Annotated in this window: 91 protein-coding genes (2 of these 91 cut by a window edge); 42 read left to right on the top strand and 49 right to left on the bottom strand. The window is 67.6% G+C overall.

What is annotated here, in order from left to right:
• The 3 genes in view from ACIA5H_RS22175 to ACIA5H_RS22165 are tightly spaced (at most 49 nt apart) and all read right to left on the bottom strand, a layout consistent with a single transcriptional unit that may run on beyond the window.
• Nucleotides 1-166: the start of an ABC transporter permease gene (locus ACIA5H_RS22175; protein WP_355077342.1), read on the bottom strand. 503 nt of this gene lie to the left of the window's left edge; 166 of the gene's 669 nt are visible here — the first part of the coding sequence; its start codon is at nucleotides 164-166; its stop codon lies beyond the left edge, outside the window.
• 49 nt (nucleotides 167-215) lie between these two features.
• Nucleotides 216-1,364: an ABC transporter ATP-binding protein gene (locus ACIA5H_RS22170; RefSeq protein WP_356969741.1), complete on the bottom strand. Its 1,149-nt coding sequence runs from the start codon at nucleotides 1,362-1,364 to the stop codon at nucleotides 216-218.
• Nucleotides 1,365-1,377: 13 nt separating this feature from the next.
• Nucleotides 1,378-2,262: an ABC transporter substrate-binding protein gene (locus ACIA5H_RS22165; RefSeq protein ID WP_355077387.1), complete on the bottom strand. Its 885-nt coding sequence runs from the start codon at nucleotides 2,260-2,262 to the stop codon at nucleotides 1,378-1,380.
• A gap of 242 nt (nucleotides 2,263-2,504) precedes the next feature.
• Here ACIA5H_RS22165 and ACIA5H_RS22160 point away from each other — a divergent pair, with 242 nt between their 5' ends.
• The 3 genes from ACIA5H_RS22160 (at nucleotide 2,505) to ACIA5H_RS22150 (ending at nucleotide 6,068) form a co-directional block, all read left to right on the top strand.
• Entirely contained in the window at nucleotides 2,505-3,395 is an 891-nt protein-coding gene (locus ACIA5H_RS22160; protein WP_397077220.1) for a glycine betaine ABC transporter substrate-binding protein, read from the top strand.
• Nucleotides 3,396-3,875: 480 nt separating this feature from the next.
• Nucleotides 3,876-4,574 (top strand): PadR family transcriptional regulator, encoded by a 699-nt coding sequence (locus tag ACIA5H_RS22155; protein ID WP_397077219.1) that lies wholly within the window; start codon nucleotides 3,876-3,878, stop codon nucleotides 4,572-4,574.
• A 12-nt stretch (nucleotides 4,575-4,586) separates the two neighbouring features.
• Complete coding sequence (locus tag ACIA5H_RS22150) at nucleotides 4,587-6,068, top strand: DHA2 family efflux MFS transporter permease subunit (protein ID WP_397077218.1); 1,482 nt, start codon at nucleotides 4,587-4,589, stop codon at nucleotides 6,066-6,068.
• 51 nt (nucleotides 6,069-6,119) lie between these two features.
• Here the strand turns inward: ACIA5H_RS22150 and ACIA5H_RS22145 are convergent, their stop codons facing one another.
• The 6 genes from ACIA5H_RS22145 to ACIA5H_RS22120 all read right to left on the bottom strand — a co-directional run bounded on the left by ACIA5H_RS22145 (nucleotide 6,120) and on the right by ACIA5H_RS22120 (nucleotide 13,997).
• Nucleotides 6,120-6,746 (bottom strand): Uma2 family endonuclease, encoded by a 627-nt coding sequence (locus tag ACIA5H_RS22145; protein ID WP_379254789.1) that lies wholly within the window; start codon nucleotides 6,744-6,746, stop codon nucleotides 6,120-6,122.
• Nucleotides 6,747-6,846: 100 nt separating this feature from the next.
• Nucleotides 6,847-8,661, bottom strand: coding sequence for a molybdopterin-dependent oxidoreductase (locus ACIA5H_RS22140; RefSeq protein WP_397077217.1), 1,815 nt, complete (start codon nucleotides 8,659-8,661; stop codon nucleotides 6,847-6,849).
• A 127-nt stretch (nucleotides 8,662-8,788) separates the two neighbouring features.
• Nucleotides 8,789-10,582 carry an AMP-dependent synthetase/ligase gene (locus ACIA5H_RS22135; protein ID WP_397077216.1) on the bottom strand — a complete coding sequence of 598 codons (1,794 nt, stop codon included), beginning with the start codon at nucleotides 10,580-10,582 and terminating at the stop codon, nucleotides 8,789-8,791.
• Nucleotides 10,583-10,701: 119 nt separating this feature from the next.
• On the bottom strand, nucleotides 10,702-11,619 hold the full coding sequence (locus ACIA5H_RS22130) for an alpha/beta hydrolase (protein WP_397077215.1): 918 nt from the start codon (nucleotides 11,617-11,619) through the stop codon (nucleotides 10,702-10,704).
• Between the two features lie 21 nt (nucleotides 11,620-11,640).
• Nucleotides 11,641-12,471, bottom strand: coding sequence for an SDR family NAD(P)-dependent oxidoreductase (locus tag ACIA5H_RS22125; protein ID WP_379254796.1), 831 nt, complete (start codon nucleotides 12,469-12,471; stop codon nucleotides 11,641-11,643).
• Complete coding sequence (locus tag ACIA5H_RS22120; protein WP_397077214.1) at nucleotides 12,468-13,997, bottom strand: flavin-containing monooxygenase; 1,530 nt, start codon at nucleotides 13,995-13,997, stop codon at nucleotides 12,468-12,470. The genes ACIA5H_RS22125 and ACIA5H_RS22120 overlap by 4 nt, the downstream gene beginning before the upstream one ends.
• A gap of 71 nt (nucleotides 13,998-14,068) precedes the next feature.
• On the opposite strand from ACIA5H_RS22120, the gene ACIA5H_RS22115 reads away from it, so the two are divergent.
• Complete coding sequence (locus ACIA5H_RS22115) at nucleotides 14,069-14,701, top strand: TetR/AcrR family transcriptional regulator (RefSeq protein WP_379254800.1); 633 nt, start codon at nucleotides 14,069-14,071, stop codon at nucleotides 14,699-14,701.
• 40 nt (nucleotides 14,702-14,741) lie between these two features.
• Here the strand turns inward: ACIA5H_RS22115 and ACIA5H_RS22110 are convergent, their stop codons facing one another.
• Nucleotides 14,742-15,185, bottom strand: a complete 444-nt coding sequence (locus ACIA5H_RS22110; RefSeq protein WP_355077323.1) for a MarR family transcriptional regulator — start codon at nucleotides 15,183-15,185, stop codon at nucleotides 14,742-14,744.
• A 56-nt stretch (nucleotides 15,186-15,241) separates the two neighbouring features.
• Between ACIA5H_RS22110 and ACIA5H_RS22105 the strand changes: the two genes are divergently transcribed.
• Nucleotides 15,242-16,267 (top strand): hypothetical protein, encoded by a 1,026-nt coding sequence (locus tag ACIA5H_RS22105; protein ID WP_379254802.1) that lies wholly within the window; start codon nucleotides 15,242-15,244, stop codon nucleotides 16,265-16,267.
• Between the two features lie 151 nt (nucleotides 16,268-16,418).
• Complete coding sequence (locus ACIA5H_RS22100) at nucleotides 16,419-18,212, top strand: NERD domain-containing protein (RefSeq protein ID WP_397077213.1); 1,794 nt, start codon at nucleotides 16,419-16,421, stop codon at nucleotides 18,210-18,212.
• Nucleotides 18,213-18,251: 39 nt separating this feature from the next.
• On the opposite strand, the gene ACIA5H_RS22095 is transcribed toward ACIA5H_RS22100, so the two are convergent.
• Nucleotides 18,252-22,418 carry a CHAT domain-containing protein gene (locus tag ACIA5H_RS22095; RefSeq protein ID WP_397077212.1) on the bottom strand — a complete coding sequence of 1,389 codons (4,167 nt, stop codon included), beginning with the start codon at nucleotides 22,416-22,418 and terminating at the stop codon, nucleotides 18,252-18,254.
• Between the two features lie 135 nt (nucleotides 22,419-22,553).
• Between ACIA5H_RS22095 and ACIA5H_RS22090 the strand changes: the two genes are divergently transcribed.
• The 3 genes from ACIA5H_RS22090 (at nucleotide 22,554) to ACIA5H_RS22080 (ending at nucleotide 24,898) form a co-directional block, all read left to right on the top strand.
• Nucleotides 22,554-22,952, top strand: a complete 399-nt coding sequence (locus ACIA5H_RS22090; protein ID WP_397077211.1) for a hypothetical protein — start codon at nucleotides 22,554-22,556, stop codon at nucleotides 22,950-22,952.
• Complete coding sequence (locus ACIA5H_RS22085) at nucleotides 22,952-23,872, top strand: hypothetical protein (protein ID WP_397077210.1); 921 nt, start codon at nucleotides 22,952-22,954, stop codon at nucleotides 23,870-23,872. The genes ACIA5H_RS22090 and ACIA5H_RS22085 overlap by 1 nt, the downstream gene beginning before the upstream one ends.
• Nucleotides 23,873-23,992: 120 nt before the next feature.
• On the top strand, nucleotides 23,993-24,898 hold the full coding sequence (locus tag ACIA5H_RS22080) for an aromatic prenyltransferase (protein WP_397077209.1): 906 nt from the start codon (nucleotides 23,993-23,995) through the stop codon (nucleotides 24,896-24,898).
• A 600-nt stretch (nucleotides 24,899-25,498) separates the two neighbouring features.
• On the opposite strand, the gene ACIA5H_RS22075 is transcribed toward ACIA5H_RS22080, so the two are convergent.
• Nucleotides 25,499-26,026, bottom strand: coding sequence for a MarR family winged helix-turn-helix transcriptional regulator (locus tag ACIA5H_RS22075; protein WP_397077208.1), 528 nt, complete (start codon nucleotides 26,024-26,026; stop codon nucleotides 25,499-25,501).
• Between the two features lie 70 nt (nucleotides 26,027-26,096).
• Between ACIA5H_RS22075 and ACIA5H_RS22070 the strand changes: the two genes are divergently transcribed.
• The 4 genes from ACIA5H_RS22070 to ACIA5H_RS22055 all read left to right on the top strand — a co-directional run bounded on the left by ACIA5H_RS22070 (nucleotide 26,097) and on the right by ACIA5H_RS22055 (nucleotide 32,410).
• On the top strand, nucleotides 26,097-26,777 hold the full coding sequence (locus tag ACIA5H_RS22070) for a hypothetical protein (protein WP_379254814.1): 681 nt from the start codon (nucleotides 26,097-26,099) through the stop codon (nucleotides 26,775-26,777).
• A 3-nt stretch (nucleotides 26,778-26,780) separates the two neighbouring features.
• Nucleotides 26,781-27,593, top strand: coding sequence for an SGNH/GDSL hydrolase family protein (locus ACIA5H_RS22065; protein ID WP_397077207.1), 813 nt, complete (start codon nucleotides 26,781-26,783; stop codon nucleotides 27,591-27,593).
• Nucleotides 27,594-28,302: 709 nt separating this feature from the next.
• Nucleotides 28,303-32,037: a DEAD/DEAH box helicase gene (locus tag ACIA5H_RS22060; RefSeq protein ID WP_397077206.1), complete on the top strand. Its 3,735-nt coding sequence runs from the start codon at nucleotides 28,303-28,305 to the stop codon at nucleotides 32,035-32,037.
• 220 nt (nucleotides 32,038-32,257) lie between these two features.
• Nucleotides 32,258-32,410 (top strand): hypothetical protein, encoded by a 153-nt coding sequence (locus tag ACIA5H_RS22055; RefSeq protein WP_397077205.1) that lies wholly within the window; start codon nucleotides 32,258-32,260, stop codon nucleotides 32,408-32,410.
• A gap of 51 nt (nucleotides 32,411-32,461) precedes the next feature.
• Here the strand turns inward: ACIA5H_RS22055 and ACIA5H_RS22050 are convergent, their stop codons facing one another.
• The gene (locus ACIA5H_RS22050; protein ID WP_397077204.1) at nucleotides 32,462-34,594 is read right to left on the bottom strand and encodes a DEAD/DEAH box helicase; all 2,133 of its coding nucleotides are present in this window, start codon (nucleotides 34,592-34,594) and stop codon (nucleotides 32,462-32,464) included.
• A complete protein-coding gene (gene brxD, locus ACIA5H_RS22045) occupies nucleotides 34,591-35,904 on the bottom strand; it encodes a BREX system ATP-binding protein BrxD (protein WP_397077203.1) in 1,314 nt (437 codons plus the stop codon). The genes ACIA5H_RS22050 and brxD overlap by 4 nt, the downstream gene beginning before the upstream one ends.
• A gap of 795 nt (nucleotides 35,905-36,699) precedes the next feature.
• Between brxD and ACIA5H_RS22040 the strand changes: the two genes are divergently transcribed.
• Together ACIA5H_RS22040 and ACIA5H_RS22035 are read left to right on the top strand one after the other, a co-directional pair.
• On the top strand, nucleotides 36,700-37,326 hold the full coding sequence (locus ACIA5H_RS22040; protein WP_397077202.1) for a hypothetical protein: 627 nt from the start codon (nucleotides 36,700-36,702) through the stop codon (nucleotides 37,324-37,326).
• A gap of 33 nt (nucleotides 37,327-37,359) precedes the next feature.
• Nucleotides 37,360-38,163: a hypothetical protein gene (locus ACIA5H_RS22035; protein WP_397077201.1), complete on the top strand. Its 804-nt coding sequence runs from the start codon at nucleotides 37,360-37,362 to the stop codon at nucleotides 38,161-38,163.
• Between the two features lie 103 nt (nucleotides 38,164-38,266).
• On the opposite strand, the gene pglZ is transcribed toward ACIA5H_RS22035, so the two are convergent.
• The 6 genes from pglZ to ACIA5H_RS22005 all read right to left on the bottom strand — a co-directional run bounded on the left by pglZ (nucleotide 38,267) and on the right by ACIA5H_RS22005 (nucleotide 54,311).
• Entirely contained in the window at nucleotides 38,267-41,074 is a 2,808-nt protein-coding gene (gene pglZ, locus ACIA5H_RS22030) for a BREX-2 system phosphatase PglZ (protein WP_397077200.1), read from the bottom strand.
• A complete protein-coding gene (locus ACIA5H_RS22025) occupies nucleotides 41,071-44,994 on the bottom strand; it encodes a phage resistance protein (protein ID WP_397077199.1) in 3,924 nt (1,307 codons plus the stop codon). The genes pglZ and ACIA5H_RS22025 overlap by 4 nt, the downstream gene beginning before the upstream one ends.
• Nucleotides 44,994-48,635 carry a BREX-2 system adenine-specific DNA-methyltransferase PglX gene (pglX, locus tag ACIA5H_RS22020; RefSeq protein WP_397077198.1) on the bottom strand — a complete coding sequence of 1,214 codons (3,642 nt, stop codon included), beginning with the start codon at nucleotides 48,633-48,635 and terminating at the stop codon, nucleotides 44,994-44,996. The genes ACIA5H_RS22025 and pglX overlap by 1 nt, the downstream gene beginning before the upstream one ends.
• Nucleotides 48,632-53,191, bottom strand: a complete 4,560-nt coding sequence (pglW, locus tag ACIA5H_RS22015; protein ID WP_397077197.1) for a BREX system serine/threonine kinase PglW — start codon at nucleotides 53,189-53,191, stop codon at nucleotides 48,632-48,634. The genes pglX and pglW overlap by 4 nt, the downstream gene beginning before the upstream one ends.
• Nucleotides 53,192-53,449: 258 nt before the next feature.
• Nucleotides 53,450-53,758 carry a hypothetical protein gene (locus ACIA5H_RS22010; RefSeq protein ID WP_397077196.1) on the bottom strand — a complete coding sequence of 103 codons (309 nt, stop codon included), beginning with the start codon at nucleotides 53,756-53,758 and terminating at the stop codon, nucleotides 53,450-53,452.
• A 136-nt stretch (nucleotides 53,759-53,894) separates the two neighbouring features.
• Nucleotides 53,895-54,311 carry a hypothetical protein gene (locus ACIA5H_RS22005; protein WP_218020589.1) on the bottom strand — a complete coding sequence of 139 codons (417 nt, stop codon included), beginning with the start codon at nucleotides 54,309-54,311 and terminating at the stop codon, nucleotides 53,895-53,897.
• A gap of 159 nt (nucleotides 54,312-54,470) precedes the next feature.
• On the opposite strand from ACIA5H_RS22005, the gene ACIA5H_RS22000 reads away from it, so the two are divergent.
• From ACIA5H_RS22000 to ACIA5H_RS21990, 3 genes are all read left to right on the top strand, one after another.
• Nucleotides 54,471-56,471: an N-6 DNA methylase gene (locus tag ACIA5H_RS22000; protein WP_397077195.1), complete on the top strand. Its 2,001-nt coding sequence runs from the start codon at nucleotides 54,471-54,473 to the stop codon at nucleotides 56,469-56,471.
• Entirely contained in the window at nucleotides 56,468-57,103 is a 636-nt protein-coding gene (locus ACIA5H_RS21995) for a hypothetical protein (RefSeq protein WP_397077194.1), read from the top strand. The genes ACIA5H_RS22000 and ACIA5H_RS21995 overlap by 4 nt, the downstream gene beginning before the upstream one ends.
• A 101-nt stretch (nucleotides 57,104-57,204) precedes the next feature.
• Nucleotides 57,205-58,575, top strand: a complete 1,371-nt coding sequence (locus ACIA5H_RS21990) for a protein kinase (protein ID WP_397077225.1) — start codon at nucleotides 57,205-57,207, stop codon at nucleotides 58,573-58,575.
• Between the two features lie 284 nt (nucleotides 58,576-58,859).
• Here the strand turns inward: ACIA5H_RS21990 and ACIA5H_RS21985 are convergent, their stop codons facing one another.
• Nucleotides 58,860-59,102 (bottom strand): hypothetical protein, encoded by a 243-nt coding sequence (locus ACIA5H_RS21985; protein WP_397077193.1) that lies wholly within the window; start codon nucleotides 59,100-59,102, stop codon nucleotides 58,860-58,862.
• A 369-nt stretch (nucleotides 59,103-59,471) separates the two neighbouring features.
• Between ACIA5H_RS21985 and ACIA5H_RS21980 the strand changes: the two genes are divergently transcribed.
• Both ACIA5H_RS21980 and ACIA5H_RS21975 read left to right on the top strand, forming a co-directional pair.
• Nucleotides 59,472-60,275 (top strand): Scr1 family TA system antitoxin-like transcriptional regulator, encoded by an 804-nt coding sequence (locus ACIA5H_RS21980; protein ID WP_397077192.1) that lies wholly within the window; start codon nucleotides 59,472-59,474, stop codon nucleotides 60,273-60,275.
• Between the two features lie 2 nt (nucleotides 60,276-60,277).
• Nucleotides 60,278-60,484 carry a DUF397 domain-containing protein gene (locus ACIA5H_RS21975; protein WP_397077191.1) on the top strand — a complete coding sequence of 69 codons (207 nt, stop codon included), beginning with the start codon at nucleotides 60,278-60,280 and terminating at the stop codon, nucleotides 60,482-60,484.
• A gap of 107 nt (nucleotides 60,485-60,591) precedes the next feature.
• Here ACIA5H_RS21975 and ACIA5H_RS21970 read toward each other — a convergent pair whose 3' ends face one another.
• Complete coding sequence (locus ACIA5H_RS21970) at nucleotides 60,592-61,371, bottom strand: hypothetical protein (protein WP_397077190.1); 780 nt, start codon at nucleotides 61,369-61,371, stop codon at nucleotides 60,592-60,594.
• Nucleotides 61,372-61,763: 392 nt separating this feature from the next.
• Nucleotides 61,764-62,030 carry a hypothetical protein gene (locus ACIA5H_RS21965; protein WP_397077189.1) on the bottom strand — a complete coding sequence of 89 codons (267 nt, stop codon included), beginning with the start codon at nucleotides 62,028-62,030 and terminating at the stop codon, nucleotides 61,764-61,766.
• Nucleotides 62,031-62,268: 238 nt separating this feature from the next.
• Between ACIA5H_RS21965 and ACIA5H_RS21960 the strand changes: the two genes are divergently transcribed.
• Nucleotides 62,269-62,667: a hypothetical protein gene (locus tag ACIA5H_RS21960; protein ID WP_397077188.1), complete on the top strand. Its 399-nt coding sequence runs from the start codon at nucleotides 62,269-62,271 to the stop codon at nucleotides 62,665-62,667.
• A gap of 228 nt (nucleotides 62,668-62,895) precedes the next feature.
• Here the strand turns inward: ACIA5H_RS21960 and ACIA5H_RS21955 are convergent, their stop codons facing one another.
• The 5 genes from ACIA5H_RS21955 to ACIA5H_RS21935 form a co-directional block, all read right to left on the bottom strand.
• On the bottom strand, nucleotides 62,896-63,555 hold the full coding sequence (locus ACIA5H_RS21955) for a hypothetical protein (protein ID WP_397077187.1): 660 nt from the start codon (nucleotides 63,553-63,555) through the stop codon (nucleotides 62,896-62,898).
• 247 nt (nucleotides 63,556-63,802) lie between these two features.
• A complete protein-coding gene (locus ACIA5H_RS21950) occupies nucleotides 63,803-64,255 on the bottom strand; it encodes a hypothetical protein (RefSeq protein WP_379254820.1) in 453 nt (150 codons plus the stop codon).
• Between the two features lie 35 nt (nucleotides 64,256-64,290).
• Nucleotides 64,291-65,613, bottom strand: a complete 1,323-nt coding sequence (locus ACIA5H_RS21945; protein ID WP_379254822.1) for a hypothetical protein — start codon at nucleotides 65,611-65,613, stop codon at nucleotides 64,291-64,293.
• Nucleotides 65,614-65,616: 3 nt separating this feature from the next.
• Complete coding sequence (locus ACIA5H_RS21940) at nucleotides 65,617-65,919, bottom strand: WXG100 family type VII secretion target (RefSeq protein WP_379254824.1); 303 nt, start codon at nucleotides 65,917-65,919, stop codon at nucleotides 65,617-65,619.
• Nucleotides 65,916-66,260 (bottom strand): type VII secretion target, encoded by a 345-nt coding sequence (locus ACIA5H_RS21935; protein ID WP_379254826.1) that lies wholly within the window; start codon nucleotides 66,258-66,260, stop codon nucleotides 65,916-65,918. Before ACIA5H_RS21935 ends, ACIA5H_RS21940 begins: the two co-directional genes overlap by 4 nt.
• A 61-nt stretch (nucleotides 66,261-66,321) precedes the next feature.
• On the opposite strand from ACIA5H_RS21935, the gene ACIA5H_RS21930 reads away from it, so the two are divergent.
• Genes ACIA5H_RS21930 through ACIA5H_RS21920 form a run of 3 tightly spaced genes read left to right on the top strand, consistent with a single transcriptional unit; the run spans nucleotide 66,322 to nucleotide 67,218 of the window.
• Nucleotides 66,322-66,519, top strand: a complete 198-nt coding sequence (locus tag ACIA5H_RS21930; RefSeq protein ID WP_379254827.1) for a hypothetical protein — start codon at nucleotides 66,322-66,324, stop codon at nucleotides 66,517-66,519.
• A gap of 49 nt (nucleotides 66,520-66,568) precedes the next feature.
• Nucleotides 66,569-66,826, top strand: a complete 258-nt coding sequence (locus ACIA5H_RS21925) for a hypothetical protein (protein WP_397077186.1) — start codon at nucleotides 66,569-66,571, stop codon at nucleotides 66,824-66,826.
• The gene (locus tag ACIA5H_RS21920) at nucleotides 66,826-67,218 is read left to right on the top strand and encodes a DNA-binding protein (RefSeq protein ID WP_379254830.1); all 393 of its coding nucleotides are present in this window, start codon (nucleotides 66,826-66,828) and stop codon (nucleotides 67,216-67,218) included. The genes ACIA5H_RS21925 and ACIA5H_RS21920 overlap by 1 nt, the downstream gene beginning before the upstream one ends.
• 145 nt (nucleotides 67,219-67,363) lie before the next feature.
• Here the strand turns inward: ACIA5H_RS21920 and ACIA5H_RS21915 are convergent, their stop codons facing one another.
• From ACIA5H_RS21915 to ACIA5H_RS21890, 6 genes are all read right to left on the bottom strand, one after another.
• Nucleotides 67,364-71,194 (bottom strand): multifunctional oxoglutarate decarboxylase/oxoglutarate dehydrogenase thiamine pyrophosphate-binding subunit/dihydrolipoyllysine-residue succinyltransferase subunit, encoded by a 3,831-nt coding sequence (locus tag ACIA5H_RS21915; protein WP_355077297.1) that lies wholly within the window; start codon nucleotides 71,192-71,194, stop codon nucleotides 67,364-67,366.
• A gap of 106 nt (nucleotides 71,195-71,300) precedes the next feature.
• Nucleotides 71,301-75,086, bottom strand: coding sequence for an ABC transporter ATP-binding protein (locus ACIA5H_RS21910; RefSeq protein WP_397077185.1), 3,786 nt, complete (start codon nucleotides 75,084-75,086; stop codon nucleotides 71,301-71,303).
• 51 nt (nucleotides 75,087-75,137) lie between these two features.
• On the bottom strand, nucleotides 75,138-75,920 hold the full coding sequence (locus ACIA5H_RS21905; RefSeq protein WP_397077184.1) for an ABC transporter permease: 783 nt from the start codon (nucleotides 75,918-75,920) through the stop codon (nucleotides 75,138-75,140).
• Nucleotides 75,917-76,903, bottom strand: coding sequence for an ABC transporter ATP-binding protein (locus tag ACIA5H_RS21900; RefSeq protein ID WP_397077183.1), 987 nt, complete (start codon nucleotides 76,901-76,903; stop codon nucleotides 75,917-75,919). The genes ACIA5H_RS21905 and ACIA5H_RS21900 overlap by 4 nt, the downstream gene beginning before the upstream one ends.
• Nucleotides 76,900-77,631, bottom strand: coding sequence for a hypothetical protein (locus tag ACIA5H_RS21895; RefSeq protein WP_355077290.1), 732 nt, complete (start codon nucleotides 77,629-77,631; stop codon nucleotides 76,900-76,902). The genes ACIA5H_RS21900 and ACIA5H_RS21895 overlap by 4 nt, the downstream gene beginning before the upstream one ends.
• 138 nt (nucleotides 77,632-77,769) lie before the next feature.
• A complete protein-coding gene (locus tag ACIA5H_RS21890; RefSeq protein WP_397077182.1) occupies nucleotides 77,770-78,795 on the bottom strand; it encodes a glutathione S-transferase family protein in 1,026 nt (341 codons plus the stop codon).
• 38 nt (nucleotides 78,796-78,833) lie between these two features.
• Here ACIA5H_RS21890 and ACIA5H_RS21885 point away from each other — a divergent pair, with 38 nt between their 5' ends.
• Entirely contained in the window at nucleotides 78,834-79,628 is a 795-nt protein-coding gene (locus ACIA5H_RS21885) for an enoyl-CoA hydratase/isomerase family protein (RefSeq protein ID WP_355077286.1), read from the top strand.
• Between the two features lie 92 nt (nucleotides 79,629-79,720).
• The gene (locus tag ACIA5H_RS21880; protein WP_397077181.1) at nucleotides 79,721-80,956 is read left to right on the top strand and encodes a class I adenylate-forming enzyme family protein; all 1,236 of its coding nucleotides are present in this window, start codon (nucleotides 79,721-79,723) and stop codon (nucleotides 80,954-80,956) included.
• A gap of 7 nt (nucleotides 80,957-80,963) precedes the next feature.
• Here ACIA5H_RS21880 and ACIA5H_RS21875 read toward each other — a convergent pair whose 3' ends face one another.
• Nucleotides 80,964-81,710, bottom strand: a complete 747-nt coding sequence (locus ACIA5H_RS21875; RefSeq protein WP_355077283.1) for a tyrosine-protein phosphatase — start codon at nucleotides 81,708-81,710, stop codon at nucleotides 80,964-80,966.
• A gap of 415 nt (nucleotides 81,711-82,125) precedes the next feature.
• Here ACIA5H_RS21875 and ACIA5H_RS21870 point away from each other — a divergent pair, with 415 nt between their 5' ends.
• Both ACIA5H_RS21870 and ACIA5H_RS21865 read left to right on the top strand, forming a co-directional pair.
• Complete coding sequence (locus ACIA5H_RS21870; RefSeq protein WP_356967229.1) at nucleotides 82,126-82,608, top strand: TetR family transcriptional regulator; 483 nt, start codon at nucleotides 82,126-82,128, stop codon at nucleotides 82,606-82,608.
• A gap of 43 nt (nucleotides 82,609-82,651) precedes the next feature.
• A complete protein-coding gene (locus ACIA5H_RS21865) occupies nucleotides 82,652-83,830 on the top strand; it encodes an amino acid deaminase/aldolase (protein WP_397077180.1) in 1,179 nt (392 codons plus the stop codon).
• Here ACIA5H_RS21865 and ACIA5H_RS21860 read toward each other — a convergent pair.
• Together ACIA5H_RS21860 and ACIA5H_RS21855 are read right to left on the bottom strand one after the other, a co-directional pair.
• On the bottom strand, nucleotides 83,800-87,177 hold the full coding sequence (locus ACIA5H_RS21860) for an AAA domain-containing protein (RefSeq protein ID WP_397077179.1): 3,378 nt from the start codon (nucleotides 87,175-87,177) through the stop codon (nucleotides 83,800-83,802). The genes ACIA5H_RS21865 and ACIA5H_RS21860 overlap by 31 nt on opposite strands.
• A 116-nt stretch (nucleotides 87,178-87,293) precedes the next feature.
• Nucleotides 87,294-89,084 carry a DEAD/DEAH box helicase gene (locus ACIA5H_RS21855; RefSeq protein ID WP_379254843.1) on the bottom strand — a complete coding sequence of 597 codons (1,791 nt, stop codon included), beginning with the start codon at nucleotides 89,082-89,084 and terminating at the stop codon, nucleotides 87,294-87,296.
• Nucleotides 89,085-89,146: 62 nt separating this feature from the next.
• Here ACIA5H_RS21855 and ACIA5H_RS21850 point away from each other — a divergent pair, with 62 nt between their 5' ends.
• Nucleotides 89,147-90,001, top strand: coding sequence for a carbon-nitrogen hydrolase family protein (locus tag ACIA5H_RS21850; protein WP_397077178.1), 855 nt, complete (start codon nucleotides 89,147-89,149; stop codon nucleotides 89,999-90,001).
• Between the two features lie 12 nt (nucleotides 90,002-90,013).
• Nucleotides 90,014-90,637 carry a phosphoribosyltransferase family protein gene (locus ACIA5H_RS21845; RefSeq protein WP_355077273.1) on the top strand — a complete coding sequence of 208 codons (624 nt, stop codon included), beginning with the start codon at nucleotides 90,014-90,016 and terminating at the stop codon, nucleotides 90,635-90,637.
• On the opposite strand, the gene ACIA5H_RS21840 is transcribed toward ACIA5H_RS21845, so the two are convergent.
• The 5 genes from ACIA5H_RS21840 to ACIA5H_RS21820 form a co-directional block, all read right to left on the bottom strand.
• A complete protein-coding gene (locus tag ACIA5H_RS21840) occupies nucleotides 90,638-91,162 on the bottom strand; it encodes a gamma carbonic anhydrase family protein (protein ID WP_356967238.1) in 525 nt (174 codons plus the stop codon). It lies immediately after the preceding gene.
• Between the two features lie 163 nt (nucleotides 91,163-91,325).
• Nucleotides 91,326-92,162 (bottom strand): ESX secretion-associated protein EspG, encoded by an 837-nt coding sequence (locus ACIA5H_RS21835; RefSeq protein ID WP_397077177.1) that lies wholly within the window; start codon nucleotides 92,160-92,162, stop codon nucleotides 91,326-91,328.
• Entirely contained in the window at nucleotides 92,144-93,454 is a 1,311-nt protein-coding gene (locus tag ACIA5H_RS21830) for a WXG100 family type VII secretion target (RefSeq protein WP_397077176.1), read from the bottom strand. Before ACIA5H_RS21830 ends, ACIA5H_RS21835 begins: the two co-directional genes overlap by 19 nt.
• On the bottom strand, nucleotides 93,447-93,881 hold the full coding sequence (locus tag ACIA5H_RS21825) for a hypothetical protein (protein WP_379254847.1): 435 nt from the start codon (nucleotides 93,879-93,881) through the stop codon (nucleotides 93,447-93,449). The genes ACIA5H_RS21830 and ACIA5H_RS21825 overlap by 8 nt, the downstream gene beginning before the upstream one ends.
• A 33-nt stretch (nucleotides 93,882-93,914) precedes the next feature.
• On the bottom strand, nucleotides 93,915-94,628 hold the full coding sequence (locus ACIA5H_RS21820; protein WP_364432630.1) for an alpha/beta fold hydrolase: 714 nt from the start codon (nucleotides 94,626-94,628) through the stop codon (nucleotides 93,915-93,917).
• Nucleotides 94,629-94,735: 107 nt separating this feature from the next.
• Between ACIA5H_RS21820 and ACIA5H_RS21815 the strand changes: the two genes are divergently transcribed.
• Nucleotides 94,736-95,647, top strand: a complete 912-nt coding sequence (locus ACIA5H_RS21815) for an SMP-30/gluconolactonase/LRE family protein (RefSeq protein ID WP_397077175.1) — start codon at nucleotides 94,736-94,738, stop codon at nucleotides 95,645-95,647.
• Nucleotides 95,648-95,946: 299 nt separating this feature from the next.
• Here ACIA5H_RS21815 and ACIA5H_RS21810 read toward each other — a convergent pair whose 3' ends face one another.
• The gene (locus tag ACIA5H_RS21810) at nucleotides 95,947-96,927 is read right to left on the bottom strand and encodes a helix-turn-helix transcriptional regulator (protein ID WP_397077174.1); all 981 of its coding nucleotides are present in this window, start codon (nucleotides 96,925-96,927) and stop codon (nucleotides 95,947-95,949) included.
• 97 nt (nucleotides 96,928-97,024) lie between these two features.
• Between ACIA5H_RS21810 and ACIA5H_RS21805 the strand changes: the two genes are divergently transcribed.
• On the top strand, nucleotides 97,025-98,164 hold the full coding sequence (locus tag ACIA5H_RS21805) for an epoxide hydrolase family protein (protein WP_397077173.1): 1,140 nt from the start codon (nucleotides 97,025-97,027) through the stop codon (nucleotides 98,162-98,164).
• A 210-nt stretch (nucleotides 98,165-98,374) separates the two neighbouring features.
• Here the strand turns inward: ACIA5H_RS21805 and ACIA5H_RS21800 are convergent, their stop codons facing one another.
• Nucleotides 98,375-99,085, bottom strand: a complete 711-nt coding sequence (locus ACIA5H_RS21800; RefSeq protein WP_397077172.1) for a hypothetical protein — start codon at nucleotides 99,083-99,085, stop codon at nucleotides 98,375-98,377.
• 204 nt (nucleotides 99,086-99,289) lie between these two features.
• Between ACIA5H_RS21800 and ACIA5H_RS21795 the strand changes: the two genes are divergently transcribed.
• Both ACIA5H_RS21795 and ACIA5H_RS21790 read left to right on the top strand, forming a co-directional pair.
• The gene (locus ACIA5H_RS21795; protein ID WP_355077254.1) at nucleotides 99,290-100,462 is read left to right on the top strand and encodes an acyl-CoA dehydrogenase family protein; all 1,173 of its coding nucleotides are present in this window, start codon (nucleotides 99,290-99,292) and stop codon (nucleotides 100,460-100,462) included.
• Between the two features lie 9 nt (nucleotides 100,463-100,471).
• Complete coding sequence (locus tag ACIA5H_RS21790) at nucleotides 100,472-101,596, top strand: acyl-CoA dehydrogenase family protein (protein WP_397077171.1); 1,125 nt, start codon at nucleotides 100,472-100,474, stop codon at nucleotides 101,594-101,596.
• Between the two features lie 36 nt (nucleotides 101,597-101,632).
• Here ACIA5H_RS21790 and ACIA5H_RS21785 read toward each other — a convergent pair whose 3' ends face one another.
• Nucleotides 101,633-102,061, bottom strand: a complete 429-nt coding sequence (locus ACIA5H_RS21785) for a hypothetical protein (RefSeq protein ID WP_379254855.1) — start codon at nucleotides 102,059-102,061, stop codon at nucleotides 101,633-101,635.
• Nucleotides 102,062-102,410: 349 nt separating this feature from the next.
• On the opposite strand from ACIA5H_RS21785, the gene ACIA5H_RS21780 reads away from it, so the two are divergent.
• Together ACIA5H_RS21780 and ACIA5H_RS21775 are read left to right on the top strand one after the other, a co-directional pair.
• Nucleotides 102,411-102,641, top strand: coding sequence for a hypothetical protein (locus ACIA5H_RS21780; RefSeq protein WP_355077249.1), 231 nt, complete (start codon nucleotides 102,411-102,413; stop codon nucleotides 102,639-102,641).
• Nucleotides 102,642-102,725: 84 nt separating this feature from the next.
• Nucleotides 102,726-103,556, top strand: a complete 831-nt coding sequence (locus ACIA5H_RS21775) for a GNAT family N-acetyltransferase (RefSeq protein WP_379254856.1) — start codon at nucleotides 102,726-102,728, stop codon at nucleotides 103,554-103,556.
• Here the strand turns inward: ACIA5H_RS21775 and ACIA5H_RS21770 are convergent.
• From ACIA5H_RS21770 to ACIA5H_RS21755, 4 genes are all read right to left on the bottom strand, one after another.
• A complete protein-coding gene (locus ACIA5H_RS21770) occupies nucleotides 103,541-104,488 on the bottom strand; it encodes a MerR family transcriptional regulator (protein ID WP_397077170.1) in 948 nt (315 codons plus the stop codon). The genes ACIA5H_RS21775 and ACIA5H_RS21770 overlap by 16 nt on opposite strands.
• A 33-nt stretch (nucleotides 104,489-104,521) precedes the next feature.
• Nucleotides 104,522-106,126, bottom strand: a complete 1,605-nt coding sequence (locus tag ACIA5H_RS21765) for a serine/threonine-protein kinase (RefSeq protein WP_379254858.1) — start codon at nucleotides 106,124-106,126, stop codon at nucleotides 104,522-104,524.
• Nucleotides 106,127-106,129: 3 nt separating this feature from the next.
• Nucleotides 106,130-107,938, bottom strand: coding sequence for a protein kinase (locus tag ACIA5H_RS21760; RefSeq protein ID WP_355077242.1), 1,809 nt, complete (start codon nucleotides 107,936-107,938; stop codon nucleotides 106,130-106,132).
• 125 nt (nucleotides 107,939-108,063) lie between these two features.
• The gene (locus tag ACIA5H_RS21755; protein ID WP_397077169.1) at nucleotides 108,064-109,194 is read right to left on the bottom strand and encodes a protein kinase; all 1,131 of its coding nucleotides are present in this window, start codon (nucleotides 109,192-109,194) and stop codon (nucleotides 108,064-108,066) included.
• A 124-nt stretch (nucleotides 109,195-109,318) separates the two neighbouring features.
• Between ACIA5H_RS21755 and ACIA5H_RS21750 the strand changes: the two genes are divergently transcribed.
• The 6 genes from ACIA5H_RS21750 to ACIA5H_RS21725 all read left to right on the top strand — a co-directional run.
• Nucleotides 109,319-110,089 (top strand): deoxyribonuclease IV, encoded by a 771-nt coding sequence (locus ACIA5H_RS21750; RefSeq protein ID WP_355077239.1) that lies wholly within the window; start codon nucleotides 109,319-109,321, stop codon nucleotides 110,087-110,089.
• 258 nt (nucleotides 110,090-110,347) lie between these two features.
• Complete coding sequence (locus tag ACIA5H_RS21745; RefSeq protein WP_379254862.1) at nucleotides 110,348-111,277, top strand: TauD/TfdA dioxygenase family protein; 930 nt, start codon at nucleotides 110,348-110,350, stop codon at nucleotides 111,275-111,277.
• 418 nt (nucleotides 111,278-111,695) lie between these two features.
• A complete protein-coding gene (locus tag ACIA5H_RS21740; protein WP_397077168.1) occupies nucleotides 111,696-112,916 on the top strand; it encodes a CaiB/BaiF CoA transferase family protein in 1,221 nt (406 codons plus the stop codon).
• 160 nt (nucleotides 112,917-113,076) lie between these two features.
• Complete coding sequence (locus ACIA5H_RS21735) at nucleotides 113,077-113,997, top strand: hydroxymethylglutaryl-CoA lyase (protein WP_379254865.1); 921 nt, start codon at nucleotides 113,077-113,079, stop codon at nucleotides 113,995-113,997.
• Between the two features lie 55 nt (nucleotides 113,998-114,052).
• On the top strand, nucleotides 114,053-114,829 hold the full coding sequence (locus ACIA5H_RS21730; protein ID WP_397077167.1) for an ABC transporter ATP-binding protein: 777 nt from the start codon (nucleotides 114,053-114,055) through the stop codon (nucleotides 114,827-114,829).
• Between the two features lie 34 nt (nucleotides 114,830-114,863).
• A protein-coding gene (locus ACIA5H_RS21725) for an ABC transporter permease (protein WP_397077166.1) crosses the window boundary here: on the top strand, nucleotides 114,864-115,343 show its 5' end (the start). 2,049 nt of this gene lie beyond the right edge of the window; 480 of the gene's 2,529 nt are visible here — the first part of the coding sequence; the start codon lies at nucleotides 114,864-114,866; its stop codon lies off the right edge, out of view.

Here is a 115,343-nt window from a genome sequence, read left to right as displayed (position 1 = left end):
GGCTCGCGGCGGTCACCGTGACCCGGCGCAGCCACGCCGCTCGCCGCACCAGCGCGCCGACCGGGACCGCGATCACCAGGCCCAGCAGTAGCGGCACCAGGGCGAGATAGAGGTGGGTCGCGGTGATTCCCATGATCTCCGAGAAGTTCTCGACGAGGTATCTCATGTCGCTCTCCGGATTCCGGCGCGCACGACGCCGTCTCGCTCACGTCCGTTCACGGCACTCGTTCTTCGAAGAAGTGCCGGTTGCGTTCGGCGTCTTCGTGGGCGCGCTGCCCGGCCAACTGCTCGAGCACCTCGGTGGCCAGCACTCCGCCGCGTACCGCACCGGCGCCGTCGACGGCGACACCGATTCCGGATGGCGAGGAGATCGCGGCGTCCAGTGCTTGGCGCAGGTCGCCGGACGGGGTGAACAGCGAACCGCCCGCCGACATGCTGTCCGACAGGGCGCGGCCCGCGCGGAATCCCTCGACGCCGGTGACGTCCATCCAGCCCACTGGCTTGCGGTCGGTGTCGACCACCAGCACCCACTCGCCCGCGTCGAGTCGCAGTTCGCGCACCTCGTCCGTGACAGCCGTCCGGATCTCGTGCAGCGGAATCTCATTCGCGGACCGGAAGGACAATCCGCGGTAACCGCGGTCGCGGCCGACGAAGTCGGCGACGAAATCGGTGGCGGGCTGGGCGAGCACGCGTTGCGGCGCGTCGTACTGCTGGAGCACTCCGCCGCGTCCGAACACCGCCACGCGATCGCCGAGCGTGATCGCCTCATCGATGTCGTGTGTGACGAACACGATGGTCTTGTGCAATTCCGCCTGCAACCTTTGCATTTCGACCTGCAATTCGGCGCGCACCACCGGGTCGACGGCGCTGAACGGCTCGTCCATCAGCAGGACCGGCGGGTCGGCGGCCAGCGCGCGGGCCACGCCAACGCGCTGCTGCTGACCACCCGACAGTTGCGCCGGATACCGCTGCGCCAGCGAGCGATCCAAGCCGACCCGGTCGAGTACCTCGAGCGCCGCGGCACGGGCGGCCCGGCGCGAGTCGCCGCGCAGGACCGGAACGGTCGCGACATTGTCGACGACCGTCCGGTGCGGCAGCAGTCCGCCGCTCTGGATGACGTACCCGATCCCGAGGCGCAGCCGGACCGGATCGACGGTCGAGACATCCTGCCCGGCAATGGTGATCGTCCCCGAGCTGGGCACGATCATGCGGTTGATCATTCGCATCGAGGTCGTCTTACCGCAGCCGGAAGGCCCGACGAACACGGTGAACGACCCGGACTCGATGCGCAGATCCAGGTCGGTGACGGCGTGCGTGCCGTCCGGATAGGTCTTGCTGATACCGGAGAATTCGATATCGGACACCGAATCTCCCTCCCTAGCCGACCGGCTTGTTCAGCCCCTTGGCGGCGACCCAGGCCGCGGCGGCGGCCTTGGGCTCGGTCTTGCCGGTGCCGGAGACCGCCTCGTTGAGCTTGATCAGTTCGGCGGTGGTCAGCTGCGCGGATACCGCGTTCAGCGCCGCGAGCGCCTTGTCCGACTTCTTGCTCGCGTTGAGCAGCGGCACCACGTTCTGCGGGGGGAAGTTGTGCTTCGGGTCGTTCAGCACCACGAGGTCGTTCTGCGGGATGGCGGGCGAGGTGGTGAAGATATCGGCCGCGGTCACCTGGCCCTCGACCAGCGCGCGAACCGTCGCGGGACCGCCCCCGTCGGCGATCGGCACGAAATTGCCCGCCGCGACATCCAGGTTGTAGTTCTTCTTCAGGCCGGGCAGACCGCCCGCACGCTCCTGGAATTCGGCGGGCGCGCCGAATTTCACCTCGGCCGAGTGCGCGGCCAGGTCGGCGATCGTGCTCAGGTTCCAGCGCTGGGCGGTGGCGCGGGTGACGACGACGGCGTCCGAGTCCTCGCCGGGCGCGGGCGTGCCGATCGCGAGATCGGAACCGAGCGCCTTGCCGAGCGCGCTGTTCACGTCGGCCGCGCTGGTGGCGGTGGCGTTCTTGTCCAGGTACTGCAGCAGATTGCCGGTGTACTCGGGGATCACCGAAATGGCGCACTTCCGCAGGGCGGGAAGGTAAGCTTCCCGGCTGCCGATGCCCAGCTTGGTATCCACGCTGAAGCCATTGGCGCGCAACACTTCCGCGTACACCTCGGCGATGGTCTCGGACTCGGGGAAGTTCGCCGAACCGACGGTCAATCCGTCTCCCGAACAGCTGCCGCCGGTGGCGAGTGGATCGGAATCGCCACAAGCCGACAGGGCCATCGCGACGGCGAGGGCGGTCGCGGCGGCGAGGATACGGGCGCCGCGCAGTGCGACGCGCGCGGCGGGGTGCCGGTGCGTGGCGGCACCGGGGGTGCGGGTGGATTTCACGAGAGTCCTTCCGACATGACGGCGGGCGCGGTCTCGGCACCGAGCGGCCGCCGGTACATTCTGGGTGTCCATACTGCCCGCTTCCGGGTTTTTCTGTTGGCCGTGTCGAGTCGTCGGAGAGTTGGTGTCGCCGGATGGTGTTGGCCGCGTCACAGCGGGTGCTGGCTCGGTTGCTGGTCGTCGCTTCCGTCGCGCTGGTCGTGTCCTGCGGGAACGACGAGCCGCAGCCGTCGATCACGGTCGGCGCGGGTGATTCGATCGAGTCCTCCGTGCTCGCCGAAATCTATGCGGGCGCGCTCGCGCGCGCCGGTGTGCGGACCGCGGTGGACCCGCGACTGGGCAGCCGCGCGGACTACCTCGCCGCGCTCGATGCGGACCGGGTCCAAGTGGTCGGCGAGCACACCGGCGCGCTGCTGGCCCATCTCGACGAACACACGACGGCGCGGCTGCCTGAGCAGGTGAAAGATGCGGTGAGCGCCGCATTGCCCGAGGGGCTGGTCGTCTCCGATCGCGCCGACGGCACCGATCTGCGGCCGCGGGTGCTGCTCACCGCACAGGCGGCGGCGCAGGACCGAGTGCGTTCGGTGCGTGATCTCGCGCCCCGCTGCGGTGGACTGACCGTCGGCGTAGCGGCCACGCCCGGCCTGCTGCCGCAGGCCGGGAGCGATCGCGTCGCCGGGTGCGACTTCGCCGCCACCGTGGCCTTCCCGGATCCCGCCGCACTGCGGAAAGCGCTGCTGGAAGGCCGGGTTCAGGTCGGCCTGCTCGGCGGTCCCGCCGAACTGACGCCCGGTGCGACCGACGGATTGGCCGTGCTGTCCGATGACGAGTACGCCGTGCGAGCCGAGAACGTGCTGCCGCTGTTCCGCAAAGGACTGCTCGACCGGCGGCAGATCAAGAAACTCGACTACGTCGCGGGCGAACTGACGACCGACGAGCTGGCGGCCATGATCCGGAATGTCCGGGACGACGGTGCCGCACCGAGTGATGTCGCGCGCGCCTGGCTGGACAAGCACTCGTTGTAGGCGTGACCCGCACGGCGCTTGCCACAGTCGGTCGACGCCGCTGAGTCGTCAGCTCGCGTTTTTCCTGTCGGGAATCGAGCGATAGATGTCGCATCCGACACTGCCGCCGGTTGTGAGTCGCGGCATAGGCTGGCTGAGCAGCCACTACACCATCCCGCACAGCAATGGCGCTGGAGAGGGTCGCCGACGTTGTCGGCCTTCGGCGGGAGCCGAAATCGAGAGGCCATCGAGAACTGACATCTCGATGGCCTCTCGTCGTGTACGAGCCGGGACATCGGGAACGCGATACGCGAGGCTGTGAATTGTGGGGGTCATCACGGGTCGCAGCGTCTTGTTCGCAGGCTGTTCCGCGCCGTATATTCCACGTGGAATATTTAGCGTGGAGCATGTCGGGACCGGGCGATAGCGTGCCGGGCGGCGGCAGGCTCGCAGCGTCGGCGGCCGAAGGCCGAGACGACCGAGTGACGGAGGTGAACAAGCATGGGGCAAGGGCAGGCGCATCCGTCGGTGACGCCGTTGGCCATCGCCGTGCTCGCACTGCTGGAGGAGCGGCCCATGCATCCGTACGAGATGTTCCAGACGCTGATCGCGCGGCGGGAGGACAAGCTGGTCAAGGTGCGGCCGGGCTCGCTGTACCACACCGTGTCCCGCCTGGCCGACCAAGAATTGGTGCACGCCGAGGGCGTCGACCGGGCGGGCAACCGGCCCGAACGCACCACCTACCGGATCACCGGGCGCGGCAGGGAGGCGTTGCGCAACCGGATCGCCGAGATCGTGCGGCGACCCGTTCCGGAGTATCCGATCTTCCCGGTGGCGCTGGGCGAGTTGCACAATCTGCCGAAGACGGAGGCGCTCACCCTGCTGCGCGAACGAATCGGCGTGCTGGAGACCGAACTGGCCGATGCCGACATGCTGAGCGCCTGGGCCGAGGAGCACGTCGTTCCCCGCCGCTACTGGATCTCCCTGCCGTATCTGCGGGCGATCCTCGCCGCCGAACTCACCTGGGTCAAGGAGTTCACCGCCGAATTGGCTGGCGGCGCACTCGAGTGGGAGGACTTCGACCCCGTGACCGGCGAACGCTCCGCGGCCGAACCGGCCGCCGACACCCCGGTGTCGCTGCCGGTGCCGCCCGGCGCTGTGGCGACCGCCGACCCGAGATTTTCGGATCATCCGAGTTAGGAAACGAAACAGATGTCCACACAACGCAATCCGTGGCTGGCGCTGGTCGCGCTGGTCGTCGGCTTCTTCATGATCCTGCTGGACATGACGATCGTGGCGGTCGCCAATCCCGCGATCATGACCAGCTTGCACGCCGACATCTCCCAGGTGATCTGGGTGACCAGCGCCTACTTGCTCACCTACGCGGTGCCGCTGCTGGTCACCGGACGGCTGGGTGATCGATTCGGCCCCAAGAACATCTATCTCATCGGCTTGGCGGTGTTCACCGCCGCGTCGCTGTGGTGCGGTCTGTCCGGCACCATCGGCATGCTGATCGCGGCACGCGCCGCCCAGGGCATCGGCGCCGCGCTGATGACGCCGCAGACCATGGCCGTGATCACCAGGACCTTCCCGCCGGACCGGCGCGGCGCCGCCATGGGCCTGTGGGGTGGCGTCGCGGGCCTGGCGACGCTGGTGGGCCCGATCCTCGGCGGTGTGCTGGTGGACGGTCTCGGCTGGGAGTGGATCTTCATCGTGAACGTCCCGGTCGGCGTCGTCGCCTTCGCGTTGGCCGTCTGGCTGGTGCCCGCGCTGCCGACGCACGAGCACAAGTTCGACATCCCCGGTGTGCTGCTCAGCGGCGTCGGCATGTTCCTGCTGGTGTTCGGCATCCAGGAGGGCAACACCTACGACTGGTCGTTGCGCATCTGGCTGCTGATCGGCGCTGGCTTGGTGGTGCTCGCGGTGTTCCTGGTCAACCAGGCCAGGAACAAGGGCGAGCCGTTGCTGCCGCTGAGCCTGTTCCGCGATCGCAACTTCGCGCTGTCCAATGCCGCGATCGCCGCGATGGGTGCGGCGGTGACCTCCCTGATGGTGCCGACGTACTTCTACCTGCAGGCCGTGCGGGAGCTGTCGCCGACCAAGTCCGCGCTGGTCTTCGCGCCCATGGCGATCGTGACCGGTTTCTCCGCCCCGCTGGTCGGCAAGTTCGCCGACAAGCTGCACCCGCGGATCGTGCCCACCGTCGGCTTCGGCTTGTTCGCGCTGTCGGTGTTCTGCTTCGCGGCGCTGATGAAGCCGGACTCGTCGCTGGTCTGGTTCCTGGTGGCAGCGGCGCTGGCCGGTTTCGCCAACGCCTGCATCTGGGCTCCGCTGGCGTCCACCGCCACCCACAATTTGCCGGTCCAGCTGGCCGGCGCGGGCGCCGGTGTCTACAACACCACCCGCCAGGTGGGCTCGGTGCTCGGCAGCGCGGCGATCAGCGCGCTGGTGGCTGCCAGGATGACGGCGAACGGCCTGGGCGGCGGCCCGGTCGCCGAAGGAGGCGCGGGTCGGGGCCCGCTCCCGGAGTTCGTCAAGGATGCCTTCAGCACCGCGCTCGGCCAGTCCGCGCTGCTCCCCGCGGCTGTCCTGCTGATCGGCGTCGCCGCCTCGGTACTGTTCATCCGCCACGGCGAGTCGGCCCCGCCGCGGCTCGAGAAAGAACGGGTCGAGGCCGACGCCGTAGCGAGCTGACCGCCGAAATCCCATGCCCCGCAGAAGAAGTCCTTCTGCGGGGCATGTTCGTCAGCGCGCCAGCACGCCGAGCTTGGTCCAGTCGATGGTGATCTCGATCGGCACATCGATCACGGTCTGGGAATCGGTCGGCGGCAGCTTCACATGTAGTCGGTACTGGCCCAGTACATGGTCGAGTACATAGACCTCGATCGAATCGACGCAATTGCCGGAAACCCAGACGATCCAGTACCACGGGATCCCGGCCAACGCATACTCCGCGAGCTTGTCGGCCGTGTCTACACGCTCGGTGCCCGGTGAGACGACTTCTACCACCAGTTTGACCATGGAAGCGGGCAACGGCCGAAGTTCGGGCGGGGCGCATTCGAACAGTGCGATGTCGGGCCGCCGAATCGTCACCCGCGGCAGCTCCCACAGCAGCACATCGAAATCCATATCGACGTCCAAGCAGCCGCTACGGTATCGACCAACGTGAGCTTCGGCAGCGGTCTCGACAAAGTCCGCTATTCTGCGGGCGGACTTCTGATGCGGCCTGGTAGGCGACTCCGCCCGAACGGCCTCCCCGTTCACCACCTCCACCAAGCGGCAGAAATCTTCGGGAAGCTTTTTCCAGATCTCCAACGTGATCGGCGCCGGCTGCAAGTTCTCTTCTCGCGCCCAATCCAAAATCTCGGACATGGCCCCCTCCTCGAACGGCCGACGACTACCGGACTCGCCCGATCCTATCCCGTCGACACGAGTTCACTGCCTGCCATTACGCGACCATCCGCGGTGCGCGTCAACCCACGCTGACTGTGACCGAGGGAAGGCCGGTGGCGCCGTCGGGGATGACGTCGCGGCGTTCGGCTGTTTGGGTTTCGCCGGCGCCGTCGGTGGCGCGGGCGCGGAGGGTGTGCGGGCCGGAGGTGGCGTCCCAGTCGAATACCCACTGGCGCCAGGTGTCGATGGACTGCTCTTCGGAGAGGCGGGCCTGCTGCCAGGGGCCGTTGTCGACTTGCACTTCCACGGCGCGGATGCCGCGATGTTGTGCCCACGCGACTCCGGCGATGGGGATGCGGCCCGGCTGGAGGCGGCCGCGAGCACGGGGAGTGTCGATGCGGATGCCGGTCTTGATCGGGCCGAGTGCCGACCAGCCGCGGCGGGTCCAGTACGCGGTGGCGCGGTCGAAGCGGGTGACTTCCAGTTCGGTCACCCATTTGGTGGCCGAGACGTAGCCGTAGAGACCGGGCACGACCAGCCGGGCTGGATACCCGTGCCGCACCGGCAGCGGTTCGCCGTTCATGCCGACCGCGAGCAGCGCGTCGCGTCCGTCGGTGAGCACCGCCAGCGGCGTGCCCGCGGTCCAGCCGTCGGCGCTGTGCGAGAGGACCATGTCCGCGTCGGGGTGCGGTCCCGCCTCGGCGAGCAGCTGATCCACGCGGTAACCGAGCCAGCGCGCGTTGCCGATCAGGTCGCCGCCCACCGGATTGGACACGCAGGCCAGCGTGACCAGGTGTTCCTCCACCGGGCGAAGCGCCAGATCCGCCCAGGTGAGCCGGATCTCGCGGTCGACCATGCCGTGGATCCGCAGCGACCAGCCGTCCTTGGACACTTGCGGCACGATCAGCGCGGTGTCGATCCGGTAGAAATCGTCGTTCGCGGTCAGGTACGGCGTCAGTCCAGGGACACGAAGGTCCACGCCGGGCGCGACCGGCTCGGCGGGTGCCGACGGCTCCGGCAACTGCACGGCGGCTCGCTCGCCGGAAACGTCGCTGCGGCGGGCGCCGAGCACCCGTCCGCCGATTCCGGTCACCGCGGCCAGCCCACCGGCCACCAGTAGTCCCCGCAAGACTTGCCTGCGCTCCGGAGCCGCCGAGCTGAGCTCCGAAGCGCCGGCGGCCGATGCGGGCGAGACCTCACCCGCCGGTCTGGCCTCGACCCGTCCCGGTTCGTCCGCGGCGGCGAGGTTCTCGCCCGCACCAGGGCGTTCGGTGCCTGGCCGGTGCACCGACGAGTCCGGACGCGAGTCCGCGCCGGAGTCCACGTCGGTGATCGCCCGGTTCTGCCCGTCGGCGACATCGGCGTGCTCTGAGTGATCTCGGTCGGCGGAAGCCGAACCTTCGGCCACGGTTCGATCAGGGGCGGCCGACGATGGCGTTTCCGCGTGCCTCGCACCGGGCGACTTGTCGACCACCGCGTCGATGCGACGGGTCAGCGCTCGCAGCGAGTAGATGCCGACGGCGACGCCGACGACGGTCGGCAACGCGGCGGTGAGACCGGTGCGCGCTACCGCCACCCAAGCGGTGATCACTCCGAACACGACGAACAACCACGACCCGGCGGCACGGGTGGTCCGCTCGATCGCTCCGGCCACGCCGGCGACCAGGACGGCGATCACGCTCATGATCAGGTACAGCGCGGCCTTGTCGTTGGTGCCGAAGGTGGTGATGGCCCATTCCCGCACACCGTCGGGCGTGTGGTCGACCACGGCCGAACCGAGAAGGTGCAGCGGCGCGCTGTCGGGGCCGAGGAAGGCCGCGAGCAATTCGGCGACACCCAGCGTGAGGCCCGCCGAGACGATCCCGGCCACCACACGCAGTCGCAGATCGGCCATGGCATCGAGACTACTGCCGGTCGACCGGCTCGGTCCGGCATCCGCGACAGCGCACGGATCGTCGCGGACGGACCCGGACACGCGAAAGGCGCTGCCCGCGAACGGACAGCGCCTTTCCGCGATCGGTTCAGTTGTAGATGTTCGCCACGTCGTCGGCGTGCTGCTTCATCACGACGGCGCGCTTGAGCGACATCTTCGGGGTGAGTTCGCCGGTTTCCTGGGTCCAGTCGATGGTCAGCAGGCGGATCTTCTTGATCTGCTCGGCTTTCGACACCTTCTTGTTCGTCTCGGCCACCGCCGCGTTCACCTCGGCGAGCAGGTCCGGGTTCTCGATCAGCTTCTCGATGGGGGTGTCGGCGGGCAGGCTGTTGCGTTCCTTCCAGCCGGGCAGCGACTCCGGGTCCAGCGTGATCAGCGCGCCGATGAAGGGCTGGCCGTCACCGACCACCATCACCTGGCTGATCAGCGGGTGCGCCCGCAGCGAGTCCTCCAGCAGCGCGGGGGAGACGTTCTTGCCACCGGCGGTGACGATGATCTCCTTCTTGCGGCCGGTGATGGTGATGAAGCCGTCCCCGTCGATGGCGCCGAGGTCACCGGTCTTGAACCAGCCGTCCTCGAACGCGTCGTCGGTGGCCTCCGCGTTGCCCCAGTAGCCGCTGAACACGACCGAGCCGCGCAGCAGCAGCTCGCCGTCCTCGGCGATCTTGGCGGCGTGGCCCTCGATCGGCCGCCCGACCGAGCCGACCCGGATGTGCTCCGGGGTGTTGACCGCGATGGCCGCGGTGGTCTCGGTGAGGCCGTAGCCCTCGTAGATGGTCACGCCGACGCCGCGGAAGAAGTGGCCCAGTCGCGCGCCGAGCGGCCCGCCGCCGGAAACGGCGGCCTCGCACTGGCCGCCGAGCGCGGCGCGCAGCTTGGCGTACACCAGCCTGTCGAACAGCGCGTGCTTCAGCTTCAGCGCCAGGCCCGGTCCGCCGTTGTCGAGCGCCTCGCTCCATGCGATCGCGGTATCGGCGGCGGCGTCGAAGATCTTGCCCTTGCCGCCGTCGTGCGCCTTCTGCTTGGCGCTGTTGAACACCTTCTCGAACACCCGGGGCACCGAGAGGATGAAGTGCGGCTGGTAGCTGCCGAACTGCTCGACCAGGGTGGACCAGTCGGCGGTGTGCGCGACGACCACCTTCGCGTCGAACGCGGCCAGCGCCACGGCGCGGGCGAAGACGTGCGCCAGCGGCAGGAACATGAGGGTCTTCTTGCCCTCGGTGACGTACTTGTTCAGCGCGATCCGGTCGGACTTGGACTCCGCGTACAGGTTCGCGTGGGTCAGCATGACGCCCTTCGGGCGGCCCGTGGTGCCCGAGGTGTAGATCAGGGTGGCGGGCGACTGCGCGCCGACCTGTGCGCGGCGCTCGTGCACGGCCTGGTCGTCCAGGTCGGCGCCGCGGCCGAGCAGCTCGTCCACCGCGCCCTTGTCGATCTGCAGGATCTCCCGCAGCTCGGGCAGCGCCCCGGTTTCGATCTCGTCGATCACCTTCCGGTGCTTGTCGCTGTCCACGACCAGCAGCTTGGTGGCCGAGTCCTGCAGGATCCACTTGGCCTGCTCGGCGGCGGAGCTGTCGTAGATCGCGACGGTGCAGCCGCCCGCGGCCCAGATGGCGAAGTCGAGGACGGCCCACTCGTAGCGGGTGGGGGCCATGATGGCGACGCGATCGCCGAGTTCGAGACCCGAAGCGATCAGGCCTTTCGCCACCCCGGTAACGGTTTTCGCGAACTCGGCGGCGGTGACGTCCCGCCAGCCGCCACTGCCGTTAGGCACGTTGAACAGCACCGTATTCGGCGACTGCTCGGCGTGGCGGAAGACGTTGTCGGAATTGTTCGCGTCATCCGGAATGGTGTAAGAAGCCGGGACTTCGAACTCTCGCATCAGTGCCCTTCCACGTGGGTTTACTCGCCAGTAATCTACGACACCTGCGCCGGGCCCGTGAGGTCGACCACCGCCAATCGCCTCCGTACATCACCGCAGGCTGGGGACCCGCTCGAATTTCATCCTAGTTCGCGCAGGTCCGCCGGTTGAATCGCTTCGCGCAGGAACTCGGCGAGTTCGCACAGCGCGGCCGCTGCGGGCGCCGCCAGCGCGGCCTGCAATTGAGCGACGTGCCACAAGCCCTTGCTCTCGGTGAAGCGCACGTGTACCCCCGCCTCGCGCAGCGCGGCGACCAGCGCGACGCACTGCCGGTGCAGCAGTTCGCTGACGTCCACCTGCACGTAGGTCGGCGGCAGGCCGCGCAGTTCGCCGGTCAGGGGTGCGTAAGCCGGGTCGGCGGAATCGCTGTCGCCCAGGTAAGCGGCGACGCAGGCGCGTGACCAGGGCCTGTTGATAACCAGATCGCGTTCGCGCTCCGGGATCTCGTTCGGGTCCGCCCACGGCGCGATCAGACCGAGCGCGGCCGGGGTCTGCCCGTGCCGGGCGATCAGTCGCTGAGCCAGCGCGAGCGACAGACCGCCGCCCGCGGAGTCACCGGAGACGGCGATCTGGTCCGGCCGCAGTCCCGAGGTCGCCACCAGCTCCAGGAACGCCGCCTCGGCGTCGTCCAGTGCCGCGGGGAAGGGCTGCTCCGGCGCGAGCCGGTAGTCCAGCACGTAGACCGCGCAACCGATGTCTCGTGCCAGCCGGGCCGCCAGCGAGCGATGTGTCGCGACCGAGCCGACCGCGTATCCGCCTCCGTGGAGATAGAGCACGGCACCGTGCTCGGAGCTGTCCGCGAAATCGATCCGCTCGGCGGGCCTGCCGCCCAGGCGCACGGGCCGCACGACAGCGCCCGCGGGCAGCAACTGCGCCCGCGAAGTCACGTCGAGCAGCCTGCGCTGCACCGTGAACGGCAATCGCTTGTTCAGCGTGACCCGGAAGATCGGATTCAGTATCGCCCGCGCGAGGGGCAGTGGCAGGTCGATGTCCCGCATTCGTCGTTCCTCGAATCCGGGTCAGGGCAGGAAGCGGCGTTCGACGTTGGCCGCGATCCGCTGGTAGCCCGACGCGGTGACCCGGACGAACAGATCCAGCAGTTTGGCCTCCCAGCCGATCAGCACGCGGCCGTGCCCCTTGCGCACGCCCTCGACGATGGTCTGCGCCGCCATCTCCGGGGTGTGGATGGCCAGCTTCCGGTCGAACATCGTCGCGGCCGACTTGGCGTCGATGCCCTCGGCGTAGGTGGCGTTGCGCGCGACCGCGGTCTTGATGCCGCCGGGGTGCACGCAGGTGACCTTGACCGGGTGCCGCGCGACCAGCATCTCCTGGCGGAGCGACTCGGTGAAGCCGCGCACCGCGAACTTCGCCGCGTTGTAGGCGCTCTGCCCGGGAATTGCGATCAGGCCGAAGAGGCTGGACACATTGACGACGTGGCCGTCGCCGGACTCGATGACCATCGGCAGGAACGCCTTGGTGCCGTTGACGACGCCCCAGAAATCGACGTCCATCACGCGTTCGAAGTCCTTGTACTCCGAGCGGATGACCTCGCCGTGGTGGGCGATGCCCGCGTTGTTGTAGATCTGGTGCACCGTGCCGAAGTGCGCTTTCACCGCGTCGGCGTAGAGGATCACCGCTTCGCGTTCGACCACGTTCAGCCGGTCGGACTTGACCTCGGCGCCGAGCTGTTCGCAGCGGCGTACGGTCTCGTTCAAACCGTCGACGTCGATGTCCGACAGTGCCAGTTTGGCGCCGCGCCGGGCCAGATTCACCGCCAGCGCACGGCCGATCCCGGAACCCGCTCCGGTGATCACACATACCTTGTTCTCGAAGTAAGCGTCACTGCTCACGATGCCACTGCTTTCAAGTCGGCCCGGGAAATGGAGATGTCGTACGCCGCCACGTCGAATGTCTTGGTCAGCCTACGGAATTCGAAAGTGAAGTCCGGCCACAGCGTGGTGTTGTTGCCGTGCTTGTCCAGGTACCAGCTCGAGCACCCGCCGGTCAGCCAGACGCTGCCCGCCAGCTTCGCCTGCAGGTCGGCGTTGTAGGCATCCTGCACGTCGCGGCGCACCTCCACGGTACGCAGGTCGAGGCGGTCGATGGTAGCCAGTGCGTCGGCGATGTAATTGATCTGAGATTCGATCATGTACACCATCGAGGTGTGCCCGAGGCCGACGTTCGGGCCGAGCAGGAAGAACAAATTGGGGTAATTGGCGATCGCCGAGCCCTTGTAGCCCTGCTGGCCGATCTCGTCGAATACCTCCGCCAAAGTGCGACCGTTGCGGCCCGCGATGGTGTTGTAAGTGGGGGAGTCGGTGACGTGGAAGCCGGTCGCCACGATCAACGCGTCGATCTCGCGCTCGGTGCCGTCCTCGGTGACGATCGAGTTCGCGCGCACCTCGGCGATGCCGTCGGTGACCACGTCGACGTTGGGGCGCGACAGCGCGGGGTAGTAGTCGTTGGAGATCAGCATGCGCTTGCAGCCGATCCGGAAATTCGGCGTGACCTTGGCGCGCAACTGCGGATCGCGGATCTCGTAGCGGAGTTTGGCCTTCGCGATCGCCTCGAACAACTGCATCAGGGCGGGCACCTTGGCCAGGCCGACCACCTGGGTCTCGCGCGCGGCGTAGATGGCCGCGCGGGATAGTCGCTGCAGACCCGGCACGTGTTTGAAGGCCAGTCGCTCGGCCTTCGTGTACGGGCGGTCCAAGCGCGGCAGCAGCCACGGCGCCGTGCGCTGGTATACGTCCAGATGGCCGACCTTCGGGGCGATGGCAGGCACGATCTGGATCGCCGAGGCGCCGGTGCCGATGATGGCGACCCGCTTGCCGGTGAGGTCGGCGTCGTGGTTCCAGCGGGCGGAGTGGAAGATCTCGCCTTCGAACTCGCCGATGCCTTTGATGTCCGGCAGGGCGGGCTCGCACAGCGCGCCGACCGCGGAGACCACCGTGTTCGCGGTGAAGCTGCCTTTGGTCGACTCGATCTCCCACAGCGCGGTCTCGTCGTTCCAGCGGGCGCTGGTCACGTCGCAGTCGAAGATGTGCTTGTCGCGCACGTCGTAGCGCTTCGACACGTCCTGGATGTACTGCTGGATCTCGCCCTGCCGGGAGAACGACCGCGACCAGTTCGGGTTCAGCGCGAACGAGTACGAGTACAGGTGCGAAGGCACGTCGCAGGCCGCGCCGGGGTAGGTGTTGTCCCGCCAGGTGCCGCCGACGTCGCTGCCGCGCTCCAGCACGAGAAAGTCGTTGCGACCCTGCTGGGTCAGCCGGACGGCCAGACCCAGGCCCGCGAACCCGCTGCCGATGATGATCGTCTTGGCGTGGCGCGCGGGTCGGCCGGCGACAGCTTTGTCTGTAACCTTGCGACTCATGTAATGGAGCCTACGGTCCTATTGAGCGCGAGTCAACAGTGTATTGACTGGCGTTCAGTAGGATTGTGCGCGTGACGAGAACCCAGAGAGACGCCCCCAAGCGCACGCGGCTGAGTCCCGACGAGCGCCGCGAGCAGCTGATCACTCTGGGTGCGAAGATGCTCGGCGAGCGTTCCATCGAGGACATCTCCGTCAGCGAGATCGCCGCCGAGGCGGGCATCTCCCGCGGCCTGCTGTTCCATTACTTCCCGACCAAGCAGGACTTCCAGCTCGCGATCGTGCACCACGCCAACGCCGAACTGCTCGAGCGCGTCGCCCCGGACCGCTCGCTGGGCCTGTTCGAGATGCTGCGCGACTCGATCGAGCGCTACATCGAGTACGTCACGGAGAACCGGACCTCCTATCTGGCGCTCCTGCGCGGCCCCACCAGCGTCAGCCCCGACCTGGCCCCGCTGGTCGACCAGACCCGCGACGCGATCATCGGGATCATCCTCGCGGAAACGCCGGTTCCGGTCGCCGAAGCCGATCACCCTCGGCTCATGCTCGCGATGCGCGGCTGGATCGCGTTCGTCGAGGAGTCCACGCTCACCTGGCTGCGTTCCGAGCCGATCTCGCGTACGGAGCTGATCGACCTGCTGGTCGAATCGCTGATCGGCATAGCGTTCTCGGTGGACCCGGATCTGGCCGCGGCGCTGCGAGGTTGAGCGGGGCTCGCTCGCGTCCGCCGCGCCGGCCGTGCGCCGATCAGCCGTCCGCCGCGTTGTAGCGGACCAGGTACCCGGCGAGTTCGGCGAGGTCCTCGTCGTCCCAGTCGCGGAACCGTTCGGCGAACGCCTCCCGGCGGCGCTGCTCGGCCTCCCGTGCGATCCGCTGCCCGGCGGGGGTGGCGCGCAGGATGTGGTTGCGGCGATTGGCGGGATCGACCTCCCGGGTGAGATACCCGAGCCGTTCCAGCGCCGCCACCTGCCTGCTCACCGTGGATTTGTCCAGCAGGAAGTGTTCGGCCAGTTCGGTGGCCAGGCAGCCGTCGCGTTCGATGACCAGGTCCAGGATGCTCGACGCGACCAGCGGCAGTTCCGGATGCAGTTCGGCGGCTCGGCCACGGGCTCGGCGGGCGAATGCGGTGAGCTCGCGCTGAATGGTGTGGATCGCGGTCGAGCGAGTGGGGAATGCCGGAGATTGCCGCATGGTTGTATAGTACAACGAAGATAGTTGTATTTACCAACCTTTTGGGGAGTCGTCTCATGCACCAGCTACGGCATGTCGCCGCGCATCTGCTCACCCCACTGCTGATGTGCCTCGGCATGGCACTGGCATATCTGGGCGCGTTCCACCAGCCCGAGCCGAACCACCTGAAGGTGGCGATCGTGGGTGACGCACCGCAGGTCAAGGTGCTGGCTCAGACGCTGAAGGACCGGGCCGGAGACGCGCTGGAGGTTGTCACCCTGCCAGGTCGCGAGGAGGCGGTGCGGCAGTTGCGGGAGCGGACACTGGCCGGCGCCTACGTGCCGGAATCGCACGAAGCGCTGGTCGCCAAGGCTGGCTCCGACACCACGGCAATGGCGGCCGAGGCCGTCTTCGACCGGATCGCCGCCCAGCAGGGCGCGCCGGTCGAGGTCACCGATATCGCTCCGCCGAGCACCGGCGATCCGACCGCGCAGGGCCTGTTCTTCCTGCTGGTGGCATTGAGCATCGGCTCCTACGGCAGCGTCGCGGCGATCGGCGCGGCCGGGGCGGGACTGAGCATGGGCGTTCGCGCACTGCTGGGCCTGGTCACGTCGCTGGCGGTGAGCGTCATCGGACTCGGCGTCGCGGGGCCGGTATTCCATGTGGTCGACCACGACTACGCCGCCGTCTGGGCGATGTCGTGGCTGTATTCGGCTGGGATTCTCGCCGTGGGCATCGGGCTGCACACCTTCTTACGGCGCTGGACCACGCTGACGATGATGGTGCTGTTCGTGATGCTCAACTTCACGACATCGGGCGGCGTGTACGGGCCGTGGCTGCAGAACGATTTCTTCGGCGCGCTGCATTCGTTCTGGAACGGAGCGGGTTTCGTCGAGGGCGCGCGCACCCTGTTGTACTTCGACGGCGGTGCGGGATTCGGCAACCGGGTGTTGAGCTTGGTGCTGTGGCTGGCGGCCGGTGCGGGACTGGTCCTGGTGGCGGGCGGCTACGAGCGCAGGCTGCGCACGGCCGCGCGCACCGAGACGGTCCGCGTCACGGAACATGCGGCCGAGGAAGAGATCGAAGAAGCGGTCGGAGTCTGACGCACCCGAGTGTGGCGCTGCCCACACGCCGTCCTTCGTACGCCCTTCTGCTGCCAATATCCTGCTGCTCCAGTGCCTTTCGATTTTGTGGCGGAAATCCAGGCGCATACCGTTGTGTGGTCGATGGTGTGGACGGCGATGGAGGCCGCCGATGTTGGTCATCAATGAACGAACGACGGCGCCGCGATCCGAACAGCGCGTGCTCGACTGGATGCGGAGCTGGACCGGCCAGTACGTCATTGTGGGACTCGCGATCTCGGGGTGTTACCTACCCGACCGCGAGCGCAAGGACGAAACGCAGGAAGCCGATCTGGTGGTGATCACCCCCAGGGCGGCGGTCGTCGTCGAGGTCAAGGGCACCGTCCCGGAGGCGACGAGCGGTGTCCTGTCGGTACAGGCCAACGGCCGCTGGCGGCTGTCCGGCTACGCGGGCGACCCGTTCCACGTGCGCGACCACGACAGCAGCCCGTTCGATCAGGTGACGAACAACGTCTTCAACTTGAAGACGCTGGTGCGCAAGCACAATGCCGAGGCCTTCGTCGACGGACTGATCGTCGTGGTGCCGCCCGAGGATTCGAACCTCACGCTCAACATCGAGTCGCGCAGGCGCGGATGCGCGGTGGTGCTCGGAGCCGGGCAGGCCGACCTGCGCGCGTGGTTCCACCGCACCGCGAGCCGCAAGCTCATCTGGACCGCCGAACGCACCCACGCCCTCCTGACGGACTTGAACCTCGGCGACCAGATCACCGTCGACGACCTGGTGGTGGATGGTTTTCCGGCGGAGCGGAAGTTACGGGCCGGGACGCTGGCGGCGTTGGAGAGCGTCACGCGGAAGGCTCCCGAGCTCGAGGGTAGGACGTCCAGCGAGGATACGGACACCGACGACGTGTCGGCTGGTTCGGACGCGTCACCGGTCGACGCCGTGTCCGAGCCGCACGACCTCGATCCGGATGCTGCGCGACTCAGCGAATCCGGCTCGACCCGAACCATCGAAAACGGTGACGAGGCAGATGAGGGTTATCAGCAGGTCCCGCAGGTAGTTCAGTCGCCCGCGTCGCAGTCCGCGATGCCTGCGCTGGAGCAGACCGCCGCCTCGGGAACCGCGGCCGCGCAGGCGCGCCCCGCCAAGGATGTCGACGAGCGCGAGGGCTCGGCGTTCGAGCCGTCGACGCGGCCCAGTGCCGAAAGCGCACAGCGAGCCCAAGGGGCGTCGTCGACGGCCCGGCAGTCGCTCGAGTACACGGATGTGCCAGGCGGCAGCCAGAAGGCGTCCGCGTCGGAGTCGCATTCCCCGCAGGCACTTGTCGCCGTAGCTGCGCAGGCGCAACCCGCCCAGGCGGATCCCTTCGCGCCGGAATACCTCGCGCCGGAGCCCGAATCACATCCCGCGCCGTCGGGCCCGACAACTGATGCCGAGCACGCGGAGCCGCCTCGGTTCGAAGGCCGACTCGCGGCGAAGCCCGCACCGTCGTCCTTCACGGACAACTGGTCGTCGTGGATCGAGCCCGCCGCCGACCGGCCTCGGCGCCCACGTCCGGTGCAGGCGCCTCCGCCGAGCCGGCCCACATCGTGGTCAACGCCCACCCCCGCGCCCGAGCCGCTGCGCCGACCCACGCCGACGGCTGTGCTCGAGCGCCGTCCACGGGTCCCGGTTCGCGAGCAGCTAACCGCCCTGTCCGCGCGGATCCCCGGTCGCACCTCCGAGAAATCGAAGTCACGCGGCCACCGCTCGCAACAGATCGCCGCGGTGGCGCTGATCGTGCTGGTCATCGGCACGATATGGATACTGGCCGCCTCCTGCTCGACGCCCACCGGCGGCGCTGTGCAACCGACCCGAGCTCCTGAGCTCACGACCGAGGCGGTTCCCCCGCCGCCGCCCGTCACGGAAACCCCGGCCCGCATGAACCTGCTGCCTCTGTGCACTCCGCTCACGCCGAAGTGCTGACGACGCAGGCGGGCATGCGGGGCCGATCGGGGTCGGCTCTCATGCCCCGGCGTGAAGGTAGGCGGCCCAGAGCGAGGGGGTGGCGGGAAGCGCGTCGCGCACAGTCTGGATGGCGCGATGCAGCGCGTATGCGGCATCGGTCACGTCCGGGTCGGTGACCAGAGCGGCGTAGAAGGCGTCGGCCACCTGCACGGCGATTTCGTCGTCGATGGGCCACAGTGTGCCGATGACGTGTGGGTATCCGGCGAGTTGGAACGCCGAGGCAAGGTGAATGGCTTCGTCGAGGAGCCGGGTGTTGGTGGTGAGGGCGGTTTCGCAGGCCGAGAGGTAGGCCAGACGCGCGTGGTCGAGGTGGACCGGGGCGAGTTCGGCGACGGTGAGCGGGTCCGCGTCGTGGTCGTGCAGCAGCAGGTGGCTGCGGGATGGGTCGGCCGGATCGGTGGTGCCGTGGCAGGCGAAGTGCGCGATGGCGCAGTCGGCCAGGCGATTCAAGACATTGGCCTTGGTCGGAAGGGTTGTGGCGGAGTCCGCTCCAGCGAGGTCGACCTGGATGCCGGAGTCCGGCTCGGTGAGCGTGATCGACGACGACAGGTGGGCGGCGACCGTGCGGACTTCCTCGGGCACGTGGTGCAGGCGCCCCGCTACGCCGGGGGTGGTAGGCATCGCGACGATGAGTGCGGGCCTGCGTGCAGACGGCTCGGCGCTCGGCGAGCGCCGCCGCGCATGGCGGAGGGCGGCGATGGTGGGGGTGTAGGAGGAGACAACCCGGTCCAGCACCGCCCGGCCCGCGGGATCAGGTGGTGCGGTGTGATAGCCCGCGGCGTGGATGGGCAGTAGACCCAGCAGACCGCCGGGTATCCACCACACCCGCGGGCCGGTCCGGTCCGCAGGGAACCGCTCGCGGTAGCCCAAGGCGTCCAGAACCGGGCCTGCGGCGTTGTCCCACAGCCATTCCAGGATCCGGCTGAGCTGTCGTTGGGCGGTTTGCCGCTCCGGCCCGGTGCGGCCGTGACCAGCGGCCCGCAAGGCTTCGTGGAAGGCGAGAACCTGGTCGATCACGGTCTCGAGCGGCAGGCCGGGCAGCGGCAGACAGGTCGCTCCGCCGGCGGTGAGCAGCAGCGCGTCGCTGCGGTGGCCGCTGATGTTGAACACCACCACCGGGCCTCGGCCGGCCTGAGCGATGAGTTCCGCCGCCGACGGCGGCAGGGCGAAGTACTCGAATCCGCGCTGCGCCCGGATCCGCGCCAGCACGTCGTTCAACTCCCGCGCCGAGCGCGCCCGGTCCGCTATGGGGTCGGCTGCCGCGTCCGACGCGGCGGCGGCATCGGGAGTTCGGTCGAGAAGTTTCCGAAGCCGGACGAAATCGGCGGCCAGATCTGGATGCTGGTCTGCGAGGTCGGCTATGTCGCCGCGCACTTGCAACGCTTGGCTCAACAGCACCGCCCGCCCCGCCTCCAGCAGCTGCAATGCCAGGACGGGCCGCTGGTCCGGCGGTGTGGACGGATCGTCCAGCGCCAGTGCCGCCGCGTCGGAGGCGATTCCGGCGTACTCGCCCAGAGCATGTTGTTGATCCGACCGCGCCAACTCGCGTGGCGCGACTTCGGGCAACAAGCGGACCGCCCGCCGCAGCAGTTCCGCCGCCCGGCCCGGCTGCGCCGTCGCGGTGAGCTCGGCGGCGCCGCGAGCAGCCCGGATTCGCAGGGACGGAGCCGCTGTGGCCAGTTCCGCAGCCTCCTGCAGGGCGGTCGTCGCCTCCTCCCGATCAGACGCCGTGCCTGTCCGCGAATATCGGGCCCGCAAAGCTTCGGCGAGGTTGATCTGCATGACGGCGTGGCCAGGGTGCCCGGTCGGGATGGCCGCGACCGCCTGCCGGGCGAGACGGATCGCGTCGTCCAGATCGTGTGTCGTGCCCGTCGATTCATACCGAATCGTCAGGGGCACGGCGAGATTCGACAGTCGGTCGGCGCGTTCGGGGTGGTCGGTGGGCGTGGCCGCGACTGCCAGCCGGCCCATCCGGATCGCCTCGCCCAAGTCATCCGCCGTTTCCGTACGTTCGGAGCGCTTCCAAAGCACGACTCCGAGGTCGGCCAGTATCCCGGCGCGTGCGGGGTGGTCGACCGGGGTGATGTCCACGGCTTTCCGGAGCGTGGCTATGGCTTCGTCCGCGTCGGCGATCATGCCCGTCCGCTCGAACCGGCTCAGCAGGAAGGCCGCGAGTTCGGTCGACATGACGGGAAGGTCAGGATGGTCTTCGGGTGTGGCCGCGACCGATTGCCGACCCATTCGGATCGCTTCGTCCAGATCGGCCATCGCGCCGGTTCGCTGGAATCGAATCCGCAAAGGAATGGCTAGATTGGACAGATGGCGGGCTCGGAGGGGGTGGTCGTCCGGTATGGTCGCCACCGCTCGTCGGTTCGCGTATATCGCCTCGTCCAGGTCGACCGGGGCTCCGGTTCGATCGAACCGCTTCCACAATGCGACACCTAGATTGGACAGCAGCGTGACAAGATCGGGATGGTCGGGGGCAAGAACGTCCGCGGCTCTCCTGAGAATGACGATCGCCTCGTCGAGGTCCGGCGTCTGCCCCGTGCGGTGAAATCGGCTCACCAGGCAGATCGCGAGATTGGACCCGGTGGCGGCCGAGCCGGGATGGCCGGTGGGTGTGGCATCGACCGACTCCCGTCCGATCCGGATCGCCTCGTCCAAGTCGGCCATTTCGCCTGTCCGCTGAAACCGGCTCACCAGGCAGGTGACGAGATTGGACAGTGTTTTGGCCAGGTCAGGGTGGCCGACCGGCAGGGCTGTCACCGCCTGTCGGCCGAGTTCGATCGCCTCGTCCAGATCGGGCAGTTCGCCGGTCCGCTCGAACCGCTTCAGCAGGGTGACGGCGGAATTGGTCAGTATGCTCGCCAGATCGGGATGATCGGGAGACGTGACGTCCACGGCTTTCCGGAAGGTGATGACGGCCTCGTTCAGATCGCTCATTTCGCCGTTTCGCTCGAACCGCCGCAGTACCGCGACCCCCTGACTGGACAGGATGTTGCCGAAGTCGAAGCGGCCGAAGCCGGTTTCCACCGCCTGTCGGCCGACCTGAATCGCCTCGTCCAGGTCGGCCTGGGCCCCGGTCCTTTCGAAACGGTTCAAAAGGGCGATACCGAGATCGGACAGCGACACCGGGCGGACTGTTCGGTCGACGAGGTCCACGTTCGCGGCCTTCCGCAGGGTGGCGACGGCCTCGTCCAGATCGGCTGTCGAGCCTGTTCGCTCGGACCGGAGCCGTAGCGCTGATCCGAGGACGGACATACTTTCGGCACGGTCGGGATCCTCTGGGGCTGTGACCATTACCGCTCGTCGACCGATTTCGATCGCCTCATCTAGATCGTCCGGTAGACCCGCGCGTGCGAACCGGTGCACCAGAGCCCGGCAGAGGCCGGTCATGTGGTCGGCACGCTTGGGGTGGTCGGGCGATGTTTCGGCTACCGCCTGCCGACCTACTCGGATCGCTTCCTCCAGGTCGGCCTGCCCGCCCGTCCGCTCGGCCCTCACCCGTAAGGAGATCCCGAGATCGGACAGAATGCTGGAACGCTCGGGGTGGTACGGGGCCGCCGCGGCCACCGCCTGTCGGCCGACTTGGATCGCCTCGTCCAGATCGGGCAGCGCCGTCGTCAACGTGAACTGATGCCGCAGGGCGCGACTCAGCGCGCTGATCCTTTGGGCTCGCTCGGGGTGATCGGTGGGCGTGGCCGCGATCGTCAGCCGCATTGTCCGGGCCATCTCGTCCAGATCGGCCATCGCGCCCGTCCGCTCGAACCGGATCTTCAGGGCTGCAACGATGAAACCCAGCAGGCCGGCCACGGGGCGATCGGGTGGCGTGGCGTCCACCGCGCGTCGAGCTGTCCGGATCGCCTCGTCCAAGTCGGGCGACATCCCGGTCCGCTGGAAACGGATCCAGAGTCCGCCGCCGAGTTCGGTCAGTATGACGGCGAGGTTCGGGTGACCGGCGGGGGTGGCCTCCACGGCTTTCCGGAGGGAGACGATGGCTTCGTCCAGGTCGGCGATGGCCCCTGTCGCCTTGAACCGGCGATAAAAAGCGTCACCGAGGCGGAAAAGGCACAGCACCCGCGTGGGGTGGCCGGTCGGCAGCGTGGTCAGCTTGCGTTGCCACAGTTTGATTTCGGCCGTGATGATGGTGGCGTTGATCGTCATACCGCATCCATCCCCCTGCCCTATCGAGCCACGCTGATCACACGGTCACCCCTGGCACAACGGTTTACGGCGATATGATCACACGACACGCTCGCCGGATCGTGGCCTCGGCGACAGTGCCCATCGTATTCACCTGTGCACCTGGGGGTTCGGTTGCCGCCGTCACAAGATGCAACTCGGGTCACCGCCGGGCTGGCGTATCTGTGCGGTCATCTGCAGGAGATCCGCGGCACTCTCGGCGATGACGGGACGGACACTTCGACCCCGCTGCACAAGCTGCTCAGCTCGGTCCGATCGGGGGACGGTGCGGGCATCGCCGCCGCGCTGGATGGGGTGCACACCGCTCTGCGGGCGGCCGGCGATGCGCGCGGTGTGTATGGACACCACCGCGGTCTGGTTCCGGTCGGCGTGCACAGCATCGAAGTCGTCTACCGCTGCCCGCTCGAACGCTGCGACGGCCGCGACGATGTCGATGCCGAGCCGCCCCGATGCGCCGTCAGCGGACGGGAATTACGGCGCGAACGGCTCTCCTGATGAACGGGTTGTGGAGTGAACTCGCCAAAAAGCTGGCCGAGAAATGGTTTTCGCTTCTCGTGTTGCCCGGCGCGTTCTATCTGGCGGTCACCGCCACCGCGCTCACTCTCGGCCACGCGCATGCGTTGGACATCGGCCTGCTCACCCGACATATCACCGACTACGCCAGAAATCCCAGGGTGACCAGCACGGGCGGGCAGGTCGTCGTCTTGGCCGCGATTCTCGCAGCCGCCGCGGCGGTCGGTTTCGTCGCACAATCGATCGGAACGTTTGTGGAGCGGGCTGTGCTGGCGGCGGAATGGCAGGCTTGGCCGATTCCCGTCCGGTTCGCCGCTCGGTGGTCGCTCGCCCGCCGTCAGCGTCGGTGGGACAGCGCCAACGCCGACTACCTCCGTGAATACCAGAATGCCTTGACTCCCGATCCGGCGTCCCGGCCCGACCCGGCGCTCAGGCACCGTGCGGCACGCGCGCGAGCAAGGATTTCGGTCGAGCGGCCCGAGCGCCCGACCTGGAGCGGCGACCGAATCCAAGCAACGGCGATTCGACTCGATCGCGATCACCATCTCGACCTGGCGACCGTGTGGCCGTCGCTGTGGCTGGTCCTGCCGGACCCCGTGCGCGAGCAGATCACCACCGCCCGCACCGCTCTCTCGCGAGCGACCACGCTTGCGGCCTGGTCCGTTCTCTACCTCGCTCTGACCGTCTGGTGGTGGCCCGCCGCACCTCTCGCCGTCGTCATCGCCGCGACCGCTCATCACCGAATCCGCGCTACCACCGATACCTACGCCACCCTGCTGGAAAACGCCACACGCCTGCACACCACCACCCTCGCCACCCAACTCGGCATCGACCACACCGGTCCCCTCGGCCCGCATCTGGGTCATGCCCTCACCCGCCACCTCCGTTCGTCAACCGCGTGACCATGGAAGGATGCGGTGCCTGCATTCCCACACGTGGCATCCGGTCCTGAGTTGCATTCTGGTTGAATGGAATTGGCGCAACCGTGATGTTGCTCGTAGCACCGATCTCTGGAAGGACGCGTGTTCACCACTACCGAATCCGAGCTGGAAGATCTCTACGCGGCCATCGAGGAATCCGCGCGGCTATGGAACGTCCCTTGCACTCGAGAAGCTGTCCGGCCCACTCTGACCGCGTACGGCGCGATGCTCACGCGTTCCGTGATCTCCCTCCGAGTGGTCACCGACGCCCGCCGCTCAGGAGACCTCGACTACCGCTTCTTGACGCTGCCGAGCGACATCGACCCCTATGACATCGCCCTTTCCAACGAACTCATTTCCGAGACCGATCATCCGGTCGGCGCTCTGCTGGACGAGGTCCGGGAACGGTGCCCCATCCACAGCTACGGGATCGACATCGGTGTAGTCGGCGGCTTCAAGAAAATCTGGCCCTTCTTTCCCGCCGATGGCATGCAGAAAGTATCGGAGCTCGCCGAACTACCGTCCATGCCGCCCAGTCTCGCCGACCACGTCGGCATGTTCGCACGTCACGGCTTGGAGGACAAAGTCGGCTTGCTCGGTATCGACTACCACGACAAGACGATGAACGTGTACTTCCCCGGCCTGTCGGCCGACTACTTCGAACCCCGCGCCATCGTGTCGCTGCACCGGGATGCCGGACTCCCGGACCCGAGCGATGACTTTCTCTCACTCACCGAGAAAGCATTCGATATCTACGCCACCATCAGCTGGGAATCGCGCCGAATCGAGCGCCTCTGTTTTCCGGTGATAACACCGGACCCGACAACGCTCCCGGTTCGAATCGAACCGCGCTTCGGGCAACTCGTCGACAAAGTCCCGATCAGCACGACCGACCGTCGATTCACCTATGCCGCTACCTCGTCGCCCGATGGGGAGTCCTACAAGTTCAGTTGGTTCTACCAATGGCAGCCCAGGATATTGGACAGGATGAAGACGTCCGATTCGTAGAACTGTCGATCGGGCGTTCTCCGTGCCAGCTGAAGCAATACCACTCCTGCTGACACGGCCTTTCGATAGTGGTGTCGAGCGGAGAGTGGGGCGGCCGCCTCGAACCGCGCCGCCCTGATGACGTCGGCGCGTAGTTTGCCGGTCCGGAGATCGGTGGACCGGCGTCCGCCTGGGGCCGGTGACAGGGCTGCCGCGACGTGATCGATCCGCCGCCCTCGGACGACATGTCCGCCGCGCGACACCATGCTCGTGCCGCAAGCGAATCGGTGTCGTGCGCCGTGTAGCGGCGGACATCGGTTCCGTCGTCAGGTCGGCGACTCTACTCGCGCAGGTGGGCGCGACGGCGATATCGGCAGTGGACGCCGCGTCAGCATCTGCGTGGTGACGATTACGGAGTTCACGCCAGGACCGTCTGTGACGTGGGGAATCGCTATTCAACCGGCAACAACTTCACCCGCATGTTGTACGGCGAGCGGCGCCGTGGGCCTACACGGCCACGTATGGGGGCGACGGGGCAGTGATCTCACCAGGTACTGCCACCCGCGTGAAGCCGTGGGCTGAACTGCTCCACCTGGAACCGGCCTGGTGTCGGGTCGCGATCTATCCCTTCGTCTCATCGATGGTGGGCGGGTTTGTGCGCCGGTAGCCGGGGTGTACGCCCACGTCCAGACCTTGTTGCTCGGCGATCCGCGCCAGCAGTGACGCCAATTGATCGCGTTCGGCGGGGGACAACGCCGCGGTGAGGTCGGCTTCGTGGGTCTGGAGCACCGGCCAAAGTTCGCCCATCAGCTGGTAGGCCGCCGGGGTCGGGTGCAGTTCGTGGTTGCGGCGGTCGGTGGCGCTGCGGCGGCGTTCGACGAGGCCTTTACGGTCGAGGTTGTCGAGTAGGGCGACGACGCGGCTGGGAACCACGCCGAGTTCCTCCGCCAGAGCGCGCTGGCTGCGACCGGGGGACATGGCGATCATGCGCAGCACGCCGATATCGGGGGGAGTCAGGCCGAGCGGGGCGATGCGGTCGGTGAACCGCTGGGTGGCGTGTGCGCCGAGCTGGGCGAGCAGGAACGAGACCTGCCGGGTAAGGGCCTGTCGCGGAATCGGGTTGTCACCCGCTTGCTCTCCTGCTGTCACCGGGTTATCGTACACACGCCTCAATCGTTCACTACAGTGAATGATTCACCTAAAAGAACGGACTCGCGTAATGAGCGCTCCCGCAATCGCTTCCACTCCACCGCGGCCGGATATACCCGGGCTGGGCCCGTCGCCGGGGGTCTTCGCCACCGCCTCGGCGGCGCTGTTCGTCGCCGGGTTGGCCGCGAGCACCGTCGCGGCCGGTGGCGAAGTGTTTCCTTCCCCGTTCGCCGCGCCGGACGACGCGCTGTTCTACTTCACCGACCACCGCGACGCGGTCCGGCTGGGAGCGACGTTGCAGTTCGCCGCCGCGATCCCCGGTGCGCTGTTCGTCGCCGCCATCACCGCGCGGCTGCGGACGCGGGGCGCGCTCGCCCTCGCCGGAGGCGCGCTCGCCACCGGATTCCTGATGCTGTCGGCGGTGGTGACCTGGGTGCTGACGGTGCCCGAAGTCGTCGAATCTCCGCACTTGGTGCGCGCTTTGCATACGCTGGCCTTCCTCGCGGGCGGCCCAGGCAATGTCGTCTCGACCGGGTTGCTCATCGCGGGCATCGCGTTGCCGGTAGCTGCCTTCCGTACCTGGCTGGCCAGGCTCGGCCTCGTCATCGCCGTCGCCGGACTGGCTACCACGGCAACGCTGATGCGCACGGAGGCCGCCGTCCTGCTGCCGCTGGCCCGTTTCACCGGCATGGCGTGGTTGATCGCCGCTGGCTTCCTCGTTTCGAAATCATCTGCCGCAGAAACGGAATGACCGATGAATCCGCACATTGAGAAGCTCGTCCGATTCCAGCGTCCCGAACGCTCGCTGCCCTACCTCCCCGGCCTCGGCGCCGACCGCGTCGCACCGCTGTTCGGTCTCACCCCCGTCGAATACGAAAAGCTCTGTGCCGATTTCGATGAACAGGCGCGCTGGGCGGCCGCTGCCCTCCTGGACGACGCCGCGGTGGCCGCCGCGGTGGATCGGCTGCCGCTTCGACCCGGACAGCACGTGGTCGCCTTGGGCGAAAGTTCGACCGCCGACCGGCTGTCGTGGTTCGAAATCCTGCGCTATCTGCTCGACCTGCGCAGACCCGACGATGCCATTCGGCTCACCAATCTCGCCGTCTCGGGGGCGACCACAACGCAGACGCTGACGCTCGCTCCCGCTCTGGGTTTCCAGCGCCCCGACTGGGTGTTCTGCCAGCTCGGCGCAAACGACGCCCAGCGCATCGGCGGCCCCGGCGGTCAGCGTCTGGTCGGCCTGGCCGAGACCGAACGCAACTTGCGCATCCTCCGATCCCGCGCCCCCGAACCGGCGCAGTGGATCTGGCTCACCCCGACCACAGTGGACGAGGCCCGCATCGCCGCGTTCGAGCCTTTCCAGCGAATCGGCATCACCTGGACCCGAGCCGACATCGCCGACACCTCGACCGTGCTGCACGACCTGGCCGACCTGACCGTCGACGTGGAGAACGACACGCTGCCAAACGGCGAGGACCCGCTGCTGCTCGATGACGGCGTGCACGCCACGTTGGCCGGTCAGCAGGCCGTAGCAGCCTCGTTCGTCGCCGCGATGGCGGAATTGTGAGGGGTGCGGTGGGATTCACCGGTGTCCCTGCCTTTCGCAGGATCCAGCCCCAAGGCGTTCGGAATACGACTGCGAACGCGACACCTGGGCCCGCCTGACCTCGACCGCGCCAACCGGCGTCATGGTCGGCACGCTGGTCGGCGGGATCGGCGGCGCCGCAACGGGCTGCGTCCTCGGCGGCCTGGCCGGAGCAACCATTGCCTCGGCCACGATCATCGGCTTGTTCGGCCGTTCCTCCCCGCCGCTCTCCTAGGCTGCCTGGGCGGCGTCGTGGCGATGGTCCCCCTCGGCGCCGTCGCGGCCAACTACTCGTCTCCACCCCGATCGCAATACTGGCCGCAGTGCAGTACTTCACCACGATCACCGCACCTATGCCCACTTGATGACTGAGGCCAGGACGCAGGTGACGACAATGGCTCCAACGGCCCACGCAGCGTTGGTGATGGCCGAGTGGATCTGTTGCGCATGTCCACGGTGCCGGCGTGATAGTCGGAGACGGGCCCAGCAAGGCTCATCGATGCGGCGGCGAGCTGGACCGCTCCGCCGCGAAGAGTATCCAGATGCCCCAGGGAGCGGTCCAAGCCGCGTTTCGCCCTGGGTATCTGAAAGAGGCCAGTTCGCTCATCGGCGCGGGGCGGGGCATTCGGCAAGTTACACTTAAGTGCCAGTGCGGCAGGGGTTTTGGCCATCAGTCAAGCAGGGGTGGGTTGTGGGACGCGACGATCCGCGGGCGAGTCGGCAAGCACGGATTGTGCGCTATTGGCGTGCCGTCGAGTACTTCACCCCACAGAAGGTCGACGCGCCCAGCCGTGAAAACAGTGTTGTTGAGCTGCATCCTCGAGTCACGCTGCCCTGGCATGCACGCCGAAGCACGCCACCGGACAGGGTTTGGCGCTATACCGTCTACGCAGGTGTCTTCGGCATCAAACGGGTGCGTGAGGTTCTGGACACAGTTCTTGCACCTGACGATGAGCCTTCCGATCCAGGTGGTCGAAAAGAGGATGATACCGCCCTGGTGAGCCTGACCCTCGACGAAACCGGTCGACTTTACAAGTCGAGCGTGACACTGTCATCGTGCGCCTGGGCAGTCGGCCGCACCGTTGGTACCCCAGGACCAGGTGCCGATGACTGGCTCGATGGTTTCGCCGACCAACAAGCCCGAATGCTGCGGGTGTTGTTCGACATCGGTGACGGCCGTATTCCTATCGAGAACGGCGAAGTCCGATCCCGCGGCGCGCGGGCCGTGCGATTGGTCGCGGGTGTTGCTGCCCGGATCGCGATCGATGTGGGCATCGGTGGGCTCGCTTCGCTTCCTGGACTGGTGGGTTCGGTGATCGAGTCCCGCTTCGGTGAAACAGCATCGACAGTGGCGGAATCCGTGACCGACGCGATAACCGATGACGCCATCGGGGCGCTCGAGGACCGCCGTGACAGGGCAGACGACGAATCTGCTGAGACAGCGACCACCGAGAAGTCGACCGGAGAATCACTGGGCACGAAAGTGCTCGAGCTCGATGACCTTGCAGCTATAGCGCGGTGGGTCTCCGAGGAGCTGGGCGTCGACGAGGTACTCGAGCCGTCACGAATCTGGGTGAAGTGTTTCACTGTGCCCCAGCGTCGGGCCGACGAGGTGTCCGGCGACGAGCTGCTCAACAGCTTCTACGTCGGTGACCTCGAACGGGTCGCTCGTGAGCTGGACAGTGGCAATGTCGGCGCCGCACTGTCGCGATACCTCACCGAGGACGAATCGACGGCTGCGTCGGGCCGGGTCGATGTGCGCCGGGATCCGTCGGTGTTGTTGCGTGCGGTACATCCGCGGAAGATGCCAACGGGTCGGTGGCCGGAGAAGCCGACGCATCCGCTGGCGCTGAGTCAGCAGTTCGCCATCAACACGATCATCGACGAGCTCGCCGATCCGCACGCTAGCGGTATTTACGCCGTGAATGGACCACCGGGCACTGGAAAGACGACGATGCTCCGCGATCTGATCGCGTCGATCATCGTCGACAGGGCCGCGGTGCTGTCTGAGCTGTCCCGTCCGCGCGCCGCCTTCCGTGAGCAACAACTTCGATGGGAGGACGACGAGGGATGGGCCCGGAAACTGACTCCGCTGATAGATGACCTGACCGGCTTCGAGATAGTCTTCGCCTCCTCCAACAATGGCGCCGTCGAGAACATCACCTTGGAAGTTCCGTCCGTGGCATCCATCGATCGCGAGGCGTTCCCCGACGCTGAGTATTTCGCGGGCCCGGCGACGTATCTCGCCGAGGTTCCGTGCTGGGGCGCGATTGCCGCCCGGCTCGGTAAGCGCGCTAATCGCAAAGACTTCGCGCAGCGCTTCTGGTGGGGACCCAGGTCCACGGGCAACGCCACTGAGGATCGGACAGAGGTCGGAATCGACTCGATTCTTCGCGATCTGCAGGAGGTAGCGCCCGACGAGCGTGCCCGTTCGTGGCGAGATGCTGTGCGGCGCTTTCGCGCTGCCAGCGAGCGTGTCGATGCAATGGCGACCGCACGCGCGGCTATCGCGGATTGTCTCGCCCTGACCGGTGGGCCTGATCCGGAGCTGGACGCGCTGCGCCGTCAACTGCTCGGTGCTGACGGTCGGGAGCGGGAGCTGCGCGCACACCGCGAGCAGATAGTGGAAATGCTGACTCGAGCGCGGGCTGCCGCACAGCGCGGCAGTGACCGGGTGGAGGCCGCCGAGGCCGCCCTCGCCGACGCCCGGGACGCCGTAGCGCGAGCCGATTACGCCCTTGCGCGCGCCGAGGCGGTTTTACACGCCCAGGGCGCTTCTCGCCCAGGCTGGTGGCGACGGTTCTTCTCACGAGGCGCTGACCGTGACTGGGCGGATGCCGTGGCGCCGTACGCCGCCGCAGTCGAGGACTGCGCGGGACAGGTGCGCCGTGCCGACGAATCCCGCGAGCAATGCGATGCGGAACTGCGGGCGGCCCTCTCCTGGCGTGCAGACCTCGATCGAGCTGTAATCGCCGCACAAGGTCAGCTGGGTGCCTGTGATCGAGAACGAGCGTCGGTGCAACTGTCCACCCAGGCGGCTCAGCGTGCGATATCGCGACATGAGGCCCAAATCGCGCGCGCACGTGCGCAACTCGACCAAGCTCGACGTGAGTGGCCCGGGGCTGTGCCGGGACCGGAATGGAACGCACCGTCCGATGACCGTGCGGCAATGGAAGCACGGGAACGGTCGGCGCCCTGGATGGACGAGGAGTTCGCCATGGCGCGTTCCGAGGTCTTGATCGCGGCCCTCGACTTGCACTACGCGACGTTGGCCGCCGAACCGAAATTGGCTTGGGACAATCTCCGCGCGGCAATCGACGTGGTGTCCGGAGATTCTCCCGACAACCTCTCGGAATCCACGGTGCTGGCCGCGTGGCAGATGTTGTTCTTCGTAGTCCCCACGTTGTCGACCACTTTCGCCTCGCTGCCGACGATGTTCGCCGGTCTCGGCCGCGAAAGCCTGGGCTGGTTGTGTATCGACGAAGCCGGGCAGGCCACTCCGCAAGCCGCGGTCGGAGCGTTGTGGCGCAGTCGACGGGCGGTTGTTGTCGGAGACCCACGGCAACTCGAACCTGTGGTGAGTTTGCCGTGGCAAGGTCAGCGCCGCCTCGCCCACACCTTCGACGTCGATGTCCGCTGGGCGCCGCAGCGTGCATCTGTCCAGGCGGTCGCCGACCGCGTGACAAAGTTCGGCACGTGGCTGCCTGATCTGGATTCGCTCGACCAGATCTGGGTGGGCTCGCCGTTGCGTGTCCACCGCCGCTGTGACCGCCTGATGTTCGAGGTCAGCAACGCGATCGCCTACGACCACATGATGGTGAACGGGGTCAGCGGCCGGTCGGCAGACTTCGAGTTGGGTAACCGCAACCTCTGGATCGATATTCCAGCGAAGGCCGACGGACCGAAATGGAACCCGCTGGAGGGCAAGTATGTCCTGACGATATTGCGGACGATCCGGCAACGTCTGGAGGCGGCGATGGACGAGGAATCAGCAGAGCCGACACCGGAGCGGGCGAGCACGGACAAAGCCCGGAACGACGAACTACGCCGCCGACTCGAGAACTCCGTGTTCATCGTCAGTCCGTTTCGTGATGTCGTGACCGGGCTGGCGCAATATTTGCGTGGCAACGGCATGCCGATCTCGGACACACGTCTGGGCACAGTGCATACCACCCAGGGCAAAGAAGCCGACATCGTGATCTTGGTTCTCGGCACCGCGACGGACGGCAAGCGCGCCCGTGACTGGGCGTCAGCCGCTCCGAACCTGCTCAACGTCGCGATCACTCGTGCGCGCCGCCGACTGGTCGTCGTGGGCGACTACGAGAACTGGGCGTCTTTGCGGAATTTTGCGGTGCTGGCACGTCATACGCAGCCGGGCGGGGAGTTGCATCGCTGGCGGCCCGGAGATGGCACGGCGGATGCATAGGCTTGCTTCGCGCGAACGATCGTGTGGAACGAACCGGGACATGAGGGCCTCGAAGACCCACCCTGTAGGAGTTGAGTTGGGAATCGACATAGTTATTCAAAATCGAATCCACGAACGGATCCGACTGGCATATGGGGACGCATAAGATACGCTTGTCAAGTATCGGGGGAATGTTCCGGCAGGCTCAATACTTCGGGGTCTCCACGCGCACGCGGACACAATGTTCAACACAACCCAGCTGGCCATTCTTCTGGATGAACTGGCAAATCTGCTGCCGAACAACGACAAAGAAGCAGAGATGCTTGTCGTATTGCGCGATGCCGCCGAAACCGCTATCCGTAAGAATGGGTATCTTTGGTTCAGTGGGGACTGAATTCGTGCGCGATCGGCGTAAGTAACATGGTCGGGCTGTGACGGCACCGAGTCAGACGGAGCAGAAGGCTGTGTCTTCCCCGAGCACCTTCCGCGCGGAGTCGAGATCGGCGAGGCGCTCGGACATGGTCGCCATTGCGGCCTCGGCCGGTAGCACGTCGGAGAACTTCAACCCGCGTGCGGCGCGCTCGTCGACTTGTGGCAACCCGAGGACCGGCTGGAGCGCGTACCGTTCGGCCAGCGCATTTCGCCACATGTCGATCGTCAGGTCCGGTCGCAGTCGGATGCTGAAATCGTTCGGACGCTGACCGGGATAGACGATGTCGGGAAGCGACGCGGCCAACGTGGCATTGGCCCGGAATCCCGCCCAGGTCCACCAGTGAACTTTCTCTCCGTCCCGGTGAACGATCGTCGCGTCCACGCGGGTTCTGCCGGTCCCTTCGGTGGCGCGGAGGTTGGTCAGTTGAGCCCTGGCCCGACGGGTGAGCTCGACCGGCGGATCCGAACCAAGGTACACATCTCGCACGGCGCGCGTGAGTTCGAACGACAAACCTCGAAGGCCCAGGTTCGACCATTTGGCCACGCCCCCGGTCTTCGCCGGTTCCACGAAGGCGCGACGCCGACTCCAATCGATGTAGGTGACCTGCCAGCTGCGCCCGGCAAGCAGCAATAGCCGCGGGCCCGGGTTGTCGTCGGTGAGGATGGAAGGATCAGTGTGGCCGATCTCCTGACGTCCGGCGAGGACAGTGAACTGCGGTGGTGCGGTGAAGGCTGCCGTGAGATCGAGAAAATGTCTGCGGCCGAATCGCTTTTCGGCGGCCGGGCCCATGTGGAGCAGACCGCTGTCATCGTCGAGATATCCCTGTGTGAGCAGATGCCGCAGGATCGGCGCCGCCGATTCGTCGAAGGGCGCTAGTTCATTCCACTCGTGAGGCCAGAGGCGGTCGCCGATGCTGTGGTGCTGCAACGTGACGGCCAGTAGTTGCTGAGCGACAAGGTGTCGTGGTGCGGGCGGGGGCGTGATCGGTTCGACCCATCCGCGGCCCCACAGCAGTAGCAGCCCTGCGGCTTGGACGAGGGCATCGTCGTTGGTGGCCAGGAATAGACAGTTGCGGGTGCTGTCGGAGCGGCGGCCGGTGCGCCCGATCCGCTGCAGGAATGACGCGACCGTTGTCGGTGAGTCGATCTGGATCACCCGATCGAGGTCGCCGACATCGATGCCGAGCTCGAGCGTGGACGTGGAAACGATTACGCAGTCCCGTGCTTCGGCGAATGCCTTTTCGGCGCGTGTGCGTTCGTCGACGGAGAGCGACGAATGGGAGAGGAACACCGTGACTTCACGGTCCCGCAGCGCGGCTCCCAAATATTCGACTTGTCGTCGGGAGTCGCAGAAGACCAGTCGCTTCTCGCCTCGATGCAGTGCCGCGATCACTTTGGCGGCATTGTCGAGCGAGCCGACGTAGTCCAGTTCGACTTCCCCCGGCGGGGGCACGGCGCTCTTCCCTGCGGGTGGCAGGGTGACATCTGGAGCGACTACTCGACCCGGGCGGATGCCTGCCCCTGACCCCTGTAGCCAGCTGAGTAGCTCACCGGGGTTGCCGACGGTAGCGGACAGGCCGATGCGCTGAATCGGGCGCCCGGTCACACGTTGCAGACGTTCCAGCACAGCCAGCAAATGCCAACCCCGGTCGTCGCCGGCAAAAGCGTGGACTTCGTCGACGACGACGGCGCGGATGTTGCCGAGTAATTCGTTGTGGTCGGTCTTCGTGCCGATCAGCATGGCTTCCAACGACTCCGGCGTCGTCAACAAGATGTCGGGGTGTTCGCGCCGGATGCGATCCCGCTTGGAGTTCGCGACGTCACCGTGCCAGAGCGCCGCGCGCCTGCCGAGCCACTGGGCGTAAGTGTCTATCCGCGTGACCAGATTGTTCAGCAGCGCCTTCAGCGGGCACAGGTAGAGCACCGAAATGCCGGTCCAGTGTTGACGTTCCATGGCGCTCAACAGTGGAAAGCAGGCCGCCTCGGTCTTTCCGCCCGCTGTTGGTGCGAGGAGAACGGCGTCCTCGCCATCGATGAGCGGTGCGATGGCGTCCTGTTGAAGTGGCCGCAGACCCGGCCAGCCCAGCGTGTTGACGATGTGGTGGATCACCACGGGATGGAGGCGATCCCAGGGTTCGTCGGTCACAGTTCCAGGTCGACGTCGTCGGCTCGCACGAGATTGCGCTCGGCGTCGGTGAGCTCGGAGGTACTGACGGTGAGCTTGTAATGCTGTCGCGGATCGAAGTCGGGGAACTGGTCGATGCGGTCGAGGACGTCGCCGACGAGTTTCTTGAGGAACAGGCGGGGCGCGACACCGACTTTGCCACCGAGAGTGCCACCGACCGCCCTGGCGAGGTCGGCGATATAGGCGTCGTCGGCGACGTCACGGATCCGTTCGGGGTGCTCACTGCTATCGGCATACAGGTCGCGGATGGTGCTGCCCAGTGCGACGAGCGAATCCATGGTGAACCCGGGCAAGCGGATCTGCACGGCACGGGGGTTGTCGAAGCGCGGGTCGGTGGTGAAATCCGTGGCGAGGCGCTGCGCCAGCGGCGCCAGTCGCTGCACGCCCTGCTGGCCGTCGTAAAACGCAGGCGTGCCCGTGATGAGCAGATACAACCCGGGGAACCGGCCGGAGTAGACCTCATCGATGAGCTGACGCAGCGCATTGAGGGCTTTGTCCCTGGCATCGGACCGCACTCGCTGCAGGGTCTCCACCTCGTCGAGTACGAGCAGCAGACCGCGATGACCGCTGTCGCGCAGCGCGGTGAGCAGACCTTGGAGGAATCCGAATGCGCCGAAGTGGTCGAGTTCGCCGCGCACCCCCGCAGCCCGCCTTGCCGCGGCAGCCACGTTCGGTTGTCCGCCCAGCCAGGCGAGGATCGCGGCGGCGGTCGCTTCATCACCGTCGACCAGTGCCGTGCGGTATCCGCGCAGCGCCGTCGCGAAGGACGGCGCATGCCGCGAGACCTCGATCAACCGTGCGGTCATGAGTTCGTCGACGGCGCTGATCAGCGAGTTGTCGTCGGCACCGGCCGCCAGAGCGTCTTCCTCAAGCGCATAGAACCACGCGTCGACAACCGAGCGAAGCGCACTCGGTGGGAAGCTCGACGTCGTGAGTCGCTCGGTGAGTCGCCGATACACCGTCTCCAGCTTGTGCAACGGTGTCTCGGTTTCGGAGATCTGAACTTCCGACACCGCGAAGTTGCGCCGCTTCGCCCGCTCGCCCAGCCATCGCGAGAAGAACGTCTTACCTGATCCGTACTCACCGCGGACCGCTTTGAATACCGACCCGCCGGACTCGACCACGTCCAACTCCGCGTCGAGGGCGGCCTCGAATCGGTCGAGCCCGGTCGCGAGCAAGTCCAGTCCGCTCTCCGGCACTGCGCCGCGCCGCAGCGCATCGATGACCGCGCGCCGCCGGGCCGCGCTGACCTGGGTTGGCTGGCTACTCACGTGGACAGTCTCGCATGGGCAGAGGGCGTGCCGATTCGAGGAGTTTGCTGTGATTGATCATCACATCTGTCAGCCGGGACCACCACGACTACCTGCCTCGCTCGCAGGGCGGTCACTGGCTGGGCAGTGGGGAACCCTTCAGGCCCGATGCCGCGTAGCCTCTCGACAGCCCGAAGCCCCGCGAATCTTCGCGATAGGCCATCGAGGCGCCGGAGCTTCATGCTGATTGTGCGGATACGCGGCTGTCAACTGCCCTTCGCGGCCAGCCTGACTACTGCGGTGGTGTTCGTCCAAGACGACGGTACGGGCATTGCATCGACGCCGTGGACGTCGCCAGCGGCGGAACGGTTGGGCTGCCCCGCTGCCGTGCGAACGGTCGCCCGCTCGCCCGCTGACGAGTGCAGGCGCGCCACCGCTCACGAATACCGGTATGGCGTCCAGTCCGCTGACGCTTTCGGCGGCCTGCGATGTCGGTGGTCAGCCTGGCTCAGGCGGGACGAGCGCCGCTCCGAGTGAGTTCTGCCGAGTTTTCTCGAATTGGTTGGAACCGATCCGGCTCGACCGACGTCTCAATCTAATGACGGGACAGGAAGCAAGCGGGGCCAGGCTGACGAGAACTCTTGTTCTCCAATCGAAGTCAACTCATGAGTCAGCGCTGCTCGAGCATGTCCCGCCAGAGTTGCTGATGGGACGATCCCGCCAGCAAACCCGCTGCCGGGCACGGCGGCGGGGAGTGAGTCGGATAAGCGAATCAGTCTTCACAGGCATGATTCGCTGCAAACGGGAGGGAAATCGATGACGATATTGTTGCGGCGGTCGCAGATTCAGCATGAGCGCATCCGTTCGACGCTGCTTCGTGTCCTGCGGGGGCTCTTTGTGATCGTGGCGCTGACGGTGCCGATGTCGGCGGGCGTCGCTGTCGCCGAGGGGCCCGGTACTGGCCTGGTGTTCATGGCGAGGACTGAGTATCTTGCGAGGTGGGGCACCCCCCGGGAGAGCACGACGCGTTCCGCCGGGATCGTTGCGGTGGCGTGGCCTATACGGCAGAACCAAAGTGACTGGTCGACGATCCTCTGGGACGAAAGCGATCTGCGCGGGGTGAGCACTCCAGTGCGAATCGGCAACGAGGCCGACCTTGGATGGGAGCACTACGCGGGTCGGCACAACCTGACATCCCGTACCCCGATCCATGCCGCGTTCCAAACCCACAAGCCCGACAAGGACTTGGGTGCCCGCCAGGAGTACATCTCTTACGCCGTGGATCCCAGAGGCAAGATCCACATCACCATCCGGGTCATCGTGCAGGCCGCGACACGCACCGACGACCGCCGTTACACCACCGGCGACGGCAAGAACATCGGCGTCATCACTGCCTATTGCGAGGGCTACGATCGGTGTCCGGACTGGGTCAACAAGGTCTAGCCTCCTAACGAGTCGACACTTGGAAAGAAGCCAATGACGACCGGCACCGCCGACGCGAAGTTCGATTTCCTGCTGTGCAGCACGATCCCGCTCGTGCTCGCTCCGCCTGGTCCGTTGCCTCCCACGGGAGCGCGGGTGCGTGGTGTCGTGCGCGCCGATGCGATACACGCGCGAATAGCGCTGTCCACCGCCACAGACCTGTCCAACGCGGTCGCGGTGGAGTTCGACCTCACCGCAGAGGGCACTGGATTGGACGTAGACGCAGCAGTGGACCATATGCGCTTCACCGTTGCGTCGACGCTCGCCGATATACAACGCACTCACCAGCACCATCCGCGTGACAGCCACGGCAACATCGTGGTCGCGGCATCCGAAACCGGCTTCGACAACACCGCCGTGTCCGTCTACCCTGACCAGCGCCTGTTCAGCCTGTTCAGCATCTTCGTCCACGGCGGCGGAGTCCCATGGTTCGAGGACCTGTACACCTTCGCCGGATTCATGTTCACCAATGCCCGGGTGTGCCGGATTTATTTGCGGGTGACTGCCACGGGAGTCACCTACGGAATCGATCTGCCGCTCATCGGGACCGACGGCCGCCCGATGGTCGGCTCCAACCTGCCACAAGAGCTCGCGCCGCTGGTCCGCAACGGTGACCTCGCCACACGACGAGTCCTCGACGACACCGACAACTACTGCACGGCCGTTGTCGACCTGGGCGCCTGGCTGGGCCCGGCACGCACCGGCACCTCCGAAACTGCCGAGGGACAGTCGGCGCCTCCGGAACCAACCGCCCCGTGGACCTGGATGAGTAACGAATCCCACCCCCCTCGCCAATAGCTCATCAACGCGGGTACACCCTGCCTCGACCGCTCTTGTGATTGTCAGCGGGCTGGTTCTGTGCCGGGCGGCGCTCGGCGTCTGCGGAGCGCCGCCCGATCCGTCAGCGCAGGCCGAACTGGGTTCGCAACAGTTTCACGTGCAGCCGCAGTGTCCGGCCGTCCGACATGGTCTCGAGTACCTGTGCTCCGTCCACGTTGAGTAGCTGTCCGAGGACGGCGGCGAAGCCGCCGGCGCGGGTTGGTGGGTCGCCGACTCGTTGAGCGAGCGCGCTGGTCGACTGAGGTCCGTCGAGCAGCGCCCGAATTGCCTTCGCCAGCTTCGTGGTTGCCGGTTTCCGGGCCAGTTGCTCCAGCTGTGCGGCGAACACCTCCGAGGCGAGAAGTGCGGTGACCAGGTCGTCGGTGGCTCTCGTCGGCTGTGGCGGGGCCGGGAGTGGGATGTCGAGCGTGATCTGATCCGTCAGTTTCTCGGCGGCCTTGTTGGCGACGCGAGTCCGCGTCTTTTCGACAGCGGGTGTGAGCACCTGCGGTTCCGATTCGGTATCGTCGCGCCACCATTCGGGCCGCTGGTCGCCCAGCTCCTGCCAGCCGGCGGGAGGAGTGGCGCCGAACGGCAGGAACGCCAGCACGGGGATGGTGATCTCCGCCAGCGCGGCGCCCCCGTGATAACCCGCCTTCTGAGCGCTGTAGCGGGAGTCGTTGTCCCACAAGGCGACGATCGATGCGCCGGGCTCTGGCCAGACGACACGGGGGCCGTGCAGCGCGATCTCCGTTTCGGTTCGCCGGTCGAATTCGGCGGCGGGCAGACGGTGTCGTGCCGACTCGATGTTGTTCGCCTCGACGAGCACACCGTGCCGGTCGACGACGTGGCCGTGATCGCTGGTGATGAGCACGACCATGCCCTGCCCGGTGGCAGCCGATACCAGGGCTCGCAGGTCGCCGATTTCTCTGGTCTCCCAGCCGGAATCATCGAGTTTGGCTTCCTTGGCGAGCCGGTCATCGATGGTGTTGAGCACGACGGCGACATGGCAGTTCGGGTCGGCGAGGGCCGCACCGAGGTCGGCCCCGAACCGATCGCCCGGCTTGCTGCGCAGATCGTTCTTGTGGAACACCTCGGCACGCTTGGCACCCCAGAACGGATGCTGTGGGAAGAGGCGTTGCTCTGTCTTCTGGTCGCCCTTCAAGAGTTTGCCCGCGAACAGGGAGGTGCGCGACACCGCGGTCAGACTGGGCAAGGCCGCGGCCATGCAGCGACGGTAGGGCTTCCCCTCGCGGGGCAGGGGGTCGTACTCGGCGAATGTGCCGCGCAGCTCGCCGGCCAGTTCGGTCGCGATGGAGGCGCTCATGCCGTCCACGACGATGAGCAGCACACGATGATCGGCGGCGAGCGGGCGCACCACACGATGCAGGAAGGTTTCGACCGTCAACATGGTGCCCGGGGATGATCCCGATTCTGTCCACACCGCTAGGTTTTTCGCGAACTCACAGTCGAATTCACGACGGATCTTGCGGGCGCGGGTGGCAATGGCGTCGTATGCGACGCGTAGTGCGGCATCGTCATCGCCGCCCGCATCGAGATAGTCGAGGGCGCGGTCGGCCCATGCGGTGTCGCGCATCTGCCGGTCGAGTGCCGCGGCGACGCTGTCGCAGGTCGGGTCGGGATCGGTGCTCAGCCATCGGGTCAGGCGCTGCGCCATCCGAACCCGGCCTATGCGGACGCGATGATCAGCGGCGAGGTCGTGTGCGCGCAGGGCGGCCACGGTCCGATCGATTTCCTCGGCCTTGCCGCGACCGAGAGCTGCACCCGCGGCCGTGAACCGGGCGTCGAGACCTGCGGTGAGCAGCGGACTGTATTCCGCGGCCGTCCCCGCACCGAACTGGCGGACGAGAAGGTCGGCCTGCGCGAGCACGGTGTCCGCGATCTTGCGGGCGTGCCGGGCGGATTCTTCGGCTTCGTCGTGCGGATCGGCAGAAGAACGCGCCTTCACCAACAGATCCCGGATGTAGTCCTCGCAGGTGCGGCCGAAGGTCGCGAGCATGCGGTCCAGTTCGCCACTCACCGCGGGCGGATGATCACCGAGCCAGCGCTCGACGCGCCCGCGCGCCTGATACACCGCACTGTCCGCGGCGGCATGCCGCCACAGTGCCGCGCATACCAGCCCATAGGCAATGGCTTCTGCCCCGTGCCCGGTGCGCACCAGCGCTGTCACGACAGCGCCGGTCGCGCCGGATTGCTCATCTTCGGAGAGGAACTGGGTGAGTCCATCGCGCTCAGGTGCACGCAGATCGAGCAGCAGCTGCGGGCCGCCCGGCCGCTGCGACCACTCGAGCAAACTGAGCGGATCGATCCGGTCCACCGCGGCCTGGATGCCCAACCGGCGGGTGGCCAGCGCGGTCAGGGCGGGAACCCGAGAGAGAATCCCACCGGCCAGCGCGGTCGGCCACCCCTGCGCCCCGGCTGCGTCGAGCAGCGCCTCGCAGGCCCATGCCTCTCGCTTGAGCCACGGGTCGATCTCCTTGGCGTTGAAAGACTCACGCACGATGTCCCACCGATCCACGGTGTGCACTCGTCCACGGTGGGTGCGCACGAGTATGGCCGGGTCGAGGTCGTGTTCTTCGACACCGGTCAGCAACACCAGCACGCGAGGGTCGGGAGAGATCTCGCGCGCATGCGCGAGGACCTTCTCGTGTACCGCCAGCGGCGAGGCGCCGACCGCCACCCGCGCGCGGCGACCATCCGCGAGGGTCAGGACGGGGTCACCCTCCCATTCCGGCTCGCCGCGCAGCAGCAGCGTCACGGGCTCACCGGGCTCAGCCAGTACCTTCTCGAGCCGCTTGTGGGAGAAGAGGTACTGCGCGACGGTCGTCCTCGACAGCCGTAGCGCAGTGGTCACGGTGGCACCGGTCATTCGATGACCTTCCACGTGATCTCGACCGAAGCGCCGGGTTCCAGAGCGGCGAGTTCGGCCAGGTCGGCGGAGAACTTCGCTACCGCATCACGAGCCGTAGTGGTGTATATGCCGGACCGGCGGGTAGACCGCTTGCCGGATCGCGGTGTGCTGCCGTCCAGCGGCGGGTTGCTGGTAGGAGTGCCCAGATCGATGTCGTCCGCGCCGGTGGCAGCCTTCGTGGTCGCGCTGGGTGCCGGCGGTGCCGGCGGTGGCGGCGGAACGGTGCTTGCCTGGCGATTGCGCTCGGCCTCCTCGCGCAGTTTCCGAGTCGTCAGCGCGGTGATCTTGGCGTCGGTGCTGCGCAGCGCCTCGGCAAGATCGGCGGAGCGCTGGTCGGATCGGGCGGCGGTGCGCAACGAGTCCAACAGTGCGGCGCCTTCGGGACCGAGCAAGCTCGCCTGCTCCAGATTGCGCCACGCGGCGTGAGCGAGTGCCGCGATCACCTTATCGGCTGATTTGATCGAGGTGGCATACCGGTCCGCATTGACCCCCGCGAGATCGAAGTGGGCGAGGGCTTCGACGGTTTTCTTGGCCCCGGCCGACCCGCCCCCACCGGCGGAGGTGAGAGCCGACAGCAGCTCCAGCGAGCGACGAGCGAGCGCGAGACGTCCTGCGGGTTCGCTGTCGTCGAGCTCGAGGAAATCCGCGTGCTTTTCCAACTGTTCGACAAGCCGTGCGGCCGGGTCGTGGTACTTCGTGGCGGTACTGCTGATCTGCCGGGCGAACAGCTGCACCGGACCGCCGCGCCGCAGCGTCGGCGCCTTGTCCCCGAAAATGACCTCGAACCGGTTCCGCGCGGTGTCCCAATCCGATTCGCTCGGCAGCGGCTGGGTCCGCAGCGCGTCACCGGCCTGGATCTTGGTGAGTTCCGGCGCGTCGATCGGCACACCGCCGCGCACCCAGATCCGGTCGTCCATTTCGGCGAAGGACGCGATCACCAGATTGGCGATGTGCGGCTCCAGACCGCGCGGCTGGGGCAGGTCGATCCATTCGCCGAGCGAGATCACCGATAGGTCGCCGGTTTTCCCGGCATTCTGCGCCGACTTGCGGAAGTGGTCGGCCCACCGCTTCGACAGCTCGAAGTAGGCCTCCTTCTGCTGGCCCAGACCGAGTGGCTCGGCGACTCGGCGCATGAGCGCGCGGTCTTTCGCCGGAACCTCGAAGCGATTGTCCCGCGCTTCGGCCGCGCCCTTCACCTGCGCGAGAACGGTTTTCGCGTCGGCGGCCTTGACCGCGGTGCCGGTGCCGTCCGGGTCGAGATTCGGGTGCTCCGGGAACTGGTGGGCGAGTAGCTTGCTCGCGAGTGCGCGGATGGCGTCGTGCATCGATTGGCCGATGGCGACGGTGAGACCGTCGATATCGGGCAGCGGGTGGAACAGCCGGTCCAATTCGTTGGTCACGTCGTCGGGCTTGCGTTCGGCCAAACCGTACGCCTGCTTGAACGTGGCGAGCACACGTTTGCGCAGGGTTTCGCGCTGGGACTCCAGCAGCTGCTTCGCGCTGGTTCGGTTGTCGGGATTGAGGTGCTGGGCGTACTGGGTGTCGAACCGGTACGGGTCGGCGAGCGCCTTGGTGACCACCAGTAGGCGGCGGAAGTCTTCCCAGCGGGGCTTGGTCAGATGCGACGGCAACCACGCGACGGTGCGCGGATGGTTGTCGCCCTGTTCCTCCTTGAGCCGCCGGATGCGGTCGGCGTCCTCGACCGGCCCGAGGATGCCCTCGTCGTAGGGCAGGTCGATGACGATGCGCCAGCGGCCCTCGTAGGCGGGCTGCAAGTCGTGGTTGGGCAGGGCGTCCTCGTCGCTGACGTTGCCGAAGACCACTTCCGCGACGCGGTTGGACCCGCGCCAGACGAAACGCAACTCGTCGGCATCGAATCGGCCGTTGGCTCGATCCAACCCGAATTCCTCGGCGAGGAGGTCGCGGGCGAGTGCGAGCCGGTTGGCCGGGTTGTCGTTGACCTGCGCGTTGGCGATCACCGATTCCACGTCGACGCCGGAGAGTTCCAAACGCACACCCGGATTGGCATCGGTGCCGGTGGGCTTGATCTCCGGGAACCGGGCGGCCCACTCGCCGATCATGTCCTTGATCACGCCCTCTTCCCGCCCGGGAATCATGGTTGTGATCGAGCCGTGGTTGAGCGCGGCGAGACGGCGAATGGTCAAGTCACGCAATGCTGGAACGCTGGGGGCGAGCGCTGCCAACAGCACCGTGCAGGCGAGACGGTTCTGACCGACGAACTTCTTGCAGTTGCCTGCGAGCTTGGCGTCGGTGATGGTCTCGCGCCGATTGATGTAAGCGTCGATGTCGTCTTCGGTGACCTCGCACGTGCTGAGCAGGTACGGGCGCAGCCGCGTCTTGTACAGCTTGTCGGCGGCATCGAAGAGCACCTTTTTGTCGGCGACGAACGGCCGGTCGCCACCGCGGGTGAGCTGCTGGTAGAGATCGCCCAGCGGCACCAGATCACCGAGCCGCAGCTCGTTGCGATGATCGGCGAGCAACTGTCCCATCAGTTTCAGACCGGTGCGTGAGCGCTGCAGTGCGGCCGAGATGTGCACCAACGTATCGAGGAACGCCGGGGAGAACGGGTAGCTCAACCGGAACGACGCCTCGTCGGCGCCAGTGGTGCTCTCGTCGGAACCGAGCAGCGTGTCCCACACCTTCGGTCCGATTTTCTTGGTCTTCTCGAACGCGGCGTCGATCTGCGCGCTCGCGGCGGCATCGCGCGGCTTCAGCAATCGAGCGTGGGCGATCTGCGGCAGGTTGCGGTCTTCGAGACTGATCAGGTCGAACCGGCCGGAGGCATGGTTGAGGGCGTCCTGGATCGCCGATTCCGCCGCGCCCGCGAGCTCTTCACCGACCAGCTCGCGCAGATCGCGCTGACGGGCGATGAACGAGACGATCGGGATCGCGCGGCGCGCGTCACCACCCTCACGGAAGTTGGTGATCTTGCTGGCCTCGCGCGCCACCCGCTTCTCGTCGTGGATGAGGCTGGCGAGCCACAGGATCAGCTCGTCGAGGAACAGGATGATCGCGTCGTAACCGAGCGATTTCGCGTGCGCGGCGATGACACTGAGACCCGCATCGAGGGAGATGAAGCCGCTCTCGTCTTCGGCGGCGCGCTGGGCGAACCCAGGCAACAGATGAGTGGTCGCGTCGTGCACCAGCTTGTTGCGCAGCTCCGGCGGCGTGGTCGGATTCACCAGATTCAGGCTGCCGCCGTCGTGCGATTCCGTCGCGGTCAACGCGGTGTCGACCTTCTGGGTGGTCCAGTGGAAGGTCGACTCACCCCATTCGTCGTCTTCGTCCTCGGCTTGATCCTGGTTGAGGACGGCGAGGAACCGCTCTTCGCCCATGGAGGTGCGCAGTGCCCGCAGATCGGTGAACATCGCGTCGGTGCGATACACCGGAGGAGTCAGTGCGTCTGGATGCTTCTCGCGGACGAATTCGACGTACTTCCCGAGCACGCGCTGCTCCATCGACTTGGCGTCGATCATGTGATACGGCACCATCAGGAACTTCTTGCCGTCCGAGAGCAGCCAATCGTGCTTGGTGATGATCGGATCGAACTCGCCTCGGGAGCGGGCGACCGGGTTGCCGGAGAGCAGGGCGTACAGCACCGCCATGAAGTGCGACTTACCGGCACCGAACGAGCCGTGCAGGAACGCCGGTTTCGAGGTGTTCCCGTCGAGTGCGGACTTGATCAGCGCAAGGGCTTCGTCGAAGTTGCCGAGCAAGCGGTCGGTGAGCACATAGTCCTCGACCGCTTTGGTGGAGCCTTTCTCGGTGACCGCGTCGGCGAGGGTGAGCACGTAGTCCGAGCCGGCGACGTGCTCCTTGATATCGATGAGGTCGCGCAGAAGTGGGCGTTGGTCCATCAGTTGTCCCCCTCCGCCGCAGCGGACTTCTTCGTGGTGCGCTTTGTGGTTGTGCGTCGGCCCCGGACGGCGGGTTGCGGTCGCCAGTTGCGGAGGTCGTCGTCGGTGAGGCCGTGTTCGCCTTGCATGCTGCGGCGGTCGCCGGAGAAGAAGGCCGACGGGGCGATGCCGAAGTTCGGATCGACCTCGTTGTGCCACTGGTCCAGCCAGGGCTGGAGTTCGAGCAGGCCCGCCAGGAACGGGGTGATCTCCTCGGTCGAGAGGCTGTTCTCGGCGAGGTAGATGGCGATGGCCATTGCCTGTTCGCGGTGGTCCCAGCCTGCCCAGCCGTAGAGCTCGGGGGTGGCGACGTTGCTGGAGCCGTAGGAGATGAAACGCTCCTTGGGCACGTCGAGCTTGCCACGGGCCTGCCAGAACGAAGTGCGCAGGAAGTCCGCGTTGGTGTACTTGGGTGGTACGGGGATGGAATCGCGAAATTTGTTCTTCTCGTGGCCGTCGGGCATAGCGTCTTCTTGACGCTGCATGTCCCAGACGTGTTCCCAGTCCTTGCGCTTCTTCAAGCCGGAGGGCTTGTAGCGGAGGGCGGCGAGGAAGGGGACGTGCTCGTCGGTGATCAGGTCTGCCACGACCTGGGCCAGATCGATGCGGGGTGCGTACAGCGCTGAGACGGAGACGAAGTCCTCATCGGCTGCGAGGCGGTCGGTGAGCCTGGACAAGGTGAGCATCTGAGGTTGACCGTTGTCGTCGAACCACAGATCACGAGACTCCATGCGATCGAGCAGCCAGGCACGGAGCGCTCTTTGCTGCAGCACATCCCAGCCATCAGTGGCCCATCGACGCTTATATTCTGGGCGCTCGATCATGCCGATCGCTCGGTTCGATTCGATCGCAGCAATTCGGCGCTGGACAACTTCCTTGTATTCGGCTGGCCAATCAGCTGGGATAGCGGTGACTGGCGTGAACTTGTGGTTGTGATGCTGGAACCAAGTGGTTGAGACCGTCCCCTGCTCTTGCTTACGAGCGAGGACGATCGCGAATGCACGCTCCGCAGGGGCGAGTGCCGGAACCTGCGATGGGGTGGCAACGATGGTCTCGTCCATCACCCTGTATGCGCCGTAGACGTGCCAGTCCAGTTCTTCTTGCAGCGCAACCAGGCGGCCGCGCAACGACTCCCACTTCTCTCTTGCGATGCGCAGCGCAGCTGCGGTCGGAACTGCGCGCGTAGCAACAGCATGAGGGCTGACTTCCGAAAGGTCGCGAGCCAATTGGTCGAGTTCGCTACCAAGAGCGGCCGGGGCCGATGCCGGCAGGGGGAACTCTTCAAGCTTTGTACCCGTGAACTCGAAACGGTGCTCCCACGGTTCATCTGCTCCAGCTGAGTCGGCGCCGGGTCGCCCCTTGTCGTGGCTCACCATCTTGAGCCAGAAGCAGGCGGTGGAGCTGTTGAGCAGCCCGAGCAGCCGCAGATGCTCCTCCTCGCTCGCCCCCTCCCGCAACTTGATCACCGGCGCGGACTGCTTGAACACCTTCCCGCCCCGGTCCAGCACGAAATGGTTGTGTGTCGCTACGAACGCGAAGGGTATAGACCATGTGCTAGCCCCTCGGTCCTTGGGAATCTGATGCCACTCATACCACGGTCGGCTATCGCTGAAGTATGTTCCACGTGAGAACGTTGCTCGATTGCCCAGCTCGGTGCGCGATGGCCAAAGGTATCGGGCTAGCGCCGGATATTCCTTGAGTAGTTGGAGCTCGCGTTGCTTGTCATACGGATGAAAAGCGTAGTCGCCGTCGGCGAACGAGTAGTCCCTGACTTCGTCGCCGACCACGAGGCGTCGGATGTACTGGTTCTCGCTTTGGATGCGCGTGAACACCCTATACTCTGCCGTCATGGCATCATCCGATCCCATGACTCCATAGAAGCCGATTCGTGAAATAATCTGGCGCAAAGATCCAACCGCGCAGTCTTCGATCCGACTGATCATCTCTGTGCCGCCGTCGAGGAGAATCCACGGCTGTTTGCCGAAGTATCGTTCCCGGTCGAGGTTATCGACCGAAACCCACTGACTCTGGCCGGGGGCATGATCGATCTGCTCGATGATCGCGCGCCAAACGAGCCCATCTTCTGGATTGGCAGGAGCCTTCGGTTCACCCTGGACGCTTCGAACGGTACGGATCGTCGTAGCGCGATTCTTGCCTGAGCGCCGCGTTCCCACCAGGATCACTGTGGGGGTACCGTGCCCTGGAATGTACGCACCGGAAGTATCAATGACTTCAGTCAGTTCAACGGAATGCGCGAAGTAGTTCTCAATGAGTTTTGTTCCGAACTCCCGCTTCATGAAGGAGTTTGCGGTGATTTGCCCAACTCGGCCATAGCCGTTCCCATCGGAATCGCCGAGCTTGGCGAGTTCAAAGAACCGCTGGGCGAAGGGTACCGATAGTGCGTACTTACCGGAACATGCGTTGTACAGTCCTCGGTAGATCTCGTTGAGGTTCTTGTCTTTGACCGTGATGTAGGGCGGGTTACCTACGACGACGTGGTACCGGCCCGGGTCGAGGATTCCCGGGTAGTCGTGGACATCCTCGGTAGCATAGGAGAATTCAGCGAGTGGGTCACGCTGGTCGCCGTCGAAGGTGAGCTCCAGCTGTCGTGCCTTGATCAGCGAGTCACCAACCGCCAGTTTGATCGGCCATTCGTAGCGTGCGGCCTCGGCAAGCGTGCGCACGTTGGCGGCGGCCATGGCGGCGACGAGCAGTCGGAAGCGGGCGATGGCGATGGCGAACGGGTTGATATCGATGCCGTGCACCGAGTTCAACGCTGCGTAGACACGCTCGTGCCGATCTTTCGTCGGCTGCTCGTTGGCCCACCGCTGGGTCAGTCGTCGGAACGCCCCGAGGACGAAGTGCCCCGACCCGCAGGTGGGATCGATGAGCTGGATCGTCTCGTAGCCGAACTCGCGGATCGCAGGTTCGAGGGTGCGGTCGAGGATGAATTCTTCAACGAATTCGGGTGTCTGGAGTAGCGCGTAGTTCTTGCGGATGTCCTCGGACAGGTCTTGGTAGAGGTCGCCGAGGAAGCGGGTGTCCCAGCCGTTGATGCCGTCTTCGTCCAGGGGGTCGGTGAAGTTGTGGACGAGTACGCCGTGCTCGTCACGGGCGCGCCAGAATTCGATGAGTTGGCGGGCGCCGTCGTGGGAGAGGGGGATCTGGTAGAGGGCGTTGTGGTTGGGGTCGAAGAGGAGTTTGCCTGCTTGGCCCGCGCCGAGTTCGGCGAAGGCGTGTTCGAGCCAGCCTCGGTAGGTGGGATCGGGGTCGGTTTCGACGTAGGCGTCGTAGCGGGCTTGGGCGAGTTCGCGGCGGTCGTCGGTGGGGCCGGTGAGGTAGGGGTCGGCGATGAGGTGGTTGTCTTCGCAGAAGCGGACGAAGACGGTGCCGAGCACCCATGCGACGGCGACCTGGGTGATGCGTTCGCCGAGCCAGGAGGTCTCGGTGGCGGCGGTGCGATTGAGTTTGCGAGCTTGCGCCCATTCGTCGTGCAGGCGTGATTTGACCTCGGGCAGGATGCGCAGTTGCTGCTCTAGGTCGTTCTCGACCGCGGTGACCTGCTTCTTCAGGTCGGCGAGAAGTGCGGCGCGGTCGATCATGCGGTTACTCCTGTGTCGGTCGAGGCGCTGGCGCGATGGATATTGCGGATCCACGCTTCCGGCAATTGGATCCACTCGTTGAGAGCGGATTGGTAGGGCACCGCTTCCGCACCGAGGTGCGGCTGGCGCATGGGGTCGGACTGCGGACACAGCAGCCATAGGCCGCCCTTGCCGCGGCGGGCCTGTTCGGCCAGGCGGGCGAGGACGCTCATGGCGTCGTAGCGGGCGAACACCATGGTGTCGGTGAGTAGTAGCGGGCCGTTGCCCGCGATGTTGTCGGCGATCTCGGCTTCGATGCGGCCCCACGCGGTGCGCGCGTATTCGCTGAACTTCAGCGCCGCGCGGGAACCCGGCTCGGCGATATCAGCGCGCAGGATGGTGTCCCAGGTGGGTTTGGTGCCAGGGGGGACCAGATCATGCATGTTCGCCAGGAACAGGGCCGTCGCGGACATCGGACGCACCGAGAAACGTTCCCGCAATTCGTGAATGGCGGCGGGGGTCGCCGAGGTCGGTGTGGTGGGGGAGGTGAGGACCCGAAAACCGTCACGTGGTGCGGCGCCGGTGAGCAATTCCTCGGCGCGGGCGGCCTTGGCCAGGTTCGGGTCGTCGGAGTAGCTGCCCGCCGCGTGGCTGTTGAGGGCGGTCGACCAGCGCGGTGCGTGCGCGGTGTAGCTGGACAGCTGATCGGCGTGCTCGGGAATGTAGCGCTGGATGCGGGACTCGGGGTGGGTCGCCACCACGAGGTCGAACCCGGCTTCACGCAACGCTTTCGTCAACTCCGGGGTGGGCACGTCGCGGTCGCTACCCGCGATGGTCAGCTCGGGGAACCGTGCCAGGATGCGTTCGAACACGCGCTCCGCCCGCAGGCCGGGCTGCTGCTTCAGCGGAACGCCGGGGGTGAGAGTGAGCAGACCGGCCTGGGTCAGGCGGACTGCGCGCACCAGCGGGAGGTCGCGCGGATAGATCTCGAGCCGCGGCGTGACGGCGGCGTTGCGGGAGGCGCCGACGGCCACCTGCACCAGGCGGCGCTCGTCCAAGGTGGGAGTGCCCGCAGGCGGGTCGATCGCGCCCAGCCGGTCCAACACGGTCGCGGCTGTCGGCAGGGTCTCCTGCGCCGCCAGGGCGTCAGCGGTTTTGCCCAGGCGCAGAGCGTAATTCGCCAGCGCCGGTGCGGCTGGGGTGTCCGGGTCGGCGTCCTCGCCTGCCTCGAGTGCCAGCACCACCACGGGGTGTTCGCCGGAGTCGCGTCGCTGGGCGGTGTAGATCGCGGCCTCGTCCGGCGTCAGTTGCTCGACCTCGACCACGACGCGCACAGCCGCCAGACCCAGCGCCCGGCGCTGGGCGCGCTCTTGCAGGCGGGTGCCGCGCCGGGCGATCAAGGCATCGGCGAGTTCGGTAGCCGCAGCGACCCGGCCGAAGCCGTCCAGCAGTTCCAGTACTTGCTCCCCCAGGGCCTGTACGGCGGAATCCTTCTTCCACTGCTGCCGTTGGGTTTTCAGCAGTTGCGCGACTCGACCCGAGGTCAGGTTCAGGGTTTCCGCGACCGCCGACTGAGTGGGCCACGCATCGAGTTCGGGCAGATCGCCCGCGCCGGGAATCCGCAGCAGTCGAGCTACCGCATCGACCTTGCTGGCGTTGGAGCCGGTTCTGCGTTCCGGAACGAAAAGGGCGGCCAGGGTGTCCAGGCTCAGCGTGCGTAGCAGGCCTGCGCCGAGGTCGGCTTCGGCGGCGTTGAATTCCTCCTTCGCTTCCTTGCGCGCTTGCGGTGTGAGCGGTGCGGGCTCGTCCTTGCCGAAGCGCCGGCCCCATTCTTTGAGCCGGTCTTGGATCTCCCGGCGGGCACGCGCGCCCAGGCCCGGTGCGTTGATCAGCTTGCCTCGGCCGTAGTCGAGCAGTTCACCGACGGTGTTCACACCCAGCCCATAGAGGAACTGCTCGGTGGCGGCGGTAAGACCCGCCTGTGACAGGTGGGTCTCGACTGTAGCCTGCTCGTAGATCAGACGCCGCTGGTCCTCCGGCGACACCTGGTCCACATCGGAGGGCGGCGCCGGATGCGAACTCAGCGGTCGCGGCGGCACCGACCTGGTCATGTCGAGGAAGACCTTGCGCCAGGCGTCGCGCATCGGCTTCAAATCCGAAAAACGTTGTGCGACATCGCGATGCAGTGCTTTGCGGAAAAACCTGACCAGCCCGTCGCGCACCGACGGATCGAACGCGTCGGCGGCGATTTCCGGATATGGGAACTCCGCGGGGTCCAGCTGGCGCGGCAACACGCTGCCGTCACCCCACCGCGGCAGCTCGCCGGACGCCATCTCGTGCAGCGTCACCGCCAGCGCGTAGCGTTCGGCTTGCGCGTCATAGACACTGCGGGTCAGGGTGCCGATGAACGGGTCCAGGTAGCCGTCGGTGCCTGCCTCGGTGTTCTGCACCGGGTACCCCGCCAGCGAGAAGTCGATGAGGACGAGTTCTCGGGTCCGGTTGGGGCGCACCCGAATCGCGATGTTGTCCGGTTTCAGGTCGCGATGCCAGACGCCCTCGCCCTCGAGGAAGTCGCTGGCGGCGAACAGGTAGTCGCTGTAGGTCTCCAGGCGCCCGACCTGCAAGCGGCCGTTGTCACGCAGCTCGCGGGCGACGGTCTCCTCGGTGCGGTGCCCGGAGTCCTGGTCCAAGCCCTGCTCGTCACCGACATACTCCAGGACCAAGGAGGTGAGGCCAGCGAGTTCCACCACGCCCGGATCGACCAGGTTGATCACGCCCGAATGCCGCCGCAGGCCGCGCAGCACACCGGCCTCGCGTTTGAGCACGTCGGCTCGGTCCTGGGAGAGCGCGACCTTCAGCACCACATAGGTTTTGGCGCCGCGCTTGTCGGTCTCGGCCTGCAAATCGCGCACGAGTAAAGCGCGGCTGGTCGATCCGGTGCCCAGGCGGCGGCGCACCAGCCAGCGGCCCGCGAGCACATCGTCACGAACGGCCTCGAGTGGATCCTTCTCCTCGGCGACGACCTCTTCCTCGTCGGGCGCGGTGAGCGCCTCTTCGACATCCTCGAGCAGTTCCAGGAACTCGTCCATGGAGGTGAGCCGTTTCGACGGTCGGTAGTCCGTCGCCGCGGCCACCAGAAGATCGACATCCTGCGGCAGATTGTCGACCAGTGCGCTCGGGCGCAGTTCCTCACCGGCCTCGAAGCGGGTCAGCAGTTCCGCTTGGGTGGCGGCGGGAGCTCTACCCGTCACCAGCAGGTAGGTGAGCATGCCGAGGCCGTAGACGTCCATGGCAATGGGGTCAGGGGAGGGCGCCGACACCTCGGGCGCGAGGTAGGCGTCCGACCCGCTCGACAGGTGATGCGCCGACAGCAGAGTGGGGGCGTGCCGAGTCATCGTCAGTGCGGTGCCGCCCGAGCGCTGGGTCGCCACCTGCCAGTCCGAAATCTGCAGCCGGGGCGAGCGCCAGCGCTGGGTTTCACCCGCACCGGGGCGGGGGACCACATGGATCGAGCGGGCGGCGAGCGCGCGGTGATACAGGCGGGCCGAATGCGCCGACCGCAACGTTTCCGCGAGCTGTCGCACGAGTTCGATCCGGTCGCCGAGGTCCAGCGACTCGCCATGGCGGGCGAGGTAATCGTCCAGGTGCAGGGTGTCCGGGTGGTATCGGAAGATCAGGGCAGGACCGGCGATATGGCCCGACGGATCGAACAGTTCCAGTTGCACGGCGCCCGGATGCCGGAACTTGCGCAGCACCGCGGCTTCGCGTCGAGCGGCCGCATCAACAGATCTGCGGGCTTGCTCGTCCGCTCCACGTTCACGCAGGTAGACGCGGACGCGGACGGGTTCGCGCAGCTCGGTGTGCGCGGCCAGATAGTCCTGCCAGGTCGGGCCCGCGTCGAAGGGTTTGCGTTCCAACAGGTAGGGACCGACGGTGAAATCCGCATCGCTGCGCCGGATGCCGACCTGCTCCAGGGCCTTCTTGATCGCCTTCGCACGCTGGGCGCTGATGGTGTGCTTGATGTCGCGGACCGGCGCATCGAGCCGATCGATCAGCTCGCGGATCGTGTGCGTGTTGGCGCGGTCGCCCGCCGGAAGTTCGAATCGCAGACCCGAATTGGTGAGGCAGACTGCCGAGTTCAGAAAAACGCGTGCGCCGCTGTCGCCGAGCAGGCCCGCGAGTTCCTTGCTCTTCTGGTTCACCAGGTGGAGCGGGTTCCGGTGGAACCGGCGATCACCGCGCGTAGTGGTCTGGACCCAATCTCCGCCCTCGCCGGTGAGCCTGCCGCTCCAGTCCTTGAGCTCGATCATGTGCACGCCGTTCGGGGCGATCACCAGCAGATCGACCTCACGTACGTGCCCGGTCTTGGCGGTGAAGGTGAAGTTCGACCAGGCGTACCACGGATCGACGTTCGGCAGTTGACTCCGGATCGCTTCCAGCCCCCGGCGCTCATGCTCGAAACTCGACTCGGTGACCGTTGTCCACCGACCCTCGTCCATAGATGCGCAGTCCTGTTCTCGTCGTTTTATACGCCGCTCGATCCCCCGCCCACGCGACAGACCGTGCGATGCCCGCACCGCTTGTGCAATACGTCCATATCAGCAGTTCACCGCCGATATAGCCCACCTTTGCAAGAAACACTAGTTTGCCCGGCAAGGTGCCGATGCATCGGAGGACCTGCTGGACCGTACCGGCCCGGCAGGCTGTAAGCCGTTGCTCAGATCTGATCGGCGCGACACGCGGTTCTGTTTCGTATCGAGCCGATCCGCGCTCAGAAGTTCGGCCGCGAGCCTGGTCGAGTCGCGCTGCGACGCCAATCGGTCCGCCGCTCGGGATTATTCGTGGGTCCAGACGCATCCGGTGACATTGATGACGTCGCCGTCGTGCAACTGGACATATGACGCGCCCGTGTAGGACTGGATGTCGATGAGTTCCGACGATCTGGCTCCCTTATAGGGCAGCCATTCGATGAAGCAGGCGCCGTAGTCGTCGCGGCGTGGACCGGGCGTGTGGTAGACGCCGGCCTGGACATCTTGGCCGACGACCTGCATGCCCTCGTGGAGCCGGGCAGCGGGTTCGGCGTCGGCGATGCCGGTGGCGGCGAGGGCGGCGAGGGCGGTGCAGGCGATGGTGGTGAAAAACATGCGGTACACGGTGTTTCGTCCCTTCGAACGGGTCAGAGCTGATGTTGCGGGCAGTAGGCGGTGATGGCGGCGTCGAGGAAGGTATAGGGGTATTCGACGGAGTCGCTTGTGCGCTTCGTGAGCACGGTCGGGTTGGTCAGCGGTTGCCGGAAATGAGGTAGTGGATCAGCCAGATCGGCAGCCACATACCGCACGTGACCAGCGAGAGCACCAAGTGCAGTCCGTGCGGGAAGGCCGAGCGCACCACGATCGGACCGGCGCCGAGGGTTGCGTTGTGCTGCACGACATTCACCAGCGGAGTCTGAGCAGGCTGGGGATATGGCATGGGCGGGTACTGCGGCGGTGCCGCTCGGTGCTGCGGGTAGTACGGGCCGGGCTGCGGCTGCGGGTGGGGAATCAAGGTCCGGGCGTCCGTGGCCTGGGTTCGGTGCGGTTGCGGCGTGTGGTGAACCGGCGCTTGGGCCATCGATTCGGGCGCGCCAGGTGTCTGGTGTGGACCCAGTGGCTGCGTCGACTTCCACAAGTCGAGCGGTCCTTGGGGTTCGGTGGTCACGGGAACTCCTCGTCGCTAGCGATAGGTTTCGACGAATCAGTGTTCAGATAATGTAAGACTGTATGAACGACTGAAAGCATTGTCAATGCGGAAGCCCGATTGATTTTTGCTCACGCCTGCGCGAAGGTGGCCTGGAAGTAACACGAGAGGAGGAGGGGTATGCCGGAGGTGAGTGCGGCCGAGATATCTCGGCTCGCCGGCGTCACCCGCGCGACGGTCAGCAACTGGCGACGCCGACATGACGACTTTCCCCAGGCCATCGCCGGCACCGACGCGCGCCCGCTCTTCGATCTGAACCAGGTGCAAGGGTGGCTGTCCGAGCACGGAGTCGAGGTGTCGGACTCGCCGGCGAGCGACCTGCGGACGCTGGTCCGATCGCGCGAACCCGAGCTTGTTCGCCAAGTGATGAAAGCTTTACGCCGCTCCGAAGACGGTTGGGTTGCGTCCGGCCTGGGTGGTGAGGAGTCGGCGTATGCGGCAGAAGTGGCGGAGGCGGTCGCCCGGACCGCCGAACGGGACGGCACTCGGGTTGCTGTCGACACTTTGGCGGAGCGGGCGATGGAAGGCACCCCCGCCACGGGGGTGTACACCACACCTGCCGAAGTGGCGAAACTAATGGCAGTACTGTCGGCGAAGTTGGCAGCGGCCGACGTGCTGGACCCAGCGTGTGGGAGTGGCTCACTGTTGCTGGCGGCGGCCGCGGCAGGCGCTACCGAGCTACATGGTCAGGACGTCTCGCAGATTCAGGTCGATCGCACGCGGCTGCTGCTCGAGGCCGATACCGAACTCCAACCCGATATACGACTGGGCGACAGTCTCATGGCCGACGCGTTCTCCGGTCATCGGTTCGGCTCCGTGCTGTGCAATCCGCCCTACGGTCAACGCGATTGGGGTTCCGGTGAACTCGCGCTCGACACCCGGTGGGACTACGGCCTGCCGCCGCGCGGCGAACCGGAGCTCGCCTGGGTGCAGCACGCGATCGCGCACTTGGAACCTGGAGCCGATGCGGTGCTGTTGCTTCCACCGGCTGTGGCCACCCGACCTTCGGGCCGCAAGATTCGGGCGAATCTCGTGCGGACCGGGGCACTGCGTGCGGTGATCGGCCTGACTCCTGGTACGGCACAGCCGTGGCATATCGGGCTGCAGATCTGGATCCTGCGTCGGCCAGTGCCCGGCGCCGCCGTGCCCGACGAACTGCTTTTTGTCGACACCACTCCTTTGTCCAAGGAGGCCGCGGGCGAGGATCGCGTCGACTGGGACCTGATCACCAATAGCGTTGTCCAGGTGTGGCGAGCATTCGATGCCGGGGAAGCCGATCGGGCGGAGGTCTCCGGTATGGCGGCGGCGGCGCGATTGGTGAATGTGCTCGATGACGAAGTCGATCTCACGCCGGCGCGATATGTGCGCTCGTCGCTGGATGCGGGGGCGGTCTCCCATCAGGTCGGTGACGCGATGAGCAGACTCGCCTCCGCGGCGTCCGAGCTGACCTCATTGGCCGCGGAGGTCACCGGTTGGTCCGAGGCGGCAGGCAAATCCTGGCGGTTCGTGACGGTCGCCGATCTGGCGTCGCACGGCCAACTCGAGTGGATTCGCGCGCGACCGACAGGCGCGGATCGCAACGAGGCCACCGATACCAGACGCGTCTTGACGGCGCCCGATGTCGCCACGGGAAACCCGGCATCGGGAACGATGGCGACCGCGCGGCCGTCCGAAGCGATCGAGGTCCGCGCCGGGGATATCCTGCTTCCGGCCGTGCGCAGTGATCGAAGTGCGGGGCGCACGGCACGGGTAGCCGTGGCGGAGGACGCGGGGGCGGTGCTGGGTCCACATGTGCACGCGCTGCGTGTCGACGGCGAACGACTCGACCCATGGTTTGTCGCCGGCTTCCTGACCGGGGCCGAGAATGTCTCCGCGACGAGGACATCCACCGTCCGGTTCGATCCGAGCCGACTTCGGGTGCCGGTACTCCCACTGTCGGAACAACAACGATATGGGGCCATCTTCCGGCGGCTGTTCCTGCTACGAGTTACCGCGGGCCGCGCTTTCACCGCCGCCGAGCATGTCATCGAACACATGACGACCGGCCTCACGGCGGGGGCTCTGGTTCCCGATGACTCGATGGATGCCGGCTCGATCGCCGTCGGAAAGGTGCGGCCGTGACCGACCGCGACGACTACGCCGCGCTGCGTGCGGCGCTGCTCGACCAGCCGGTGTCGATGCCGCCTGCGCTGCTACCGAACTCGGCGTCGAACGGCACGGTTCTGCTCGAGGACTTGGTCGAGGCCGAGGCAGTCTCCGTGCACGAGTCCCCACTGGCGGTCGAGTCGGTCAGCGGCGATCTTCTTATGTTGTCGGCGAAGGACGTACGGCTCGATCGGCCACCGTCGAGATGGGGCACGGCGGATGCTCCGGGGGCCGTCACGATGCGCGCCGGGGACGTGGCGGTCGTTATCGGCGTGGGCGCCGCGGTCAGAGTGTGTGTAGCGGATGGCGTACTGCTGGGGCCGGGCATTCATCTCGTCCGCGGGAACCCCGACACGTTCGATCCACGGTTTCTCGCTTGTGTGCTGCGGAGTGCGGTCGATGCCGCCGACGGCTTTTCGTTCGATCTGTTCCAGGTCGAGGTCCCCCGCATTCCGCTAGCCGAGCAACGCCGTTACGGCGCCGCCTTCGAGCAGCTGACCGAACTCGAGTCGTCTTGGCGCCGTCGACGTGCGAGCATCGAACAATTGGTGCGCGTGGGCATCGGGGTACTGGCTGGGGGAATGTTACGGCCCGGCCCCGCCGAATAGCGCGGCGAGGCAGCACATCAGGACTCACGGAGGTAGCCGCGGTGCAACCGCAGGTTGTCGGAGATAGGTACGAACTCATCGAGGAGATCGGCTCCGGTGGAATGGGGCAGGTCTATGAGGGATTCGATCGCCACCTGAAACGGCGCATCGCGGTGAAGTTCACGCAACCCGGCCTCGATAGCGATCCGGATTGGACCAAGCGCTTCTTCCGGGAGGCCGAGCTCATGGCGCGGCTGCGTCATCCAGGGATGCCGGTGATCCACGATGCGGGCACGGTCCCGGGTGATCCCCAGCGGCCCTACCTGGTGATGGAGTTCATCGAAGGAGTCACCTTCGGAGAGCTCCTGGACCGGCGCGGGCCGCTGGCGATCGGAGTGGTCGCGACGCTCGGGGCGCAGGCGGCGGCCGTGCTCGCGGCGACTCACCGAAACCGCATCTACCACCGCGATCTGAAGCCGTCGAACCTGATGCTGTGCGCCGACGGGACCGTGAAGGTCTTGGACTTCGGTCTCGCTGTCATTCTCGATACCGACATGACCCGGTACACCAGCACCGGACACACTCTCGGTACGCCTGCTTTCATGGCGCCCGAACAGGTCGAGGGCCGACCGGTCGTGCCGCAGACCGATCTTTATGCGCTTGGGCTGGTACTGCACGAGCTGCTCACCGGTGATCGCGTGATGACCGGTAGTACGCCGTACGCGGTGTGGCAGAACCAAGTGCATCTGCCCTCGCCTGACATTCGCGAGATCCGTCCCGAGATTCCCGACGATATGGCCGATCTCATCATGAGCATGCTCGCCAAGGCGCCCGACCAGCGGCCGGAGGATGCCTCGACGGTGTACGCCGTACTCCTACAGCATGCGAGCGAGTTGGGGTCACTTCCGGAGATCGATGACCTCCACGGCCCGGCTTTCATGTACGCCAGAGCCGTTGGTGCGACGGGTGCGTCACCAGGTGATGCGGCGGACCACGCATTCACGCCGCCGGTCGGCGGACCGGTCGGCCCGCCGGTCGAAGTCGCGGCGACTACCGATTTCAGCCGCGGCGATCTGCAACGGGCAGTCGAACGCGCACGTGAACTCGCCGACGACTCGCAGTACGATCCGGCACTTCACGCGCTGGAAACCATGGTGGACTGCGCTGTTCCACTGTTCGGGGCGCGGGACGCGGATGTGGTGGAAGCACGGATGCAGCTCGCGGACCTCCGCTTCGAAGTCGGCGAATACTCCAATGCTGCCGAGACATACCGCAGTCTTATCGACGACATCATGACGGAGCGCGGGCCGTACGACGATCAGGTCATGTACTGCCAAAGGAAGCTGGCGAGTTGTGACATGCAGAACGGTGATCTCCAGGCTGCCGTAGCCAGGCTCCGGCGCCTGCACAGCCAGATGGCGGTTCGGTACGGAGAGCAGGACCGCCGCGTGATCGAGCTGGCGCAGGTGATCAGAAGTACCGGAGCTGGATAACCCTGCAATCGCAATCAGGTGAGTGGCTGTGGTCCCGGCTTTCGACCGGTCAGGGCACATAGTGAGTCACGATGACGGCTCCAGGTACAGGCGCTCGCAGGGCAGCCGGCGCAAGCCGCAAGTGGAGCCCGGAATTACGGTAACGGGTTCCCGTTGGCGTGCGTGCCACTCGGCGATGAAGCGGAGGGCTGCGGTGCGGCACGCGGCGTAGTCCAGTTGGACTCCGTGCAGGCATATGCTCAGGTGGAGGTCGGGTTCGCCGGGGCGCGGTGTGCCGGGATCGGTCATGGGGCGCAGGCGACGAGGGCGTCGAGCACGGTCTTCAGGCATGGGCGGTAGCCGTCGCGAGCTGGTTCAATCCATCGGCGGTAGGTTCCCTGGTCCGTGGGAGAGGGCAGCGCGACGATGCCGAGTGACGGGATGATCAGCGAGTTGGTGCGGAGCAGGGTGCGCGCGTAGAGCGAATGGTCCTCGGCCTCAGCCGAGTAGCCGGTGAGAAACGTGTACCTACGCGATCGGTGCCACACGATCGGTCCCGCCCACGACCGCGCGAGCAAGTATTCGCGGATCGCGTGTCCGAGTGGCTCCGGAGTGGTGATCGCACGGACTCGACCACCGATAGTGACTGCGATGCGTCCAGATTCATCTATGTGACAAGGCAATTGGCAGACAGTGCGGTAGTAGTGGCAGCGGCCGAGTGCGTCCGCTACGGCGGATGCGGACATAGTGACCCCCTGGATGCTGGTACGTGTGGGTGCGCCCGCTCCGACTTGATGACAGTGTCGGATCAGGTTGCGAAGAATGTCGCGGCGTCACTTCCCTGCCGGGCGCATAGATAGCTTGACGCTTCAAACGAATGTGATCCACGGCACTCAAGAGATGTCTATGATGCATCCATGCGACGCAAGCGGCTGATCGACGCGCGGAAGGCATCGGGGAAGACTCAAGAACAGATCGCAGAGTTCGTGGGGGTCGACAGAACGACACTAGGTAAGTGGGAGCGCGGTGAGTCCACGCCGCAACCAACCCAGCGAGAGCGGTATGCCGAGGCTGTCGGTGTGTCCATGCGTGAGCTGGACGCGATGCTGAATGGGGTCATGCCGCGCGTCAATGAAATGCCGGAATGGCTGACTACCTATCTCGGTATGGAGCAGTCGGCAACTATCGTCCGCGCTCATGAGCGCCGGGCCGTCTACGGGCTTCTGCAGACACCCAGATACCTCGAGAGTCTTGGCAGCAAGGTGGGGATTTCCGGCATGTCGGACATTTACTTGCAGCGGACGGTCGACCAGCGGATCTACCGGCAGAAGCGGGTGCGGAATGGTGATCTGATGGTCGACGTAGTGCAGCCGGAATCGGCCCTTCATCTTCGCATCGGTGACGGACCGGTGATGTCCGAGCAGATGCGGGTAATGGCGGAGCTGGCGGATTTGCCGAACGTGACCATCCGGATCAGCATGTATGACGCCGGCTTGTATGAAGCTCTGAGGTTGGGTGACTTCTCGATAATGACGCATCCGTGGGGCGGCCACGATCGGGTGCATGTCGAGGGCAATGGCAGTGGACGGTTTCTTACGGATGTGGACGAAGTTGCATACTTCTCAACCGCATTCGATCATGCGTGTCGAGTAGCGCTGTCTCCGAGAGAGTCACGTGAGTTCATATTGGAGGCCGCTGAGAGATGGAGCAGGAGATGCTAGGCATGAGGCAGCACATGGACGAACTGGACTGGCGGAAGTCCACCTTCACCAGCCCGGAGACTTGCGTAGAGGTTGCCGCGATTCCAGGGGGCGTGCTGGTCCGCAACAGCAACGCACCCGAGGCCGGAACATTGGAGTTCACCCGAGCCGAGTTCGCCGCTTGGCTGGAGGGATGCAAAGCGGGAGAGTTCGACGACCTCGTTGTCTGATGCCGTGGGCGACGTAAGCGCTGGCCAGCGACCGCTTCGACCTCGTTGCACCGCGCAACCGAACCCGACCGCCACCGATCAACCGTCCGCGTGAACGCTGCGCCGAGTTACCGCGGCGCGGTTGATGTCGTAGGCAAAGTGGGGTCGACGAGTCGCACCCCCAGAGGGGCGACATTCGCGTCGAGACGTACGGCAGGACTGTAGACGCCGTCAGGAGGCAGATACCCACGGATGAACGCGGCTCGTTGCACCGAACCGTCCTTCGTGAAAACGAGAATGCTGCCACGCTCGGTGAAGATGCGCTCCATCTCGACCGGAGCACCGACGAACGCCTCGACTTTCGCACGGGTGTCTGCGGTCACGACGTACACGCGGTCCCAATCGCCACCGGTGAGATCGCGGAGCAGCGCTGAACCGTGGGTGCGAAGGAGTTCGTCTTTCTTCGCCTCCAGATCGGTGTCCTCGGTAAGGTGCGGACCTACCGGCCGAGGCTCTACGAATTCGAGATAGCGCGGGTAGCCAGGCGCTCGAAGCTCGACGTCTGCGGTGTAGAGCCCTGAAACGAGCGGCACATCAACCCAAGTCGCACGCCGAACGCCGTTGCCTTGCGCGAAGACCAGCACTGAAGCGCCACTTTTGGAGAAGGTGTCCTCCATCTCCACCGGTGCGCCGACTTCTCGCTCCACCTGCTCTCGCCCGAGGTATTCCTGCTGGTAGACGTAGAGGCGGTCCCAGCTTCCGCTGGCGAGGTCGCGCAGCGGCGCGGAGCCGCCCTTCCGCCACAGGTGGTTCAACTGTGCGGACAGCTTCTCGTCTTGGCTCAAGTGCGGTTTGAACGGATCGCTGCCCGCATCCGTCAGATGTCCGACTGCCGCCGACGTCGGCACAGCGAGGAGAACGACGCCCCACAGCGCCCTGCGAAGCCACTTCCCCTTGGTAGCAGGTTCCGTTCTTGGGTTCACCGCGCGTCGCCTCCGTGTCGTGACCACCTCGTGGCGAGGGCATTTGGCGGTGCGCTCCGTATCGCCGACTTGGCTGGACGTCTCGGACGACTGAGAATTTCAGTAGGCGTGCGAGAATGCGTCGGCGTGGGGCGACGCCCACGCCGACCGCACGCGGCTTGCCCCGAAGATCGTTTTTCCTCCTCCGGCACGGCCTGCTCGATCAATGTGGTGCTCGCGCGACAGCATTTGCCATTCTGTGTGCGGACTATCGAGATGTGTGCCTACGTCTTGCTCCAGGCATACGGCACTGGGAGGAGTATGAGGCAGAATCGAGATCAGCGCACCAGGTCGCAGTGCTTCAACTTGTGACCCCGAGGAACTTTGCTGTTGGCGTCGGCTTGAGCTGCCGCTCGGTCTTTGCCGGTGCCGTAGACGACCTCGCCGGTCGCCTCGTTCTGCAGATTCATGAGATAGCACTTCACCGTCACGGTCTTTTTCGGCTTGTTCGCAAAGCTGAAATCGTGATCGGCGGAGGCGATGTTTGCGGTTGCGGCGGTGTTCGCCGGAGCCGAATGTGCTGGGACCGCCGGGATCAGCAGCAATGCGGTGAGTGCGGAACCAGCGAACAGTCGCGTAGGTGTGAACATGATCGAACCCCCCTGTGTCTAGAATCGAACAAGCGCAACCCTAGGATATCGGTCGTCGGCGCCGCAAGTGGTTTCCGACTGCGGTTCGAGTCGGCGACAAGGTCCCCATCCAGGGAGGTTGCAGATCGGCGCTGGTCAGTGCTAGACACTGTTCATGGCCATGTTTCGGGGGAGTGTCTACATTTACGGCAGGATGAGCGACGCGGTCCGGCTCGTCGGGATCTATGCCAAGCGGATGGCACTGGTAATCGGGGACGAGCCCACCTATTTCGCGGTCGATGAGGATTGGACCGACTCGTTCCGCCTGGTCGCGCAATGGTTGGATTACAACGAAGAGCTGACAGCCGATGACCTTCCGGAAGGGCGGAAGGTGTTGGAGATCAGTTGTACTTCGCGGCTGGTGGTTAATGGGGATCCGAATCGTTTCGTAGAGAATACGATCGACGCCGCACTCGAGGAGTTCTTTCGCGACGGTGGACGGCCGGAAATCGGTAATCCGAAGTCGATCCCGTGGGCGAGTTCGTCGGGTGAGCTGGACGAGGACGAAGTCGAGCGGTTCCGGAAGCGTTTTCCGGATGCGCAATTGGGCTGAGTCCAGTAGTCATCGGCGAAATTGCCAAATCCTCGGTCTGACCTCGGCCGGGTAAAACTCCTGGTGCGCCGCTTCCGCCGAAGTAGGCGACATCGAGCAAACTCCGCGTGACCTACGAGCATCGCCGCAGGCCTACATCGTGCAGGACGGCTTCGGCTCTGCCGCACATAGTGCACCCGCAGTGTGCGGCAGAGGCTGAAGCGTCGGAATCATTCCCACGCCGGTGGATCAGCGCGATCCGCACCGGCATTTGGGGTCGTTTGCGCGACGTCGGCATATCGCGCACGGCTGGTAATACAGGCGTTCGTCGACCTGAATCTGGGGTGGGTTCAGTGCACGGCTGAAATAGGTGGAATTGTAGGTGTAGAGCAGTTCGCCTGGCACGTAATAGTTGTTCTTCTTGTCGGCGACGTTCGACCGCACAACGACGCTACCGACTTCGGCGGCCTGGTGTTCGAGGGGCGGACCGGGATCGTCGGCGATGCCCGCGTTCGTCTTCGCCGAACCGAGCGAGACGCTGAACTGCAGGTCATGCAGCGACTTTCGCTCCTGATCACCGCGGAGGTCGGATCTCGCCGTGACGTGGACGATGCCGTCCGGGTCGAGGGTTGTTTTCAGTGTCAGGCGCTCGATGAATGGCCGCGCGGCAGTGTCGACCGCGAGGCTGAGTGTTTCCAGGTCGTCACGGGGATCGGACCGCTGGGTGTCGGAGCCCGGCCGGGTGGGCGTACAGAACTGAAACTTTGCGTGGCGGTCGCGGGGATCGGCACAGTACATCTCCAGCGACCCATCCGAGAGTTCCTCACCCTCGAACGGAACATGGGTGCCAGCCTTGAGGAGCTGATAGTACGAGCCTCGCGCCAGGCGGCCCTCGATGTCCTTGGCCAACTCCAACTGCTGCCGGTCATGGGCAATCCACGCGGCGCTGGCCGAATTTTCTGGACAGCAGAGTGTTCCAGTAGGGCTCGAACCCGGCGGCTGCCAGAGCTTTGCCGAGTGCGCTGTCCGGATCGGCAGGGCGCATGACCGTGCCGCCCGGATCGGGTGTGGCATCGTATTTGGCGAGCAGACGCTCATGTAGCGTCGCCGGTCCTGCTCCGGCGAGTCTGCCGTTGCTCTCGGCTATTTAATCCATTCAATTTTCGCTGACGCCATCGATTGCATTCAGGGCCTCTATTACTTCGTCTTCGTAGAATCCTGTTCGATAACGTGTTTCAAGCTCTCCCAGGGCTTCAAAAGCTGCTCTCAACAGATTCGGATACACGGCCGCGATCGACTTGGGTAAGTATCTCACGATATCGCTCGGTGGTTCGGGTTCTTCCTCGGCTGCATATAAGCGGCCCGGCAAGGTCGGATCGTTGATTTCCTCATCGAGGACAACCAATTTCACCCGAGTAGGAGCTGTGATCTGCGACGGCACAGATCGCGCGAGTTGTTTCAGATAATCGCCGTTCTTCGGATTCCATCCCAACTTGACCATCGGTTCTCTGGGTACATTAGCCAGCTCGAACGTCAGCTGTCGAATGACCTGGAAATTTTCTGCGCTGACGAGATGCTCTCGATAGCGTCCGAGGTTCGGTTCTGGCATCTTCTCCGGGTCCTTCCTGTCAATCCAAGTCATCGCTACAGGCCGTCGAAGTACTCGCGTCCGTCCTTTGGCGTGAACACGGTTCCTCCATCTCCGTCCTCGATGACTACAGCACCTTTCTCCGGATCCCAATATGCCGTTCGGCCCCTGGGTAGATGCTTTACCTCCGTCGGTACCTCGCCGTCGAGGACCTTGCGAACGTACTCGGGAAGTTCTGCGGCGCCTACGCCGGATACGTAGTGTGAGCCATCTCCCTGTGCGGCACGTCCATTCGCGTGTTCGGCGATCTTCTTCGCAATCTCTTGTGTAATCGGATCGTCCCCGCCCAGGGCTGGCGTCGCTGTAGGGCCGTTGTCGTCGATGAGTGCCTTCATGGCGATGATGGCGGCCAGTTTGGTGAGTGTGGCGGTGAGGTCTGGGACCTGGCCGAAGGCGTCGATAACGCCGACGGCGACGCTCGCAGCCAGGGTGATCTTGAGAATTTGGAATAGCCGCTTTGTCGTGTAGAGGCCGCGAATGGTGGCGATCGTGTCCTCAACAGCGAGCGCGACACCGCCGCCGGCGACCGCGAGACTGCCACCGAAGCTGAAGATCGCTCCTACGATGGCGCCGGTGACCAGCAGTCCGACGGCCCATGCGAAGGTGGTCATTGCCGTCTTGATGCCTTCGCCGACTTCGACTGTCGAGCTGTGATAGTCCGCAACAGGGGCGGCGACATTGAGGGACGCGGTGGCCAGAAGATCGGCGCTGGACTTCAGTGTCCCGAAGTGTTCCTGGATCTTGGCGCGATTCTCTGCCGCATCCATATCGTCGAACAACGCGGAGATCCCGCTGATCTTAGCCGCAGCCCCAGTGATGGTCGCGTGGTTGGCGAAGGTTTTCCACGTGTCGGCGGCCTTGGAGAGTTTGTCGACGTCACCGTTGGGAAGTTTCCCGAAGGTACTGACGATCTTCGCAGTGAGTTCGTTGAAGAACTCCTCTACGCCACCGTTGTGTTTGACGCCGTCGCCGTTGTCGTGGACGGAGGTCGGGATGGTTACCTGGTACTCGGAGACCTGGTGGAGAGTCGGTCGCTGGGGTTTGGCGTTGTCTGCGATCGCGTATTTGTAACCATTGGCGTATAGGACGTTGCCGAAGTTGGTAAGGGCGTCGGCCAGGTGTGTACACGTTTGCATAGTGTCGCGTGCGTACTGGTCGTACGCTTCGCCCCATTGCTTGCATCCGGGGGCGTCCCCGGCCATGCCTGCACATTCACCCTTGACGGCGTCGTGTAGCGGTTTGTCGGTGCGACGCAGTTCGGCGGCGAGGTCATGGCATTGTTTGCCGGCATCGAAGTACGTCTGCCAATTGACGCGCACTAGTTATGCCCCTCGGAGCATTTTCAGGTTTTCCTCGATCGCGCTGGTGTAGCCGGTGTGCGCTTTGCGGGCTGCTTCGCTGATATCGCGGACACCTTCGGCGAATTCCCGCGCGCCGACCGACCACTCGAGGTGGGCGTCGGAATAGGCCTGAGCGGCAACACCTTCCCAGCCGGTACCCGCCAGCGCGGCAACCTTGTCGTCAATCGTGTCGAGGTGCTCGGCGATAACGCTCGCGAGTGCGGACAGGCGGATCACGACCTCATCGAGGTGGTCCAAGTCGACCTGGAACTCCTCGGAACTCATGGCAGGTCCAAACTCGAGCTGCTCGTGTTGTATAGTACGGCGGCGTTGCTCCCGTCGAGGTCTTCATAGGTCGAGGCTGTGATGCCGAGCTTTTCGGCCATCCCGGACAGAGCGGTGATGATCTGGGCGCCGCCGTCACGGATATCGGTCCAGCCGTCAGCGAACTGGCTCGCCAGATTGCCCCTCCACGTTCCATTGACCAGTGATTCGACATCCTTGGCCGCAGAGTCGAGTGCCGTCCGCAATGCCATCGATAGCTCATAGACCTGCTCGCCGACCTCACGAACCTTCTCCGGAACCACCGAGAGATTATCGGTCGACGGCGTCCCCCCGTTGCTCATGACCGGCAGCGTACTGAATGTCCGCCCGACCTGTCGAGGGACCCATTGTGCCTATCGGAGGGTGTCGACGCCGATCATCCTGGTGGGCCACAGCTTTGCGGACGCGTTGGGACTCACCCAGCGTCGATTCGCCGCCCGTGCCGGCATCGCGAAGAGCACGGCGAGAAAGTGGCGACCTCTGGGCGACGCGATCGAGCTGGGTGACGAGTGCGCCGACATTATCGAGACGATGCCGAGCTGCGCTGCGGCACGCATTTGAAGGCGGCCTGCATGGCACCGCGATTGCTACCCTTGGTAGCATCGGGAGTATGGGTGGTAGTAAGAAATACTCGATCAGCCTCCCGGAGGATCTCGCCGAGCAGGCTCGAGCCTATGTTGGCCCCGGCGGCTTCTCCGCCTATGTCGCCGAGGCGTTGGAGCAGCGTGTAGCGATGGACAAGCTGGGGGAGCTGGTGGCCGATTTCGAGAAGGACGACGAGCCGTTGACTCGTGCGGAGATTGATCAGGCGAGGGCGGAATTGGGTTTCGAGCGGCGCCGTCGGGGTTCGCGCGGATCGGCCGCCTGATGCCGGATGTGCTTTTCCTCGATTGCGAGGGGCTGTCCATGCTGTATCGGAAGGATCGTCGCATGCTTGCGTGGATACAGGCGGCCAAAGAGGACGGCGTGCGAGTCGCGACTACGGCTATGACGACTGTGGAAGCCGACTACAGCAAAGTGCGTGCCGCCCGGATCGCATGGACGCTGTCACAGATCGACGTTCACACGGTGACCGGAGAGTTGGCCGCGCAGGCCGCTGCGTTGTTGCGCGAGCATGGCCTTGGTGGACACAAGTACGCGATCGACGCCGTTCTGGCTGCGTCGGCTCGCTCGGTTCGTGGGCTGGCGACGGTGGTGACGTCGGACCCCGAGGACATGGCGTTGCTGTGTGGTCCGGAGATCGAGATCGTCAAGGTGTGAGCTTGTTCGAGCCGTGAGCAGCGATCGGGAGAACCGACGGCCTGTCCCGCTGCCCTGAAACCTTGTTCGTCGACCACCCGCATATATGAAACAGGGCCGGCTCGCTCAATGGATTGAGCGAGCCGGCCCGGCGTCAGGTCAAGAACTAACTAGTCGGCTCGAACGCCTCCGCGATGATCTCCGCCTGCTCTACCGCGTGCACCTTGCTCGACCCCGAGGACGGGGCCGACATCGCGCGGCGGGAGATGCGGCGCAGTCGGGTGTTGGCGAAGCGGGGTGGGAGGGTTTCGGGGAGGTTGAGGCCGAAGAAGGGCCAGGCGCCCTGGTTGGCCGGTTCTTCCTGGACCCAGGCCAGGTCGGTGGCGTTGGGGTAGCCCTCGAGGGCCTCGTTGAGGCGGCGGACGGGCAGCGGGTAGAGCTGCTCGATCCGGACGATGGCGACGTCTTCGCGCTTCTGCTTGGCCTTTTCGGCGGCGAGTTCGTAGTAGAGCTTGCCGCTGGTCATCAGGACGCGCTTGACCTTGCTGCGGTCGCCGATGCCCTGCTCGTAGCCCGGTTCGTCGAAGACCGAGCGGAACTTGCTCTCGGTGAAGTCCTTGAGGTCGGAGACGACGGCCTTGTTGCGCAGCATCGACTTCGGGGTGAAGACGATCAGCGGGCGGCGGATGCCGTCGAGTGCGTGGCGGCGCAGCAGGTGGAAGTAGTTGGCCGGGGTGGACGGCACCGCGACGGTCATCGAGCCTTCCGCGCACAGTTGCAGGAAGCGTTCGATGCGGCCGGAGGTGTGGTCCGGGCCCTGGCCCTCGTGGCCGTGCGGCAGCAGCAGCACGACGTCGGAGAGCTGGCCCCACTTGGCCTCACCGGAGGAGATGAACTCGTCGATGATCGACTGCGCGCCGTTGACGAAGTCACCGAACTGCGCCTCCCACAACACCAGCGCGTTGGGGTTGCCCAGCGAGTAGCCGTATTCGAAACCGACGGCGGCGTATTCGCTCAGCGCCGAGTCGTGCACGGCGAACCAGCCGGGGTTCTCGCTGCCGATGTTGTGCAGCGGGGTGTACTCCTCGGCGGTCTTGCGGTCGATGATCACCGCGTGGCGCTGGGTGAACGTGCCGCGGCGGGAGTCCTGACCGGTCAGGCGCACCGCGCGACCCTCGTCGATCAGCGTGCCGAAGGCGAGCAGCTCGGCGAAGGCCCAGTCGACCTTGCCCTCGTAGGCCATCTCGCGGCGCTTCTCCAGCACCGGCTTGACGCGCGGGTGCACGTTGAAGCCGTCGGGCACGTTGAGGAACGCGTCGCCGATGCGCTGCAGGATCGACTTGTCCACGGCCGTCACGACGGATGCGGGCACCGGCTGGTCGCCCTCGACCGACTCGCTCGGCTCCGGCGAGTACTTCTCCAGCTCGCGGACCTCGTTGAACACCCGCTCCAGCTGGCCCTGGTAGTCGCGCAGGGCGTCCTCGGCCTCTTTCAGCGAGATGTCGCCGCGGCCGATCAGGCTCTCGGTGTACGCCTTGCGGACCGAGCGCTTGGTGTCGATGACGTCGTACATGTACGGCTGGGTCATCGACGGGTCGTCGCCCTCGTTGTGGCCGCGACGGCGGTAGCAGATCATGTCGATGACGACGTCCTTGCGGAACTTCTGCCGGAAGTCGACCGCCAGGCGGGCCACCCAGTCGCACGCCTCCGGGTCGTCGCCGTTGACGTGGAAGATCGGCGCGCCGATGAACTTCGCGATGTCGGTGGAGTACTCGGTGGAGCGGCTGTTCTCCGGAGCGGTGGTGAAGCCGATCTGGTTGTTCACCACGATGTGGATGGTGCCGCCGACCCGGTAGCCGCGCAGACCCGACAGGTTCAGCGTCTCGGCGACCACGCCCTGACCGGCGAACGCGGCGTCACCGTGCAGCATCAGCGGCACGACCGAGAAGCCCTCCGGGCCGTCGCCCTTGTCCAGCAGGTCCTGCTTGGCGCGCGCCAGGCCCTCGAGGACCGGGTCGACCGCCTCCAGGTGCGACGGGTTCGCGGTGAGCGAGACCTCGATCTCGTTGTCGCCGAACATCTGCAGGTAGGTGCCCTGCGCGCCGAGGTGGTACTTCACGTCGCCGGAGCCGTGGGTGGCGGCCGGGTTCATGTTGCCCTCGAACTCGGTGAAGATCTTCGAGTAGGGCTTGCCCACGATGTTGGCCAGCACGTTGAGCCTGCCGCGGTGCGGCATGCCGATGATGACCTCGTCGAGGCTGTGCTCGGCGCACTGGTCGATCACCGCGTCCATCATCGGGATGACGGCCTCGGCGCCCTCCAGCGAGAAGCGCTTCTGCCCGACGTACTTGGTCTGCAGGAAGGTCTCGAACGCCTCGGCCGCGTTCAGCCGGTTCAGGATGTACTTCTGCTGCGCGACCGTCGGCTTCGCGTGCTTCTGCTCGACCCGATCCTGGATCCACTGCAACTGCTCGGGCTCGAGGATGTGGGTGTACTCCACGCCGACGTGGCGGACGTAGGCGTCGCGCAGGACGGACAGCACGTCGCGCAGCTTCATCTGGTCCTGGCCGTGGAAGCCCGCCACGTTGAACGTGCGGTCCAGGTCCCACAGGGTCAGGCCGTGCTGGGTGACGTCCAGGTCCGGGTGGCTGCGGAACTTGTCCTTCACCAGCCGCAGGGGATCGGTGTCGGCCATCAGGTGGCCGCGGTTGCGGTAGGCGGCGATCATCTCCAGCACGCGGGCGCTCTTGTCGACAGCGCGCTCGCGGATGTCCTTGCGCCAGCGGATCGGCTCGTACGGCACGCCGAGACCGTGGAAGATCTCGTCGTAGAACTCGTCGGCGATCAGCAGCTGGTGGATGGTGCGCAGGAAGTCACCGGACTCCGCGCCCTGGATGATGCGGTGGTCGTAGGTGGAGGTGAGGGTCATCAGCTTGCCGACGCCCAGATCGGCGATGCGCTCGTCGCTCATGCCCTGGAACTCGGCGGGGTACTCCATCGCGCCCGCGCCGATGATCGCGCCCTGGCCGTTCATCAGGCGGGGCACCGAGTGCACGGTGCCGATGGTGCCCGGGTTGGTCAGCGAGATGGTGACGCCGGAGAAGTCCTCCGCGGTGAGCTTGCCGTCGCGGGCGCGGCGGACGATGTCCTCGTAGGCGGTGTGGAACTGCCCGAAGGTCATCGCCTCGCAGCCCTTGATGGCCGCGACGACCAGCGATCGGCTGCCGTCCTTGCCGGGCAGGTCGATGGCGAGGCCGAGGTTGGTGTGCGCGGGGGTGACCGCGTTCGGCTTGCCGTCGATCTCGGCGTAGTGCCGGTTCATGTTCGGGAACGCTTTGACCGCCTGCACGATGGCGTAACCGAGCAGGTGGGTGAAGGAGATCTTCCCGCCCCTGGTGCGGGCGAGGTGGTTGTTGATGACCAAGCGGTTGTCGATCATCAACTTGGCCGGGATGGCGCGCACGCTCGTCGCGGTGGGGATGCTCAGCGAGGCGGACATGTTCTTCGCCACCGCGGCGGCGGCGCCGCGCAGCACCTTGGACTCGTCGGCGGCGGTGTCGGCCTGCTTCGGGCCGGAGGTCGGCGCGGCGTTCGAAGTCGGCGCCGGGGTGGTCTGCGGTGTGCGTGTTGTCACAGCGGCGGGCTTGGCAGCGGCCGGTGCGGGCTTGGCGGCAGCCGGTGCGGGCTTGGCGGCGGCCGGTGCGGGCGCTTTCGGGGCCGCGGGGGCGGCGGCAGGCTTGGCGTCGTTGCGCGTGGCGGCGGCGGGCTTGGTGGCCGCCGGAGCCGGTGCGGGAGCGGCAGCTTGCGCGGTCGCGGGGGCGGGCTGGCTGTTGCCGGTGTCGCCACTCGCGTCAGGCGTGTAGTCGGCCAGGAACTCGTGCCAGCTCTCGTCGACCGATGATGGATCTTGTTTGAACTTCTGATACATCTCGTCGACTAGCCACTGGTTCTGTCCGAACTGGGATGTTGAGCTGCTCACAGCAGGTGTTCGCCTCATTTCGTTCTTCGCGCTGCGACGTTTGTGACGTGCCCGGCACGGGGATCAGCGGATTGCGCGCCGATGCGCCCTATCTGAGGATAGGCCCAGCAGCAAATCGGCCGATTCACTGACCACCCGACACCCCCGACCCTATTGGTGATGACCCGGCGTCACCCGAGAATATTCCCTCCGACGCCTGTGCCGCTGCCCAGAGCCGGGCATATGGCCCACCTGCGGCGAGCAGCTCCGTATGCTCGCCGAATTCCACGATCCGCCCGTGGTCGACCACCGCGATCCGGTCGGCGCGCGCGGCGGTGCCGAGCCGGTGCGCGACGATCACCGTGGTGCGGTCCCGGCTCAGCGATCTGCTCGCTGCCAGCACCGATGCCTCGGTGTCCGGGTCGAGCGTCGCGGTGGCCTCGTCGAGCAGCAGCAAGTCCGGAGCGACCAGTTCGGCACGGGCCAGCGCGATCAGCTGCCGCTGCCCGGCCGACAGGCCCCGGCCGCGCTCGCCGACGGGTTGTTGCATGCCGAGCGGGAGGCCGGCGATCATGTCCGTCGCGCCCACCGCCGCAGCCGCCGCGGCGATCTCGTCGGGGGTCGCGAATGGTTTCCCGAATGCAATGTTGCTCGCCACGTCGCCGGTGAACAGGTGAGCTTCTTGGGGGACGATGCCCAGCCGCGAGCGGTAGTCGGCGAGGCGATAGTCGCGCACGTCGACGCCGTCCACCCTGATCGCGCCGGGAGCTGCGGCGGGCACTCGCGTGCGCTCGCCGGAATCCGGGCGCAGGTCGTACAGCCGCGCGAGCAACTTGACGACGGTCGACTTGCCCGCGCCGGTCGGGCCGACGAGAGCGAGGCTGGAACCCGCCGGAATGCGCAGCGACACACCGTCCAGCGCGGGAACGCGACTTCCCGGGTAGTGGAAACGGACGTCGTCGAACGCCACGTCACCCCGCAGCGCGGGTCCGATGGTCACCGGGTCGGCCGGGTCGGCGGCGATCGAGGAGGGGGTGCGCAGCAGGTCACCGATCCGGCGCAGCCCGACCCTGGCCTGCTGGTAATTGTCGAAGACCTGGGACAGCTGCAGGATCGGCACGAACAGCAGCTCCAGATACAGCACGAACGCGACCAGTGTGCCCGCGCTGGTCGCACCGGTGGCGACCTCGCGCGCACCGAAGAACACCACCGCCGCCAGCGCCACGTCCGCCCATCCGACGACGAACGCGAAGTACAGCGCGATCGCCCGCTGCGCCCGCAACCGGCTGTTGCGGTAGCGCTGCGAGTACTCGGCGAAGCGGCGGGCGGCGCGCGGCTCGTGCCGGTTCGCCTGCACCGCGCGCAAGCCCGTGACGTTCTCCTGGAAGTCGGCGTTGACCGCCGACACGTGCTCGCGCGACACGGTGTAGGCGGCGGAGGACACCCGCCGGAACAGCACCGTCGCTATCGCGAGGGCGGGCACCGTCGCCAGCACGACCAGAGCCAGCGATACGTCGATGACCAGCAGCGCGACCGTGATGCCGACCAGCGTCAGGAGCCCGACCAGACTGGTGGCCACGCCGGTCTGCAGGAAGGTCGACAGCGCGTCGACGTCGGTGGTCATCCGCGTCATGATCCGCCCGGACAGTTCGCGCTCGTAGTAGTCCAGGCCGAGTCGTTGCAGGTGTGCGAAGCTGCGCACCCGCAGGGCGAACAGCACGCGTTCCCCGGTGCGCGCGGTGAGCAGCGTGGTGGCCGCGCCGACCGCCAACCCCGCCGCGGCCAGTACCGCGCCGAGCAGTGTCGCTCGGACGAGTGCTCCGGCGTCGTCGCCGAGCACGCCGCCGTCGATCGCGTAGCGCACCAGCGGCGGGAACGCGATGGCGATCGCCGCGTCCACGGCCAGCAGCGCCATCACGGTCAGCACCAGCCCGCGGACGGGACGCAGCAGGCGGGTGAGCCGGAAACCTGGATCCGGCTCGCGAATGCGTTCGCTGTCCGTCTCCGGCTGCTCGGTGGCAGGTGGCAGTCGCTCGATGGTCCGGCGCAGCTCGGGCGTCTCGCTGATGTCGGCCGCCGCCGCACCGAAGCGACGGCCGGCGGATCCGTCGCCGACTCGCCTGCCCGTGGCCGAACTCGCGTCCGGCTCGGGAGCGGGGTGCCCGGCGGGCGCGGGCAGCCGGATCACGCGATCGGCGTGGGCGAGCGTCGACTCCCGGTGCGCGAGGATGAGCGTGGTCCGTCCGCCCTGGTCGGGCAGCGCGTCGAAGATCGCCGCCTCGGTCACCGCGTCCACCGCGGAAGTGGCGTCGTCGAGCACCAGGATGCGCGGACGGGCCAGCAGCGTCCTGGCCAGCGCGATCCGCTGACGCTGGCCGCCGGAGAGGGTGAGGCCGCGCTCGCCGACCACCGTGTCGTAGCCGTCGGGTAGCTCGGCGATGAATTCGTCCGCCGCGGCCTGGACGGCCGCCTGCCTGATCTCCTCGTCGGTGGCGTCCGGTCGCCCGAGCGCGATATTGGCCGCGATGGTGTCGGAGAACAGGAACGGATCGTCGAAGACGACGCCGATGGCGGCGCGCAGGTCGGCAGCGCGCACGTCGGCGATGTCGACGGCCTCGCCGATTCGGGTCCCGGCGCGCGAAGTCGGGGTTTTGATCGCGTCGACCGCGCCCGCGTGCGGCGCGGTGGGATCGGTGAACAGCCGGATACGGCCCGCGTCCGGCGCGTAGAAGCGCGGAAGCAGCAGAGCGAGCGTCGACTTGCCCGAGCCCGCCGGACCGATGACCGCCACCGTCTCGCCGGGCCGCACGCGCAGATCCAGTTCGCGCAGCACCGGCCGCTCGGGATCGAAGCCGAAGCTCAGCGCATCGAGCTCGATGCCGAGCGGGCCGTCCGGCAGCCCGACCGGGCGTTCGGGATCGGCGATGACCGGGGCGGTGTCGATCACTTGGAAGACCCGCTCGGCCGCCGCCCTGGTGAGCTGCGCCATGACGATCACCGAGGAGAGAATGCGCGCGGTGCCGGTCATGACGGCGACGTAGGCGGCGAACGCGACGAAGGTGCCGATGCCGATGCTGCCGTGCAGCGCGAGCAGTCCGCCGAGCGCGATGACCGCGACCATCCCGAGCTGCGGGATCGCCGCGACGGTCGGCGCGAAGCGCGCGTCGATCCGTGCGGCGCGCATCCGCTCCGCGAACAGCTTGCGACCGTGCCGCTCCAGCAGGTCGACCATCCGCGCTTCCTGGCCGAAGCCTTTGACCACCCGTACCCCGGTGACCGTCTCCTCGACGTGCTGGGCCAGATCGGCGGCACGCTGCTGCGCGGACCAGGTCGCCGCGTGCAGGCGCGGCCGCATGCGGTAGACCACCAGGCCGACCGCGGGCACCACGAGCAACGCGACGGCGGCCAGCGGCGGGGAGAGCCAGAGCATGACCGCGGCGGCGAGCCCGAATTCCAGCAGCGCCATGCCCGACAGCGGCACCATGGCCAGCAGTCCTTGGACGAGCTGCAGATCGGTGATCGATCGCGACACCACTTGGCCGGTGCGCAGGGTGTCCTGACCGACGCCGTCGAGCCGCTGCAGTGCGCCGAGCAGCTGCACCCGCAGGGTGTGCTGCACGTCCAAGGACAGCCGCCCGGCCAGCCAGCGCCGTCCGAATCCGGCCCCGGACCGGCTCACGGCCACTACCAGGATCAGCCCGGCGACCATGCTGATCGCGGCCGTGTCACCGATCCCGGCCGCGTCGACGGCCCGCTTGGTCAGCAGCGGCCCCGCTGTCTCGACGATCGCCCCGCCGAGCACCGCGGCGGCGAGGCCGCCCAGCACCGCGCGGTGCGGTAGGCATTCGGCCCACAGCCTCCGTATCCAGCCCGGACTGCATCCCCCGTCCACGTCGTTCGCCCGTCCCCTTCGTCGTACCGCGTTCGTCATCGACGGTACCGACACCGGCCGACAAGTCGTTGTTCCCGGCGGGTCCTCGGATCACAGATCGCAGGTGCGCAGATTCCACCAGCTCGCGGCGCCCAGGCCGATGGTCCACAGCAGCAGGACCACCACGGCGGCCGGAGTAGGTGCGAGGAAGTCGCTGTCGGGATAGGAACCGACCGCCACGGTGCCGACGGTGGCGGAGACGGGCAGCAGGGTGACCACGCCCGGAATACCGAGACCGCGCGCGATCAGCCAGATCAAAGGCTCGGCGACGACACTCCAGCCGAGCAGCAGCGCCGCCGCCTTGGTCGAGGACCGCAGCAGGATGCCCGCGCTCGCGCCGATCAACGACCAGCAGACCGCGGCGAGCAGCCCGCCGCCGAGCACCGCGAAGAACTCCCCGGTGACCGGGACCTTGCCGCGCCCCACGCCGAACAGCGCGCCGGCCGACACCAGTTCCACCGCGACCGCCGCGGCCAGCGCGCAGCCTCCGATGACCAGGAACTTCGCGGCGGCGAGCCGGTCGCGGTCAGGGCTGAACAGCGTGGTCACGGCCATGCTGCGGTACTGGTACTCCGCGCCGGTCGCCAGCGCGCCGAAGACCGCCGTCGCCAGCACGACGAAGGCGAGGCCGAAGTAGAGTCCGATCGTCGCGGCGCCGGTGGCGGGCTGGCCGCGCGGATCCGGCGGCCCGGCCAGGCTCGCCGACGCGACGCTCGCCAGCAGCGCCACGACGATCGGTGCTGCGGCGAGCGTCCGGCCGCGCGGCATGGTGACGACCTTGCGCACCTCGGAGTTGACGTTCGGCACCAGGTCCGTGGGCAGGATGGCGATCATCGTGGGATCCCGTAGGGCGTCGGCGAGGGTGGCTGGGCGGGCGCGGAGAGGCCCGGGTAGTGCGGCGCGGGCGCGGCGATGGGTCTGGTCAGCGACGCGAGCACGCGGTCGGGGTGGATCGGGTCGGGCACGATGCTATCGATCCGCACCTGCGCCGCGGTGGCCGCCGTCCTGATCTGCGCTTCGCTCGCCTCGGCGACGGCGAGGCGGCCGTCCGGCCGGATCACCGCGTCCGTGAATCCTTGTGCCGCAAGCGTGGTGGCCAGCGCGATGGGGGTGGACGCGGCGACGACCAGCCGGTCCGGATGCCCGCGCCGCAAGCGCGCCGGAGTGCCCTGGTACACCACCGCGCCCTCGCTCAGCACGACCAGTTGGTCCGCGGCGGGCAGCACCGCGCCGAGACTCTCGCTGGTCAGCAGGACACTGCCGCCGCGCCGGGCGTGCTTGCGCAGGAAGTCGTGCAGCCAGCCGCGTTCGGCGGGGTCGAGTCCGTCCATCGGCTCGTCCAGCACCAGCAGCGGGGGGTCGCCGAGCAGCGCGGTGCCGAGGGCAAGCCTGGTCTGCTGCCCGGTCGACAGGGCGCCGATCTTCGTCCTGGCGTGTTCGTCCAGTCCGACCAGCTCGAGCACTTCGGTCACCCGGCTGTCGACGACGTTCGCCGCGGCCGCGTAGACCCACAGGTGTTCGCGCGCGGTGCGGGTCGGATGCAGTCCGCGTGGCGCGAGGACGCCGCCGATCACGTTCGCGGAGCCCGCGGTGTTTCCCCGGGAACCGGGCCCGCCGACGGACGCCGTGCCCGAGGTGGGAGCGAGCAGGCCGAGCAGCACCCGCAAGATAGTGGTCTTGCCCGCGCCGCGCGGGCCCACCAGTGCGGCGATGGTGCCGGATGGCACGGTGAAGCTGACGTCCGTCACGGCGGTCGCCAGCTCGTACTGCTTGGTCAGTCCCCGGACCGCGAACGCGATCGGCCGCGTCCCGCTCATCGCGGAGTGGCCGGAGGTCGCGGCTTCGCCGGGTCGATCGCGGTGAGCGGATCGGCCTCGATGACCAGATGGCGGTCGACCGGCCAGGTGGTGGGCGGCGGCCCGAATGCCTTGCGCGCGTTGGTGATCGTGGCTTTGCCGAGGGCGCGGTTGCCCGCGCCGCCGATCACTGCGCCGATGCCTGCGGGCAGTACCTTGCCCGCCATCAGCGCCGCGCGCTTGGTGATGAACCGGATGATGAACCGCTTCAGCAGCGAATCGTTCATGCTCGACAATCCGGGGATGCGGTTGGCGAAGGCCGAGCCCCAGTTCTTCGCGGAGGTGCCGACGCTCTTCTGCACGATCTGCATGCCGCTCTCACCCAGCACGACCGCCAGCACGAGCGCCCTGCGTTGCTCCTGGTCTTCCGGCGTGATGCCGTGCACCGAGGCCACCGCGAGGGTGAACACCGCCGACGCCTCCATGAAGAAGGTCGTCTCCGCGCTCACCGCGGCGATGGCCGCGACGGTGCCGACGCCGGGGAAGGCTGCGGTCGCGCCGACCGCGCTGCCGCTGCCGGTCACCGCGAGCAGGTACTGCTTCTCCAGTCGGTCGACGATCTGTGCTGGGCTCTCACCAGGGTGGGAGCGGCGAATGCGGTCCACGTACTTGGCGACCGCGGGGGCCTGCAGGCGGGACCCGGTGTCGAGCAGTTCGACCACCGTCTTCTCGAACGCGCCTTTGAGCATCGGCGGCATCCTCCTCTTCCGGTCTGCTGGGTAGAACTGTATGGCACCGGTTGCCGTCAGCTCGTCATGACAACGAAGTACCCAGCCGCATCGGTTCCACCGGCGGCTGCCTCGCTTTCGACCCGGGCGGGTGCGTCTTTACGCGGAAGCGTGGATCGCGGGCACGCGTTCGCCCGATGCCGGAGGGGGAGGTGGGGTTCCGTCGCCGAACGGCCTGCCGCCGAGAGCTTCTCGGCCGTGCGGGGTCAGCCAGTTCGCCAGGTCGGGGCCCTTGGGGATGATCCCGGTCGGGTTGATGTCCCGGTGCACCACGTAGTAATGCCGCTTGATCTGCCCGAAGTCGATCGTGTCGCCGAAGCCCGGGGTCTGGAACAGGTCGCGCGTGTACGCCCACAGCACCGGCATCTCGGCGAGCTTGGTCCGGTTGCACTTGAAGTGCCCGTGGTAGACCGCGTCGAAGCGGGCCAGCGTGGTGAACAGCCGGACGTCGGCCTCGGTGATCGTGTCGCCGACCAGATACCGTTGTGCGGCAAGGCGTTCGGAGAGCCAGTCCAGCCGCGCGAAGAGCCGGTCGTAGGCGGCGTCGTAGGCGTCCTGCGTACCGGCGAATCCGCAGCGATAGACGCCGTTGTTGACGTCGCGGAACACGGCGAGGTTCACCTCGTCGATCTCCGCGCGCAGCGGCTCCGGGTACAGCTGCGGCGCGCCGGGCCGGTGGTGCGCGGTCCACTCGGTGGAGAAGTCGAGGGTGATCTGCGCGTAGTCGTTGGTGACCACCTGGCCGGTCGGCACGTCCACGATGGCGGGCACCGTGATGCCACGCGGGTAGTCCGGGAACCTGGCCAGGTAGGCGTCGCGCAGCCGCGGGATGCCGAGCACCGGATCGACACCACCGGGATCCAGATCGAAGGTCCAGCTCAGCTTGTCGTGCGTGGGTCCGCACAAGCCGAGCGAGAGCACCGGCTCCAGTCCGAGCAGGCGGCGCACGATCAGCGTTCGATTGGCCCACGGGCAGGCTCGCGCCGCGACGAGCCGGTAGCGCCCCGGCTCGACCGGGTAACCGTCGCGGCCGTCGGCCGTGATCCGGGTGGTGATGTAGTTCGTGTCGCGTTTGAACGCGCCGGGCTCGACGTAGGAACCGGTTTTGCTGGCCGACTTGGTCACATCGACAGTCTTCCAGATCGACCTCGTACGCTGACCGGATGAGTGAAACGAAGGCCACCCGTCTGGAACGAGACGTCACCGACGGCGGAGCGGAGGTGGCGACCCTCACGCTCGCCCATCCGCCGCTCAACCTCTTCGACCGGTCGATGCTGGACGCGCTGGTCGAGGACATCGCCGAGCTGTCGGCGCGGCCGCCGCGCGCGGTGCTGCTGCGCGCCGAGGGCAAGGTGGTCTCCGGCGGCGTCGACGTGCACGTCTTCGACGGCCTGACGCCCGAGCAGGGCGCCGAGTTGTGGCGCACCCTGTTCGCGCAGATCATCCATCCGCTGGAGGCGCTGCCGTGCCCGGTGGTGTTCGCCGCGCACGGGTTGACCCTGACCGCCGCCTTCGAGATCGCCCTCGCCTGCGACATCCTGCTCGCGGCGCCGAAGGCGAAGTTCGGACTGGTGGAGATCGTGGTCGGGCTGACCCCGTCGATGGGCGGCCCGCAGCGTCTCGCCGAGCGCGCGGGCTCGGGGCGGGCCCGCGAGTTCGTGATGACCGGCGACCTCTACGACGCGGCGACCATGGCCGAGTGGGGCGTGGTCAACGCCGTGCACGAAGACCTGGACACCGCGGCGCGAGCGCTGACCCACCGGCTGGCCGATGGCCCGACGAAAGCCAACGCGGCCACCAAGAAGATCATCGAGGCCTGGCGTTCCGGCGGTGTGGCACATGCGGATTCGGTGACGCCGGAGGTGTCCGGCGAGCTGTTCGGCACCGAGGATCTGCAGGGCGGTGTGCGCAGCTTCCTCGAGCAGGGCCCGGGGAAGGCGCGCTACGCGGGCCGGTGACAGCTAGGACACGTTCATCGCCTATTCCAGCGAAGTTGTGACATGCGTCATATAGTCGCAGTGCCTGATAACTCGAGGCACGCGGAGGACGAATGTCGCAGTTGCTCGTCGAATATCCCCTCGCCGGCCCGCACGTCTGGGACAACCCGCTAGCTCGGGGCGCCGACGGGGTGCTGCGCTACGGAAACCTCACACCCGCGCTCACCGAACTACTCGATCTTCAGGTGCACGCGTTCGGGAGCCGCGAAGCCGTGGTGGAGGTCGGCGGCCCGCGCCTGACCTACCGGGAGCTGTGGCACTCCGCTTCCCGCATCGCGGGCGGCTTGCAGGAGCACGGCATCGGATACGGGGACCGAGTCGCCGTCCACCTGCCCACCGGCGCTCGATGGGTGCAGGCATTCCTCGGCGCACTGCTCAGCGGAGCGGTACCGGTACTGGTGCACGACGGGCTCCCGGAGTCGGTGGCCGAGCGCGTGATCGCCGACAGCCGTGCCGATTTCGTGCTCGGCGGCAAGGGCGCCGAGACCGAGCTGCCCGACGGCGCCGCCTATATCGATGACGGCGCGGCACTGGGCGACCTGGCGCTGCTGTGCTACACGAGCGGAACGTGCACGCCCAAGGGTGTGGAACTGACCAACGAGAACCTGCTGTCGGCCGTGCGTTCGGTGGTCGCGGCGCTGGACCTGCCGACCGACGGCCTGCGCAACCTGGTGCTGTTGCCGTTGGCGCACGCGGGCGGCTGTGTCGATCAGCTGTTGCCGACCTTCGCCGTCGGCGGCACCGTGGTGCTCACCCGGGACACCCGAGGCATGGTCGAAGCCGTCACCGCCGAGCGCGTCGACATGGTCTCCGCGACGCCGCGGATCTTCGCGGGCCTGCTGCCCCGGCTCGCGGAACTGCGCTCCGACGGATTGCGCACCGAGGGCATCGCGCGGATCAGTAAAGCCGGTCATCGCGCCGCGTCTCCGGCCGCCCTCGCGGCCGAACTGCGCGGCGTGTTCCCCGCCGCCCGGCAGTGGTCGGTGTGGGGCGCGACCGAGACCAGCGGTATCGGCCTCGCGGTGGACGACGCCGAGCGAGCGGACTCGTCCGAAGCCGCCGCGGTACTCGGTTTCCCGTTCGGCGGAACGGAATTGGCGCTGTGGGGCCCGCGGGCGACGGCGGGGCACGGCGAACTGCTGTGCCGCGGGCCGAATGTCACCCCGCGCTACTGGGACGACCCGACCACGACCGCGGCGCGGTTCACCGGCACCTGGTTCCACACCGGCGATCAGGTGACGATCGACGAAGACGGCTTGGTGCGCAGGGAACCGGTGCCCGTCGAGTGACCTTGTCTCACTCCAGCATTCGCTCGCGCAGCCGCCCGAGCAGGTCGGGCGTCAGTCCGATCGTCGCGAGATAGCCGTCCAGGCCGCCGTGCAACTCGCGCATCGAGGCGGTGGCGATGTCCAGGTATTCCTCCCGCACGCCGAGCAGGTCGATGGAGAGTTCCTCACCGCCGAGCAGCTTCGCCGTCATGAGCGCGCGCAGCGCCGGGACCGCGCCGTTGCTGAGCAGGTAGTCGGCCTGCACGTCGGTCTCTGTGACGCCGACCGCGCGCAGCAGCGTGGCGACGGCCCACCCGGTGCGATCCTTGCCCGCCGCGCAGTGCACCAGCACGGCGCCGTCGCCGCGCAGGACGGACTCGGCGAGGGACGCGATGGCGGCATGCGCCTCGGGAAGTGCCGGGAACATCCGGTAGACCTCGAGCATGTGCGTGTAGGCGGTCTGCGCGGTCGCCTCGTGTGGCGGCGCCTCGGCCATGCGCGAGTCGAACGGGGTGATGCTCAGCCGGACGTCCGCGGGCAGCCGGTCGGCGCCGATGTGGTCGATCTCACGCTGTCCGCGCAGGTCGTGGACAGCGCTGACGCCCAGGTCGCGCAGCGCGGCGTGGCCCGCGTCGTCGAGTCCGCTCAGTTGCGCCGAGCGCAGCAGGACGCCGGGACGGACCTTGGCGCCGTCGTCGGTGCGCAGCCCGCCGGTGTCGCGGAAATTGAACGTGCCGGAGAGGAAGTACTGGTCGGCGGGGGGCGAGAGAGTCACCGATCCAGGCTATCCGCAGCGCGGAACGAACTGGTGTCGGTAGTGGATCGAGCCTCCCACGATAAGCTGACCGTTTTGAGAGGTTCCACTGTGGGATTCGCCACAGGATTTGGGCTGCTCGGCACCAGGACCGTACCGTTGTCAACGGTCTGCCGAGTGGCCGAGCACCGCCGAGATCCACCGTCATAGCGCGATTTCCGGGTGACACGGCCTGATCGCATACCGATCGCGGTTGGGTAACAAAACATTCTTTCAGTCTGAAATTACCCATCGAACCCGTTCTCAAACCCCGGAAACGCTCTACCATTGGTGAATGTTGGACCGGGCAGCCCAGGTGTTTCCCGATGTTGCCCGCCCTGTTCAGCGAGTCGCGCCGACGAGGTGCGTGAGTTCTTTCGCCGAGAGGGAGTCGTCGTTGAGCGCACGTGGAGAAGTGATAACAGAAATCCGGCTACGACCCGCCGTCATCGAGGCGGTCGAAGCGGCGGCGGCCACGGTCGACTACAAAGGTCTCCGCGCGCTGCGCGTGCTGCTGCACGCGGGAGTCAGCGCCTACTGGCCGCTGGTCAAGGCCACACCGGAGAAGCAGATCAGGTCGTATGAGATGACCCTGCAGGCGCTGCGCGCCCGCTGGGCGGTCAAGGCCGACTGCTTCCCCGATCCGATCGCCACGGAGTTCTACCAGGAGAAAGACGCGGAAGTCACCGCGTTCCTGGAGATGTGTGCCGAGTTGTCCGGAACCCAGTGGCTGGAGCCGGTGGAGGCGATCGCCTGCAATGTCGTGTCGATCGTGCAGGGCACGGTGCTGCGCTGGCTGGCCGACTGCAACGACGAGACCATGCTGGTGGTGCTCGACGAGATGGTCAGCGGGCTGGCCGCCAAGGCCGCGGAGCTCTGACAAATACTGGACGTTTGACCAACTTGGTGGTTGAGTTGTCCGGGTGACCGAGACGTCGCCGATCGCGGGGCTGCATGCGGCCACCGCCGAACTCGACCCGCCGCTGGCCGCCCTCGACCTGTCCACCCTGCGCGCGAACGCCGCCGATCTGGTGCGGCGAGCCGGTGGCACACCGGTGCGGGTGGCCAGCAAATCCGTGCGCTGCCGTGCCGTGCTCGCCGAAGTCCTCGGCGCCGATCTCACCGCGGCGGGCGGCTTCGCGGGCATCATGTCCTATTCCTTGCGTGAGGCGCTCTGGCTCGTGCGCCACGGGGCGCGCGATGTCCTGCTCGGCTATCCGAGCGTGGACCGCGCCGCGCTGGCCGAACTGGCGGCCGACGACATCGCGCTGCGCTCCATCACGCTGATGATCGACGACGCCGCGCAACTCGACCTGATCCGCGCCGCCGTCGGCTCCGATCGCGTGCGGCCACGTGTCTGCCTCGACGTGGACGCCTCCCTGCGGATCGGCCCGCTGCACCTGGGCGTGCGGCGTTCCCCTGTTCACACGCCGCAGCAAGCGGCCACGCTCGCGGGCGAGGCCCGGCGGCGCGGCTTCGACGTGGTGGGCGTGATGACGTACGAGGCGCAGATCGCGGGGCTCCCGGACGCCAATCTCGCTGTGCGCCTTGTGAAGCGGGCGTCCGCGGCAGAGATCCGCAAACGCAGGGCCGAGGTGCTCGCCGCGGTCCGGTCGGTGACCGGCGAACTCGAGATCGTCAACAGCGGCGGCAGCGGATCCATCGAGGTCAGCGTCGCCGATCCGGACGTCACCGAGGTGACCGCCGGGTCCGGGCTGTACGTGCCGACGTTGTTCGACGGCTACCTGTCCTTCACGCCCAGACCGTCGCTGTATTTCGCGATGCCCGTGCTGCGGCGTCCCGCCACCGACATCGCCACCGTCTTCGCGAGCGGGTACATCGCCTCCGGCCCCACAGGGCGGTCGCGGGTGCCCAAACCGGTGTGGCCGCGCGGGTTGAAGTTGATCGGCACCGAGGGCGCTGGCGAAGTGCAGACCCCGCTGTCCGGCGCCGCGGAACTGCGGATCGGCGACCGGGTGTGGTTCCGGCACGCGAAGGCCGGTGAACTGTGCGAGCGATTCGACACCGTGCATGTGGTCGACGAGGACGGCTCCCGCGTCAGCGCGCCGACCTATCGGGGCGAGGGCGCCTGCTTCGGCTGACCCGCGCCGGTCAGCCGAAGGAACGCGCCCAGATCGGCGAGTTCGTCCGGGTTCGCGGGCAGGTATTCGGTGAGCAGCGGTGAGCGGATGACGATCGCCTTCCACATGGCCCGGCACAGCGCGTGGATCAGCCCGCGCGACAGCAGCGACGGCATGCCGTAGGGCGCGTCGGCGGGGGAGGAGGTGGTCATGGACAGCAGCACCACCGCCGCCTCCCGGCCGCGGAAGCGATCCGGCGTGCCCACCAGGACGTCCTCGATCTTCGCGCGGGCCAGCAGCGTCCGGATGCGTCCCACCTGAGCGGCGTACGGAGCGACCACGAAGATGTCGTGGGGGTGCAGCCTGCGCGTGGTCGCGCCGCTGGTCCATGACATGCCGAGCAGCGCGCGGACCCGGCGCACCACTTCGCGCGCTTCCGCGGGAGACTCGGTGGCGTTGCCGTAGTGGTCCACCAGGACGGTGTCCACCCCGGGGTCCTCGCCGTGCAGTTTCCGGGCCAGGGTGACCGTCTCGTTGGCGCGCAGGCGGCCGTCGTAGTACAGGCGGGAGACGGGTTCGCACACCGCCGGGTGCATCCGCCAGGTGCGGTCCAAGAAGTAGCCGCGCTCGGTGGGCAAGGTCTGGCGTCCGTCCGCCAGCCAGCCGAGCACCGATTCGCCGACCGGGGCCGGATGGGCGCCGCGCGCGGTGGACGCCACCGGGTCGCCGAGCAGCAACAGATTGCGCGCGCACTCCGCCACGGACACCGTCTCGGCCAGCGGGAAGCGGCCCGCGTCGGCGATCACGAGCAGGTCGAGGCCCGCGCGGGGCACCAGATCCTCGTTCGCGAAATCGGCCGGTTCGCCGCCGAGGACGCAGCCGCTGATCGCGTTGTCCAGGAATCGCGGGTAGCGGGCGGCGTCGATCACCACCCACTCAGGTGCGACGGTCGCCGCGTCCTTCTTGGCGACCAGTTCCGGCAGCACACCCGCCCGCACCACCGCGTCGAGCAGGTTCTCCACGGTGGCGGGTGTTTGCGCGAGGATGCCGATCCGCCACTTGTTCCGAGTGATCAGCCGCTCCAGCACCCGGGCCGCGGTCGCGGTCTTCCCGGTGCCCGACGGACCCTGCACCGCGACGTAGGAGTGATCCAGAGCGCACAGCGCGGCGGTGATCGCCGCGGCGTAGTCGCCGTGCACCTCGGGCAACCGGACGTCGCCGTGCAGCCGGGGCGGGCGGCGCGCGAGGATGTCGAACACGGCCGTACGCGGCGTTTCCGGCAAGGTCATCAGCAATTGCTGCGCCGCGAGTTCGATCGCCAGTTCGGCGTTCTCATCCCAGTCCGGCAGGCCCGGCGCGATCGCTGAGGGCAGTTCGTCGTAGGGTTCGCAGCCCTCCGGCAGCGATTCCTCCAGCCGGACGGTGTCGTCGAATTCGGCGTCCACCGAGCAGCCGAGCACCGTCGCGGTAGCGGTCGCCCGCTGCCCCGCATCGGTCACCATGCCGGCCGGCATCGGTTGATCGTAGAAGGTGTAGACGGCGGTACCCGGGGTCAGCGCGCTCGGGCCGGGGGCGCCGCTGGAACCGGTGCCGATCCGTCCGGTCAAGGTGAGATAGCGCCGCATCCCCGGGCGGTCGGGGCGGCGATGCCACTTGGTGTCGACGGTGCCCCAGTCGGCGACCAGCACTCCCGGGGCCTGCGCCCATTCCTCCACCGGATGACTGAGCCGGTCGGCGTGCGCCCACCACAGCGGCTGCCGCTCGCGCCGGTGGTAGCCGAGCGTCGCGGCCATCAACGCGGCCGGATGCAGCGGATCGCCCTGCGCTGCGGCGTATTCCGCGAGCGCGGCCTCCAGCGACGACGGCCGGGACGACGGCGGTGCGGGCTCGCCGGCGACCGCTGAGGTGGACCGTGTGTCCGGAGTCCGGGTCCGGGTGGCGATGCGTTGCTCGGCCGCGCGATCGAGCAGCCAGTCACGCAACCGCAGCACCGTGTGGCAATCGTGTTCCACGGCAGCCGGATCGGTCGTACCGGGAAGCAGTCGGCGCAGGCCGCCGAGCCGGTAGGAGGACTCGCCGACGAGCAGCGCGCCGCGGACGATCGGATACAGATCGACCAGAACGCCCTCGCGCAGCAGTTCGTCTACCAGTTCCTCGTTGACCCCGTGCCGTCCGGTGCAGCGCAGCAGTGCCGTCCGCACCGCCGCGGAGTAGTGGTAGACGTGCAGGTCCGGATCGATCCGGCGGCGCTGGGTCAGGTAATCGAGCACCTGCTCGAGCACGCGGCGTTCGGCGGCCGCGGCGCGGCCGGGCTCGCTCGAACCGCTCGGTCCGCGCAACGAGAGGTGCACCGTGTCCGGGCCGCCGACCTCGACGACGAGCGGAGTCCGTCCGCCCCCCGAGACGGTGAGCGAGAGATCGCCGGGGGAAGGCGCCGGCAGCGCCCCGAGCACGGTCGCGTCGAGCACCGCGTAGGTCGGCTCGCCCGAAACTTCGCGGCGCAGCTGGGTTTCCGCCTGGCGGCGCAGCGCGGAAACGGTGCGCGGCGGCACGCCGGGCACCGAGCTCTCGGTGGTGGCCAGCCGATCGATGGTGTTCACCCCCGCTTCGCGCAGCCGGGCGCGAGCGGCGGGCGGCATGCCGGCCACGAGCAGCAGGTCGCGCGCGGCGGAGAGGGCATCGACGCAGGTGCGGCAGCGGCCGCAGGCGAGATAACGAGGATCGCCCCACTGCACGGGCAGCAGTTCGCCGAGCTTCTCGTCCACGATGCGCTCCACCCGGCTCCTGCGCGCCCGATACAGCGGAAGCAGTTCGCTCAGCGCTCCGGCGCTGCTCTCCGTGCCGAGATGCAGCCGGACCAGCGGTGCGGTGAGCGCGCCCGAATGGTCGAGTGCCTCGGCGCAGGCGGCCAGTTCGAGCGCGGCGGCCACCCGATCGGCGGTCGTGGACGCGATGCCGTGCACGGTGTAGCGGACCCGATGTTCGGCTCGCACCAGAAAGTCGGCGGAGCAATGGAATCGGCCGTCGAAGAAGGTCGCGCCGTGCACCACGTGCGCGCCGGAGCGCAGGGCGGCGACCGTGTCGGCGTGCGCGGCGGTCAACGCCGCGACATGGCGGCCGGGTTCGCCCGGTTCGTCCGGGGGGCGGTCGATCTCGACCACCGCGCCACCGAACCGCGCGCGGTAGTCGTCGAATAGGCGTCGACGGACGTCATCGGTTCCCGGAGCGGGTTCGTACCTTGATACGACGCTGCCGGGGTCGGCCGGGATGGTGCCGAGTTCGGCGTCGAGGGCGCGCAGCAGGGCGAACTCGCAGTGCGCCGCGCGGACGAGATCGACGGCGGTGCAGACGACACGATCACCGAACACGAACAAACGCGGCCCTCCTGTGTCTTCGCGGGACACCCGCTGCAGGCGTGCGCCGAATTACACACGGACCGCAACACTGTAGCTAGCGCGTCTGACCTCGACGTACCCTGCCCGGCTCAGGAACGCGGCTTACGGCGCTCCGGCCGCTTGCCGCCCTCGCGCTCCCGGCGCTGGCCGCGGCTGAACGTGCGATGCTGCGGCGCACCCTGATCCAGTTGCAGCTGAATGAGCACGCCACTGATCCGTGTGCGCCGCAACGCTTCCAGCGTTTCATCCGGCAGCTGCGCGGGCAGTTCCACCAGGCTGTGGTCGGGGCGGATGCTGATGTGCCCGAAGTCGCTGCGGCGCAGGCCGCCTTCGTTGGCGATGGCGCCGACGATGGCGCCGGGCACCACGCGATGCCGCTTGCCCACACTGATCCGGTAGGTCGCCAGCTCGGTTCCGGTGGCACGGTGGTGCGAGGCGCTCTGCCGGTCCTCGTCGAAGCGGCGAGCGGGACGTTCGCGCGGAGTCCGGTCGCGTTGCGGGCGCTCCACCGGCTCCGGCTCGGGCTCCATGAAGAAGTTGTCGCCGTCGTAGGAGCCCACCGCCAGCGCCGCGGCGATGTCGGCCAGCGGGATGTTGTGCTCGCGCTCGTAATCCTCGATCAGCTTGCGGAACAGCGGGAGATTCGACGAGGTGAGGTTCTCGGTGATGGCGTCGCCGAACTTGGCGACGCGCTGGGCGTTGACGTCCTCCACGCTCGGCAGCTGCATCTCGGTGAGCGGGTGGCGGGTGGCCCGCTCGATCGACTTGAGCAGATGCCGCTCGCGCGGCGCGACGAACAGCAGCGCCTCGCCGCTGCGCCCGGCCCGGCCGGTGCGGCCGATGCGGTGCACGTAGGACTCGGTGTCGTGCGGGATGTCGTAGTTGACCACGTGCGAGATGCGGTCCACGTCCAGCCCGCGCGCGGCCACGTCGGTGGCGACCAGGATGTCCAGGGCGCCGGACTTGAGCTGGCCGATGGTGCGCTCGCGCTGGTTCTGCGCGATGTCGCCGTTGATGGCGGCGGCGGAAAAGCCTCTGGCGCGCAGCTTCTCGGCGAGTTCCTCGGTGGCCTGCTTGGTGCGGACGAAGATGATCATCGCCTCGAACGACTCGACTTCGAGCACCCGGGTGAGCGCGTCCAGTTTGCGCTGGTGCGACACCAGCACCCAGCGCTGGGTGATGTTGGTGGCCGTCGAGGTCTTCGCCTTGACCGTGATCTCCACCGGATCGTGCAGGTACTGCTTGGAGATCTTGCGGATCGCGGCGGGCATGGTCGCGGAGAACAGCGCCACCTGCTTGTCCGACGGAGTGTCGGCGAGGATCCGCTCGACGTCCTCCTGGAAGCCCATCTTCAGCATCTCGTCGGCCTCGTCGAGCACCAGATACTGCAGCTGCGACAGGTCGAGCGTGCCCTTCTCCAGGTGATCGATCACCCGGCCCGGCGTGCCGACCACGACGTGCGCGCCGCGGCGCAACCCCGACAGCTGCACGCCGTAGCTCTGCCCGCCGTAGATGGGCAGCACGTGCAGGCCGGGAATGTGCGCGGCGTAGCGGCCGAACGCCTCGGCGACCTGGATCGCGAGTTCACGGGTCGGCGCGAGCACGAGGGCGCGGGGGCTGCGACCGGTGGCCTCGAGCCCCATCAAGATCGGGATGGCGAACGCGGCCGTCTTGCCGGTGCCGGTCTGCGCGAGACCGACGACGTCGGCGCCGGAGAGCAACGGCGGAATCGTCGCGGCCTGGATCGGCGAGGGCGATTCGTAACCGACATCGGCGATGGCCGCCAGAATGCGGTCATCGATGCCCAGATCGGCGAAGGACGGGCCGTCAATGTCCCTGTCGTCGTCGCCAGGAACGCTGTCGACCTGATTGGTGCTCATTGACCAGGAGTTTACTGCCTCCTGCTGGTCGTCCCGGCCACCGCCCCAATACGGTGAGACCTATGCAACTGGACAACTCGCCCGCGCACCGGGACGCGATGCCGGATCAGCTGGACGTGGCGGTCGTCCAGTTCGCCCCTTCGACCGCCCCCGCGGAGAACCTCGCCGCGGTGCGCGAACACGTGCGCACGGCGCGCGAACGTGGCGCGCGCGTGGTCGTCGCACCGGAATACTCGATGTTCGCCGTGACCCGGCTCGATGAGCGGGTCGTCGCCGTCGCCGAGCCGCTGACCGGCCCGTTCGTCACCGGCCTCGGCGCGATTGCCCGCGAGTTCGGCGTGTTCCTGGTCGCCGGGACGGTGGAACAGGTCGCGCCAGGCGGCGAGCGCATTCGCAACACTCTCGTCGTGCTCGGGCCCGACGGCTCCCTCGTCACCAGGTACCGGAAGGTGCACCTCTACGACGCCTTCGGCCACCTCGAATCCGATGTGGTCGAGCCGGGCGCGATCGAGGCGCCCGCCACCTTCACCGTCGGCGATATCACATTCGGCATGCAGACCTGTTTCGATCTGCGTTTCCCGGAGGGCGTGCGCCGGGTCGCCGCGGCGGGCGCGCAGGTGCTGCTGCTGCCTGCCCAGTGGATCCCGGGACCGGGCAAGGTCGACCAGTGGAGCACGCTGGTGCGGGCGCGGGCGATCGAGAACACCGTCTACGTCGCGGCCGCCGACCAGGCCGCTCCCCGGGGCGCGGGCGCGTCCATGATCGTGGACCCGGCCGGCGCGGTGCTCGCCGAACTCGGCGACGAACCGGGCGTGCTGACCGCCGGAATCGACCTGGCGTACCTGAGCAAGGTGCGCACGGCGAACCCGAGTCTCGCCTTGCGTCGATTCGCGATCACCGAGCGTGGACCGGAGTAGCGTTCGGAATCGATGGTCTACACCGATCGGACCTCGGCCGGTCACGCGCTGGGTGCGCATCTGGAACACCTACGCGCGTCGGACCCGTTGGTGCTCGGGCTGCCGCGCGGTGGAGTTCCGGTGGCCGCCGCGGTGCGTGCGGTGATCGGCGGTGACCTCGACATCCTGCTGGTCCGCAAGCTGGGTGTGCCGTGGCAGCCCGAGCTGGCGCTGGGCGCCATCGGGGAGGACGGGGTCCGGGTGCTCAATCAGGATGTATTGGCGCACACCGGGATAACGCCCAAGAAGGTCGACTCGATCGAGGCGCGGGAGCGGGCCGAGCTGGAGCGGCGCAGGCAGGTGCTGCGCGGTGCGTCGCGGCCGATCCCGCTGACGGGTCGCACGGTGGTGATCGTCGACGACGGTATGGCGACCGGCGCCACGGTCGTGGCCGCCTGCCGGGTCGCGCGCCTGCACCGGCCCGCGCGCGTCGTCGCCGCCGTCCCCGTCTCCTCGACCGAGGCGATGCGCCGGGTCACCGACGAGGCCGACGAGGCGGTCTGCCCGTGGGTGCCGCGCTCGCTCGGCGGCGTCGGCGGCGCGTACCGCGATTTCCACCAGCTCGAGGACGCGGAGGTCACCGCGCTGCTGTGCTGATCAGACCTCGGTGATGCCCGTGCGGTGGCGCTGCGCCAGGTCCGCGTAGAAGCCCGGGTTCAGCCGCACCCACATCTGCGCCTGGGTGCCTTCGATCGGCCGTTTCACCTCGGCGGGGGAACCGGCGGCGAGCACGCCGTCGGGGATCTCCGCCCCCGGTGGCACCAGCGAGTGGGCGGCGATCATGCTGCCCGCCCCGATCTTGGCCAGGTCCAGCACCGTGGTCCCGTTGCCGACGATGGCCTCGGCGCCGACCGCGGCGCCGTGGAACACCACGCTGTGCGCGATCGTCGCGCCGGGCCCGATCTCCATCGGCACATCCGGCGGCACGTGCAGCACCGCGTTGTCCTGGATGTTGGCGCGTTCCCGGATGACGATCGGCGCCAGGTCCGCGCGCAGCACCGCGCCGTACCAGATCGAGGCGCCCGCCTCGACCCGGACGTCGCCGATCAGGGTCGCCGTCGGCGCGACGAACGCGGTCGGGTCGACCTGCGGACGTTTGCCTTCGAATTCGTAGAGTGGCACTCGAACACCGTAAATGGTCCCGTGGCGCCAACCGGAGCGGTGTCGGGCATCCGCCGCGTGGCTCAGCGACGGATCCGATGCGGACAGGGGTGGCGCGCCCCGATCGTCGCGGCCGGTCGGTGTGCCGGGCCGGGGTCGGACTCGCGTCGGGTCTGCGCGCCGCTCAGCGCCCGGCGTAGGCCGTCGAGGTGCGCGCGGCCGCGGCGACGAGCGGTCGCAGCTGGGCGGCCAAACGCTCGGCGGTCACCGCGACGACGTCGACGTCCGTGCCGGTGCGCACCGCGTATCGGCCGTCGGCGACCACGTCGATCCAGCACAGCACGCCGAACGGGCGCGGTTCGCCCACGCCGCGGCGCGCGGAGACGACCATCTGGCCGATGCCTTCACGCGGCTGCCGCAGCAGCTTGCGGATCCGGGACGGAATAGACGGGCCCGCGACCGGAACGGTGACCAGGTTGCGGCTGTCCTCGCCGACCTGGGACAGGGGAGCGGTCAGGCGCGGCAGCATGCCGGGATTGTTCTCCGGGAGCATCGAGACGATCCGCGGGCACAGGGTTTTCGAGCTGCCCGCGAACAATCGCACGTCGCCGCCGCGATCGGGGGTCGCACCGGGGCGTTGCGCGGCGACCACCGCGATGTTCCCGGCGGCGGCGCCGAGGATACGGATCGGCCGCGCCTCGGATTGCCGCCCGGTGTCGATCGCCGGTGGGCGTGGTCCACCGTTCTCGCGCGACGGCGGTTCTGGCGCCGCGTCACGTTGACCGAACACCTCGACGCGCAGGTCCGGCTGGGCGAGGATGCGCAGCGCCGCTTCCAGATCCGCGTCCAGCACCTGATCGCACCAGCGATCGAGCGCGGGAAGCTGCGCGGTGCGTTCCGCGGTGTCGCGCGCCGAAAGGCGCACGGCGAGTGGATAGGGAATGCGATCCCCATCGGTGCGTGACCAGGCCAGCGCGAACTGATCCGGGGTCAGCGTCCAGTTCACTCGTACTCGGTCCATTCGCCGAGCACAGGCGGTGTGGTCGGATCGAGCGACCCGATGAGTTCGCCGCCGTCGTCGGAGGGCTCGAGGAACGTGGGGAGATCATCGAGGTCGAACTCGTCGTCCTCGTCATCGATCGGCGCCAAGCGTGCGCTCGCGGCGTTCGCGGCCACACTCGAACCGCCGCGCGGGGTGTCGACGGCGGCCACCGCACCACCCATCAGGCCACCCATCGCTCCGGCGCCTAGACCGGTGACCGCCGCGTCGGAGCTGTCGTCGTGCTTTCGCCGCTCGTCGCGCTTGCGCTGCTCTTCGGACGGAACCTGGCCGCCGACGCCGGGCACGGCGGGCAGCGTCGTCGGCTCGCTCGTCGCCGAGGCGGGCGCGGTCGCCGGACCCGGCGATCCGGTGGGGGGCGCGGTGCGGAGAACCGAGGCGGCGGCAACCGTCGAGAGCGCCGCCGTGGCGGCGGGTGCGACTCGTGGCGCGGCCGGGGCCGGTGTCTCGTCCGCGACCGCGGCGCCGGTCGTCGGCACGGCGGCAGCGGCGGCGGACGTGGCGGGCGTCTCGTCGGCGGGTGTCGAATCGGTGGACGTCGCCGAGACGCTCTGCTCCACCGTGTGGATCGGCTTCGGCGCGTGCGTCCCGAGCGAAGTGGGCTGCGCGTCGGGTGCGACCTGGGTTGTCCCGACGATCTTGCTCGTCGGCGTGGCGGTGGGAGCCGGGGCGGCCGATTGATCCGATTCGTCGGGGAACGCGGGCACGTCGGTGCCGGTGCGCACGAAAACCCCCGCATAGATGTCGTTCATCGCGCGCACGACGTCCTGACGGGCGTGCTCGCTCGCCTTCTGCCCATCGACATTGCTGGTCGCCCGGGACGGATCGAGCAGTGCCGCCCCCAGATCCGGTGCGCCGGTGGACGGCTCGGTCACCGCGGCGCGCAGCGCCTCCGCCGCGTCGCTCGCCTGTCCGAGGCGCTGCGAGACGACCGCGAACACGTCGGCCAGGTCTTGGCCGCTCTGTTCGAAGACGCGCACCACCGCGTCCGCGCTCTTGGCGGCGGAGCCGCGCCAGCCGTCGGCGATGGCCGCGCGGATCTCGGTGTGCGCCTGGAAGACCGCGTCGGCCAGGTGCGCCGCCGCGTCGCTCCACGCCTGCTCGCCGCCCGCGAGGACGGCCGGGTTCAGCAACTGGACCTTCGCGTGGATCTCGTCGTGGGTGAGGTTGTCGAACACTTCGACGTTCGGCGCGTAGGCGGGGTCGGTGCGCCGGTGGGTGGCCCGCTCCCCGGCGCGCGGCATCTCACGCATGCGCGACTCCCGTCACGTCGACCCGTTCGACCGCCTGCGCGAGCGCCTCGTCGGCCTGCTGGTAGACGGCGGCCGCGGCGCGGAAGGTCTGGGCGAGTTCTCGTGCGGCGGCGGCGTATTCGTTCAGTCGGGTGATCGCGCCGTCGGCCTTGCGCTCGAAACCGGCGCGCAGCGCGTCGCCGGAGGCGAATCCGCCGAAGCCGGGCAGCGCGGTGGCGGCGCTCAGGATGCGGATCTGCTCATCGACCCGATCGGCGAGCAACTCGTACTGGCGCGCGCACCGTTCGTGCGCGCCGTCGGCGACCAGGAGGCCGTCGATCCACAGCGAGCCGTCGTCTACCGCTCGGTTCAGCGCGGCGATGTCGACGCCGGGTGCGGTGACTTCCGCGCGCGGCTCTCCGCCGAACCCGTTCTCTTGCGATGGCATCTGCGCCGTCCCCCTTCCTCGTCCGAAGTGCGGTTACGGATGTCGTGCCAACCCCACGACGACACCCTGCATCCAATCCGCGATGTCGGCAGTGACCCGCGCGTGCACCGGCTCGTGCAGCAGGTCGTGCCCGGCGTCGATGTACTCCCGTAAATCTACCGATTCGTGGCGGCTAGTCCAGACCCTGATCGCATCGATCGGCGCGCGCCGGTCGTCCACGCCATGCACCGCGAGCACCGGAAGACGCTGCGGCAGGGGCGTTCCCGGCGCGCCCGGCGCACCGCCGCCCAGCGCGCGTTTCGGGACGCCCGACAGCACCAGGCCCGCCAGCGCGTCCGAGGGCAGGGCGGGCCGCAGTGGATAGTTCCGGTCCAGCACCGTCGAACCCGTTGCGGCATCGGCCGACTCCGGCACGGCGGCCCCGAGCATGCCCAGCGCGGTCACCGCGCCGAGCGAGTGGCCCATCAGGATCAGCGGCCGGTCGCCGCGAGCCAGCTCGACCAGCCGCACCGCGTCCGCCACCAGCTCGGCGAGCGTGCCGGGCCGTTCCGGATCGCCCTCGCTCAACCCGTGCCCGGCGGTGTCCAGCGCCCATACCTCACCGGCGGGGCGCAGACCGCGCGCGAAGCGGTGGTAGTGGCCGCTGTGCTGGCCGATTCCGGGCAGCAGGACCACGGTGTAACGCGGGTGTTCGATCGGCCACCGCCGATAGTGCATCCGGCCGCGCGCGCCGTCGAAGAATGGCATCCACCGATAGTGCCAAAGATCGTGTCGCGGGTGGGACCGCACGATTCCGCGCCGAAACGGTTAAGATCCGCGGCGACTCATACCTACCGGAGCCCGAGGTGCCCGCGTTGCGAACTCTCCGCCGTCGAGGCGCCTTCCTCTTGTCCGCCGTGGCGCTGGCCCTCACCGGAGTGCTCGCGCCCGGCGCGGGCGCCGCGCCATCCATCGCCGCCTGCGACCCCGCGGTGGCGGTCACGGCCGTCGCGGCGCGAGTGCCGGTGCTCGACTGGGCGGAGAACCTGGGCTACGACGCGCAGGGCAATCTGTGGGTATCGCGGCTCTACCGCAATGAGGTGCAGCGTTACGACACCGCTGGCAACCTCACAGCGACTGTTCCGGTGGAGTTCCCCGGCGCGGTGCGGCTCGGTCCCGACGGACTGCTGTACGTGGTCTACGGTGACGCGCCGGTCAGCGTCGTCCGTCCCGGCGGTGTGCTCCGATTCGATCCGGCGGCGGCCGTGCCGAAGCCGGAGGTCTTCGTCTCCGGCTTCACGATGCCCAACGGCGCGGCGTTCGACCCGAGCGGCAACTTGTACGTCGCGACCCTCTCCGGCGTGATCAAGGTCCGTCCCGACGCCTCCCTCGACACCGAGTGGGCGGCGCCGCTGGCCGGACTGGCCGCCAACGGCGCGGTCGTGCACGACGGCGTGCTCTACGTGACCGCCAACGGGGGCCCGCTCGGCCGGATCGTTCGCGTCCCGCTCGACGCGCCCGCGTCCCGCAGCACCGTCGCCGACCTGTCCTCGCAACTGGCCGGTCTCCCGGATTTCGCCGACGATCTTCTGGCCGATCCGAGCGGCATCCTCTACGTCACCACCCTCACCGGCCAATTGATCCGCGTCGATCCGACCACCGGCGTCACCTGCGCCGTGCTCAACGGCCAGCCGCTCACCGCGGTCGCCGCCGTCCCCGGCCGTCCGGACGAATTGACGGCGAGCACGGAATCCGGCGCTCTCCTCCGAATCCAGCTCTCGCGCTGAGGTCGAGCCGCTGTCGTCGGGATCACAGGCTTCGGCGCCGTCGCGGTATCGGCGCGAAGAGGGAGCGAAGCGGCGTCCATCTCCACATCGATCGGCGGCACCGTGTCGGCGCGCCCGGCAATCCGGCCGCGCGGGTATCGCGCCGCAGGGCCTGGAGGACCGCGTGTCCACGAGCCGGCATCGAACGTGCGGTCCACACACCGCAGCGAGGTGAATATCCTGTCCAGCAGGGGTTTTGAGTACGCCTTGCTTGTGCAAGCGGCCGGTGATGCTGTCATCGGCAAGCGGGACCGGCGAACTCAGATCATAGGTCCCTGCCGTGGGTCGATCGCGCGCTCGGCGCGGTCAGCGATGGCCCGCAGATGGGCGATGAGTTCCGGAGGCTCGTGGACTTCGAAGTCCGCCCCTAGCGCGAGCAGCCGGTGAGCCAACCATTCCGGCGCGTCGTCGCGCCGGGCGTCGATCCGGCAGGTGTCCGGGTCGATCGCGACGACATCGCCGGGGCTTTCACCCAGTCGCCCCGTGACCCGGTCGGCGGAGGTGTGGATGGTCACTCGGAGCCGGAAGGACGGTGTGCCCCAGTCGGTGCGGCGGCCCGCGACGTAGGCGGCGGCATCGGCGGCGGGTAGCGCACGCGGCGAGAAGCGGGCGGCGGTGGGCTGCGGGCGGTCGATCCGGTCGACGCGGTAGACCCGCCAGCCGGCCCGATCGAGGTCGTAGCCGACCAGATACCAGCGCCGCCGGGCGGGCACGAGGCCGACCGGCTCGGTGTTGCGCCTGGTCTCGCCGCCCGCCTCGTCGCGGTAGGCGAAACGCACCCGCTCCCGGTTGGTCACGGTCGCCGCGAGCGTGGCGAGCACCTCGGGGTCGGCCGTGGGCCCGTCGGCGGTGGGCGGGGTCAGCGCGACGGCGAGTACCCGCACCCTGCGTCGCAACTTCGCGGGCAGCACCTGCTCCACCTTGGCGAGCGCCCGGACCGACGCCTCCTCGATCCCGGCCACCGCGGACCCGGCGGCGGCCCGCAACCCGACCGCGATGGCGACGGCCTCGTCGTCCTCGACCAGCAGCGGCGGCATCGCCGTGCCCGCCGCGAGGCGGTATCCGCCCGCAGCGCCGAGCGTCGCTGTCACCGGATAGCCGAGTTCGCGCAGCCGATCGATGTCGCGGCGCACCGTGCGGTCGGTGACACCGAGGCGTTCGGCCAATTCGCTGCCCGGCCATTCCCGTGGCGTCTGGAGCAGCGACAGCAGGCGAAGCAGTCGGGCGGGAGTGTCGTTCACGAATCAGATGATGCCGGAAATCTAGGACCTGTTCGGTCCTAGATGCTGCTTAACGTCATCGCTGTACCGCAGCACCGACCGCCGAGGAGGCGTACCGATGACCACCGCCATTCGCCCGTTCCGCATCGAGATTCCGCAGTCCGACCTGGACGACCTGCACGATCGGCTCGCTCGCACCCGTTGGGCCGCCCAGCTGCCGGGCACGGGCTGGGATCGCGGCGTGCCGGTCGACTATCTGCGCGGGCTGGCCGAGTACTGGCGGACCGGATTCGACTGGCGGGCCCAGGAAGCGGCGCTGAACGAGTTCCCGCAGTTCAAGACACATATCGACGGGCTCGACGTGCACTTCCTGCATGTGCGTTCGCCGGAACCGGACGCGACGCCGCTGATCCTCACCCATGGCTGGCCGAACTCGTTCGCCGAATTCGCGGGGACCATCGGCCCGCTCGCCGATCCGCGTGCGCACGGACTCGATCCCGCGCAGGCCTTCCACGTCGTGGTGCCCTCGGTGCCGGGCTTCGGCTTCTCCGACGGGCCGCGCGAGCCAGGCATGACACCGGCGAAAGTGGCCGGGATGTGGCTGACCCTGCTGGATCGGCTCGGCTACCGGCGCTTCGGCGCACAGGGTGGCGATCTCGGCGCCTACGTCGCGCCGGAACTCGCCATCGCCGCGCCGGACCGGGTGATCGGCGTGCACCTCGACGGCGGGATCGGGATGCCCACCGAAGCGGACGTGCCCACCATGACGCCGGACGAACGTGCCGAGTGGGACCTCATGCAGCAGTGGATGACCGGCGGCGTGGACCATCACGTCCTGCTGCGCCCCGCCCCGCAGACCTTCGCCCACGCGTGGACCGATTCACCGGTGGGCCTGCTCGCCTGGCTGATGCAGAAGTTCACCGAGTTCGCCCCGCTCGCCGACCGGGTGGAGGACGTGATCAGCCGCGATCAGCTGCTGACCAACGTCAGCCTGTACTGGTTCACCGGTACCGCGGCCTCGTCGTCCTGGCCGATGTACAACGGCCTCGGCGACGGCGGGTTCACCTGGCCGAAGGGACAGAAAGCGGTGCCGACCGGCACGTACGGCGGCGGCTCCGCGCTGATGCGGCGGCTCGCCGAGCGCGACAACACCATCGTGCACTGGCCGGAAGGCAACACGGGCAACCACTTCATCGCGATGGAATGCCCGGACGCGCACGTCGCCGACATCCGCGCGTTCTTCGCCGCCGTCCGATAGGGAGCGGCGCCTGCCCGGCGCGCGGTCGATTCGGCGATGCGTGGAGCAGCCGGTGCCCGGTTGCTCCACGGGTGGCGGGAGTCCATGCGGCGGATCGGGCCATCCTGGCCGTTCGATTACCGACGCGACGGCGCGGTCGCATCGAGCGGCCGGGCCTCGGACCGTCGGGGCCGGGCACGCCGGTCGGCCGACGTCAGCGACGAAGCGTTGCTACGGGGTGGGTTCGCCGCCGGAGCCGCTCGGCGCGGGCTGAGCAGGGGCGGGGTTGGGCGCCGGAGCCGCAGGCGGCGGAACCGGGTTGTCCGGCACCGTGAAAAGTCCCACGGTGGGAGTCATCACACAGTGGGCGAACGGGTAGTCGATGATGCCCCACATCGAAGCGAGCACCGTGCCGGGACCGCTGCGGACTGTCTTGGACAGCGTGGGCTGGCGGTACTCGGTCACGTCGTCGAGCGGGTCGATGCCGCTGGCGCCGGTGTTCACGTTCACCCAGGCGACCACGAGCCCGGAGGCCAGGGGAGCGCCGGAGTGCGAAGGAGTCGCGCTGAACCGCAGCTCGCCGGGCTCCACGTTCAGGTCACGGCCGTTGCCGGTCCCCTCGGTCGTCGCGGCGGCGATGATCGTGGTGATCGGGCCGTTGCTGCCGCAGCCGAAGGTGGGCGCGGCGTAGGAGAACGGGGTGAACACGCTGGAGACCTCGCGCAGGTGCGCGGCGTCGATCAAGCCCGCGTAGCGCGTGAGCGCGGCGATGCCCTCCTGTGCGGACGGGTCGGCCCCCGCGATGTCGGTCAGATGCGCCAGGCCGGTGTCCACCGGCGCCTGGGTCTGCTCGGCGGTGGCGGGCGCGGAGAAGGTGACAACCGCGCCGATGCCGAGGGATGCCGCGGCGGCCGCGGCGCGTGCGATGGTCCTGCCGTTCACTCGTTCTCCTCGATACCGAACCCTGTGGGCCCCCGGCCCACCTGCAGCAACGTACCAGCTCGCGCCGGTCGCCGTCCCGGGGAGCGGCGCGGAATCCGACGCCGCGAACGGCGAGTGTGTCCCGCACCTGTGATCCAGTCGACAGGGCAGGATTACCGGGGGGTAGTTTGGACGCGGACGTACGAGACACGCAGGGAGATGCGTATGAAACTATCCTTGTCCCCAGACGACGTCGCCTTCCGCGACGAACTGCGCAAGTTCTATCGGACCGAGATCCCGGCCGACATTCGCGAGCGCGTCCGGGACGGCCGTGAGCTGACCCGCGACGACATCGTCACCGCGCACAAGATCCTCAACGACCACGGCCTCGCGGTGCCCAATTGGCCCGTGGAGTGGGGCGGCAAGGATTGGACGCCGATGCAGCGCCACATCTGGCAGGACGAGATGCAGCTGGCCTCGGTGCCGGAGCCGCTGACGTTCAACGCGCAGATGGTCGGCCCGGTGATCGCCCACTTCGGCTCGCAGGAGCTGAAGGAGCGTTTCCTGCCGCCCACCGCGGCACTGGACATCTGGTGGTGCCAGGGCTTCTCCGAGCCTGACGCGGGCTCCGACCTGGCGTCGCTGCGCACGACGGCGGTCCGCGACGGTGATTCCTACATCGTCAACGGCCAGAAGATCTGGACCACGCTGGCCCAGTACGCGGACTGGATCTTCTGCCTGGTGCGCACCGACCCGAGCGCGGCGAAGAAGCAGGCGGGCATCTCCTTCCTGCTGTTCGACGTGAAGTCGCCCGGTGTCACCATCCGCCCGATCAAGCTGATCGACGGCGGGTACGAAGTGAACGAGGTCTTCTTCGAGAACGTCCGGGTACCCGCCGATCAGCTGGTCGGCGCGGAGAACATGGGCTGGACCTACGCGAAGTTCCTGCTCGGCAACGAGCGCACCGGCATCACCGGCGTCGGCCGCACCAAGGTCAAGATCGGCGTGGCGAAGCAGTACGCGGCGAAGATCAAGTCGGGCAACGGCACGCTGCTGGAGGACCCGGTGTTCGCGGCGCGGATCGCCGAACTGGAGAACGAGCTGCTCGCGCTGGAGCTCACCCAGTTGCGGGTGGTCTCCAACTCCTCCGACGGCAAGCCGAATCCGGCCTCTTCGGTGCTGAAGCTGCGCGGTTCGGAACTCCAGCAGGCCGCCACCGAGCTGCTGCTGGACATCGCCGGACCGGACGCCATCCCGGTGGGCGCGGACGACATCGCCTCGCCCGGCTGGGCGCAGCGCAGCGGCCCCTCCTACCTGAACTACCGCAAGACAACCATCTACGGAGGCTCCAGCGAGGTGCAGCGCACCATCATCGCCTCCACGATCCTCGGATTGTGAGGCGCAACCATGGATTTCGATCTCACCGATGAACAGGTCATGCTCCGCGACACGGTCCGTGACCTGCTCGCGCGCAACTACGACGCCGAATCACGGCTGAAGGTGGTGGACTCCGAACTGGGCTGGAGCCGCGACGTGTGGCGTCAGCTCGCCGAACTGGGCGTGCTCGGCCTGAGTTTCACCGAGGAGGACGGCGGCGTCGGCGCCGGTCCGGTGGAGACCATGGTCGTGCTCGAGGAGGTGGGCCGCAGGCTCGCGCCGGAACCGATCCTGGACGCGGTGCTGGTCCCCGGTGGCCTGGTCGCCGCGGCGGGCAGCGCCGAACAGCGGCAGCGGATCCTGCCCGAGGTGGCCTCTGGTGCGAAGCTGCTGGCCTTCGCCCATGCCGAGGCCGGGGTGCGCTGGCCTGCCGCGGAACTGGCGACCACCGCCACGGCGCAGGGCGATTCGTACACGCTGACCGGCGTGAAGAACCCCGTCGCGCACGGCGACAGCGCCGACGAACTCGTGGTCAGCGCCGCGCTGCCCGAGGGTGGCGTCGGTCTGTTCCTGGTCGCGCCGGACGCGACGGGTGTGGTCCGCAAGTCCTACCGCACGGTGGACGGCCAGCGCGGCGCGCAGGTGGAGCTGACCGACGCGCCCGCCGAGCGGCTCGGCGCGGCGGACGCGACCGATGCCATCGAGTCGGTGCTGACCCACGCGCAGGCGAGCCTGTGCGCGGAGTCGGTCGGCGCGATGGAAGAGGCGTTGCGCCTGACCACCGACTACCTCAAGCAGCGCAAGCAGTTCGGTGTCACGCTGTCGAAGTTCCAGACGCTCACGCAGCGAGCGGCCAACATGTACGTCTCGCTGGAACTGGCGCGCAGCATGAGCCTGTACGCCACGGCGTCGCTGGCGGACGGGGCCGACGATCCGGTGATCGCGTCGCGCGCACGGCTGCAGGTCGGCCGCGCGGCCCGTCACATCGGGCAGGAGGCGATCCAGATGCACGGTGGCATCGGCGTCACCGCGGAGTATCCGGTGAGCCATTACGTGGCCCGGCTGACCGCGATCGAGCGCACCCTCGGTAGCGGCCTCGAGCATCTGCGGGTGCTCAGCTCGCGGGTCGGCGACTACGAGTTGCCCGAACTGTAAGGAGTGCCGCGGTGGTGCGTTTCGCGCACCACCGCGTCATTCGTCGTCTCGCGGCGTCGTCCGCAGTTGGTTGGGCGCTTCGTCCGTCGAGTCGCTCGCCGGCGCTCGCGCGGCCGTCGGCCTCGGCTCCTCGGGGGGCGCCGCCTGCGTGGTGTCGTCGTGCGGATTCCCCGGGGACGGCTCGGCGGTGGTGCTGCTCATGAAGCCCGAAAACGGGGTGGGGTGCCGCTGCTCGGCTGGTGCGATCCGCCAGCTGGGCGACGGCGGGATGACGACCTTGGGGGTCGTCGAGCCGGTGGTGTTCTCGTGGACAACGGGTTCGGCGTACTCGCCCGCCTTGAGTGGCGGGGGCGGCACGTAGGTGTCGTGCTTACCGACGCCACAGGCGCCGATCAGGACGAGCCCGATGGAAACCGCTCCTACGGCGATCGCCGGACCGGCGATCTTGGCCCTGCTGCTTTCCAACGGTGACGCTCCTCGGTGTGTATCGAGTGGACTCACCTTACTCGAGGCCGGTCGGTCCGGCGAGGCGAGTGGTCGCTGGGTATGCGCCGGATGGCGCATTTAAAACAGTTCTCATTCAGATATCGAATTGGTCTCTTCGGCGTGTCGTGGGCACGTGTCGCTATCTTCCGGCGTCCCGGAGTCGTAGCGTGTGTGAGCAAAGTTACGCGTGAGACGCCGGTTCAAGGATGAGAGACACGTTGTGTGAGAACGTGATTGTGGTTCTCTGACCGGCGTCATCGAGGAGTAGATGATGGGAGCTTACTCGACAGCGTCGCGGCGTGGTTCGTCCCGCGCCGCAGAAGATGCCGTGTCGGCAACGGCACAGCATCCCGCGTCGAACCAGCAGGGCCGCTCGCTGTCCACGATCGTGTCGCGGACGCTCGCCTGGCTGATCTTCATCGGCGGACTCGTCGGGGCGGTGCTCGGCATCGCCGGACTGCACGTCGAAATCACCGTCGCCGGACTCATTCTCGCCTGCACCGCGGGACTGGTTCTGCTCAAACTCCGCGCGGGTGGCGGCGAAGCGGACGGACCGTAAACCGGCCGGTCGGCCGCCCACAGGCCCGGCGACGGGCGTGAGAAACGAAGGCGCGCAAGATCTCAGGCGCCTACCGTGATCTGTATGAGGATCGAGATCACCACCGACGCCGCCGAGTTCCGCTCGGTCGCGGGGGCGTTCCTGCTCCGCGATCCGCTGCGGCACACCGTGCTCACCACGAGCGTCGCCAACCATGTCACGGGCATGGATGCCCCGGCTGAGCCATCGCGATTTCTTACCGTCCACGGCGAGGACGCGGCGGTGGTAGGCGCCGCCATGCGCGTGGCCGGTCGCGATGTGTATCTCGGCGCGCTACCGCCCGACGGCATTCCCGCGGTGGCTCGCGCGCTGGCCGAGGTCGTCCCCGAAACCGCGGGCGTCGAGGGCGTCGTCGCGGACGCGACCGATTTCGCCCAGCACTGGTGTGGACTGCTGGGGAGAGATTTTCAGCAGTCGTACCGCACCCGGCTGCACCGGCTCGGCGCGCTGCGGATCCCGGACGTGGCCGGAGCGCCACGCCGCGCCCTGGAATCCGATGTCGCCCTGTGCGGGGACTGGCTCGCGGCCATGCGCGCGGAGTCCGGCATGGCGTCCGGACTGGACGAGGCCGCGATCCGGCGCCGCGTCGAAGCGGGCCGGTGGTGGCTGTGGGAACGCGACGGGCAACCGGTCAGTCTTGCCGCGCATCAGATCCCGATTCAGGGCTGGTCGCGGATCGGGCCGGTCTACACCCCGCCGGACGCCCGCGGAAACGGGTACGCCAGCGCGGTGACCGCGCACGTCGCGAAGCAGCTGCGAGCCCAGAACCTGGAGGTCTGCCTCTTCGCCGACACCGACAACACGACGGCCAACCGGATCTACCGGGCGATCGGCTTCCACCCGACCCACGAATTCGCGCACTATGTCTTCGAGTAGCCCGCCAGGACGCTGCGCAGGGCGGCGGTGAACCAGGCGAACACCGGCGTCAGGCTCGGCGGCGCGGCCCAGCCGTTGATCACCGCGAGCAACCGCCAGTACCGCTCCACGCGTTCGTCATCGGCCACCGCGAGGCGTTCCAGCATCCACTCGCGCAGCGCGCGATCGTCGGGCCTGCCGAACGTGGCCGCGTAACGCGCGGCGAGGTCGGCGACCACCTCGGCCGCCGCGGGAGAGCCGGGCGCGACACCCGCCGCCATGGCCGCCTCGACCCGGTCGCGCACGGCCTCGGTGAGTGCGTGGTGCAGACCCGTCGTATCGCCCTCGGCGCGTTCGCGCGCCTGGTACTCGGCCATCCGCCGGATCGCCGCCCGAAAGTCCGTGTCGGCGGTAAGTTCCGCCAGTTCCACCCACGCGGCCACCTGCGCGGGTGCGGGATCGTCGGGCAGGTCCGGCAGTGCGGTGCGCAGCAACTCGGTGAGTTCCGGGTTGGCGTCCAGTCCGCCGAAGGTCGCCTCAACGAAATCCTCGATCAGTCGATGACGTTCGGCAGCCGACAAGGTGACGAGCTTGTGCATGAGATCCAACTCCTGTGGGGTCGAGCCCTGCCCGGCCACCGCGCGCAGAACCGCTCGTCGCTGACGCAGGATCCGGATCCGGGTGTCGAGTGCGTCGGCGTGCGCCGCGGCGACCTCGGACAGCGCGAGCTCGTGGGTGAGCACGCGCCGGACGGTGGCCAGGTCGAGTCCGAGAGCGCGCAGCGTCCGCACCAGATCCAGTTCCGCCAGCGCGCGGACGTCGTAGAGGCGGTAGCCGGATGGGCTGATTTCGGTGGGCAGGACGACGCCCTTGTCGGCGTAGAACCGGATCGTCTTGACGCTGAGGCCGGTGCGTTCGGCAACGGCGCCGATGGTGAAGCGGGTGTCGTCCATGTGCCTACCCTCGCGTCTCCCCCTGGGGGAAACTCAATTCAGCGGCGCGGATTTCCACCAATTCATGAACTCGGCTTCGGTGGCGATGAATCCGGCGCTGTACATCAGCATGGCGGCCCGTCCCGGGTCCGCGGAAAAGGCGGTGACCATTCGCGGCCGCAGGTTCCGACTGTCGTGCAGGGTGTAATTCGTGTAGCTGTGCCCGCTGTTGTTGGTGGCGGTCGCGCGGTCGTTGGCCGGTAACGCCGCTAGCGCGGCCTGCGCGTCGGCCGGGGAGCCATAGAGGTAGAAGTCGAAAGACGCCTTGTTCGGCCCGCCGAAGCAGCTCCACATCACCAGCCAGGGGCCGAAATCCGGATCCTCGTGGTCGCGCGTCGTCGCGGAATCCGGTGCGTGGGCGAAACAGCCCGCCTTGTTGTACCCGGTTCCGGAGTGGACCAGGCGCTGGGCGGAGGTCTCCGGAAGCATGTCCGGGAACGCGGCGCTCAGCTCGGCCGCGCGGGCGCCGATGGTGGCACGGTCCGCGGTGGCCGAGACGCTCGTCGTCGGGCGCTGGGCGGTCGGCGGCGTGGTGGCGTCGGTGTTCCGCGTGGCCACCGTGGTGGTCGATGCGGCGGAGCCGGATGAGGTGTCGTGGAACGATGGCGCGGCGAGCGCGGCGGCCAGGCCCAGCGCCAGCATCAGACCTATCACGGCCTCCAGTCGCGCTCTGCGCCGGGGACGCCGCTGCGGACGAAGGCCCCCGCCCGCGCTGGGGAGCGGTGGTTCCGCGTGCAGCGGAGGATGACTCGGCGAGGGCCACGCCGCGGGCGCGGTCAGCGCTTGCCACGCGGCGGCGGCGAATTCGCCGCACGAGTCGAAGCGATCGGCCGCGTGCTTGGCCATCGCCTTGGCGAGCACGCCGTCCAGCGCCACCGGCAATCCGGGCCGCAGCCTGCTGATCGCGGGCGGCGGTGCGTTGAGATGCCCCTGGATCACCGCGACCGGATTGGTGGCGTCGAACGGCACCGTGCCGGTCAGCAACCGGAACAGCGTGCAGGCCAGCGAGTACTGGTCGGCGCGGTGATCCAGCGGCGCACCGGACAATTGCTCCGGCGCGGCGTAGGCGAGGGTGGCGGTGAAGGTGCCGGTCTGGGTGAGCCGTCCGGTGTCGTCCCGGAATCGGGCGATGCCGAAGTCGGAGAGGAAGACCCGTTCCTGGTCTCCCTCGACGCGCTCCAGCAGAATGTTCGCCGGTTTCACGTCGCGGTGCAGCACGCCGCGACTGTGCGCGAAGTCCAGCGCTTTGGCCGTTTCGGCGATGATCTGCACCGCCCGTGGCGGCGGCAGCGTCCACGCGTCCAGCGCCGCGGCGTCGGTGCCGTCGATGTAGCGCATGCAGATCCACGGCTGGTCGCCCTCGACGCCGCGATCGAACACCGTGACGATGTTCGGGTGATCCAGCCGTGCGACGAGGTCCGCCTCCCGCTCGAAGCGGGCGCGGGACTCGGTGTCGTCGAACAGGTCCGGGTTCAACAGCTTCATCGCCGTCAACCGGGGCAGCCGCGGATGCCGGGCCAGGTACACCGATCCCATCCCGCCGCGGCCGAGCAGGCGTTCGATGGTGTACCCCGCGAAGACCTCGCCGGTGTGGTGCATCGGTCAGTTCAGCGGAGCCGAGCGCCACCAGCGCAGCAGCTCGTCGACGGTGGTGTGGGAGAAGCCGTCGGTGTACATAAGGTACTGGGTCCGATCGGGATCGCCGGTGAACGCGGTGACCATCTTGGCGCCGTCGTCGACGTACTTGTAATTGGTGTAGGACTTTCCGCCGTTGGTGTCGGTGGACTTGGCGGCCGACGAGGGCAGGCCCTTCAGCACCGCCTGCACATCGGCGGGGGCCTTGTAGACGTAGATCCGGTAGTACGGATCCTCGTTGTTGCCGCCCTTGAAGCAGCGCCACTGCGCGGCCCAGTCACCGAAGTCCGGTTCGCCCTTGGACGGCGACGGCGGCGAGCTCGGCGAGGCCAGCCAGCATTCGGCGCCGTTGTATCCGACCTCCTCGGACTTGGAGGCGGGCACCATCCGCGGGAACTCCGCGCTGACCGACTCCGGGGTCGCGTCGACGAGATTCGGCTTCACCGCCGATGTGGTCGTCGTGCCCGCGTTGCTCGAGCCCGAATCGGAGACGGCGCCGATGATGCCGAGCACCACCACGATCAACACGACCACGCCCACCACCAGGCCGATGATCAGGCCGGTGTTCTTCTTGGGCGGCGGCGCGGCCGAGTGGTGCACGTGCGCGCCGTGTGGCGGGGCGAAGGTGGAAAACCCGGCCTGCTGCTGGGGATACGGGTTGGCGGCCGTCGGCTGGGGCGCGGGACCGGTGTGCGGCCGCGAGTTCACCACCGGCGCGGGCGGCGGAGTCGCGGGCGACGCCGAGGCGAGCGCGTTCGGCCCGCTGGTTTGCGGGGTGTGCACCTGGTGGCCAGGGCCGCTGACGTAGTGACCTTGCGCAGCCGGATACGGCGATCCCGTGGTGGGGATCTGCGGCCCGGTGGCCGGGCGCGGGCCCGCGGTGGGGTGCTGCGGCCCGGTGACCGGGCGGGGACCGCCCACCACCGGCATCGACGGCGCGCTGGAACCGGTCAGCGCCTGCTTGGCGGCCGCGGCGAATTCCGCGCAACTGCCGTACCTGTCGTCGGGTCGCTTGGCCATCGCCTTGGCCAGCACGCCGTCCAGCGCGAAGGGCAGGCCCGGCCGGACGCCGCTCAGCGCGGGCGGCGTGCCCTGCAGATGCCCTTGGATGACCGCGGCGGGGTTCGTCGCGGAGAACGGGCCGGTGCCGGTGAACAACCAGAACAGCGAGCAGGCCAGCGAATACTGATCGGAACGGTGGTCGAGCGACGCGCCGGTGAGCTGCTCGGGCGAGGCGTAGGCCAGCGTTGCCGTGAAGGTGCCGGTCTGGGTGAGGTGGCCTGTGTCGTCGCGCAGCCGCGCGATGCCGAAGTCGGTGAGATACACCCGCTCACCGCGACCGGCGCCGGAGCGGGCCAGCAGGATGTTGGCTGGTTTCACGTCGCGGTGCAGCACCCCGTTGCCGTGCGCGTAGTCCAGCGCGTCGGCGGTCTCCTTGATGATCTGCACCGCGCGTACGGGCGGCAGCGACTTCGGCTCCACCGAGGCGGCGTCGATGCCGTCGACGTACTGCATCGAAATCCACAGCTGCTCGTCCTCGAGCCCGCGGTCGTAGACCGTGACGATGTTCGGGTGATCGAGCTGGGCGACCAGATCCGCCTCCCGTTCGAACCGCGCCCGCACCTCCTTGTCGAAGAACATCTCCCGATTCAGCAGCTTCAGCGCGGTCATCCGCGGCAGCCGCGGATGTTTCGCCAGATATACCGAGCCCATGCCACCGCGGCCGAGTTGCCGCTCGATGACATAGCCGGCGAAAACGTCACCGCTGGCCAGCATGACTGCTCCACTTCCCGCCGCCCGCCGGGACCCACCGGCGAACAGGCGTACAGCAAAAGAACGCGTGGCCGGAGATGGGCCCGACCACGGAAAACATCGAAACCATAGCAGTAATCGCGCCTCACCTATCGCTCGTCGAGCGTGGTGCGGCGCGGGCGATCGACATGCGTCGGACCGCCCGGCGGAGGCCGAGCGTCCGGAGGTTGCTGGTGCGGTCGCACTACCGAGCCCGGGCGCATGGGCAAGTTCGGCAACTCGATCAGGCCGGGATGGGCCGGGCGGCGCGGCGGCAGGAAACTCGGGGACGGTCGAGGGGTTTCCCGCGGCCTCGGTAGGTGCTGCGGCGCGGCCGCGTGGTATGTCGGCGCGGTTGGATACCCGTCGGGATGAATGCCGTGCGGCGCCGTCCGATGCCCGGCCCGCTGTTCGGACAGGGCGGATTTCGCGGCGGCGGCGAACTCGGCGCAACTGTTGAAGCGATCCTCTGGCCGCTTGGCCATCGCACGCGCCAGCACCGGATCCAGCGCGGGCGGCAGTCCGGGAAGTGTGCGGCTGAGCACCGGGATCGGCGCGTACAGATGGCTGTTCACCACAGCCGCCGGGTTGGCGCCGGGATACGGCGGCGCCCCCGTGAGCATCCAGAACAGCGTGCACGCCAGCGAATACTGATCGGCACGGTCGTCCAGCGGCCTGCCGATCAGCTGTTCCGGGGCGCCGAAGGCGAGTGTCGCGGTGATCGTGCCGGACGAGCCGATCGTGCTCTCCGCGCCGCGGATGCCCGCGATCCCGAAATCGGTGAGCAGCACCCGTTCCGGTTGACCGATCGGCGCCTTGGCCAGCAGGATGTTGGCCGGTTTCACATCGCGGTGCAGCACCTGGTTCGCATGCGCGAAATCCAGCGCCGCGGCGGTGTCGGCCGCGATCTGCACCGCGCGCCACGGAGCGAGCACGTCGACGTCCGCGCAGGAGGCGTCCGCGCCGGGCACGTACTGCATCGAGATCCACAGCTGCCGGTCCTCGGCGCCGCGATCGAACACCGTGACGATGTTCGGGTGATCGAGCCGTGCCACCAGATCGGCCTCGCGTTCGAAGCGGCGGCGGATGTCGGTGTCGGCGTACAGTTCGCGTTTGAGCAGCTTCAATGCCGTCAGGCGGGGCAGCCGAGGATGCTGGGCCAGGTACACCGTGCCCATGCCGCCATGGCCGAGGACGCGTTTGATCACGTAGCCCGCGAAGATCTCGCCGGTCTGCAACACCTGTACACCCCCTTGTCGAGTCGAGCGCGCGGACACTACCCATGTATCTCGATGAGCCATCGGGATGCAACACCTCGCGGCGCAACCTCGATTGTCGTCGGTAGCAGCCAGTACTGTGACCCGCATGCGCATTGGAGCACACGTCCGGCTCGACAGCGACCCGATCGGCTTCGGGGAGAAACTCGGCGCCGACGTCATCCAGATGTTCGTGGTCGATCCGCAGAGCTGGGACAAACCCACCCCGCATCCGCGGACCGAGGAGATTCTCGCCAGCCCGATCGAGGTCGTGGTGCACTCCTCCTATCAGATCAACGTCGCCAGCCTGAACAACCGCCTGCGCATGCCCTCGCGCAACGCGGTGGCCCAGCAGGCGAAGGCGGCCGCCGAACTCGGCGCGTTCGGTCTGGTGGTGCACGGCGGGCATGTGCGTTCCGACGCCGAGTTGGAGACCGGAATCGACAATTGGCGCAAACTGTTCGAGCGTCAGCAGGACAAAGGCGGCTTCGCGGTGCCGATCCTGATCGAGAACACCGCGGGCGGCAATCACGCCATGGCCAGGCATTTCGATTCCATCGCCCGGCTGTGGGACGCGGTCGGCGAGTACGGCGCCGGATTCTGCCTGGACACTTGCCACGCCTGGGCGGGCGGCGAGGAGCTGATCGGCGTCGTCGACCGGATCAAGGCGATCACCGGCCGGATCGACCTGGTGCACTTGAACTCCTCGCGCGACGAATTCGACTCCGGCGCCGACCGTCACGCCAACTTCGCCGACGGCACCATCGACCCGCAATTGCTCGCCGAGGTGTGCCGCACGGCGGACGCGCCGGTCGTGCTGGAGACTCCAGCGGACGGCCTTGCGGAGGACTTGGCGTACTTGCGCGAGCACTGTGTCTGATTTGCAGCGCTTGCGGCGCTCGTAAGACTCGCACCCGGCGGGGCTGGGTCAGCTCGGTCGTCCCGACGATGTTTGGGCAGCGCCCCGCAGAACGGAATGGAGCTGGGCGGTGTCCGGGTCGGGCTCGCGCTCGGTGGGCCGAAGTGGTGGTGCTTTCGCGCCGTTTGCGATCAGTGCGACGAAAACCCTGGTCAGAGGGGTCGTTTGGGTGGTCTGCTCTCCGGAGCAGTAACCGATCTCGACAGCGAAGGTGATCTCATGACGGTCGCACCCGCCACCCCATCCACAGCCTCGGTGACCAGGCTCGGCGCTCGTATCGGCGCGCGGATCGACAACGTCCGGCTCGGCGGAGACCTGGATCCGGCCACCATCGACGTGATCCGTCGCGCGCTGCTGGAGCACAAGGTCATCTTCTTCCGCGGTCAGGACCACCTCACCGAGGACGGGCAGTACGAGTTCGCCCAGCTGCTCGGCTCGCCGACCACCCCGCACCCGACGGTCACCTCGCATGGTGTGAAGAGCCTGGCGATCGATTCCGAGCACGGCCGCGCCAACAGCTGGCACACCGACGTCACCTTCGTCGACCGCATCCCGAAGGCGTCCATCCTGCGCGCGGTGCACCTGCCGTCCTACGGCGGCGCGACCACCTGGGCGTCCACCGTCGCGGCCTACGAGTCGCTGCCGGAGCCGCTCAAGCGGCTCGCCGAATCCCTGCGCGCCGTGCACACCAACGTCTACGACTACGCCCGCGCCGAGGAGACGCCGCGTCCCAACACGGCCGCCTACCGCGCCGAGTTCGAGTCCACCTACTACGAGACCGAGCACCCGGTGGTGCGCGTGCACCCCGAGACCGGGGAGCGGGCGTTGCTGCTCGGCCATTTCGTCAAGCATTTCGTCGGGCTGTCCAGCACGGAGTCGCACGCGCTGTTCCGGCTGTTCCAGGACCGGGTGACCCGCCTGGAGAACACCGCCCGCTGGAACTGGGAGCCGGGCGACGTCGCCATCTGGGACAACCGCGCCACCCAGCACTACGCCATCGACGACTACGACGACCAGCCACGCAAACTGACCCGCATCACCCTGGCAGGCGATGTCCCGGTCGGCGTCGACGGCTCGACGAGCACCATCATCGCGGGCAACGCCGAGCACTACTCGATCGTCGAGAACACCCAGCTGCTCGCGTCCTGAACGCGGACCCCGCATGGTTGCCGGGCCTCCGGCTGTTGAGGGGCCATGCGGTGTCTTCGGGTCGCTGTGAGCCGTCGCCGAGGAGCCCGGCCTGCCATATATGCAGGTCGGGCTACGAAATGCCGTAAGTGACCTGACCGCGAACCGCGGATCGGTCCACTGACGCGGGGGCAGGCGTACTCGCGTATTGCCCCCGGCACCGGAGGTTGCCACAACAACCTAGAGCCGCCCGAAACCGACCCAACCCCGCCGGGCGCGAGTCTTACGAGCGCCGTTCGCGGCCCGTCTCGCGGCCGAGTGACCGAAGTGCATGCGACGCAGTCGCGAGTCTCGGTCGCTCGGGCGCGAGACTTCTCGGGGCCGTGAACACGCAGCGCCGCAGGCGCTGCAAAAACCAACACAGCCCATACTGGTTGCCATGAGTATTCGGCCGCTGGACGGGGTGCGCGTCCTGGAGCTCGGCAATTACATCGCCGCGCCGACCGCCGGGCGCATCCTCGGCGACTTCGGTGCCGAGGTGATCAAGGTGGAACGCCCGAAAGCGGGCGACGAGCTGCGCAACTGGCGGCTCTACGGCGGCGACACCTCGATGCTCTACCGGACGATCAACCGGAACAAGAAGTCGATCACGCTGGATCTGCGCACCGAGGCGGGGCGCGGGATCGTCCTCGACCTGATCCGGCGCTGTGACGTGCTGCTGGAGAATTTCCGGCCCGGCATGCTGGAGAAGTGGGGTCTCGGGCCGGAGGTGCTGAACGAGGCGAATCCGGATCTGGTGATCACCCGGATCTCCGCTTACGGGCAGACCGGCCCGCTGTCGGAGCGTCCCGGTTTCGCGGCGGTGGCCGAGGCGATCGGCGGACTGCGCGAATTGGTGGGCGATCCGGACCGTCCACCCGTGCGCACCGGCGTCTCGATCGGCGACTCCATCGCGGGTATCTACGCCGCGTTCGGCACCGTGATGGCGCTGTTCCAGCGCGAGCGCCGCGCCGAGTCGGACACGCCGGTCCCGTTGCGGGAGCGCGTGATCGACGTGGCGCTGAACGAGGCGATCCTGTCGGTGATGGAATCGCTGGTGCCGGACTATCTCGCCTACGGCATCCAGCGCGAACGCGTCGGCGGCCGGATGGAGGGCATCGCGCCGAGCAACGCCTACCCGTGCGCGGACGGCACCAGCATCATCATCGGCGGCAACGGCGACGCCATCTTCCAGCGCTACATGGCGGTCATCGATCGGCCGGACCTGGCCGCCGACCCGGACCTGCAGGACAACGCGGGCCGTTGGCGCAATCGCGAGCGGCTGGACGCGGCGATCGGGGAGTGGACGGTTCGGCACACCCGCGACGAGGCCCTGAAGCTGCTGGACGCCGCCGCTATTCCGTGCGGTCCGATCTACACCGCGGCCGACATCGTGGCCGACGAGCAGTACCGGGCGCGCAACATGATCCAGTCGTTCACCGTGGACGTCGGCGCGCCGGAGCCCAAGGCTGTCGGCTTCCCCGGCATCGTCCCGGTGATCGGCGGACAGTCCTTGCCCATCCGCAGCGTCGGACCCGACTTGGGTGAGCACACCCGAGAGGTGCTGTCCGGCCTGCTCGGCATGAGCGAAGCCGAGATCGATGCGTTGGAGGCGCGATGAGCACGCGGCCACACGACCGGAGGCGTCCGAAGGGGCGCGACGCGAGGGAACCGCGCTCGCCGGGGATCAGCAGGCCCACGGTGCAGCCGAATCCGACCGGGGCGGGCGAGAAGCCATGGGGCGGCGTGATGTGCGGCCATCACCGGGCGCGGGAGCAGCGATGACCGCGCCTTTGCTGCGCGATGTCACGTTGCGCGACGGACTGCAGCTGACCGGCAAGCTGCTGCCGGTGCAGCGCAAGGTTGACATCGTGCGCCGCCTGCTCGCGCTGGGGGTGCCCGCGCTGGAGATCGGCTCTATGGCGCGCCCGGACCTGGTCGCGCCGATGGCGAACACCATGGAGCTGGTCGCCGCGTTGACGCCGGAGGAACTGCGCCGCTGCTGGGTATGGGTGGCGACGCCGCGCCATGTGGAGAAGGCCGCTGCGGCGGGAGTGCGGAATTTCCAGTACTGCTTCTCGGTCTCCGACGCGCACAACCGGGCGAACATCGGACGTGACACCGAGGCCAGCGTCGCCGCCATGCCGGACGCGGTGCGCCTGGCCCGTGAGGTGGACGGGTCGATCCAGCTCTGCTTGGCGACGGCGTTCACCTGCCCGTTCGACGGCCCGGTCGACCCGGAACGGGTACTGGCCATCGCCCGCGACCCGCGCACCGAGGGCGCGGACGACATCGTCCTGGCCGACACGCTCGGACAGGCCCACCCCGGCGAGGTGTCCGCCCTGGTCGCGGCGGTGCGGGACCGGACGCCTCCCCGGCGCGTCGTCTTCCACGGTCACGACACCTGGGGCATGGGCGTGGCCAACACCCTCGCCGCGGTCGCGGCCGGCGCGGACATGGTCGACGGCGCGCTCGGCGGTCTCGGCGGCTGCCCCTTCGCGCCGGGTGCCAGCGGAAACACCGCCTCCGAGGACATCCTGTTCGCCACCAGGCCGGACTGGTTCACCCCAACCGCCCTGGCCGCCCTGGTCAACCTGTCGGAGGACCTGCTGTCCGAACTCGGCGAACCCAACCGCTCCCGCACCCTCGAAGGCGCCCGATCCAAAGCATCCGCCTTCGAGTGGGTCGTAGGTGAGGCCTGAAACACAGGGTGTTCCCTGATGGCGTGCGGCGGCGATGCCGGTAAGACTGGACGGCATGACTTCGCAAGCCTTGGGCGCCGACACCGCCGACCTGGCGGCATCGACCGATGTCGCGGCCCACGCTATCGAACTGACCAAGGTCTACGGATCGGGCGATACCCAGGTCAGGGCATTGGACGGGGTGTCGGCCGAGTTCGCGAAGGGCGAGTTCACCGCGATCATGGGTCCCTCGGGATCGGGCAAGTCGACGCTCATGCACTGTCTGGCCGGACTGGACAGCGCCAGCTCGGGCACCGTCCGCATCGGTGACACCGACCTGACCTCGCTGTCCGACAAGCAGATGACGCGCTTGCGCCGCGACCGCATCGGTTTCGTCTTCCAGGCGTTCAACCTGGTGCCGACGTTGACGGCGCTGGAGAACATCACATTGCCGCTGGACATCGCGGGGCGAACACCCGATCGCGAATGGCTGGAGACCGTGGTGCGGCGGCTCGGGTTGGTCGGTCGGCTGACCCACCGCCCCAGCGAGTTGTCCGGCGGACAGCAGCAGCGGGTGGCCTGCGCCCGCGCGCTCGTGGGTAAGCCGGACATAATCTTCGGCGACGAACCGACCGGCAACCTGGACTCGCGCTCCTCGGAGGAGGTGTTGTCGATCCTGCGCGCTGCGGTGGACGAGTTCGGGCAGACGGTCGTCATCGTCACCCACGAACCGCACGCGGCCGGGTTCGCCGACCGGGTGGTGTTCCTCGCCGACGGACGCATCGTCGACGAGATGCGCGATCCGACCGCCGACACCGTGCTCGACCGGATGAAAGCGTTGGAGCAGGCGTGACCGGGCGTTCGCGGAAGATTCGGGGGCGGGCGTAATGGCTGGAAGTCCGATGCGCAAGGTCGCGCTGCGCAATCTCGCGGCGCACAAGGTGCGGCTCGCGCTGACCCTCTTGTCGGTGGTGCTCGGCACCGCGTTCATCGCGGGTTCGTTCGTGTTCACCGACACCCTGCAGAGCACATTCGACGGAATCTTCGCCAACGAGGCGAAGGGCGTCGACGTTCGGGTCAGCCCGAAAGAACGTCAGGCGCAAGGCGTTCCGAACAATGTGGTGGACGAGCTGGGGAAGTATCCCGGCGTCCGCACGGTCGCGCCGAGCGTGAACGGACCGGTGGTGCTGCTCGATCCGACCGGAAAGAAGGCCGTGCAGACCGGCGGGGCGCCGACGTTCGGCAAGTCGTACCTGCCGCCGGAGAAGGCCGTCGCGGAGCCGGAGAAGTTCCTGCAAGGCGTCCCGCCCGCCCGGCCCGGCGAGATCGCGCTCAACACCGGAGGGGCCGACCGGGCCGGACTGAAG

The organism is Nocardia sp. NPDC051900, from assembly GCF_044452545.1.
Classification (GTDB): Bacteria; Actinomycetota; Actinomycetes; order Mycobacteriales; family Mycobacteriaceae; genus Nocardia; species Nocardia sichangensis.
Note: the sequence above shows the minus strand (reverse complement) of the source record. Positions and strands in the feature narration are given on the sequence as shown.

What these genes read in the sequence shown, in the direction of transcription:
- ACIA5H_RS22165 (WP_355077387.1), bottom strand. Translation starts at nt 2,262, where the DNA reads ATGGCCCTGTCGGCTTGTGGCGATTCCGATCCACTCGCCACCGGCGGC.
- ACIA5H_RS22160 (WP_397077220.1), top strand. Translation starts at nt 2,505, where the DNA reads ATGGTGTTGGCCGCGTCACAGCGGGTGCTGGCTCGGTTGCTGGTCGTC.
- ACIA5H_RS22155 (WP_397077219.1), top strand. Translation starts at nt 3,876, where the DNA reads ATGGGGCAAGGGCAGGCGCATCCGTCGGTGACGCCGTTGGCCATCGCC.
- ACIA5H_RS22150 (WP_397077218.1), top strand. Translation starts at nt 4,587, where the DNA reads ATGTCCACACAACGCAATCCGTGGCTGGCGCTGGTCGCGCTGGTCGTC.
- ACIA5H_RS22145 (WP_379254789.1), bottom strand. Translation starts at nt 6,746, where the DNA reads ATGTCCGAGATTTTGGATTGGGCGCGAGAAGAGAACTTGCAGCCGGCG.
- ACIA5H_RS22140 (WP_397077217.1), bottom strand. Translation starts at nt 8,661, where the DNA reads ATGGCCGATCTGCGACTGCGTGTGGTGGCCGGGATCGTCTCGGCGGGC.
- ACIA5H_RS22135 (WP_397077216.1), bottom strand. Translation starts at nt 10,582, where the DNA reads ATGCGAGAGTTCGAAGTCCCGGCTTCTTACACCATTCCGGATGACGCG.
- ACIA5H_RS22130 (WP_397077215.1), bottom strand. Translation starts at nt 11,619, where the DNA reads ATGCGGGACATCGACCTGCCACTGCCCCTCGCGCGGGCGATACTGAAT.
- ACIA5H_RS22120 (WP_397077214.1), bottom strand. Translation starts at nt 13,997, where the DNA reads ATGAGTCGCAAGGTTACAGACAAAGCTGTCGCCGGCCGACCCGCGCGC.
- ACIA5H_RS22110 (WP_355077323.1), bottom strand. Translation starts at nt 15,185, where the DNA reads ATGCGGCAATCTCCGGCATTCCCCACTCGCTCGACCGCGATCCACACC.
- ACIA5H_RS22105 (WP_379254802.1), top strand. Translation starts at nt 15,242, where the DNA reads ATGCACCAGCTACGGCATGTCGCCGCGCATCTGCTCACCCCACTGCTG.
- ACIA5H_RS22100 (WP_397077213.1), top strand. Translation starts at nt 16,419, where the DNA reads ATGTTGGTCATCAATGAACGAACGACGGCGCCGCGATCCGAACAGCGC.
- ACIA5H_RS22095 (WP_397077212.1), bottom strand. Translation starts at nt 22,418, where the DNA reads ATGACGATCAACGCCACCATCATCACGGCCGAAATCAAACTGTGGCAA.
- ACIA5H_RS22085 (WP_397077210.1), top strand. Translation starts at nt 22,952, where the DNA reads ATGAACGGGTTGTGGAGTGAACTCGCCAAAAAGCTGGCCGAGAAATGG.
- ACIA5H_RS22070 (WP_379254814.1), top strand. Translation starts at nt 26,097, where the DNA reads ATGAGCGCTCCCGCAATCGCTTCCACTCCACCGCGGCCGGATATACCC.
- ACIA5H_RS22065 (WP_397077207.1), top strand. Translation starts at nt 26,781, where the DNA reads ATGAATCCGCACATTGAGAAGCTCGTCCGATTCCAGCGTCCCGAACGC.
- ACIA5H_RS22055 (WP_397077205.1), top strand. Translation starts at nt 32,258, where the DNA reads ATGTTCAACACAACCCAGCTGGCCATTCTTCTGGATGAACTGGCAAAT.
- ACIA5H_RS22040 (WP_397077202.1), top strand. Translation starts at nt 36,700, where the DNA reads ATGACGATATTGTTGCGGCGGTCGCAGATTCAGCATGAGCGCATCCGT.
- ACIA5H_RS22035 (WP_397077201.1), top strand. Translation starts at nt 37,360, where the DNA reads ATGACGACCGGCACCGCCGACGCGAAGTTCGATTTCCTGCTGTGCAGC.
- pglZ (WP_397077200.1), bottom strand. Translation starts at nt 41,074, where the DNA reads ATGACCGGTGCCACCGTGACCACTGCGCTACGGCTGTCGAGGACGACC.
- ACIA5H_RS22025 (WP_397077199.1), bottom strand. Translation starts at nt 44,994, where the DNA reads ATGGACCAACGCCCACTTCTGCGCGACCTCATCGATATCAAGGAGCAC.
- pglX (WP_397077198.1), bottom strand. Translation starts at nt 48,635, where the DNA reads ATGATCGACCGCGCCGCACTTCTCGCCGACCTGAAGAAGCAGGTCACC.
- ACIA5H_RS22010 (WP_397077196.1), bottom strand. Translation starts at nt 53,758, where the DNA reads ATGTTTTTCACCACCATCGCCTGCACCGCCCTCGCCGCCCTCGCCGCC.
- ACIA5H_RS22000 (WP_397077195.1), top strand. Translation starts at nt 54,471, where the DNA reads ATGCCGGAGGTGAGTGCGGCCGAGATATCTCGGCTCGCCGGCGTCACC.
- ACIA5H_RS21990 (WP_397077225.1), top strand. Translation starts at nt 57,205, where the DNA reads ATGGGGCAGGTCTATGAGGGATTCGATCGCCACCTGAAACGGCGCATC.
- ACIA5H_RS21980 (WP_397077192.1), top strand. Translation starts at nt 59,472, where the DNA reads ATGCGACGCAAGCGGCTGATCGACGCGCGGAAGGCATCGGGGAAGACT.
- ACIA5H_RS21975 (WP_397077191.1), top strand. Translation starts at nt 60,278, where the DNA reads ATGAGGCAGCACATGGACGAACTGGACTGGCGGAAGTCCACCTTCACC.
- ACIA5H_RS21960 (WP_397077188.1), top strand. Translation starts at nt 62,269, where the DNA reads ATGAGCGACGCGGTCCGGCTCGTCGGGATCTATGCCAAGCGGATGGCA.
- ACIA5H_RS21950 (WP_379254820.1), bottom strand. Translation starts at nt 64,255, where the DNA reads ATGCCAGAACCGAACCTCGGACGCTATCGAGAGCATCTCGTCAGCGCA.
- ACIA5H_RS21940 (WP_379254824.1), bottom strand. Translation starts at nt 65,919, where the DNA reads ATGAGTTCCGAGGAGTTCCAGGTCGACTTGGACCACCTCGATGAGGTC.
- ACIA5H_RS21935 (WP_379254826.1), bottom strand. Translation starts at nt 66,260, where the DNA reads ATGAGCAACGGGGGGACGCCGTCGACCGATAATCTCTCGGTGGTTCCG.
- ACIA5H_RS21925 (WP_397077186.1), top strand. Translation starts at nt 66,569, where the DNA reads ATGGGTGGTAGTAAGAAATACTCGATCAGCCTCCCGGAGGATCTCGCC.
- ACIA5H_RS21920 (WP_379254830.1), top strand. Translation starts at nt 66,826, where the DNA reads ATGCCGGATGTGCTTTTCCTCGATTGCGAGGGGCTGTCCATGCTGTAT.
- ACIA5H_RS21915 (WP_355077297.1), bottom strand. Translation starts at nt 71,194, where the DNA reads ATGAGGCGAACACCTGCTGTGAGCAGCTCAACATCCCAGTTCGGACAG.
- ACIA5H_RS21910 (WP_397077185.1), bottom strand. Translation starts at nt 75,086, where the DNA reads ATGACGAACGCGGTACGACGAAGGGGACGGGCGAACGACGTGGACGGG.
- ACIA5H_RS21905 (WP_397077184.1), bottom strand. Translation starts at nt 75,920, where the DNA reads ATGATCGCCATCCTGCCCACGGACCTGGTGCCGAACGTCAACTCCGAG.
- ACIA5H_RS21900 (WP_397077183.1), bottom strand. Translation starts at nt 76,903, where the DNA reads ATGAGCGGGACGCGGCCGATCGCGTTCGCGGTCCGGGGACTGACCAAG.
- ACIA5H_RS21895 (WP_355077290.1), bottom strand. Translation starts at nt 77,631, where the DNA reads ATGCTCAAAGGCGCGTTCGAGAAGACGGTGGTCGAACTGCTCGACACC.
- ACIA5H_RS21885 (WP_355077286.1), top strand. Translation starts at nt 78,834, where the DNA reads ATGAGTGAAACGAAGGCCACCCGTCTGGAACGAGACGTCACCGACGGC.
- ACIA5H_RS21880 (WP_397077181.1), top strand. Translation starts at nt 79,721, where the DNA reads ATGTCGCAGTTGCTCGTCGAATATCCCCTCGCCGGCCCGCACGTCTGG.
- ACIA5H_RS21855 (WP_379254843.1), bottom strand. Translation starts at nt 89,084, where the DNA reads ATGAGCACCAATCAGGTCGACAGCGTTCCTGGCGACGACGACAGGGAC.
- ACIA5H_RS21850 (WP_397077178.1), top strand. Translation starts at nt 89,147, where the DNA reads ATGCAACTGGACAACTCGCCCGCGCACCGGGACGCGATGCCGGATCAG.
- ACIA5H_RS21845 (WP_355077273.1), top strand. Translation starts at nt 90,014, where the DNA reads ATGGTCTACACCGATCGGACCTCGGCCGGTCACGCGCTGGGTGCGCAT.
- ACIA5H_RS21835 (WP_397077177.1), bottom strand. Translation starts at nt 92,162, where the DNA reads ATGGACCGAGTACGAGTGAACTGGACGCTGACCCCGGATCAGTTCGCG.
- ACIA5H_RS21830 (WP_397077176.1), bottom strand. Translation starts at nt 93,454, where the DNA reads ATGCGTGAGATGCCGCGCGCCGGGGAGCGGGCCACCCACCGGCGCACC.
- ACIA5H_RS21825 (WP_379254847.1), bottom strand. Translation starts at nt 93,881, where the DNA reads ATGCCATCGCAAGAGAACGGGTTCGGCGGAGAGCCGCGCGCGGAAGTC.
- ACIA5H_RS21820 (WP_364432630.1), bottom strand. Translation starts at nt 94,628, where the DNA reads ATGCCATTCTTCGACGGCGCGCGCGGCCGGATGCACTATCGGCGGTGG.
- ACIA5H_RS21805 (WP_397077173.1), top strand. Translation starts at nt 97,025, where the DNA reads ATGACCACCGCCATTCGCCCGTTCCGCATCGAGATTCCGCAGTCCGAC.
- ACIA5H_RS21795 (WP_355077254.1), top strand. Translation starts at nt 99,290, where the DNA reads ATGAAACTATCCTTGTCCCCAGACGACGTCGCCTTCCGCGACGAACTG.
- ACIA5H_RS21790 (WP_397077171.1), top strand. Translation starts at nt 100,472, where the DNA reads ATGGATTTCGATCTCACCGATGAACAGGTCATGCTCCGCGACACGGTC.
- ACIA5H_RS21775 (WP_379254856.1), top strand. Translation starts at nt 102,726, where the DNA reads ATGAGGATCGAGATCACCACCGACGCCGCCGAGTTCCGCTCGGTCGCG.
- ACIA5H_RS21770 (WP_397077170.1), bottom strand. Translation starts at nt 104,488, where the DNA reads ATGGACGACACCCGCTTCACCATCGGCGCCGTTGCCGAACGCACCGGC.
- ACIA5H_RS21765 (WP_379254858.1), bottom strand. Translation starts at nt 106,126, where the DNA reads ATGCACCACACCGGCGAGGTCTTCGCGGGGTACACCATCGAACGCCTG.
- ACIA5H_RS21760 (WP_355077242.1), bottom strand. Translation starts at nt 107,938, where the DNA reads ATGCTGGCCAGCGGTGACGTTTTCGCCGGCTATGTCATCGAGCGGCAA.
- ACIA5H_RS21750 (WP_355077239.1), top strand. Translation starts at nt 109,319, where the DNA reads ATGCGCATTGGAGCACACGTCCGGCTCGACAGCGACCCGATCGGCTTC.
- ACIA5H_RS21745 (WP_379254862.1), top strand. Translation starts at nt 110,348, where the DNA reads ATGACGGTCGCACCCGCCACCCCATCCACAGCCTCGGTGACCAGGCTC.
- ACIA5H_RS21740 (WP_397077168.1), top strand. Translation starts at nt 111,696, where the DNA reads ATGAGTATTCGGCCGCTGGACGGGGTGCGCGTCCTGGAGCTCGGCAAT.
- ACIA5H_RS21735 (WP_379254865.1), top strand. Translation starts at nt 113,077, where the DNA reads ATGACCGCGCCTTTGCTGCGCGATGTCACGTTGCGCGACGGACTGCAG.
- ACIA5H_RS21730 (WP_397077167.1), top strand. Translation starts at nt 114,053, where the DNA reads ATGACTTCGCAAGCCTTGGGCGCCGACACCGCCGACCTGGCGGCATCG.